Genomic DNA, 114036 nt, shown 5'->3' on the forward strand with positions numbered 1-114036 from the left:
AGCGCCCATTCGCACAAAGGAGACCCCACATGGCCCTAGACGGATTCGTCCTGCGCGCCGCCGCGCACGAGCTGCAGCAGCTCGTCGGCAGCCGCATCCATAAGATCCATCAGCCCTCTTCCCATGATCTCGTGCTGCAGACCCGCGGCGCCGGCGGCGGCAAGCGGCTGCTGCTGTCCGCCAACCCGACCTATCCGCGCGTCCATGTGACGGAGCGGAGCTACCAGAACCCGATGGAGCCGCCGATGTTCTGCATGCTGCTCCGCAAATACTGCGAAGGCGGCCAGATCGAATCGATCCGCCAGATCGGCATGGAGCGCGTCCTGCACATCGAGATCCGCCAGCGCGACGAGCTCGGTGACCTGTCGCTGAAGACGATCATCGTCGAGCTGATGGGCCGACACAGCAACATCATCCTGACCGACTCCGCCACCGGCACGATCCACGACGGCATCCACCATGTGACGCCGGCGATCAGCGCCTACCGCATCGTCATGCCCGGCTCGCGCTACGTCGCCCCGCCCGAGCAGGGCAAGCAGGATCCGCTCGGCATCGATTCGCGGGAGCGGTTCGAGGCCGCGCTGGAAGCGGCCGATGCCCGCTCCGACGAACAAGCCGAGGCGCCGCGTCCCGCGCTCGCGCCGGACAAGCGGCTCGTCGCCGCCTTCAGCGGCTTCAGCCCGCTGCTCGCCCGCGAGCTCGCCTTCCGCGCTTCCAAGGCGTCCGGCGCGGACCCGGGCGAGGCGCTGTGGACCGAATTCGACCGGTTCCTGAACGCCGCGCGGGATCATGACGACGAGCCGAACATCGCCGAGCAGCCGGACGGCAAGGCCTTCTTCTCGATCACCCCGCTCTCCCATATCCCGGGCGAGCGGCGGCGGTTCGCCGGCATCAGCGAGTGCCTGGAGGCGTACTACGGCGACAAGGCCGGACGCGACGCCGTCAAGCAGCGCGTCTCCGACATGCTGCAGTTCCTGAACAACGAGCGGGCGAAAAACGTCAAGAAGCTCGAAAAGCAGGCAGCGACATTGGAGGAGGCCAAGGATGCGGACAAGCACCGCAAGCTCGGCGAGCTGCTTACGACGTACATGCACTCGTTCCAGAAAGGAGACCGATCGGTCTCCGTCGTGGACTACTATGACGAGAACGGCGCCGAGGTCGTCATCGAGCTCGACCCGCAGCTGAGCCCGTCGGACAACGCGCAGCGGTACTTCCGCCGCTACGCCAAGGCCCGCAACAGCACCGGCGCGGTGCTCGGGCAGATGGAGCTCGCCCGCGAGGAGATCCGCTACCTCGACTCGCTGCTGCAGCAGCTCGGCTCCGCCTCCCTGCAGGACGTCGAGGAGATCCGCGACGAGCTCGTGGCCGGAGGCTACCTGCGCGCCAGAGAGAAGCGCGGCGCCAAGCGCAAGAAGGCCGCACGCCCGTCGCTGCTTTGCTACACCTCCTCCGAGGGGCTGCCGATCTACGTCGGCAAGAACAATACGCAGAACGAGTACCTCACCAACAAGCTGGCCGCGTCCGGCGACACCTGGCTGCATACGAAGGACATACCGGGCTCCCACGTCGTCATCCGCGCGGCCGAATTCGGCGATTCGACGCTGGAGGAAGCCGCGATGCTGGCCGCCCACTACAGCCAGGCCCAGGGCTCGAGCCTGATTCCGGTCGATTACACGCTGATCCGCCACGTGCACAAGCCGAGCGGCGCCAAGCCCGGATTCGTCATCTACGACCGGCAAAAAACGCTGTTCATCACGCCCGACGAGGAGCGCATAAAGGCGCTTCCGTCGACGATCCGCGCCTGAGAGCGCAGCAAAAAGGGGCAGTCCCCTGGTCCGTGAATGGACCTGGGGGCTGCCCCTTTGCGATGCGACGGCTCCTGCCGACCGAGGCCGAGCGCGTGCGGCTCACCTCTGAGCCGCCAGCCGCTCCAAAAGCGGAGCGGCATCGGCTGTCCTCGCTCCGATCTCGCTATGCCGGAGCTCCTCTCCGCGCCGTCCGTGGTAGTCGGAGCCGCCCGTCTGGATGAGGCCGAAGCGCGCCGCGATCGCCGCGTAGCGCTGCTCCTGCCGCTCGTCGTGGCTCGGATGGCTCGTCTCGATGCCGGCCAGACGTCCGCCCCCCGCCAGCCGCTTCACGATATCGTCCCGGCCGTACAAGCCCGGGTGGGCGAGCACGGGCACCCCGCCGGCCTCGAGGATCCACTCGATCGCCTCTTCCGGAGCGATGCGCGGCAGCGCCGCATAGCCGGGAGCGCCTTCTCCGAGATAGCGGTCGAACGCGTCTCGGATGCTTGCCGCCGCTCCTTTGGCGACGAGCACGGAGGCCAGATGCGGCCGGCCGAGGCTGGCCGGAGCCGCTCCGGCCGCCCTCGCCGCCTCCACGGCCTCCTCGAGCGTCATGTCGATGCCGAGCGCCTGCAGCTGCTCGACCATCCGCTCGTTGCGCCGCGTGCGCGCGCTGCCCTGCCGCAGCAGGCGCTCGCGCCAAAGCGGGTCGCCGGCGTCCATCCCGTAGCCGAGCACGTGGATGTCGATGCCGTCCTCCGACGCGCTCAGCTCGATGCCGGGCAGGACCAGCAGGCCGAGCCGCTTTCCTTCGCGGACTGCCTCCTCCACCCCGGCCATTGTGTCATGGTCGGTGATCGCCACTGCCGCAAGCCCGGCTTCTGCCGTCAGGCGCGCGACGGCCGCCGGCGAGTCGACCCCGTCGGACGCGGTCGTATGCGCATGCAGGTCCGCTCGGGTCACAGCCACTGGCTCAGATCCCTTCCCCGCAAAAAATTCAGCAGCGAGACGGCCGGCAGCGGCAGCACCGCCGACTTGAGGTAGATGGAATAGAATTTCCGGCTGAAGTCCGCGTCGACGATGCGGACCGTCTCGAGCAGGCCGAGCGAAAGCTCGTGCTTGACCGACGAAGCCGAGACGAACGACATGCCGATGCCGGCTTCGACCGCCGACTTGACCGCGCCCGTGCTGCCGAGCTCCATGACGATGCGCAGATCCTGCGGACGGATCGCCTGCAGCGCCATCTGATCCTCCATCACCTGGCGGGTGCCGGAGCCTTCCTCGCGCAGCACCATCGGGTACGCGATCGCCTCGGCGAGCTTCACCTCGCCTCTGCCGGCCAGCGGATGGCGACGGCCGACGATGAGCTGCAGCTCGTCGCTCAGGACCGGCTCCGTATGGAGATCGGGGTGCGCGACGGGTGCTTCGATCAAGCCGAAGTCGAGCTGATGGTTCTGGATGTGGTCCATGATCTGCGTCGTGTTCATCACTTTCATCCGGATGGAGATGTCGGGGTGCTCCTTGTTGAACGGGCCGAGCAGCCGCGGCAGGATGTAGTCGCCGATCGTCAGGCTGGCGCCGAGCTGCAGACGGCCCTTGAGGCCGCTGGCATAACGGGCCATCGCGGCCTCGGCCTCGCGGATGAGGTCCATGCTCCGCCGGGCATGCGGCATGAGCACGCTGCCGGCGTCGGTCAGCTCGATCCGCTTCGTGCTGCGGATCAGCAGCTTCGTCCCGAGCAGCTCCTCGAGCGACTGCACCTGCATCGTCACCGCAGGCTGCGTCATGTGCAGCGCTTGCGCCGCCGCCGAGAAGCTGCCTTTTTCGGCAACGGTATGGAAGATATGCAGCTGATGAAAGTTAAGCGCCACGGATTTCGCCTCCTTATGCGGTATTATACCTTAAACCGCGCCTTGCGGCATTTTCGCAGAAAAAAGGAGGGTGCAACAAAAACAAGCCTTCTCATCGGGGGCTGAAAGGCTTGAATTCATCCAAATAAAGCCATATTCGGCATATTATCATCCCAAATTCCGTTTATCTGCGTTTTCGGCTGTTTTTAATCAGCGTCATTCGACGGGAATGCCTAAGCCAGGAATAATAGGACTTCAAGTCCCTCAGTTCGATCGTTTCCGACATTCGGCCCAAGAACGTGACAACAATCATCTTGTGCAAAGGCGCTCCCGCGAGGTCGAAATCCTTTTCGGAATCGGTGAACTCCGCGACGAAGACCAGATCGTCGTCGATGAGGTACACGTCCTCCTCCTTGCGGTAGTACGGCTCGATCCTTCCTTGCTTGAGACACTGCCAGATGAAGTCCGCGATATCTTCATAGCCGGTCTTCTGGCTCTCCACCCGGTCCGTCCAACGGTCGCGGGCATGGTTGGTGATGATAATATCCGCCACGCGCTTGTCTCCAAGCTGCACGTGGAACGTCTCGTAGGTGCTCCATCTCTCCGTTACTCGATCCTTCACCTTGTCCACTCCTTCTGAGGAAGCAGGCCTTTATATCTATATATAGTTTAGGCTTATTCTACCATGACTAATTTCGTTTTCAAATCGAAAATAAGTTCCTCCCCATTATTGGCACATTTTGGATTATCATGCAAGCGAAGCCGTCCTTCCCAAGACGATCAAGAGCGCAAAAAAGCCTTCGCTCCCGCTCGGGGAGAGAAGGCTTGCACGCGCGATGCGATCGTCCGCGCCGGAGGAGGAGGGCCTACATGCTGTAAAACCGCGTTTTGTCCTCCGATTCCTTGGGGTATTCCGTCTTGAGCTCGCTGCGCAGCGACCGCTCGATCTTCTTCACGTAAGGAAGACGCTGCAGATTGCGAAGCGTCTCCTCCTCGCGGTCCGCGTCCACATAGACGACCGCATAGTGGAGCCGGCGGGAGATGAAGTGGACGTTGCCGTACTTCTCCAGGCTGCGGGCGGCCTTGACGTCGCTCACCCAGACGATATGTCCCTTTCTCTGATCCGAAAGCATGCTTGGATTCACCGCCCTAGTAAAGTATGGACCCTGCGAATTCAGCCGCAGCCGCCGCTTCCGCAGCTGCATGAGCCGCCGCTCCCGCAGCCGCCTGTCGGCAGCGGATTGTTGCTCGGCACCTTGATCGTGTTGGACACCGACTCCGCGATGAGCAGCGACACGTCATAGAGCAGCGCGTCCAGCTCCGCCTCCGTCTGCTTGTAGCGGCGGATGCTCTCCACCTCGGCCATCTCGTTCTCGACTTTCTTGATGGCGTCCTTGGCGGCGTGGTAATCCGGATGGAAGCGTCCGAAGCGCTGGCATTCGTCAAACAGCTCCTTGGCCTTGGCGAATTCGCGCCTCAGCCGAAGCGCCTCCGGATCCTGTTCCACGCAGTCCTTCCAATATAGGTAATCGGCGACGAGCGCCGACTGATTGATCGAATCGCCGAGCTCGTAGGCGCGCAGCACGAGCGGCGCCATGTCCAGCGGGGCAGGCTCCGCGAGGGAAAGATCCTGCATCATCCGCAATCACTCCTTTCCGCAGCTGCAGCCGCTTATCGACTATAATAGCACAACCGCACGCACAACGGATACTGTCCGCCGGCTGACTTCCCGCCGACTCGGCCCCCGTCAAGCGGACTCGCCGGGAGCCGGCCGGCAGGACGGACCGGGGACAGACCTGCACCCTAAGCTCCGTAGGGCGGAGCGTGGCCAAGCTCATCGCGGCAGCAACAGGCGGAGCGCGGCCTTGCTCGAGGAATCCAGCTTGCCGGGTCCGGACGGCACGCCTCCGCTGTCGCGGTACCGGCCGTCCGCGGTCCAGCCCCCGCCCGGCTCGCGATCGATCCGCTGCGGCACGAAGACGTGCCGGCCTTCGGCAGTCGACAGCTCGACAGGCAGTCCGATCCGCAGCGCACTCTCGAGCAGCTGCTGAGCGGTCGAAGCGCGATAGCGGCGCGGCTGCCCGCACCAAGCAGACGGAATTCCCGGTCGCGACCGCTCCAGCTCGGCCCTCCCTCGCCGCGATGGCTCCGCCGCCGGCAGCGCCTCATGCCCGAACGGATCCGCCGCCTGGGCGAAAGCCTCGCGCAGCCGGCCGCGCGCTGCCGCCGCGCCGGCGGGCGGGGCCGACGGCTCCGGCAGCAGGCTCATGCAGCCCGACCAGAACTCGTCGGCCGTCGCGACGGGCGCGGACGGCCGTACGCTCTCGGAACTCGGTGCGGCGTCCGTTTCGCCGCGCTCCGTCCATTCCCGGATCGCGGCGAGCGTCTCCGACGGCAGCGGACAGCCGCAAGCATGCTCCAGCAGGCGCGTCAAGCAGCCTCCGTCCCGGCCATGGCCGAGCCGCGCCAGCGACCGGCGGGTCAACCGGTACGGGGTGAGCTCGCGCAGCTCTCCCCGCTCGGCGATCAGCTCCAGCAGCCATATAGCGCGGTAATCCGACCAGCTGGCCGCCCAAAGCTCGCCTCCCGGCTGAGCCAGCAGCGGCTCGGCTTCGGCTTCGGCTTCCTCCTGCGCCTCCGCGCGGCAAGCGAGCTGCAGCCGCAGGATTGGCTCGCCATCCGGCGTCTCGGCGAGCTCCGCCCAGCCGCAGCATCGCAGCAGGTCGAGCCACTCGCGCACGCAATGCCGCGCCGTGTCCGGCTCGCAGCGGACGTCCGCGATCCGATCCAGATCGCGGACGAGATACCAACGGTCCGGCAGCAGCCCCGCCGTCGCGGAGGCAGCCGCGGCCTCGCCGGGCCCTTGCCGCATCGCCCGGCAGGTGAGCGCTCGCAGCAGCGAGCGCTCTCGCGGCAGCAGCGGCCGCTCGAGCCACTCGCGCAGGCGCCCGCCGTCCAGCCGCCAGCCGCCGCCGCCCTCCGAGAGCCAGCCGTGCTCCGCCATCAGGTCGAGCGCCAAGGCGAGCGGCGGCTCGTAGTCGAGCGTCCAGGCCGGCGGCAGCCGCAGCAGCCTGAGGCCCGGCTCCGGCAGCCGCAGCTCTTCGCCGGCTTCCCGGCAAAGATTGCGGTGCAGCCGGCCCTTAGCCGTAACGGCAAGCCCTTCGCGCGCCAGACGGGCCGCCGCTCCGAGCAGCGCCCGCGACAGCAGCCCGGTGCTGCCGCCGCCGGGCAGCTCCCGTACGGCGCAGCCTTCGGGCAGCGGCTCCGCCTGCGCGGGCGCTGCCTTTTCCAGCCAGCCTAAGGCGTCGGCCTCCGGCACATGCACGGCCCGCTCGCCCCAGAAACGGGCGCGCACCTGCACGGCTCCGCATCGCGCGAGCTCCTCCAGCGCCTGCTCCGCCTCGAGGCTGGACCAGGCGTAAGCGGCGCAGGCGGCTTCGAGCAGCCTTCCTTCCTCCGCTCCCGCGAGTCCGTAGCGGCAGAGCAGCAGCCGCAGCAGCTCGACAGCGGGACGGCTCGGCTCCGTCCCGGCCAAGCCGGCGGCGCCGTCCCGCAAAGACGCCGGCTTCCTTGCCGCGGTCTCCGCTCCGCCCCGCCCCCCCGAAGCGGCGGACGGCAATGCGTTCTTGTCCGAGCCGGCGGCGACGGGGCCTGTCCGGCCCGCAGACGCAGCCGGACGGCTCCTTTCCCATGGCTTGCTTCCGCTCATGCTCCAGCCCCCTTCCCCTTCCCCTTCCCCTTCTCCGGAAAGTCCGGTTCGAGCGTCTCGTACGCGTAGCCCTGCTCGACCATGAACAGCTGCCGCTTCAGCGCGAACTCCGTCTCCCTCGTCCCCGCGCTGACGACGGTATAAAACAGAGAGGCCGTTCCGTCCGCCTTCGGACGAAGCAAGCGGCCGATGCGCTGAGCTTCCTCCTGACGGGAGCCGAACATGCCCGACACCTGCACCGCGAGCGACGCATCCGGCAGGTCGACCGCGAAGTTGGCGACGCGGGAGACGACGAGGCGCCGCAGCTCGCCGGCATTGAAGCGGCGGAACAGCTCTTCCCGATCCGGCCCCGGCGTGCTGCCGCACAGCACCGGAGCCTCCAGCGCCTCGCCGAGGGCGCGCAGCTGGTCCAGATGCTGGCCGATGATGAGCGCGGGACGGTCCGGATGCTCGCCGAGCACGCGGCTCACCGCCTCCAGCTTCGCCGGATTCGAGCTCGCCAGGCGAAGCTTCGTTTTTGGATCCGCGCTCGCATACTGGTCCGTGATCGAGCCGCATAGAGGCACCCGCAGCTCGCGGCAGCGCACGCCGGCGATCCAGCCCTGGCGCTCGAGCGTCCGCCACGGCAGCTCGTACAGCTTCGGTCCGATGAGCGAGAACACGTCCTCCGCCCGGCCGTCCTCGCGCACGAGCGTCGCCGTCAGGCCAAGCCGACGCGTCGCCTGCAGCTCCGCCGTGAGGCGAAAGACGGGCGCCGGCAGCAGATGCACCTCATCGTAAATGATGAGGCCCCAGTCGCGGCTGCCGAACAGATCGAAATGGCCGCCGTCCGTCCGGTTTGCCGATGATCCTTTGCCGTGGGCGACGATCTGGTAGGAGGCGACGGTGACCGGCCGAATCTGCTTCATATCGCCGGTGTATTCACCGATGTCGCTCTCCCGCAGCGTCGTTTTCTCCAGCAGCTCCCGCTTCCATTGCCGCACCGAGGTCGAGCCCGACGTCAGCACGAGCGTCGCGCGGCCGAGGCGGGCGAGCGCCGCCGCTCCGACGACGGTTTTGCCCGCGCCGCACGGCAGCACGACGACGCCGCTGCCGCCTGCCGCGTCCTCGCGGCAAAAGCGGTCCACCGCCTCCGCCTGATAGTCCCGCAGCTCGAACGCCCGGCCTCCCGCCAGCTCGCCGCGCAGCCGGATATCGAGCGACTCGCCTTCCTTGTAGCCCGCCCGGTCCTTGACCGGCAAGCCGAGCCTCGTCAGCTCGCGCTTCAGCTCCCCCCGCCGATCGGCGGGCAGCTCCCAGCCGCCCTCGGACGGCCGGGCTCCGAGCGATTCGAGCAGCGGCTTCGGAAGCTCCTCCAACCGCCTCGGCTCGCCGGCAAGCAGCAGGCCGCCCGACCGGCCGAGCCGCAGCTCGAGCCCGCCGCACCGCTCGACCCATTGGCGGATCTGCTCCGACAGCCCGGCCGGCACGGGATAGCGGGCATGACGGCGGAGCGCTTCCAGCATCTCCTCCGCCGTCATGCCCTGCGAAGCCGCATTCCAGACGGTCAGCGGTCCGATCCGGTAGTGATGGAGCGTGCCCGGCCGCTTCGCCAGCTCGGCGAACCGTCCGAGCGCTTCCCTCGCCTCCTCCGCCGCCGGATGCGACTCGTCCAGCAGCACCGTGCCGTCCGCCTGCACGATCAGCGGGCCGCTGCTTCGTTTCAGCATGCGATGGCCCCTTCCTCCACAAATGGATTTTTTGACAGTATGGGGCAGCATGGCCTGATTTTATGCCCCGCAGCCCTATTCCCTTGCTCCCCGCCGCAGCCGCCGGAACGCCGAAAAGCCCCTTCTTCCGCCGATGAGGCAGAAAAAAGGGCTCCCCTGAAATGAATTGCGGCGACCTCCGAGCAAGACGCCGGGTTCCCGGATGAAACGCAGCCGCCATGATGCGCGTCCTCTTCCAGGGAACGGTCCTCTCCTCGATGCGGTCAGCCGTTCGCCTCGGCGTACGACTCCGCGCAGCCGATGAGCAGCAGCGCAGCCTGCTTCATGGAGCTCTCGTCGATCTCGAAGCGCGGATGGTGATGCGGATAGGCGGCGCCGAGCTGCGGATTGCCGGCCCCCACGAACACGAAGCAGCCGGGAACCTTCTCCAAATAATAGGCGAAATCCTCGCCCGCCGTAATGAGTCCCGACGTGCCTGCCGCCTGCTCCCCGAACAGCTCTGCCGCCGTCCTCAGGCAGCGCGCCGCCTCGGCCTCGTCGTTGATGACCGGCGGATAGCCCTCGCGGTAGTCGAGCCGGCCCTCGGTGCCGTAGGCGGCGCAGACGCTGCGCGCCATGTCCTGGATGCGGGCCCGGATCTGGTCGCGCACGCCGAGATCGAACGAGCGCACCGTCCCCTTGAGCCGGCAGCGGCCGGCAATGATGTTGCTCGCTTCTCCCGCCTGGAACGAGCCGATCGTCACGACCGCGGTGTCGAGCGGGCTGACGTTGCGGCTGACGATCGTCTGCAGCGCCTGCACGAGCGCCGAGCCCGCGACGATCGTGTCGGCCGCATGCTGCGGCATGCCGCCATGGCCGCCGCGCCCGATGATGTCGATCGTGAACTCGTCCACGCCGGCCATGAACGCGCCGGCCTTCGTCTCGACCCGGCCCGCCGGGAGCGGGCTCCACAGATGCACGCCGTAGATGGCGTCGACGCCGCTCAGCGCGCCGTCCTCGATCATCGGCTTCGCGCCGCCGGGCGTCAGCTCCTCCGCCGGCTGGAACAGCAGGCGGCGCGTTCCCTTGAACGCGCCCTGCAGCGACTCGTAGTAGGCCGCGACGCCGAGCAGGCCGGCCGTATGCGCGTCATGGCCGCAGGCGTGCATGACGCCGGGCACCGTCGAGGCATAGTCCGCGCCTGTCTCCTCCTCGATCGGCAGCGCGTCCATGTCCGCGCGCAGGGCGACGGCAGGGCCTGGATCGCGGCCTGTCCACTCCGCGACGATGCCGTGGCCGCCGACGGCGGTCCGCACGCTCCGGCAGCCGATCTCGGCCAGCCGCTCCGCGATCCAGGCCGATGTCCGCGCTTCCTGGAAGCTCAGCTCCGGATGGCGGTGAAGATGGCGCCGATGCTCCACCATCCGCGGCATGAGCCGCTCCAGCGCCAGCTCCGCCTCCAGGCGTCTTTGGTTGTCCATTCCCATCTCCTCCTCGCTCTCACGGACTAGTGTACCAGAAGGCCGCCCGGGGGAGATAGAGCGCCGTTTCAAAAAACCCGCGCCCTTGCGCTGGACTTTGAAACATACTAATATGAATGTTGTACGTGTATACAGTCTTTGCCAAGCTGCTGAGGAGGATATTCATGATTATTGAAAACACCGGCCTTGACGGAATGAAGAGCGATTTGGCTCACCTGGACGAGAGCGCGGAAAGTCTCGGATTCGTCCGCTGGCAGTGGGAATATTACCGGGCTACATACGACCTCAAATTCGTCGACCGCAGCACGAACCAGGAATACTTCCTGCGCTTCAATACCCGCGCCGTCGAAGGCAAGCTGGAAAACCCGGCCGCCGTGCTCGCGATCGAGCATATCTACATCGGACGCGCCACCTTCCCGCACGGGATGGAGTATGAATCTGCCGTGCCTCAGCCGATCCTGAGCGCCGCCAAGCAAAAGCTGGCCGAGCTGAAGCAAAAACTCGCCGAATAAGGTGATGGTATGAAATGAAAGCAAACCCGGAAAGCCGCCGCGGCCGTCCGGACTTCCTGCTTCTCATCCTGACGCTGGCGCTGGTCGGCTTCGGCCTCGTCATGGTCTTCAGCGCCAGCGCCAGCATCGCGGAGGTGGACAGGCGGTACGGCTACGATCCGCTGCACTTCTTCAAGAGACAGCTCCTATTCGCCGGTCTCGGTACGGGGTTGATGCTCCTTTTGATGAACTTTCGCTATGCGTTCTTCAAGAAGGGCTTCATCCTTTTTTTCATTCCGGCCATGCTCATGCTGCTCATCGTCCCGTTCGTCGCCGATGAGATCAACGGCGCGAGGAGCTGGATCAACCTGTTCGGCTTCACGATCCAGCCGACCGAGTTCGCCAAGATCGCTCTCATCCTCTATCTCGGCTCGCTCATCGCCAAGAAGGGCGAGCGGTTCCGCAGCTTCAAGCGCGGCCTCGTCCCCGTCATCGTCATCGTCGCGGTCGTCTGCGGCATGATCATGCTGCAGCCGGACCTGGGCTCGTGCCTCGTCATCTGCGCCTGCGCGATGATGATGATCTTCGCCGGAGGCGCCAACCTGCGCCAGCTCGTCGCCTCCGGCTTCTTCGGCGGCATCGCCATCGCGGTCGTCATCGCGATCAGCTTCCTCGTCGACAGCAAAAGCTGGGCCTACCGGCTGGAACGGTTCACGAGCTTTCGCGATCCGCTTGCCGATGCGCTCGGCGCCGGCATGCAGGTGAGCCGCTCGCTGATGGCGCTCGGCCATGGAGGCTTCACCGGCGCCGGCCTCGGCCATAGCGTGCAGAAGGTGCAGTATCTGCCTTTCGCCTACAACGACTTCATCTTCGCCATCATCGGCGAGGAGCTGGGCTTCCTGGGCAGCAGCCTGTTCCTGCTCGTCTTTCTGCTGTTCCTGTGGCGCGGCATCATCGTGGCGCTCCGCTGCCCCGACGTCTACGGCACCGTTGTCGGAGCCGGCATCGTCTCGCTGTTCGCCATCCAGGCGTTCATCAACATCGGCGGCGTCACCGGCACGATTCCGATGACCGGCGTCACGCTTCCGTTCATCAGCTACGGCGGCTCGTCGCTGCTGGCCTCGCTCATCGCGATGGGCGTCATGCTGAGCATCTCCCGCGAAGCGAACCGCGACGCAGCCGGCCAGACATCTGCGGAAGCGCCGCTTCGGCCCGCGAGGCGGCAGATGCTGTCCGACAACTGAATGTTCCGTGCCTATCAAGCCCCTTTGCCGGCCTGCCGGACAAAGGGGCTTTTTCAACCGGATTGGAGACACGAAAAAAGCCTGTCCCGCTTGAACGGAACAGGCGAAGCTAACCCTACTTGACCAAACGGCTGCCGCCCGGGGCGGGCTCGTCCGCCGTCTCTTCCTTGAACAACACGCCGTCGACCTTGACGTTCACCTCGACGACATGAAGGCCGGTCATGTTCTCGACGGCCTCGCGCACGCCAAGCTGCAGCTGCCGGCATACTTCCTGGATCGGAATTCCGTACTGCACGATGACGCGCAGGTCGATCGCCGCCTCCAGCTGTCCGACCTCGACCGTGACGCCCTTCTGGGCATTCTTGCCGCTCAGCCGCTTCGCCAGCCCTTCGGAGATGCCGCCCGACATGGCGGCGATACCCGGCGTCTCGAGCGCGGCGAGGCCTGCGATCGTTGCGACTACGTCATCCGAAATCCGAATCATTCCCGTTTCAAGATCTTCCGCCACGACGCTCCACCCCTTCGTTTGACTCCACTTTCATCCATTGTAAAGGATGCGCTCTCGGAATTGCAAGAACGCGTAGAAGCCTCCCTCGCTCGTTTACTTTAGTCCTTGAATTGGTTATAGTAAGATACAGATTTTGCCGGTTCCCGACCGGCGCATTCTTGGATAAGAGGTGCCTTATGGCCAAGCGACGCCAGCTGTTCTACGCGGGACTCGTCCTCACGTTCGTCGTGAGCGGGCTCGCCCACTATCTCCATTGGAACGAAATGCTTCAGTTCGCCGTGTCGGCGATCTCGGTCATTTTCGTCGCCGGCTTTCTCGGTCAGGCGACGGAATCGGTCGCCCATTACGCCGGCCAGCGGCTGGGAGGCTTCCTCAATGCCACGTTCGGCAACGCGGCGGAGCTGATTATCGCGATCTTCCTCGTGAAGGCCGGCTCGTTCGAGACCGTCAAGGCCAGCCTTACCGGCTCAATCATCGGCAACCTGCTGCTCGTGCTCGGCCTCAGCATCCTGCTCGGCGGCCTCAAGTTCAAGGAGCAGCGCTACAACGTGCAGCTCGCCACCCATAACTCGACGCTGATGATTTTGGCCGTCGTCGCCCTCTTCATCCCGGCGACATTCGTCACGTCGGAGCATTTCAGCTTCCGTCAAGACCAGATCCTGAGCATTACGGTCGCGATCATCCTGATCGTCAGCTATCTGCTCTGGCTCGTGTTCTCGATGGTCACCCACAAGGACATGCTGTCCGAGATGGAGGACAAGGCCGAGGCGGGAGCGGACGCTCACGCGGATGAGCCGCTGTGGACCCTCAAGCGCTCGGTGCTCTACCTTGTCGTCGCGACCGTCATGGTCGCCTTCGTCAGCGAATGGCTCGTCGGGACGCTGCACAGCGTATCGGAGCGCTTCGGCCTGTCCGAGCTGTTCATCGGCGCCTTCGTCGTCGCGATCGTCGGCAATGCGGCCGAGCACAGCGCGGCCATCATGCTCGCGATGAAAAACAAGATGGGCGCCGCCGTCGAAATCGCGGTCGGCTCGAGCCTGCAGATCGCGCTGTTCGTGGCGCCGGTGCTCGTCCTCATCAGCGGATTTTTCGGCCCGACGATGGATATCGTCTTCACCCCGATCGAGCTGGCCGCCATCGCCGTCTCGGTCTTCATCGCCAAGGCCGTATCGAGCGACGGACGCACGAACTGGTACGAGGGCTTCCTGCTCGTCATGGTGTACATCATTCTGGGCTTCGCCTTCTTCCTCGTGTAGCGGTCACCGCCGCGAGGAATCAAAAAAGCGGCACCGCTGTCTGTCGACGCGGCGCCGCTTTTTGGGTTGCCTTCGGTTCGGTTCATCCTATAGAAGCTGGGATTTTTGGTCCAGCGCTTCGTACAATTGAGCCAAGTTGCGCTCCAGCTTGCTGATGATGGCCTTCCCTGCCAATTCCTCGATCAGGCCAGCCCGCACCGCAAAGTCCACTTCCCGGGAAAAACCGTACATCTGGGTATCCAGAACCTCTTCGTACAGAGGACATTTGCGGGTTGCAAGATTTTCCATCTGCACTTCGATGAGCTTCTCGATCTTGTTTGCGTCATCCTGCAGCAGTTGAACCGCCTTCTGATGCAGATGGACCAGAACTTCCGGTGAAGACATAGTTTCCCCCCCTGTGCGGATGTCTCGCCGTGGTTGTCATTGGTTTGCCTAATATCTCTAATAGTAGACGATTCGGGGGGAATACACAAGGACAAACAAAGAGGGCGGCTCTGCCCGCCTGACGGGTAGAGTCGCCCTTTGCCGGCTTTATTCGCCGATGATCGTAATGTTGAGGTTGTGCTTGGCGAATACTTCGGCAAGCGCCTTTTTCGCCTCGTCGGCGTCAGGCCCGTGGACGTGAAGCTCGTAGGAATGCGTACCCACCAGTGTCGTGAACAGACCGAGGATGCTCTTCACGTCGATGTACTTGTTTTCGGCTTGCAGTACGATCGACGAGCGGAACCGGCTGGCAACTTGGGAAATTTCTACGATAGCCGCATTGTTGGACATGGGTATTCCTCCCTGTTAAAAACATAAGAAAACGTTTCCTCCATCATACTCCGAAACGCTTCCCCGTTCAAGACGGACAGGTTATATTTACCCGAATTCCCTCTTGCGAACCATCTACTTCAATCGCTCGGGATTGAGTCCCTCCAGCTCCGGCAGCACGAACAGCCCGTCCTTGCGGATCAGCACGTCGTCGAAGTAGACCTCTCCGCCGCCGTACTCGGGACGCTGGATGAGCACGAGGTCCCAGTGGACCGCGGACCGGTTGCCGTTGTCCGCTTCCTCATAGGCTTGGCCCGGCGTGAAGTGCAGCGAGCCGGCGATCTTCTCGTCGAACAGCGTATCGTTCATCGGATGCAGGATGTACGGGTTGAAGCCGAGGCTGAATTCGCCGATGAAGCGGGCGCCTTCGTCCGTGTCGAGAATCTCGTTGATCCGGTCGGTGTCGCTGCTGGTCGCCTTCACGATGCGGCCGTTCTCGAACGTGAAGGAGATGTTCTCGAACGTCACGCCCGAGTTCACGCTGGAAGTGTTGTACGTGATCGTGCCCTGCACGGAGTCGCGGATCGGCGCCGTGTACAGCTCTCCGTCCGGAATGTTCCGCTCGCCGGCGCATTTGACGGAACCGATGCCTTTGATCGAGAAGCTCAGGTCCGTACCCGGTCCGACGATGCGGACCTTGTCCGTGCGGTCCATCAGCTGCTGGAGCGGCGTCATCGCTTCTTCCATGCGGCTGTAGTCGAGGTTGCAGACGTCGAAGTAGAAGTCCTCGAACGCCTCGGTGCTCATTTTGGCGAGCTGGGACATCGAGGCGCTCGGATAGCGCAGCACGACCCATTTCGTCTTCTTGACGCGGATTTCGGAGTGCACCGGGTGGGAGTAGAGCTGCTGGTACAGCTTCATCTTATCCTCCGGCACGTCCGACAGCTCGTTCACGTTTTCGCCCGAGCGGATGCCTATGTAGCCTTGCATCTGCTTCATGCGCTCCTGGTCGAGCTTCGACCAGAGCTCGATCTGCTCCGGAGTCGCGTGCAGCAGCATCGAACGAAGGACGGAACGGTCGCTCGTCTCCACGAACGGCCGTCCGCCGGCGCGGGCTACTTCTTCCACGAGGCATTTGGCCAGTTCACGCTCCGGGCCGATCATGTCGATCAGGATGTTCTCGCCGGGCTGGACGCGCACGGAGTGGCGGACCAGGTTGGCGGCTAATGTTTGCAGGCGCGGATCGCGCATGGCTGCATACCTCCTCGTATAGATGAATTCCGTACCCATCCTACCATGAGCATTCGCGCTTCTGCACGGCTAAGCGTTATTGCATCATGGTTTCGTATCGAAGCGGAATCGGAGCGTGCGCTCCTCCTCGGATCGTCCTTCTCCGGCCGAAAACAAGAGCCGGGACCGCTCCGTCAGCTCGACCGGCACGAGCCGGTGGCGATCGACGATCAGCTCGTAGCTCATGCCGGCCGCTTGCAGCGGACGGCCGGGGGAGAGCCGCTTGCCCTCCGCGCTCAGCCGCTTGCTCCAGAGCGCGGCCGCACGGCTGGCATCCGGCTCGATCATCAGCACCGCCTCGTCCCCGTCCGAGCGGGCTTCGTCCAAGCGGACGCTCGCCGCCTGATCCAGCAGCCCCTCCAGCAGCGCCGAAGGATTATAGCTGTCCTCGCCGCCGATCCGGATGCCATCGCCGGTTCGCGCCGGCGCTCCGTCGGCAGCCCCCAGCAGCCGCAAGCCGTCATGCCGGCGCACTTCGCCCGTCCAGTTCTCCTGCCTGGGAGAGCCGGTCTCGGTAAGCGCGAAGCGGTAGCTTTCCGGAGCGGACAGCCCCGATACGGCGAGGCGGAGCAGCTCTCGCGGCGAGCGCTCCGCGGAGGCGCCGGCGCAGGCGGCGAGCAGCGCTGCCGTCGCCAGGAGGACCAGCAGCGCCTGCGCGAATTTCCTGAGGACGAGCAAGGACATCGATACCACACCTTTCGTTCCTATTCCCTAGGATTCTCCCACGTCCTCCGATCCCTTATGCAGAACATGCGGCAGGGGTCCGATTCTCTTGACATGTCGAACCTGAATCCTTTAGAATTAGGTGTTGAATACAGGCCAACGGTTTTGTGACACCCTCATGGGTGCTGCAGCTGCGGGGGCAGCGGCTGAACTTCCCCTTCAGGTCATGGCTCGTCCATGTTCATGCAGCATTCGGCGAAACATTGGACCCTTTTCAAACATTCCATTTGAAGAAGGAGCTACACCCAATATGTCACGTTATACAGGTCCCAAGTTTAAACTCAGCCGCCGCCTCGGCATCTCCCTGAGCGGCACCGGCAAAGAACTCGCGAAGCGCGCTTTCCCTCCGGGCCAGCACGGCCAAGCGAGCCAGCGCAAAAAAGTGAGCGGCTACGGCTTGCAGCTCGCGGAAAAGCAAAAGCTCCGCCACATGTACGGCGTGAACGAAAAGCAATTCCGCAACCTGTTCGACAAAGCCTCGAAAATCAAAGGTATTTCCGGCGAGAACTTCATGTTCCTGCTTGAAAGCCGCCTGGACAACCTTGTCTACCGTCTTGCCTTCGCCAACTCCCGTGCAGGCGCTCGCCAGCTCGTAGCGCACGGCCACGTGACGGTCAACGGCAAGAAAGTCGACATCGCTTCGTACCAAGTCCTGCCTGGCGACGTGATCGGCCTGCGCGAGCGCAGCCGCTCCCTCAAGCTGGTCAAAGAAGCGATGGAAGGTCGTCATCACCTCCCGACGTACCTTGAATTCAACGAGCAAGCTCTCGAAGGCAAGTACATCCGCCTGCCAGAGCGCAGCGAGCTGAGCTCCGACATCGACGAAAAGCAAATCGTCGAGTTCTACAGCCGTTAATCCGGTCTGTAGACTCAAAAGCCTCGCGGCTTATGCCGCGAGGCTTTTTTGCGCGCTCATTGCGAGCAGGCTGGAAAAAAACCGTTCCCGCCGAAAGATTCAAGGCAGGAACGGCTTTGGAGCGGAGGATGGCGCTCAGGACTTCCCGGCTTCCTCGGCTGCCGCCGCGCTTGTCGCCGCCACGGGCAACATCGGCTCTGCCTTGGGAGCAGCCGCGGCTGCCGGCGGCACCGCGCGCGACGTCAGGCTGCGCATCAGCTCGTTGACGTCGATGCCGGCGACGCTCTTGAGCATCTCGGGCGCCGTCGCCATCAGGTCGGTCACGTAATTGGACAGGCGCGCCGCGCCGGCGCCGTTGCCCGTATCGACGACCGTCAGCTTGTCGATCGACTTGATCGGCTCCGCGACGTTCGCGGCCAGCTCCGGCAGCATCTTGACGATGATGTCGAGGACGGCGGCTTCGCCGAACTTCTCGAACGCCTGAGCGAGCTTTTCCTTCGCTTCGGCTTCGGCCAGGCCGCGCAGGCGGATGACTTCCGCTTCCGCCGAGCCTTTGGCGCGCTCGGCGTCGGCGAGCGCCTGGCCTTCGAGCCGCTTCTGCTCCGCCATCGCGTGGGCTTCGGCCTCGATGCGGTATTTCAGCGCGTCCGCCGCGCGGTACTGCTTCTCCTTGTCCGCTTCGGCCGCCTGAACGACGGCGTACCGATCGGCGTCCGCCTTTTTCTTGACCTCGGAATCATACTGCTTCTCGCGCCGCAGAATCTCCTTCGTCTCGAGATCGATCTCGCGCTCCTTGCGGACCAGCTCGACCTGCATCTGCTCCTCGACGACCTGCTGCTTGATGCGGGCTTCCTGGATCGTATACGCCTGGTCGGCATCCGCCTTGGCCGTATCCTGCTCCTTCTTGAACGCCGCCACCTTCAGCTGGTTCTCCTTGGACGCCTCGGCGATGTTCGTATCGCGCAGCAGCTCGGCCTTCTGGCCTTCCTCCTCCGCCATCGCCTTCTGAATCCGCGAGTCCCGCACGGCCTGGGCCTCGGCGATCTCCGCATCCCGCTTGACGGCAGCGATGCGCGGCTTGCCGAGCGCATCCAGATAGCCATGGCGGTCGCGCAGATCCTTGATCGTGAACGAGACGATCTGCAGGCCCATCTTCTTGAGGTCCTTGGCCGCGACCGACTGCACTTCCTGCGCGAACCGATCCCGGTTGCGGTACACCTCTTCCACCGTCATCGAACCGAGAATCGCCCGCAGATGGCCCTCCAGCACTTCCTGCGCCTCGCTCTTGAGCGCCTCGACCGGCTTGCCCATGAACTGTTCGGCGGCCGTCGCGACATCCTCGACCGAGCCTCCGATCTTGATGATGGCGACGCCGTCGGCCATGACCGGCACGCCCTGCTCCGTGTACACCTCCGGCGTGGAGACGTCCAGCTTCATCGACAGCAGCGACAGGAACTCCGCCTGCTGGAACACCGGCAGGATGAAGGCGCCTCCGCCGCGGACGATCTTGATGCTCCGGCCCGACTCGTCGCTGGCGACATTGCTCGAGCCGAGGAACGAACCGGTGACGATCATCGCCTCATCGGGACCGACCGTCTTGTAGCGAGCCCAGAAAGCGAGGCCCAGCAAGACGATGACGCCGACAACGATTGCAGGTATTACGAGATACTCCGGCATTACAGGTCTCCTCTCTCATTCATCATGGCGACCGAGAGCGCGTCCGGCTTGACCTCGACGACGACGACACGGCTGCCGGCCGGAATATCCCGGCCCTCGAAGCTCTCCGCCGTGTGGTTCGTGACGCCTGCGCCGATCCGGATCAGCACCTCGCCGCATCCTTGGGCGGGAATCGGAGTGATGACCTCGCCGATCGTCCCGCCCAGCTCCCGGACCGAATACCCGGATGACGTCTCGCTGTTCCTCATCGGCTTCACGTAGAAAAAGAACATCGCCATCGAGCCGGCGATCGCGATCATCGCCGCAAGGCCTGCGGTCGCGGCCGCGCCGAGCTCGGCATACTTCTCCAGCATGAGGCCGGCACCGCCGAACGCGGTGACTCCGCCTGCCAGCGCAGCCGGCTGGAAAATGCCTCCGGCATCCGCCGAGAGGAAATCCAGCGCTCCGTCGAGCGCCGAGCTGAGCAGGTCGCCGAGCACGACGCTGACGAGCGCGAACAGCACGCCGAAAGCCAAGCAGGACAAATACAGCGTCTCCATTTCACTCACCCCCCATTATTGGAAGCGATTGTAACCGCCTGGTCTTCTATACGTCGAATTCCAAAAAATGTTTCACTACTTTGACAAATGACCGGTCAACTGTTATCGAGGCTAATCCGCGCCATCCGGCGGCGTCCGATCTGCACGACGTCGCCGTCACGCGGACGCAGCTCGGCGGACGCATCATCCAGCCGCTCGCCGTTGATGCGGACGGCGCCCTGCTGCACGCTCCGGCGCGCCTCGCTGCCGGATTCGGCCAGGCCGAGGACGGTCAGCAGCCGAGACAGCCGGATCGTTCCTTCCTTCAGCTCCGATCCCGGAAGCGCCGCCTCTTCGATCTCCGACGGAAGCTCCCGCTGCTGGAACACCTCGCGGAACCGCTCGGCCGCTTCGTCGGCCGCTTGTGCGCCGTGGTACTGGCGGACGAGCGTCCAGGCAAGGCGCCGCTTCGCCTCCATCGGATGGAGAGAGCCTCGTTCCAAGCCGTCGCGGATGTCCGCCTGCTCGGCTTCGTCCACATCGGTCGCCAGCCGGAAGTATTTGGCCATCAGCTCGTCGGGGATGCCCATCGCCTTGCCGAACATGTCGGTCGGCCCCTCGGCGATTCCGATGTAGTTGCCGAGGCTCTTGCTCATCTTCTGCACGCCGTCGAGCCCTTCCAGGATCGGCATCGTCATCGCGATCTGGCGGCGCTTGCCGTACTCTTTCTGCAGCTGGCGACCCATGAGCAGATTGAACGTCTGATCGGTGCCGCCAATCTCCACGTCCGTCTCCAGCGCCACGGAATCATAGCCTTGCATCAGCGGGTAGAAAAACTCATGGATGCCGATCGGCTGCCCCGCGCGATGCCGCTTGGTGAAGTCGTCCCGCTCCAGCATCCGGGCGACCGTCGACTTGGCCGCCAGGCCCAGAATATCGCCGAACTGGAGCGGGGAGAGCCATTCGGAATTGTAGGAAAGCTTCGTCCGCTGCGGATCGAGAATCCGGAACATCTGCTCCTGGTACGTCTGCGCGTTGCGCCGTACCTCCTCCTCCGACAACGGCTTGCGCGTCTCCGACTTGCCCGTCGGATCTCCGATCCGGCCGGTGAAGTCTCCGATGAGGAGCTGCACCTGATGGCCGAGGCTCTGAAATTGGCGCAGCTTGTGCAGCACGACCGTATGCCCGATGTGGATGTCCGGCGCCGACGGATCGAGGCCGAGCTTCACGTTCAGCGGCCTGCCCTCGAGCACCGACTGCTCCAGCTTCTCCCTCAGCCCTTCCGCCGGGACGATCTCCGCCGCTCCGCGGGCGAGAATCGCCAGCTGTCGCCTGACCTCCGCCCGCTGCTCCTCCGTCAGGACTCTTTCCTCCTGCTCGTTCTGCTCCGTACCGCTCATGATGGGGTCCCCTTTCCGAATTGGAATGCAAAAAGATCCTTCTCTCCCAAAGGGACGAGAAGGATCAGCTCGCGGTACCACCCTTGTTGGAGCGTCGGCTTTTCCGCACGGAAAAGCCAAATCCGCTCCCACTTCGTTGACCATAACGGAAGACTGCTTCCGGGACCGGACTACATGCTGCGATCTCAGCCTCGTCCAGCCGGCTCCGGGCGGTAATTCGCGACAGACGCTGCGCACCGGTTCGCACCACCCACCGGCTCTCTGATCCGCTATGACGTCCGGCTACTGGAGGCCCATCCATGCCGTTCACGATATGCGCTTTCCGCAGCGAGGCCGGAAAAGCGGTTTGTTGCTGCAAGTTATATCATGCCCTCGAAGCGGATGTCAACCCGCCGCTTCGAGGCGCGCCTGCGGACATGCGGCGAATCGGAGCGAACGCTGCCAGGTCGTGCCGATTCAGGGCGCATGTGATATAATAGCTCTGTTCATTTGGAGGAGGATACGTACATATGGCTCAAGACCAGGAACAGCTCCGCAAGCCGCGCAGCGGCTGGAGGACTTTCGGCCTTGTCGTCTGGATAACGGTCAAATGGCTGGTTATATTCGGCATCACGGGCGCCTTGTTCGCGGGAGGCATCGCCACCGGCTATGTCGCCGCGCTCGTCAAGGACGATCCGGTGCGGCCGGGAAGCGAGCTTGAGGCCAAGGTCAACGAAAACGCCTTGACCGGTTTCGTCTACTTCAACGACGGAACGACGCCGGTCGGTCAGCTTCGAACCGACGAGGACCGTCGGCTCGTCGACTTGTCGAACATCCCGCAGTCGGTCATCGACGCCCTGCTCTCGACCGAAGACAGCAATTTTTATAACCATATCGGAGTCGACTACAAAGGGCTCGGGAGAGCCGTCAAGGAAAAGCTGCTGAACGAGGAGCGCCAGACCGGAGGCAGCACACTGACCCAGCAGGTCGCGCGCCGCGTCTTCCTCAGCCTCGACCGTACGGACAGCCGCAAGTTCAAGGAGATCCTGCTGTCGATCCGGATGGAGCGCTACCTGACCAAGGATCAGATCCTGGCGGCTTACCTGAACAAGATGCCGTTCGGCAACGGCTCGTCCGGCTACAACCTGTACGGCATCAAGTCGGCCTCCATCGGCATCTTCAACCTCTCCGACCTGAACAAGCTCAATCTCGCGCAGGCGGCCTATCTCGCCGGCCTGCCGCAGCTGCCGTCGGCCTACTCGGCCTTCAACGGCAAGGGCCTGTTCAACGAGACCGGATTCAACCGGGCGATGTCCCGCCAGAAGTTCGTCCTCTCCCGCATGCTGGAGACCGGCCGCATCACGCAGGCCGAATACGACGAAGCGCTCGCCTTCGACATCAAGAGCTCGCTCGCTCCGCATCGCGAGAAGGCGTACAACACATTCCCGTATCTGATGCTCGAGACGGAGCGCGAGGCGGCCGAAATCATCGCCCTCAAGCAAAATCCGAATCTGCAGAAGGCGGATCTCGCCAAGACCGAAAACGCCGAGATCGTGCAAAACGCGCGCGAGCAGCTGCTTCGCTCGGGCTACCGCATCTATACGACGATCGACAAAGTCATCTACAACAACATGCGGGAAATCGCCAATGATCCGAACAACTTCGGCCCGACGAGCAAGTCCAAGGGGCCGGAGCAGGCGGCGGCCATCATGATCGACCATCATACCGGAGCCATTCTCGGCATGATGGAAGGGCGCGACTTCAACATCGAGCAGATGAACTACGCGACCCAGATGATTCGCCAGCCCGGGTCGACGATGAAGTCCATCTCCGCATACCTGCCCGCGCTCGAAGCCGGACTCGTGCAGCCGGCGAGCGTGCTTGACGATTCGCCGATCATCCTGAAGGATGGGCAGAAGGGCTACCATATTCCGATGAATGCGAGCAAGAGATTCAACGGCCTGGTCACGGCCAGGGACGCGCTCAACCGGTCGCTGAACATCCCGGCGCTCAAGCTGTTCCTCGACAAAGTGACGATCGAAAAGGCGTGGGAATTCTCCCGCTCGCTCGGCATCACGACGCTGCAGCCGGAGGACGACAACGCGCAGACCGGCGTCATCGGCGGCCTTGCCAAAGGCGTCTCCGTCAAGGAGCTGACCAATGCCTACGCCACGATTCCGAACGGAGGCAAATACAACGATCCTTATCTCATCAGCAAGATCGTGGACGCTTCCGGACAAATCGTCTACGAGCACAAGCTGGCGCCGAAGCAAGTCTATTCGGAGCAGACCGCGTTCCTCATGACCGACATGCTGCGCACCGTCATCTCCGACCGGAGCGGCACGGGCTACGCCGTCACGAGCAGCTTCGACGCCTACGGCAAGATTCCGATCGCCGGCAAGACCGGCTCGACGCAAAGCTACGGCGACGTCTGGTTCATGGGCTTCAGCCCGGACATCACGCTCGGCGTATGGGTCGGCTACAAGGAGCAGAAAAATACGCTCGTCAAAGCCTCGCAATCCCGTGCGCGCACGCTTTGGTCCAAGATTATGAACGAAACCGTCAGGGACCGGCCGGATATCTTCAAGACGGATGCGTTCCCTCAGCCGGACGGCCTCGTCAAGGCGACCGTCTCGAGCGTCAGCGGCCTTCTGCCGAGCCCGCTGATCCGCTCGAACGGCATGCTTACGACGGACTGGTTCAACAAGAAGTACGTTCCGGTCAAGGTCGACGACGTGCTCGGCGCGATGAGCTTCATCCGCTACAACGGCGTCAACTATATCGCCCAGGACGGCACTCCCTCCGACTTCGTCTTCACCAAGACGACGATCCGGCGCGAGAAGCCGCTCGGCGATCTGATCGAGGAGATCAACAAAGCGCAGGCCGTCATGCCGGCCGAGTACCGCAGGCCGATCTCCGCGTTCATCCCCAAGGATGCCGAGAACGAGGCGCCTTCGAGGATGGATCCTCGACAGGATGACGGAGCGGCGCCGTCCGCTCCATCGAACGTGACCCTGGAGTCGCTCAGCGGCGCCTACCGCATCAGCTTCTCGGCCAGTCCGCAGAACGATGTCGTCGGATACCGCCTCTACCGCTCGTCGGGCGGCGGCTTCTCCAAGATCGGCGACTCCATCCTGGCCGGCGACTCAAGAGCGTTCGTCGACCGCTCCGGCGGCTTCGGCAGCACGTATTATGTCACTGCCGTCGACGTCGCCGGACGAGAGTCTGAACGCAGCCAGACGGTCAGTCCGGGAGGCTCGATCACGCTGCCTGGCCTGCCCGGCTTCCCGGACACCGGCACCGAAGAAGGCGAAACCGGCACCCCGCAAGCTCCGGAGCAGCCGGGCAGCGAGCCGCAGCCTCCGGCAGCCGTGAAGCCGTCCGGTCCGAGCGGCCTGAAGGCTTCCGGCACGGGCACCGGCGTCAAGCTCGATTGGAGCAGCAACAGCGCCGCGGAAGGGGTCACCTCTTATCAGGTGTACTTCAGCGCCGGCAACGACGGCAGCTTCCAAAACATCGGCTCGAGCAGCGGCACGAGCTTCGAATATGTCGCTCCGATCAGCACCGGCACCTTCCGAATCACGGCCGTCAATGCAGCCGGGGAGTCGGACTTCTCCCAAGCGGTGACCTGGTCGGCCGGCTGACCTCAGAGGCTGTTGTTGCTGCTGAGGCTAGAACGAAAGGACTGCAGGCAGCCATTGCCCGCAGTCCTTTTTTTCGTCCATAGGCAAAAAACGAAAAGAAGCCCTGCTCCTTGAGGAGCAGGGCTTCTTCGTGCAGAAGAATATAGATGAGAGAAGAATCAGTCCTCGATCGTCGACAGGTCGCCTGTAGGCAGGTCCAGCTCCCATGCCTTGAGGACACGGCGCATGATTTTGCCGCTGCGCGTCTTCGGAAGCTTGTCTTTGAACTCGATCTCGCGCGGAGATGCGTGCGCGGACAGCCCCTCCTTGACGAAGCGGGCGATGTCGGCCTTGAGCTCATCGGAAGGCTCGAAGCCTTCGCGCAGGGAGATGAAGGCCTTGATGATCTCGCCGCGCATCGGGTCGGGCTTGCCGATGACGCCTGCCTCGGCGACGGCCGGATGCTCCACCAGCTTGCTCTCGACCTCGAACGGTCCGACTCGCTCGCCCGCCGTATTGATGACGTCGTCGATCCGGCCCTGGAACCAGAAATAGCCGTCCTCGTCGCGGTAAGCGGAATCCCCGGAGATGTACCAGCCCGGAATGCGGAAGTACTCCTCGTACTTGGCCGGGTTGTTCCAAATCTTGCGCATCATCGACGGCCAAGGCGTCCGCACCGCCAGGTTGCCCATGCGGTATGGCGGCAGCTCGTTGCCGGCATCGTCGATGATCGCCGCCTCGACGCCGGGGATCGGCCGTCCCATCGATCCCGGCTTGATCTCCATGGACGGATAGTTGCAAATGAGCTGTCCGCCTGTCTCCGTCATCCACCACGTATCGTGGATGCGCTGGCCGTACACCTTGAGTCCCCAGCGGACGACCTCCGGGTTGAGCGGCTCTCCGACGCTCAGCACATGGCGCAGGCTCGAGAGGTCGTACTGCGCGACGCTGTCGTCTCCCGCTCCCATCAGCATGCGGAACGCGGTCGGCGCGCTGTACCAGACCGTCACCCCGTAGCGCTGGAGCGTCGTATACCAGTCCTGCGGGCTGAAGCGGCCGCCGCGGACGACGTTGGTGGCGCCGTTGAGCCATGGCGCGAAGATGCCGTAGGACGTGCCGGTCACCCATCCGGGATCGGCCGTGCACCAGTACACGTCGTCTTCCTTCAGATCGAGGACGATCCGTCCTGTGTGATAATGCTGCAGCATGGCGTTCTGCACATGGAAGACGCCTTTGGGCTTGCCGGTCGAGCCGGACGTATAATGGATGAGCAGCCCGTCCTCGCGGTCCAGCCATTCGATCTGAGCCTCCTCGGAGGCAGCGGCCATCTCGTCCTTGTACGAGATCGTTCCCTCCGGGACGCCTTCGTCGGAGACGACGATGACATGCTTGAGATCCGGCAGCTCGTCGCGCTTGATCCGGGGCAGCAGCGCGGGCGTCGTCACGATCGCCGTCGCCGTGCTGTCCAGCAGCCGGTCCTTGACCGCCGTCTCCATGAAGGCTTCGAACAGCGGACCGACGACGACGCCCAGCTTGAGCGAGCCGAGAAGCGCTACATAGAGCTCCGGCGAGCGAGGCATGAAGATGAACAGCCGCTCTCCCTTGGCGAGGCCCAGCTTGCGCAGGACGTTGGAAAAGCGGTTCGACAGGAGGCTCAGCTGCTCGAACGTGTAGGATTCATCCCGCTTCGGATCGCTGTAGAGAAGGGCGGTCTTTTGTCCCCGTCCCTCGGCCAGGTGGCGGTCTATCGCCTCGAAAGCCATGTTGACCTTGCCTGTCTCATGCCAGGTGAACTGCTTCTCTACCTCGCTCCAATCGAACGAAGCGTGCGCTTCCTCATAGCTGCCCATGTTCGGAGAAGCTGCGGCAACCGAGATTCTTTCCTTGTGGTCAATCGACATGCTAATCACCTTCCATCGTCATCATCGTAATGTGCTGCAAGCAATCCAAAGCGCTTTCAAGCCATAGGTGAGTCGACGTGCATGTTTAACCAGTATAGCATATGGAAATGTATGCGCCTACTTTTCGACTATTTTTATCCCTGCTCGACTAAAAATTCGCCCTGTCCGCATGCCGCTTGTCCTTTTCATCCCGAATGATTTCTGCTATAAGTGATAAGAGGCGCGGACCGCCTTTGATGGTCTGCCGCCATTTTGCTTTGGAGGTGCGATTACGTTGGAGCATATCAAGCGCTGCCATTCCCGTGTCGTTCCTTTTGGAAATCGGGAGCTCGTGCTCGAAGGGCCGGTCGACCCGTCCCGGCTCGCCGACTGCACGATGCATTCCGGCCTGGATGCTTTCCGCCGGCCCAAGGACCAGCTGGAAGCGTTGATCGAGATCGCCGGCCTCGAGGAAGGCCGCATCATCATTACCCGCGATGGAGACATGATCGTCGGCTACGTCACGTTCCATTATCCGGACGAGCTGGAACGCTGGTCCGAAGGCGGCATGGACGATCTCATCGAGCTGGGCGCCGTCGAGGTCGCATCGGACTACCGCTCCGTCGGACTCGGCAAAAAAATGATCGCCCTCGCGTTCGAGGACGATCAGCTGGAGAGCTTCATCGTTTATACGACCGAATACTATTGGCATTGGGATCTGGAGGGAACCGGCCTCGGTATCTGGGACTACCGCCGCATGATGGAGAAGCTCATGAAATCGGTCGGCATGGTCTGGTACGCGACCGACGACCCGGAAATCTGCTCCCATCCCGCCAACTGCCTCATGGTGCGCATCGGCAAGCGGGTCCCGCTCTCGTCGGTCGAGCAGTTCGACCGCGTCCGATTCCGGCAGCGATTCATGTACTGATCATGTATGGATCGATTCAGGAGGAAGAACATGAAGGATAAAGCCGTTTATGTCCGCTCGACCGGCGCAAGCCCGTACAAATTCAACGAGGAGCATCCGTTCAGTCCGCTGCGCGCGGAGCTGGCCGAGACGCTGCTTGAAGCGAGCGGGGCCCTTCCTTCCGAATCCGTTTTGGAAGCGGATACGGCTCTGGATCAGGAGCTCGAGCTCATTCATCGCTCGGAGTACATCAAGGCGGTGCGCGGCCTCAGCCTGCCGGTTCCGCCGGCAAGCGCGGCGGGACTGGCCCGCCGGTTCGGCCTCGATTCCGAGGATACGCCTTATTTCGTCGGCATGCACGACGCCGCGGCCGCTATCGCCGGCGGCTCGATCGCCGCGGCGGAGGCTGTCATGTCAGGGCGCGCTCGGCATGCCTTTCATATGAGCGGCGGGCTGCACCATGCTTTTCCGGGACACGGCTCGGGCTTCTGCGTCTACAATGACGCCGCTATCGCGATCGCCTCCGTGCGCCAAAAGCACGGCGCGCGCGTGCTTTATATCGATACGGATGTCCATCACGGCGACGGCGTGCAGTATGCCTTCTACGAGGATCCGGACGTCTTCACTTATTCCATCCATGAGACCGGCAAGTATCTGTTCCCCGGCACGGGCTTCACGCATGAAAAAGGCATCGACAAAGGATTCGGCGCCTGCTGCAACGTGCCCGTGCAGCCTTACACGGAGGACGAGTCGTGGCTGGAATGCTTCACGGAAACTGTAACCCGGGTCGCCCGAGCCTTCAAGCCCGACCTCATCCTCAGCCAGCACGGATGCGACGCGCACGCCTACGATCCGCTCTCCCACGTCCATTGCAGCATGCGCATCTACCTGGAAATGCCCCGGCTGATTCGCCAGCTGGCCCATGAGCTGTGCGGCGGCCGCTGGGTCGCGCTCGGCGGCGGCGGCTACGACCAGTGGCGCGTCGTCCCCCGCGCCTGGTCGCTCGTATGGCTCGTCATGTCCGATCACCCTCTCGCAGCCCGGCTGCAGGAGCCGCAGGGCCGCCTCTCTCCCTTGCCGCAAGCCTGGCTGGACCGCTGGCAGCCTCAGGCTCCGGCGACGCTGCCCCGGCACTGGCTCGACGATACGTCGGCCTGGGCCCCGATGCCCCGGCGATCCGAGATTACGGTTCAGAATCGGCAGGCCTGGGAGCTTGCGTCCCAGGATTTTTGATTCCGTCGCCAAAAAAAAAAGCAGCCGCTGGCCTCCCTCATGGAGACCAGCGGCTGCTTTGTCCAAGCTCCTCGCTCAGCCGCGGCTGAGGCTGCGGATCATCGCATCGATGACCTGGAACGACTGGTTGGCGGCCAGCACCGTGAATTCCTCAAAATTCATATGCGCGCTGCCGTCGGCCTGATCCGACATCGATCGGATGACGACATAAGGCACCTCATTGAGATGGCAGACCTGAGCGACGGCCGCCCCCTCCATCTCCGCGCATGCCCCGCTGAAGACGTCGCGCAGCTGCTGCACCTTGTCTCGGCTGGCGATGAACTGATCGCCGGACAGCACGATGCCGCGGATCGCCTTGCCCTTGGCGGCGGCCGCGCCTGCCTCCGCCGCGAGCTCGACCAGCTCCGCGTCGGCCGGGAAGACGGATACCTCCTGGTAAGGGATGACGCCTGGCCCGAAGCCGAGCGCGGTCACGTCCATATCATGCTGGACGGAGGCCGTCGACACGACGATGTCGCCGATGCGCAGCTCGGGATCGATCGCGCCGGCGACACCGGTGAACAGGACGCAGTCCGCGCCCAGATCGATGAGCGCCTGCGTGCAGACGGCGGCGTTCACCTTGCCGACGCCGGATTTCACGGCGATGATCGGCTGTCCGTGCAGCGTGCCCCTACGGAACGTCATGCCCGCCTTGCGCGTCTCCTCGCCCATCTCCCCGCTCCGAAAGAGCAGCTCCAGCTCCTCCGCCATCGCGCCGATGATTCCGACCGTTCCGTACGTCATGCTTGAGCCGCTCCCGCCGAGTTCCGCTTCACGACGTCATGCGGCAGGATGACCTTGGACTGCTCGACGGGCTCTTTTTTCATGAGCTTGGTGAGCAGGCGCATCGATACGGCGCCGATGTCGTACATCGGCTGGGCGACGGCGGACAGCGTCGGACGCACCATCTCCGCCATGCGGCTGTTGTCGACGCTGATGACCGAGATGTCGCCCGGCACGGAAAGGCCTTTGTCCTGGATCGCATGGATGGCGCCGATCGCCATCTCGTCCGTCGCCGCGAATACGGCGCTCGGGAGCTTGTCCGGCTCCAGGAAATGCCCCATCGCCTCGATCCCGGACTCGTAGCGGTAATTGCCGACGCGCACGAAGTCCTCCCGCTCCGGGATGCCCGCTTCCTGCAGGGCGCGCTTGTAGCCTTGGTAGCGGGCGTAGCCGACGGACGGGTCCTGCAGCGTGCCGCTGATCATCGCGATGTCGCGATGGCCATGGCCGATCAGCGTCTTGACGGCATCATAAGCGGCCGCTTCATGATCGATGTCGACGGACGGAATCTCGTTCTGCTCGTCCGTCGTCGCGCACAGCACGACCGGCACGTTGGCCGTCTTGAACGCCTGCTTGTGCTCGTCCGTCACCGCGCCGCCCATGAAGAGGAGGCCGTCGACCTGCTTCTCCAGCAGCGTGTTGATGACGCGGATCTCCTTATCCTTGCGCTTGTCGGCGCTGCAAAGAATGATATTGTAGTGGTACATGTTCGCGATGTCCTCGATGCCCCGCGCGACCTCGGCGAAGTTCGAGTTCGAGATGTCGGGGATGACGACTCCGACGGTGGTCGTCTTCTTGCTGGCGAGTCCGCGCGCCACCGCGTTCGGGCGGTAGCCGAGCCTGTCGATCGCTTCATACACCTTCTTGCGCGTTTGCGGCTTGACGTTCGGATTGTTGTTGACGACGCGGGAGACCGTAGCCATGGACACTCCCGCTTCTCTTGCAACATCGTAAATGGTTACAGTCACGGTTCCTTCTCTCCAATATGATGAATTATTTGGCAGCATGATACCCCTTTACGTTACGGTAATCATACGACAAACGCAGGGGCGGTTGCAATGTCAGCGGGCGTTCTCGGCCAGCGACGACTCCGTGATGTTCCAGTGGGACGCGTTCCACTCGGCCTTGCCGTCCTTCACCAGAATCGCCTGCGGGGAGGCATGCTTCACGCCGAGGCTCTCCTCGATCGCGTTCGACACCGGACGCTCTTCGACGACGCGCACCAGAGCCGTCTCTACGTCTGCGCTCTTGGCCGAGCGCGTCCAGCTCTCCCAGGCTTCATGGGCCTCCGCGCTGATCGAGCAGCGCGTGCTGTGCTTGAAGACGAGCACCGGCTTTTCATGCGACTTTTGCAGCACGTCGTTCCAATCCTCGACCGTCTGAAGGGAAATGAAGCTCATCGGTTCCCACTCTCCTATTCGTTCTATGATGATGGTGCTCGTTATGTATGAAGGGTGCAGCGGCTCAGTTGGGCGAGCCTTTTTTCGATATCCTGCCTCCAGGCCTCATCGCCGACCGATCCGGCCAGCAGCAGCAGCTCCAGCAGGCTGTCGATGCGCTCGTCCACGATCTGCTGGACGGCGGGACCGCTCGGCGTCTTGCGGCTCGCGGAAGCCTCTAGAAGTAAATCTGCCCACTCGTTCAATTCGTTAAACAGCAGCGTCTGCTTGGCCGGCTCTTCGCCGAGCTGGCCGATCAGCCCCGTCAGGTCGGGCTTTACTTCCGGCAGCACCTCGCTGCGGCTGCAGGAAGGGCAGGAATAGATCGGGACGTTGTCGATCTCGACCTTGCCGGAATAAATCACGGTGCGAAGCTTCATCGTCATCGTTTGCCCGCAAGTACAGGTTTTGTGCATAGATTGGTCCACTCCTTCGTCATCGGCAGCATGGCCGCCCTGCCCGGCCGCGAAAGACTCCGCAGCCCGGCGATCAGGATCCGCTCTGCCAGGCGGCGCTGGGAGGCACGTCGGTCCCGTCCGTGCTCGCTTTAGCTTACTTCGACCTTTTTCGCGAAAATTCCTGCTGGCGCGAGGCAAGCATTTTCTGTCAGCCTAGTCGGCGCTTCGGCGTTTGATTTGTCCCTTCCCCCTGACTTACAATGGCTGCAAGAGGAGGAGTGATCGATCATGACGCTGCAAGGAAAACGAGTCGTCTGCCTGCTGGACGACGAATTCGAGGATCTCGAGCTGTGGTATCCCGTCTATCGGGTCCGGGAGGAGGGAGCGGTCGTCGAGTTCGCCGGTCCGGAGAAGGGCAAGACCCATATCGGAAAGTACGGCGTGCCCGCCACCGCCGACCTCGCCTACGGAGAGGTCGACGCCTCGCAGGTGGACGGGCTGCTCGTGCCCGGCGGATGGGCGCCGGACAAGATCCGGCGCTATCCCGAGGTGCTGCGCCTCGTGCAGGAGATGGACCGCGACGGCAAGCCGATCGGCCAGATCTGCCATGCCGGATGGGTGCTCATCTCCGCCAAGATTTTGCGGGGACGGCAAGTGACCTCCACCCCGGGCATCCGGGATGACATGGAGAACGCTGGCGCCGTCTGGCACGACGAGGCCGTCGTCGTCGACGGCAACCTCGTTTCGGCGCGCCGTCCGCCGGATTTGCCGCCGTATGCGAAAGCTTTCGTCGACGCGCTGAAAAGCCTCTGATCGAACGAGCGCCGCTCCAATCAAAAGCCTTGCCGGAACGTTCCGGCAAGGCTTCGTTGTCGTTCGGTCCTATCCGTTGCCGCGCCCGCTCTCAGCCGGCTCCGGCGACTCGCGCTCGTCGACCTCTTGCTTGAAGCGCTGCAGGTGCAGCTTCGCCTCGGCCGCCGTACTGCTCGCCATCACATGCTCCAGGGCGCTGCGGCTGTCTTCCTGGCTCGTGCGCAGCAGGCGCTCCTTGACCTGCAGGATGGAATGCGACGACATGCTCAGCCCGTCGACGTTGAGTCCGAGCCAGATCGGCAGCGCCGCTGGATCGCCAGCCATCTCGCCGCAAACGCCGACCGTGATTCCTTGCCTGCGTCCGGCCTCGACCGTCGTCCGCAGCATGCGCAGCACGGCCGGATGATACGGCTCGTACAGATGGGAGATCTTGTCGTTCATCCGGTCGACGGCGAGCGTGAACTGGACGAGGTCGTTGGTGCCGATGCTGAAGAAATCGACCTCTCTCGCCAGCAGCTCCGCGATCATGACGGCGGCCGGCAGCTCGATCATGACGCCGGTCTCCATGGAGCGGTTGAACGGCTTGCCCTCCGCCTCCAGCTCGGCCATCGCCTCCCGCAGCAGCCGGTTCGCCTCCCGCACCTCCTCGACCGAGGAGATGAGCGGGTACATCACTTTGACGTCGCCGTAATGAGAGGCGCGGAGAATCGCGCGAAGCTGCGTGCGGAACAGGTCCTTGCGGTCGAGGCTGATGCGGATGGCGCGATAGCCGAGGAACGGATTCTCCTCCTCCGGCAGCTCGAAGTAGTCGAGATGCTTGTCGCCGCCGATGTCGAGCGTGCGGATGACGAGCGGACCGCCGTCCAGCTTTTCGGCGACGCTGCGATAGACCTCGAACTGCTCCTCTTCCTTGGGAAAGCGGGTCCGGTCCATGTAGAGGAACTCCGTGCGGAACAGTCCGACGCCGTGCGCGCCGCTCGACAAGGCGATCTCCAGCTCCTTGAGCGAGCTGATGTTGGCCGACAAGCGCAGCCGCTTGCCGTCCGGCGTCGACGGATCGACATGGGCCAGCCCTCGCAGCCGGGCCTGCTCCTCTTCCTGCTCCTGCTTGATGCGGGCATAGGCCGCGATGAGCTCGGCCGAAGGGCTCAGCTCGACGAAGCCGCTCCCGCCGTCCAGCAGCAGGACGTCGCCGGTCTGCACGCGCTCCTCCAGCTCGTCGTCGACGGAGACGACGAGCGGGATGCCGAGCGCCCTCGCCATGATGGCCGAATGCGACGTCGTGCTGCCGCCGAAGGTGGCGATGCCGAGGACGTTGCGCGGATTGAGATGGGCGAGCTGCGAAGGAGACAGCTCCTTGGCCACGAGCACGTACGGCTGCGTATCCGAAGGCAGCGTGATCTCGGGCGCTCCCAGCAGATGCTTGAGCAGCCGGTTGCCGACATCGCGGATGTCGAGCGCCCGCTCCTTCATGTATTCGTCGTCCAGCAGGTCGAACATCGTCACGAAGTGGTCGATCGCTTCCTTGACCGCAACCTCCGCCGCCTTGTACTGCCGCTCGATCATCCCCTGGATCTCGTTCATGAAGACCGGATCGTCCAGAATCGCCAGATGGGCGTCGAAAATGCTCCTCTCGTCGGGGCCGACCACTTCGCTGAGCTCGTCTTTCATCTGCTCGATCTCGACCTTGGACGTGCGGATGCCCTCGTACAGGCGCTCGAATTCCCGCGCCAGGTCGGCGACGTCGATTTTCTGCTCCGGCAGGTCCCACTCCCAGTTCGGGAGCACGAAGCACTTGCCGATCGCGATTCCCGCCGAAGCTCCAATACCCTGTGTCATGAGCGTTTCCCTCCAACCTGACTGTCCTTGGATTCGCGGAGCATGACGGACATGACGGCCGTCTGGCCCCGCTTCACCGACTTGAATGGTCCGAAGCCCCAGGAGCGGACGAGCTGCGGATTCGTGATGAGCATCGGCGTCGCCAGCGACTTGCCCGTCTTGCGCAGGCGCTGGATGTCGAACGAGATGAGCAGCTGGCCGGGAATGACCGCATCCCCTTCCTTGACCGCCGCATGGAAATAGCCGTCCAGGGCCGACGTATCGATGCCGATATGCATCAATACCTCCAGCCCCTCGGGCGTACGCAGCCCGACGGCATGCATCGTCGGATAGAGGAGGATGACCTCGCCCTTGACCGGGGCGACGAGCTCGCCGCGCTCCGGCAGGAACGCGGCGCCGTCTCCGACGAGCTTCCCGGCGAAGATCGGATCGGGCACCTCGTCGAGCGGAATCATCCGTCCTTGTACCGGCGAGCTGAACAGCACCTGGGCGCGGTCCCGCTGCATCGTCTTGAGCATCTCCTCGCGGATCAGCTCGGAGAACGTGCCGAACACGACCTGCACGTTGCCGCCGCCGAGGCGGATGACGCCGGCCGCGCCGAGGTCGCGCAGCGCCGCGGTGTCGAGCAGCTTGTCGTTGCGGACCTTGATCCGCAGCCGCGTGATGCACGCCTCGAGCGTCTCGAGGTTCTCCTTGCCGCCGATCGCCTGCAGGATGAGCGGCGCGCGGTACGGAATGTCGCCGGCCCACTCGTCGAGCGCCGAGCCTTCCTCGCGTCCCGGCGTCGGGATCTGGAAGCGGCGGATCGCCCAGCGGAAAAGTCCATAATACAGCAGAAACACGACGATGCCCAGAGGAAGAAGCAGCCAGCCCTTCGTCGCCAGATGCATGTTGATGACGTAGTCGATCGCGCCCCCGGAGAACGAGAAGCCGTGCCGGATGCCGAGCTCGTACACGATCCACATGATAAGGCCGGACAGCACGGAATGGATGACGAACAAATAGGGCGCGACGAACAGGAACGCGAACTCCACCGGTTCCGAGACGCCGGTCAAGAACGAGGCGAGCGCCGCCGACAGGAACGTGCGCTTGATCTTGGGCTTGAGGTCCTCCCGCGCCTCCTGGATGATCGCCAGCGCGATCGCCGGCAGGGCGAACATCATCGTCGGATACAGCCCCGCCATGAACGCGCCCGCGGTCGGGTCGCCCGCGAAGAAGCGCGGCAGGTCGCCGTACACCATCGTGCCTTCGTCCATGCGGTAGCCCCCCACCTGAAACCAGAACACGTGGTTGAGCAGGTGATGCAGGCCGAACACGACGAGGATCCGGTGCAGGAATCCATACAGGAACACGCCGAAGCCGCCCGCCGAGGCGACGACGTCTCCGAGCCAGAGGAGGGCTCGGCTCAGCGACGGCGCCGCCGCGACCATGAGCAGCGAGAACAGGATGCAGACGAAGCTGACGAACAGCGGCACGAACCTCGGGCCTCCGAAAAACTGGATCGATTCGGGCAGCCGGATCGACTTGAACCGTTCGTAGCTGTAGCCCGAAAGCATGCCGATGAGCGCGCCGATCAGCACCGTCGGCTCGATGTCGTAGCCGCTGGACTGCACGATGCCCGAGTAGATGAACATGCCGGCCAGCGCGGACAGGCTCGCGGCTCCCCCGTTGCTCGAGGTGCCCCAGGCGACGCCGGCAGCGAACAAATAGGGCAGGAAGAGGAAGAGCGAGCGGCCGGCAATCCGCAAATACTCCGCCATCGCCGGCATTCCGGCCGCATCCCACGGCAGCTGGGCCAGGCTCATGCAGATTGCCGCGGCGGGAAGCACCGTCATCGGCAGCATGACGGCGCGGCCGAGCTGCTGCAGGTTGCCCATGAAGTTCATGGCTGCTCCTCCTTTCTCGAATCCGTTTTCTTACCGATCTAGATTACGCCGCCTCCCCCATCGTTGTCAAAGCAAAGAAGGCAGGCCGGGGATCGGCCTGCCTCGCATGCCGGACGGCTGCGCCCGCGCCCGCCTCTCAGCGGATCCGGGGCTGGAGGATGGAGTCCTCCACCTTGATGCAGCGGTCCATGACGACAACCAGTCCGCCCTGGCGGGCGATCTCGGCCGCTTCTTCGTTGTAGACGCCGAGCTGCAGCCAGAGCACCTTGGCACCGGCCGCGACCGCCTCGCGCGCGATGTCCGGCGTGAACTCGCTGCGCCGGAAGACGTCGACGATGCCGATCGGCTCCGGCACGGAGGCGAGGTCGGGGTAGCAGCGCTCCCCAAGGATGTCGCCTTGCGCCGCCGGATTGACCGGAATGATGCGGTAGCCCCGCTGCTGCATCGCCTGCGAGACGGCATGGGACGTGCGCTCCGGGTTGTCGGAGAGGCCGACGACCGCTACGGTCGTGTTCGCCTCGAGCAGCTGCTTGATCTGTTCGCGTTCGGGATTTTCAAACGGCATGGCTTTGAATTCCTCCTCGTCTGGAAAAAGGGCTGATGGAGCTGCCTGCCGGTTTACGTTGCCCGTTGCGCCGGCGGATTACGCTATTCCTGCCACTCTACGTTGGCGCCGAGCGCCTGCAGATGGTCAAAGAAGATCGGATACGACTTGGCGACATGATGCGCGTCGCGGATGCGCAGCGGCCGGCGGCAGCGCAGGCCGACGACCGTCAGCGCCATGATGACGCGGTGGTCGTAATGGGCATTGATCTCGACGCCGCCCTCCAGCCCCTCCGGCTTGCCGTGCACGATGATCTCGTCCCGCTTCTCCTCGACGTCCGCTCCTGCCTTGCGCAGCTCCGTCAGGTAGTCGGTAATGCGGTCGCACTCTTTGTAGCGCAGGTTCTCCACGTTGTAGAAGCGGGACGTGCCCTCGGCATAAACGGCCGCTGCGACCATCGCCAGCACGGCATCGGTCGCCGCGTCGCCGTCGAACTCGACCGCCTTCAGCTTGCCGTTGCCGCGCACCGTGATGTCGTCGCCCTCATGGACGAGCGGCGTCTCCATCATGCGCAGCACGTCGACGACGGCGCGCTCGCCTTGGCGGCTCTGCTCCGGCAGGCCGTGGATCGTCACCTCCGAGCGCGTGACGGCCGCAGCCGCCAGCACCGCCGCCGAGCCCGGATAATCGCCCTGGACGCGGTAATCGCGGGCCTGGTAGCGCTGGCCGCCCGGCACGCGGTAGCGCATCAGATCGTCCGAGGCCTCGATGACGATGCCGGCCTGCTCCAGCACCTCGAGCGTCTGGCCGACGACGACCTTGGACTTGAGGTCGTCCAGCACCTCGATCTCGCTGTCCTCCCGCAGCAGCGGCGCGAGGAACAGCAGCGCGCTGAGGAACTGGGAGCTGACGTTGCCGGAGACGGTGATCTTGCCGCCCTTGGGCGCGCCGCCCCGGATGGTGATCGGCAGCTTGCCTCCATGGTCGTCGACTTCGACTCCGAGCTGACGCAGCGAGACGATCAGATCGTCGTGAGGGCGCTTGCCGAGCGAATCCGGGTACGCATTGACAAACGTCACATCCGGACAAAGCGCGGCGACCGCCATCAGGAAGCGCAGCACGGCGCCGGCATTGCCGACGTTCAGCTCGCGCACGTCTCGCGGCGCGCTGCCGAAGCCGCGGATGACGATCTTCTCGTCGTCCTCCTCCAGCTCCGCGCCCAGGTCGCGGATGCAGCGCCGCATCGCGTCGCTGTCCTCGCTGTGCGCCGGATGATGGATGGTGCTCGTGCCTTCGGCCAGCGCGGCCACGAGCAGGTAGCGGGTCGTATAGTTCTTGGAGGAGAGGGCCTGGATGCTGCCCTTGAGCTCCGGTGTCGGCGTTACGAGTACGTCCATATTCGTCATACCCCTTTGTGTAATGGTTGAAAAAATCTAAGCTCCGGGACGGCTATAGGTCGGAAGCGCGGTAAAGCCTTGAAGCGCCTCGATACGCCTCGGCCACCGCCTCCGCCGCTTCCTCCGGGGTGAGTCCGTCCGTCATGAGCTGCAGCGGAGCGAAATCATACGCTCCCTGGCGCTTCTCCAGCAGCTCGCGCACCTTGGCCGCCGGATCGCCGGCCAGCAGCGGACGGCCTCGGTCATGACGCACCCGCTCCACGATGACCGCCTCCGATGCCTGCAGCGCCGCCACGAACGCGCCCTCCAGCATGAGCCGCCGGTTGCGCTCGCGCAGCACCGCTCCGCCGCCGGTGGCGATGACGAGCGGCTCCCCGCATGCCAGCAGCCGGCCCAGCGCGTTCGTCTCCGCATCGCGGAAGCAGGCTTCCCCGCGCGACTCGAACAGCTCCGCGATCGAGCAGCCCTGCTCGCGCACGACTTCGCTGTCGGTGTCGGCGCAACGCCAGCCGAGCCGCGCGGCGAGCTCGGCGGCTACCGTCGACTTGCCCGTGCCCATGAAGCCGACGAGGACGATCTTGTCCTTGTTCTCTCCTGCCTGGCTCATCGCTTTTGTCGTCCCACCCTTGCGGTCGTTTTCCTTCCGAATATCATATCATCAATTGCTAGAAACGGGGTATAAAAATCTCTAATTTTCATAAGGATAGACTAGAGAACGAGAATTCAAAAGGAGGCGGTTTCATGACCGGCCGCAGCTTGGACCCCGGCGCCGCCGAACGGAAGATGAGCCGGATCGTCGGATCCGGCGAGATGCTTTCGCGGGAAGACGTCATCTGGGCGCTCGACTATATCCGAAAAAAAGTGGCTGACGGCGCCCCTGCCTTGCAGGGGCTGCCGCAGCCACGATGGTTGACTTGCTTCGGAGGCTTCGCCGAGGCCTCCATGAGCCTGCTGCGCTCGCCGCGCATCGGACCGCTGGAAGCGGACCGGCTGCGCCGGAATCTGCGCGAGGCGCTGGAGGCGCTGCAGCCGGAGCGGCCTTAGCCTTCGCTGGAGTCCATCCACTCGAAGTGGAAGACGCCTTCCTTGTCGACGCGCTGGAACGTATGCGCGCCGAAATAGTCGCGCTGCGCCTGCAGCAGGTTCGCCGGGAGGCGCTCCGTGCGGTAGCTGTCGAAGTACGCCAGCGCGCTGGAGAAGCCCGGTACCGGGATGCCGCTCGCGACGGCCGTCGTGACGACTTCGCGCCATGCGCCTTGGTACGACTCGACCGCATGTTTGAAGTAATCGTCCAGCAGCAGGTTCTTGAGGCCGGGATCGCGGTCGTACGCGTCCATGATGTTCTGCAGGAAGCGGGCGCGGATGATGCAGCCGCCGCGGAAAATCATCGCGATGTTGCCGTAGCGCAGATCCCAGCCGTATTCTTCGGATGCGGCGCGCATCTGGGCGAAGCCTTGGGCATAGGAACAGATTTTGCTCGCGAACAGCGCCTTGCGCACCGCCTCGACGAAGGCGGCCTTGTCGCCCGCGTACGGAGCCGGCTTCGGCCCGCTGAGCACCTTGCTCGCGGCGACGCGCTCTTCCTTCATCGCGGACAGGAAGCGCGAGAAGACGGACTGCGTGATGATCGACAGCGGCACGCCGAGATCGAGGGCGCTTTGGCTCGTCCATTTGCCCGTGCCCTTCTGGCCGGCGGAATCGAGGATGACGTCGACCATCGCCTGGCCCGTCTCCGGGTCCTTCTTGGAGAAGATGTCGGCCGTGATCTCGATCAGGTAGCTGTCGAGCTCGCCCTTGTTCCACTCGGCGAAGATTTCGTGCAGCTCGTCGGTGGAGAGGCCGAGCACCGAGCTCAGCAGGTGGTACGCCTCGGTGATGAGCTGCATGTCGCCGTATTCGATGCCGTTGTGCACCATCTTGACGTAGTGGCCGGCGCCGCCCGGTCCGATGTACGTGCAGCAAGGATCGCCGTTCACCTTGGCGGAGATGCCCGTCAGGATCGGCTCGACCAGCTTGTAGGCGGATTCCGGACCGCCCGGCATGATCGAAGGGCCCTTCAGCGCGCCTTCCTCGCCGCCGGATACACCCGTGCCGACGAAGCGGAAGCCTTGAGCCTCAAGCGCCTTGCTCCGGCGCTCGGTGTCCGGGAAGTAGGCGTTGCCCCCGTCGATGATGATGTCGCCCTGCTCCAGATGCGGCACGAGCTCGTCGATGACCGCGTCCGTAGGACCGCCCGCCTTGACCATGATGAGGATTTTGCGCGGCACTTCCAGGGAAGCGACGAATTCCTCGATCGTATAGGCCGGATGGAGGTTCTTGCCCGGCGACTCCGCCAGGAGCTCGTCCGTTTTTTCGCGGGAACGGTTGTAGACGGATACGGTGAAGCCTTTGCTCTCGATATTGAGCGCGAGGTTCTTGCCCATGACGGCGAGACCGACGACGCCGATTTGCTGTTTCGACATGAATGACCATTCCTTTGCTGAGTTAGTCCCGATATGCATCTTGCCCTAGTGTACCCTTTTTGATCGGTTATGCAAATGATTGTACCACGAACGATTCGCCCTGCGGAACGGCCGCCACATGAATATTGGATGAACGGCGGCAGGCATCGCCGCCCTCAGCTCCCGCCTGCGCGCTGGATGTCCGCCAGCTCGCGGAACGTGCCGGCAAGCCGGCCGAACACCGGACGGTAGACCTCGTACAGGCGCGCGTAGACCCGGCCGGCGTCCGCATCCGGCTCGCGGCGGTCGGTGATCGGCACCTGCGGAGCCGCCTGCCCGCTGCGTCCGAGCGCCTTCAGGGCGATCCGCCCCGCTCCGACGGAAGAAGCTTCCGCCGTGTCCGTCAGCAGCACGGGCAGCCCCGTCATGTCCGCGAGCATCTGGCGCAGCGGCTCGGAGCGGAGCAACCCGCCGCTCGCGCGGATCTCGCGCAGCGGGCCTGCCGTTTCCCGCAGCGCTTCCAGCACCGAGCGCAGGCCGTACAGGATGCCCTCCAGGGCGGCGCGGATCAGATGGCGGCGATCATGCTCCAGCGACAGGCCGACGAACACGCCCCGGGCATCCTCGTTCCAGTGGGGCGCCCGCTCGCCTGCCAGATGGGGCAGGCAAAGCAGGCCGTCCGCCCCCGGAGGCGTCTGCAGCGCCAGCTCGACCAGGTAGGCGTACGGGTCCATGCCTTTGCTCCTCGCTTCTTCCGCGAAGCCGGGAAAGAGCTTGTCCCGCACCCAGCGGAACACGACGCCGCCGCTGTTGACCGGGCCGCCCGCGATCCACAGCCCTTCGTCAAGCTCGTAGCAGAACAGCCGCCCCTCCGCGTCGGCCGCCGGCCGGCTGACCGCCGCCCGCACCGCCCCGCTCGTGCCGACGGTGACCGAGGCGATGCCGTCCTGCACCGCTCCCGCGCCAAGATTGGCGAGCACGCCGTCCGCGCCGCCCAGCACGAGCGGCGTCCCGGCCGGCAGGCCGAGGCGCTCCGCCGCTTCTTCGCGCAGCCCTTGCCGGTCGATCCAGGCTGACGGCGCCAGCTCAGGCAGCCGGTCCGCTCCGATGCCCGCCAGCTCCAGCGCTTCGGCGTCCCAGCGGCGTCCCTGCAGGTCATACAGCCCGGTGCCTCCCGCGATCGACGGATCGATGCGGCAAGGACGCCCCGTCCAGCTGCGCATCACATATTCGCGGATGCCGACGAAACAAGCCGCCTCGCGATGGAGCTGCGGCCGCCGCTCGCGCAGCCAGATCAGCTTGCACAGCGGGAGCATCGCATGCACCGGCACGCCGATCCGTCCGCGCAGCTGCCGCAGCGCCTCGTCCTCGCGCAGCCGCCTCGCCTGCTCCGCCGCCCGCTGGTCGGCCCAGGTGATGCACGGCGTAAGCGCTTCGCCCTGCTCGCTCAGCACGATCAGCGAGTGCATCGCGCTGCTGAACGACAGCGCAAGCACCTTCAGCGGACGGCCCTCCAGGGCGCGGAGCGCCTCGCGCAGCGCCTGCTCCGCCGCCTCGCGGATCTGCTCGGGATCCTGCTCCGCCCATCCGGGCTCGGCGGCGAGCAGCGGATAGCCGCATTCCGCCGCGGCTTCTATCGCCAGCCGTCCGTCGGCCGCAGCCATCAGCACCGCCTTCGCGCTCGTCGTCCCGAGATCGATCGCCGCCACCAGCTCCAGCATGTCTCCGGCACCGCTTACCGTTCCATCCATCGTTCGTTCTCCCTCCGAAGTCGGTTCCGAACCGCTTGGCTCAAGCGGCCTTCCTCTAATAGTAGACCGGGGAGCCGCCAAACGCAAAACGGAACGGACGAAAAAAACGGGGCGCGGATCCCGTCGATCCGCGCCCCGCTCGTCACCTTTCGTCACCTCGTAGAATAAGATGGGCTTAACCGCTCGCCCGTTCGGCTCGCGAGGTTACAGCTCTTGTACGCGTAACCGCTCGCCCCTTCGGCTCGCGAGGTTACAGCTCCTGTACGCGTAACCGCTCACCCGGTCGGCTCGCGAGGTTACAGCTCTTGTACGCGTAACCGCTCGCCCCTTCGACTCGCGAGGTTACAGCTCTAATTGAAGCATTTCCCCACGCATCTGGAGAAGACGGTCGCGGCTCTCGTCCGCGGCCCGGCTGTCGCCCGAGTGAAGCGCATCGTAAAGGACGCAAAGCTCGTAATCCAGCTCGTAGCGAAGCACCGCGGCGCGCTCCTCCGCGCGAGTCGACTGGTAGGCCTTTGTGATTTCCTCCAGGGTGACGACGGGCTTCTTTTGATAAATGATGCGATGCTCCATCCCTGACACCTCCACAAGTCGAATGATTTCGCCGAACATGATATTTTCAATGACGATCTGACGGTCCTTCATTCGTTTTACGACCGCATGGCCGCGCGTATCGCCGATCAGCTTCTCGATCAGCTCCGACAGCTTTTCGTCCTTGATGATATAGTCGCCAACAATTTTGTAGCGGTTCTTCATTTTTTGGAACCTGAGCTTCACCAGCTTGCGGCCCGTGCGGATCGAGATCAGGAACTGGGCCTCGGTCTCGCTCCAGTAGAGGGAGTAGCCTTCATGGATCAGATCGCGGATGAGATTCTGGATTTGCCGGCGGTCAAATCTCAGCTCCAAGTTGCAATATTCCACTTCGTAGCTTTTATTCACGGCAATCCCTCCCCTGCTTTAGGTTGTTTTAACTAAATGTTCTGACAATTTGATCTTATCCGTAGTTTATACTCCATCTTATGTGATGGCAACTTGGTTTATTGACTAATTTTGAAGAAAAGGGCTCCAGCCTGTTCGAAATGACAGCGCTGCCACGATCGGCTTCTGCCCGGCCCGCTCGGCGCGCCTGTCTTGCAGGACGCCGATTGGGCCGAAAGCGGCTTGTCCAGCCGCGCCGCCGGCTGTGTTATACTATATGGACGACGATCCATCCTGATGACCGGGAGCCGGTTCGGCCGCGAACTTTTTCATTTACGAAAGGACAACAAGCCATGACCAACCTCCATCCCCGCCCTTCCGGAGCCTCGGTTCTGGACGAGCGCAGCCCTTCGGCCTTCCCCGGCTTCGGACCGGCCGATTTCGACGTTTTCGCCATCGACGGCCTGGAGCCGCGCATGTCGGCCCTCATCTCGGGCATCCGCCCGAAGCTGGAGGAGCTCGGCAGCCGCCTGTCCCCCGAGCTGTCCATCCTGTCCGGCACGGAGTTCCATCCCCATGTCGCCAAGCACGCCCGGCGCACGGTCAATCCGCCGAGCGACACCTGGGTGGCCTTCGCGGCGAACAAGCGGGGCTACAAGGCCCATCCCCATTTCCAGATCGGCCTGTGGGGCACTCATGCCTTCATCCAGTTCGCCGTCATCTACGAAGCGGAAGGCAAGGCCGAGTTCGCCAGGCGCGCCCTCGATCGGCTGGACGAGCTCTACGCCCTGCCTCCGGCCGGACAAGGCTACGTCTGGTCCGGCGACCATACCCGGCCGGAAGCCGCGCCGCATGACGGCATGAGCCGGGACGAGCTGCGGGCGCTGTTCGAGCGCTTGCGCACGGTCAAGGCCGCCGAGCTGCTCTGCGGCGTCCATCTGGACCGCAGCGACCCGCTGCTGCGGGACGGCGAGGCGTTCGTGCGCAAGGCCGAGTCGGTCTTCCAGACGCTCATGCCGCTTTACCTGCTGGCCTCGCGTTGAACGCGCGCGCGAGCCGTGCGGATGCCGGCACGCCTGAACGCCAAAGCCCCGCCCGCCTTCGCGAAGAAGGCGGACGGGGCTTTTTTCGCCGCTTCAGGGCGGGCATCAGGCCAAGGAGATGCGTCCCCGGCGGATGATGAGCAGATGAAGCACGAACAGCACGACGAGCGAGCCGCCGCTGATGAGGAACGGCGCGTGCGGGCCGAAGCTGTCCCACAGCCGTCCCGAGAGGATCGAGCCGAACACCATCCCGAGTCCCTCGATCGTCAGGAAGAAGCCCCAGACCGCTCCGCGCTCCTCCTTTGGAATCGCTTTGGCGATAAGCGCGTTCCACGCCGGGATGATGCAGGCGTAGCCGAGCCCGACGAAGGCGACGACGACGAGGACGAGCGGCAGGTAGCGCATGTAGCCGAGCACCGGCAGCGACACCGCGGCGAGCAGGAAGCCCGCGTGCAGGAACCAGCGGGTGCCGTAGCGGTCGACGCCGCGTCCGATCGGGATGAGGCCGAGCACGGTGATCGCGCCTCCCGCGAGCAGGAAGTAGCTGTACTGCTGGGGAGACAGATGCAGCACGGTCCGCGCGTATTGGGTCAGCACCGGCGTCAGCAGGCCGAGCGCGAAGTTCTGGATGAACATCGCGGGATATAGCAGCCGGCTCGCATGGAGCGACTCTCCCACCTTGCGGAAGTACGCCCGGATCCGCTCCGGCAGCGGGGCGCTGCTTGTGGACGGCGCCTCGTCCGCCAGGCGTCCCTCGATCTCCCGCGAAGCCTGCCTGCCCGGCAGCGTCAGCGTCACGGCGACGATCGCCGCCATGATCGCGCCCATCAGCCAGAACGCCGGCTCGTAGCGGCTGATGATGAAGAAGTTGATGACGATCGGCCCCATGCCGACGCCGACGAGCCAGCTCATGTAGATGACGCTCATCATGCTGCCGCCCGCCTCGTCCCCGGCGACCGCCGTCGCTCCGGTGATGACGCACGGCCAGAGCGGCGAGGTGCCGATGCCGAGCAGCACGCAGGCGACGATGATCCAGCCTGTCTGGTCGGTGAGCGCGATGATGAGCACGGACAGCGAGGTGAACAGCACGCCGAGCAGCATGACCGTGCGGTAGCCGATGCGGTCGATGATCCAGCCGAGCGGGCTGCGGAAGAAATTATCGCCGATGTACTGGCTCGCCAGCGCCCATCCGACCGCATAGGCGGTCAGGCCGAGCTCCTCCCTCATGTAGACGGGCAGCACCGAGACGAGCATCGCCCCTTTGACGAATTCGACGCCGAACATGATAATCAATAGCTTGATGACAAATGGAGAACGGATAATCTTCTTGCTGTTCTTCGGCATGCTCAGCTCCACGGATCGGCAGGCTCCTTTCCTCGTTCGGGCAAGGAATCCGCAGGCTTGCAATCCCCCCCGTACATGCTATACTCAACCTTGTTTGTTATCCCTTGAATCCGAATCTGAAAGGCTGTGGATGAATACGGTGGACCATAACCGCACCCCTCTCTTCAGCGCGCTCCGCCGCCATGCGGAGAACAACCCGCTGCAATTCCATATTCCCGGACACAAGAAAGGCGCTGGAACCGACTCCGAATTCCGCTCCTTCATCGGCGACAACGCCTTGTCGATCGATTTGATCAATATAGCTCCGCTGGACGACCTGCATCAGCCGACCGGCGTCATCGAAGAAAGCCAAAAATTGGCTGCCGATGCGTTCGGAGCCGATTATACCTTTTTTTCCGTCCAAGGCACAAGCGGGGCCATCATGACGATGATCCTCTCGGTGTGCGCGCCGGGAGACAAGATCATCGTGCCGCGCAACGTCCATAAATCCGTCATGTCGGCCATCATTTTCGCGGGCGCTCGTCCCGTCTTCATCTCTCCGGCGCGCGACGGCAACCTCGGCATCGACCACGGCATCACGACGCGCTCCGTGCGGCGCGCGCTCGAGCGCCATCCCGACGCCAAGGCCGTGCTCGTCATCAACCCGACGTACTTCGGCATCTGCGCGAACCTGAAGGAAATCGTCGATCTCGTCCACAGCTACGACATCCCGGTGCTCGTGGACGAAGCCCACGGCGTGCTGATCCATTTCAGCGACCGGCTCCCGATGAGCGCCATGCAGGCCGGAGCCGACATGGCCGCGACGAGCGTGCACAAGCTCGGCGGTTCGATGACGCAGAGCTCGGTGCTGAACCTGAAGGCCGGCCGCGTCAACCCGCAGCGCGTGCAGACGATCATCAGCATGCTGACGACGACGTCGACCTCCTACATCCTGCTCGCTTCGCTCGACACGTCGCGCCGCAATCTGGCCGTGAATGGACAAGCGATGGCGGAGAAGGCGATCGCCCTCGCCGAGCATGCCCGCGAGGCGATCAACGCGATCCCGGGGCTGTACTGCTTCGGCAAGGAGATTCTCGGCGGCGAGGCGACGTTCGACTACGATCCGACCAAGCTGACGATCCATGTCCGCCATCTGGGCATTACCGGCTACGAGGCGGAGAACTGGCTGCGCGACACCTTCAACCTCGAGGTCGAGCTGTCGGATATGTACAATATTCTCTGCCTGATTACGCCAGGCGACTCCGAGGACACGGTGGGCCAGCTGCTCGGCGCGCTGCGCGCGATGGTCGAGCGCTATCCGCAGGTAGACGAGGTGCAGGAGCTCGTCGTCAAGATTCCCGAGATCCCGCAGCTGTCGCTGACGCCTCGCGAGGCGTTCTACGGCGAGACCGAGGTGCTGCCGTTCAAGGAATCCGCCGGCCGCATCATCGCGGAGTTCATCTACGTGTACCCGCCGGGCATTCCGATCCTGCTGCCGGGCGAGGTCATCTCGCAGTCCAACATCGACTACATCGTCGACCATGTGGAGGTCGGCCTTCCGGTCAAGGGACCCGAGGACCGCAGCATCCAGTTCGTCAAGGTCATCGTCGAGGAAACCGCGATTTTCTGACGCTGCGCGAGCCGCTCCGGCCAAGGGGCGGCTTTTTTGAACTTGCCGCTCCGGGAACGGAGCCTTGCTGCGATCCCGCTTTTACCGCGAGGCTGCCGTCCCCACCGCTGCCGTCTCTGCTCCTGCCCCTGCGCAAGCACGCCAAAAAGCCCGGCCGCCAGGCCGGGCTTGAAGGTTTGGAAAGCCGGGCTCAGCCCTGCTTCTCGTTCTCTTGACGCGCGAACTCCTCGTAGATCGCCGTCACGCGCTCCCACTCCGCGTCGTCCTCGATACCGACCAGGAAAGCCTCGTCGTCCTCTTCTTCGACACGGAGGATAAGCCCGTCCTCTTCGGGATTGTTGCGGTCCAGAAGGACGGCGTACGCCTGATTCTCGGATTCGAACTGGTACACCATCACCATCTCGCGCTCGACGCCTTCTTCGTCGGAAACGACGAATACCGGCTCCTCGTGGTCGTGGTCATGGCCGCAGCCGCAGTTGTCGTCATGCTTATGCTCGCTCATATCTATCCCTGCTTTCATTATGCTCTCGAATTAACTCTGGTATCGTACCATGAGCCGCCTTGCGGGTCAAATCGGGCTTACTTGGCGAGCAGGTTTTTCTCGGACACGACGCTCCACTCGTCCCCTGCCGCCAGCCGGATCGAGAAGCGGACCGAATACTTGCCCGCGCTGTCGAAGCTGTACTTGAAATCGTCCGTCAGAAACCAGAAGTTGTCCTTGCTCGATTTCATCGTATCCTGCTGGATCAGCGTCTCCTTGCCCGCGGGATCGGTGATGGTGATCCGGAACGAGTGGATGTCGGTCGTCAGCGTGTCGACCTGCGCGAAGACGCTGAACGTCACCTTCTTGCCGGCTTCGACGCCGCCGAAGGTGGACTTGTCCGTCTTAAACAGAAACATATGTACGTTGGGCTTGATGATCGATGCTTTCTTGGCGTTGTCGTCCCAGAGGACGAGCGCTTGCATCTGGCTCGCCAGCTGTCTTAGCGGGAGGTAGCTCTTGCCTTCGCTCATGATGCCGCCCTCGGACAGCTCGCTGCCGTTGAGCGCCACCCGGATCGCTTGCGAGGCCGAATCGGCGAAAATCATCGTCCCGCCCCAAAGCGTCATGGCGAGCGTCAGCACCAGAACCTTCTTCCCTTTCATGAATATCCCCTCTTCCGAAACCAGTTGAACAGTTATACTCCGGCCCTCCGGCAAAGTTGCGGCCGTCCGCAAGCCGTTTCTCGGACGGCTTCCCGGGACGATCCGCATCCTCTTCGGCGCTCGCGAGCGTTTTGTCGGAAGATGCGGATTTTTGCGCTTGCCCTGGAAATGAAGCGCCTTGGAGCTCAGCCGTACGTGCGGGTGAGGACGCACGGCACGCCTTTGCCGAGCGCTCCCGGCTGGCGCATCCGCGCCAGGTACTGCTGCCCTCGGGAACAGGGGGTTTTGCATACTGCGCACGTGTCCGACAGGACCAGCTTCATCTGGACCTGGCGACGGTCGGATGCGGGGGTCTTCTTCTTCGCCGCCTTCGCCTTGGAGCCGCCTTTGCTCATGCTGCCATTCTCCTTCCGGGCGTCCGCTGCGGGACGCTTCCCCGCTATCCTATGCAGCGGTCCGGCGGATGGCCCGCCTCCAGGCAGGCGCCGACAGCAAAAAAGCGCGCCTCCGCGATCCGCGGAAAGCGCGCAGCCCGACTTGATGAAGGCTCGTCAGAAAATCGGCAGCTGATCCAGGTTGTTCGTCGGATCTCCGTCCGCGTCGCCGCGCAGATAATGGCCGCCGTCCTTGCCCTTGAAAACGTTGACTCCGGCGAGCAGGCCCTGGCCCGCCTCGGCGATCGCCTGGTCGTACGCGAGCACGCGGCCGCTGTCGGTCTTGAACGAGGTCAGGTCGCCGTCGCCGTTCTTCTGCACGGCTACGATGCTTTCGCGCTTCGGCGCGCCTTCGTTTCCGATCTCCATGAAGATTCCCTCCTTTGCGTCTAGGGAAGCGGAACGATCCGCTTGCAAGCTCAGGTTTCCCCGCCTGCGCGCTTATTATCCGCCGGTAGCCCGTCCTTCCGAGATGCGGTATGATGGAAGCATGACTGCGAGATAGCCGCTGCCGGGCTGGCGGCTGGAGGAAGAGGTGATGATCGCATGGGCATGGGAGCCGTGCTGTTTCTTTCCGGATTGATGGCGGCGCTGATGATCGGGCTGCTGCTGGCCGTAACCAAAAAAGCCTACTCAAAAAAATGGGACGAGGAATGATTTCCTCGTCCCGTTTTTTTTAGTAGGGCTGCTTCCACATCCGGTCCCGGTCATGGCGCCGCTGCGGCGAAGGGCCGTCCTCCGAAGGAACCGATTGCCCGTAGAGGGCAGACCGTACGGAATCGGGATACAGCTCGGAGCGGACGGATTCGGCTTCTCCCGCCCGCTGCACGGGCTCCGCAGGTCCGCTCAGCGTCCAGGCCCCCTGACAGCCGGCGGCGAGTCCGAGCAGCGCCGCCAGCGCTGCCGCATGGCATAATCGTCTTTTCACAAGGCTTCGGCTTCCTTTCCTGCTGCTGATCTATCGATCAGTATCGCCCAATCGCCCCGTCGATTATTCCGGCTTGAGGTTCGTTTCGGATCGATCGAGCTCTTCCCTATAGCCGATCCACACATACGTCCGGTCGTAATCGTACGAATCCCAGCGGATCAGCCGGCTCAGCGGATAGACCGCCGATCCGATCAGAGCCGCTACCCCGAGCAGCCATAGCGCCAGCTCGGCTGTCCATGCCGCCGCGTTCCCCATCGCTTCAGCTCTCCTCCCCGTCTTTGCGCACCGCTTCCCTCGTCTGCTTGAACAGCTGATGGCCATAAACGGATACAGCCCCGCACAGCAGCCCCTGCAGGCCTACCTTCAGCGTGAAGCCCTGGAGCGCCATCGCAAGCACGATCGCCGCTCCCGTCACGATGTAGACGATGGTCCAATTCGGAATCTGAGGCGTCCCCTTCAAGATCATGCCGATGACCCAGCACGCGGCGACGACAATGGTCAGCTCGGGGTCGATCAGCTCCGAGAGCGCTTCGATAGTCATCCCCTGTCCCCCCCCTCTCTTCCTTCGGCAAGCTACTATATGAAGGGAAAGGAGCGAATATGACAAGCACTCGGTCTCGGAAAGCACAAAAAACCCTTCCGCCGGCTCAAGCCGGATCGAAAGGGGGCGGGTCAGAGCATTCAGTTGAGCCGGTCTCCGCCCGTTCGCCGCAGCGCGGCAGCCAGGCCGTCCCACAGGGCCGCCCGAGCGTCCGGCTCGGATTCGGAGAGGCGGGCGGCGCGCCCGCCGAATTCCGCGATAAACCATTCGGGAACGCACAGCATCGTCGACAGCGCGTCCAGCTTCTGGCGCTGCTCGCTGATGATCGCATCCTGCTCCAGCGAGATCCGGCGAAGCACGTCGCGGCTGTATTCCAGCTCGACCACCTTCAGTTGGAGCTGCTTGATCAGGTTCTTTTCTTCGAGGGTCATCATCGTCCTCAACCTCCTGTTGAGGATTAATAACCACCGAACCCCGTTTAGAAGCAAAAAAGCCGCAGCGCGAGGCTGCGGCGGCGATCATCCGATCAGTGGCGTTCCGGATTGCGCGAGCGCAGGCCGGCAAGTCCGAACAGGCCGAGCAGGCCCAGCCAGCCCCAGCCGGCGTTGCTGCGCGTGCCAGCGGCGCTTGCAGCCGTGTAGCGGCCAGCCGTACCGGCATTCTGAGCGCGGTACGTGCCGGCGGCCATGCCGTCGTACGAACCGGCGCGGTAGCCCGCCGTATTCGTGTTCATCATCGTGCCGTTCGTGTTCATGCGGCCGCGATTCATGTCCATGTCGTTCTCCAGGCGGTTTACGCCGCGCTCGAGGCCGTTCATGCCGCGGTTCACCCCGCGCTCGACATCGTTCGTTACCGACGCCGGATTCAGGTTCTGGCCGATGTTGCGTGTCATGTCTTTCACGTTGGCATGAGCCGGCAGGCTCAGCATCGAGGCGAGCACGGCTACGGAAGCAAGGGACGTCATCGTTTTTTTCACAGGTCGGACCTCCAGGTTCGCTTGGGATGGGATGAAGCGGCCGAATGAAGCAGCCGCAAAAGGAAGCCCTCCTAGCATCCCCTTGAAGGAGCGCCGCAACCCCGTCAACCGTTGGCTCGGCTGGTCGGCCTTGGGCGGAAAGAGCAATCTCTCCAGAGCTTGACGCTCATTCGCGCTCGACGGCGGCGGCAGGTGCGCTGGAGACGGATTCCGTCACGGCTTCACGCCGCTTGTTCGTGATGAAGAACGACAGCGCCAGCGCGACCGCCGCAAAGCCGATGATCCACACGTAGGAGTCGTTGATGCCCTGGATCGAAGCCTGCACGATCATCTGCTCCTTGGTGAGCCCCTGCGCTCCACTGGCGGCGAGCTCGCTGACATGGACCTTCGTGCGGTCGGTCATGATCGTGACGAGCAGCGACGTGCCGACCGCTCCCGCGACCTGGCGGACGGTATTGGAGATGGCCGTGCCGTGCGCGTTGAGCCGGGAAGGCAGCTCGTTCAGCCCGGCCGTCTGGATCGGCATCAGAAGCAAGGCCATCCCGATCCGTCGGCCGGTCGACATCAGCAGCAGATACGTGTAGCTCGTCGAGTCGGTCAGATTCACGAAGCTGAAGGTGGTTCCGATCGTGATGGCCAGGCCGATGATGGCGAGCCATTTGGCGCCGAACCGGTCGAACAGCTTCCCGGCGACCGGCATCAGGATGCCCATGACGATCGCGCCCGGCAGCATCAGCAGGCCGGACTCCAGCGCCGTGTAGCCGCGGGCGTTCTGCAGGTAAAGCGGGAGCAGCATCATGTCGGCATACATGACCATCGTGACGGCCACATTGATGAGCGTCGTCAGCGTGAACAGCTTGTAGCGGAAGGCCCGCAGATCAAGCAGCGGAGCTGTGGAAACGAGCTGCCTCCACGTAAACGCGGCCAGCGCGAGCGCTCCGCCGAGAATCGTGGACAGCACCTCCGCGCTCGACCATCCCGCGCTCGCAGCGCGGCTGAAGCCGTAGAGCATGCTCCCGAAGCCGATCGTGGACAAGATCACGCTCCAGAGGTCGAGACGGGCGTCGGTGCGTTCCGACACGTTCTTGAGATAGATGAAGCCGCATCCGATCGTAATGAGCGCGAGCGGAATCATGCCGTAAAACATGACCTCCCAGTCATAGCTCTCCAAAATATAGCCCGCAAGCACGGGACCGATCGCGGGAGCGAAGATGATCGCAAGGCCGACCATGCCCATGGCGGCTCCGCGGTTGTTCGCCGGGAAGATCGTCAGGATGACGTTCATCAGCAGCGGCATGATGATGCCCGCTCCAGCGGCCTGTACCATGCGCCCGGTCAGCAGCAGCGGAAAATCCGTCGAGAGCGCCGAGATGACCGTACCCGCCAAGAAGATCCACATGGATGCCTGGAACAATTGCCGTGTCGAGAAGCGCTGCATGAAATACGCCGTAATCGGAATCAGCACTCCGTTCACCAGCATGTAGCCGGTCGTCAGCCATTGCGCCGTCGAAGCCTCGATGCCGAACTCTCCGATGAGCTTCGGGATCGCCACCGTCATGACGGTCTGGTTCAGCGTCGCCAGGAACGCTCCGAGGATCATGACGAACAGGATCGGTCCTTTCTTGATATTCGTCCATTTTTCATTCGGGTTGTCGCCCACTTTCATCACCCTCCGCCACCTCTGGAATCTTTTTTACACCGTGTTGTATACTGAACATGGCATAAAGGAGATTATAGTCCGTTTCAGCAGAGGTACAAGCGACAGTTTTCGGCGATCTGTAAAGAAACCTCGATTGAAAACGCTCGCTGTCGTTTTGACGGATGATATTCGACAGTTTTGCCTTTGCCTGTAAGGAGGTCCTCGAATGGCGGAAACGGATTCACGAATCGATCCCCGCGTCCTGCGCACGCGCCAGATGCTGAAGCATGCTTTGATCGAGCTGCTCGGGGAAACCGAGCTGGACAAGATTACCGTGCAGCTGCTGACCCGGCGCGCTTCCATCAACCGGGTCACGTTTTATTTGCATTATCGGGACATTCCGGATCTGATGGAGCGGCTCGCCGAAGAAATGGCGGATCAGATCCGGCAGATCCTGTCCCCCTTCTCTTCCCAAAATACGGAGGAGCTCGAGCGGTCGCTGGTCGACTTGCTCGAGCATATCGCCTTGCATTCCGCCTTCTACAAAGCCGTGCTTTCGGCGCGGATGATGCCCGTTTTCGCCGAAAAGCTGCTGCAGCTTCTTTCGGAGCTCATCTCGAGCCGGATGCAGGAGAAGGCGGAGCGCTCGGGCGAGGAACCGGCCATCCCGAAGGATATCGTCATCTGGTACGGCTCCTCCGCCTTGATCGGGATGATCGTCTCGTGGCTGCGCAGCGACATGCCGTATACGCCCCGCTTTTTAGCCAAGCAATTCATGCTTTTGACCAAGCACAGATGAAGCACCAAAAAAGCCAGAGCGAGGGAGGTTTCTCGCGCTCTGGCTTCTTTGTGTCGATCAGCGGTTCAGGTCCGTCAGACCGGGAGCGTGCTCATTCGGCATCTCCGGATTGAACGGCACCGGGAACCCGTTCGGAGGAGGCGTCACCTGCAGCTCGCCGCCGTTTCGGCTAGGCGACTGTCCGCTGAAAATCTCGCCCATGCGGTGCTCGTCCAGCCTGTAGTTGAACTGGGCGTTATGGTAGCCCAGATCGACGTATTTCTTGCATTCCGGATACTTGTTGATGTCGTAGTTGGGGATCGGGAACAGCTTGCCCCAGCTCACTCCAAGCGTCTCCAACGCTTTGGCGAACGCATTTTGATGCGCGTTGTCGCGCACGATGAGGAACCCGAGCGTCTCGCGGAAGGCTTTGTTGGAGCTCATCTCGTAAATCCGCGTTTTTTGCAGCACGCCGGTCGACTCGAGCACGACGTTGTTCAGCAGATCGGCCACGAGATTGCCGTGGTTGTACACGTAGCTGCCCAGCCACGGATTGCCGCCCGCATCGACCGGCAGCGAGCCTTGCGCGCCCATGATGTAATGATGCGGATTGGCATGCTTGACCGCTTCGTCCAGCGGCGCTCCGTCGACGCCGGAGTCGCCGGGAGGCTCGCCCCCCGCGCCGGTCAGCAGCTGGTTGATCGTATTCTGCACCAGCTCGACATGCGCGATCTCTTCCAGGAAGACGCCCTTCAGCAGATCCCGATATTGCGTTTCCTTGCCCCGGAAGTTGCTGCTCTGGAAAAAGTACTGCATCATCGTGCGCATCTCGCCGAACTGTCCGCCGAGCGCTTCCTGAAGCACCTTCGCGGCCGCGGGGTCCGGCTTGTCCGGCACGATCTGGTTGATTAGATCTTCCTTATAAAAGTACATCCCTGTTCCTCCTCGATCGCCAGGCTCTCGTACGACGCATTTGTCGGAATGGCTGCTGGACGTATCTAAGGTGTACGGAAGAAGGAAGGTCTATTCGGTTGAACATGAAAAAGAACCCTTGATAATCAAGGGTTCTTGAGTATGATCTGTAGTGGGCTCGAACCACTGACCCCCACCCTGTCAAGATGGTGCTCTCCCAGCTGAGCTAACAGATCATGTTTAGAAGGGATGTTTCGTTTCTTTCGTTCCGTTCGTGTTTGTCCCGCGAACAATTAATACTATACCAGCTCTCTCAAACACCGTCAACACTTTTTCTAAAAAAACTTTTTGCTTGTTTTGCAAGCGATTCCATAGGCTATACTGCAAAGCAAACCGGCAACGAAAGGAGTGGTCCGCCATGCCGAACGAATCCAAGCCGCGCCCGCTGCGCCTGGCCGCCGTGCTGGCCTGGGCTGCCGTCCTGCTCATGCTCACCGGCACAGAGAGCTTGCGTCATCTGCTGATCCATCGGGAGCTGCTTTTCTCCTTTGATCCCTCTCCGGACTTTCGGGCGTTTTTTCGCTGGGCCGACATTCGTACGGTCCACGGCGAATGGCTGCTCGTCAAGCTCGGTCATTTTTTGGGCTTCGCGGCGCTCGACCTGCTCCTCATGGCATGGCTCGGAAGCAAGCTCCGTGCGCTCGGACTTTCGCTGCTGTTCGCCGTCTTTACGGAAGTTCTCCAGCTGTTTCAGCATCGGGACGGCAGGTTGTACGATGTGCTGATCGATGTGTCTGGAGCCTTGGCCGCTGCTTTGATGGTCGCCCTTTTTGCCACTCTTTTGAAAAAAAATCCGGCAATCCCTGTTTCAAACGAGTTCAATCGCTTTAATAATAGTCAACGGAGATGACATTTTTTAGTTTATTGTACATAAATTGTCGACATCATCCATCATTTTAGCTAAGGATGTGACAATCCATGTCGAAAAAAAGCGAGATTATGAAGGATATTGAACGGCTGCGGGAAGCGCTGAATAAAGCACCGGTCAGCCCATCCGGATACAATCTGGAGCTAAGCAGAAGATTGGATGAGCTCATCGTTTCCTTTTATAAAGCTGGTTAACCGGCCGTAATCGTTCCTTCGACCTATTTCCCCCTTCCCATCTACGAACCTTTTGTGATACAATTTGTATCACAGTAGATTGGTGTAGGGGTTGCTGTCATGCTCGTGCTGAGGCTGCTGAGCGAGCCGGCTCATTTCCAGCAGGCCGTCGAAGAAAAATGGACCGTGTCCGTCTATAAAGATTCCCGCCTGCTTGTCAGCGGCTATCCGATCGAGATGTTCAATCGGGATACGGTGAAGATCGCCGGAACGTATTTTTTCATGGAAGAATGCAAGTTCGAGGGCTGCCGCATCGTGCCGCAGCAGCGAGCCATGATCGAAGCGCTCGCCCCTCGCGTCCGCAGGCGCAAGCTTCCTCCTTCCTCGCGGAACCAAGCGTCCGACTCCTAAACACGAATTCGACCGCCCGTATCCATCCCTCGGATGGACGCAGGCGGTCTTTTTGACGTTGAAGCGATGTCTCCTAGCGGGATGTCGATGCAAGCAGCAGGACGACGAAGGTCCGGCCAAGACTGCTGCCTAGGCCCGCCGCGCGCTCCACCAGATCGGGATGCGCAGCAGCAGGTTGAGCAGCAGGACGACGATCAGCAGCACGGCGGCCGAATGCGAGGCGATCGCCGCGGCATCCGGCACGATCGCCTCCGACTGGACGTACCACAGATGCACGGCCAGCGTCGCGCCCGGCGACATCGGATCGAAGTCCCACATGAGCCCGGAGGTGGAGACGCCGGATACGAGCACGATGACGGCGCTCTCTCCGAATGCCCGTCCGGCCGTGAGGCTGATGCCGGTCATGATGCTCGACAGCGCGGCAGGCAAGCACACCTTGAAGATCGTCTGCGTATGCGTCGCTCCGAGCGCCAGCGAGCCTTGCTTGTACTCGGGCGGCACCGAGCGCATCGCTTCCTCCGTCACCCGCGTCAGCAGCGGCAGGTTGAGCAGCGCGAGCGTGACCGCGCCGCCGACGATCGTAAGCCCGATGCCCATGCCCTCGACGAACAGCGCGATGCCGAACAGGCCGAAGATGAGCGACGGCACCGAAGCCAGCCCCTCCACGCAGACGCGGATCAAGCCGATCGCGCGGTTGTCCGGAGCGAACTCCGCCAGATAGATGCCGGAGGCGAGTCCGAGCGGAATCGAGATGAGCAGCGACAGCACGAGAATATAGAGCGAGTTGAACAACGCCGGTCCGATGCCGCCGCCTTCCTCGATCTCGCTCGGCAAGCCGAACACGAAGCTCCAGCTGAGTCCCGGCAGACCTTCTGCCAAAATCGTCCCGATCAGCGCGAGCGTGAACAGCACGCAGCCGACGCCGACGGACCAGACGACGGCGGTGAACGCCTTGTCGGCGCTGCGGTTGCGGCGGCCGCTCCGCATGGATCGATTCGCAGCCTGGCTCATGCCGCGTCTCCCCCTTTCTTCTGCAGCATCCGCACGAACCCGATCATCAGCAGCGAGATGGCGAGCAGCAGGAAGCCCATCATGTACAGCGCGTTGTTCCAGGTCGAGTCGAACGGCACGTTCGGCAGCTGCATGACGATATTGCTCGTCAGCACCGACGTCGGCTTGAGCAGGCTGTCCGCCAGCTGCGGCGTATTGCCGATGACCATGACGACAGCCATCGTCTCGCCGATCGCGCGCGCCATGCCGAGGATGATCGCCTGCACGATGCCGCGGCCGGCAGCCGGCAGGATGACGCCCGTCACGGTCTGGAAGCGCGTCGCGCCAAGCGCGTAGGAGCCCTGGACGTATTTGCGCGGCACGGAGCGCAGGGCGTCGTCGCTGATGCGCGTGATCGTCGGCAGCACCATGACCGCGAGCACGAGCGAGGCTGCCAGCACGCCGTCGCCCAGATTCGTCCCGGTCACGGTCCGCAGCGACGGGATGAGCAGCGTCAGGCCCATGTACCCGTAGACGACAGAAGGAATGCCCACGAGCAGGTCGAGGATCGGCCGCACGACCCGGCTGAGCCGCTGCGGGGCGAGCTCGGCCAGGAACAGCGCCGCCAGCAGGGAAATCGGCACGGCGATCAAGAGCGTCAGCGCCGTCACGGCAAACGTGCCGAGGATGAACACAAGCGCTCCGTACTTTTCATTTTCAGGCTCCCAGGCCGTCGAGAAGAAAAATTCGCGGACCGAAACGTCGCGGAACGTCAGCACGCCCGTGCGGAACATGAAGAACAGCATCGCCAGCAGCACGCCGCAGACGAGCACGGCCGAGGCCGCGCACAGCAAGCGGAACGAGCGATGCTCCAGCTTCAGGCGCAGCTTGCGGATGCCGGTCCGGCGGACGGGACGGGACGGGGCGGATACAGATGGAATCGTTTTGCTCATGGCGGACTATCCTCTCCAAAAGATGAAAGCAACCCCGGCAAGCCGGCCTCCAAGGCGCGGCTTCCGGGGAGCCGGTCAAGCTGTGGAAACGGAACGGCTTTAAGCGTTTTTCATGGCGGTGATCGGGATGAACTTCAGCTTCTTCAGCGAGCCGTTTTGGAACTTGGCGCTTTGGATGTACTCGATGAACGCTTTCGTCGCGCCCGTCGGCTGGCCTTTCGTCATGTAGTAGCCGTAGCTCCACACCTTGTACTTGCCGTTGATGACGTTGTCCGTCGTCGGCGCGACGTTGTCGATCTTGACCGCGTTCATCTTGTCGGTCACGTAGACCAGATCGATGTAGCCGATCGCGTTCGGCGTCGTCTCGACCGCCGTCTTCATGTCGCCGCTCGACTTGACTTCCTTATAGTTGTCGCCTTTGGAGATGAAGTCCGTGCCCTTGAGCGCCTTCAGCTGGAAATTGACGCGCGTGCCGGAGCCGAAGGCGCGGTTGACGACGACGATGTCCGCATCCTTGCCTCCGACTTCCTTCCAGTTCGTCACCTTGCCGGCGAAGATGTCCTGAAGCTCCTTCGTCGACAGCTCGGTCACGCCCGTGCTCTTGTTGACGATCGCGGCGAACGGAATGACGGCGACTTTATTGGCGACCTGGCCGTCGAACTTCTTGAAGCCCGGCACGTCCGTGGAGGCGTCCCAGTCGCAGGCGCCGATGTCGGCGATGCCTTTGCGGACCGATTGAGGCCCCGTGACCGATCCGGCCGCGGAAGCGGAGATGCGCACCTTCGGATGCAGCTTCTTGAACTCGCTCGCCGCCTGCAGCGACAGCGGCAGCAGCGCGGAAGAGCCGTTGATGACGATCTTGCCGCTCAGCTTGGAGGCGGCTGCCGTGGCGGAGCCGGAGTAGGAGCCGAGCAGCAGCGTAGCCGCCAGCGTGATCGTAGTCATTTTTCCGAACCATTTCATAGAGAGGTTTCCCCTTTCAAATTGAAGCCGTCAAGGCTGAAACTATAAATTCCGCGCGCTTACTTGCTCAAGCTTGTCCAGCGGCCGTCCGCGGAGAGCTTCTGCAGCTGGCCGTCCACGATGACTGCGGCGCCCTTGCCGTCCTTGGCCAGCGTCAGGCCGGATGCGCCTTCCGGCGCGGCCGCGAGCTTCGTCACGGCATCGGTCGACTCATCCAGCACGTAGACCGACGTTTCGGTCAGGATGCCGATGTAGCCTCCGGCTTGGACCGCTTCCAGCACGTCTTCCTTGTCGAACGCGGTCTTGGACTGCTCGCCTTTTTGAGAGATGAGCGTGGAGATCGTGTTCTCGTCTCCGGCTTTGACATAATAGACCGTGCCGGACGCGGAGCGCTGGATGAACAGCTTGTCCTCGTCGCCCTTGGTCAGAGCCGCCGGCTTGGCGTCCGCGCTGCCGAGCGCCAGGTCGAACAGCTGCGGGCTCGTGCCGGCCATGTCGATCGCCACGTCGTCCAGGCTGACGTCCTTGTTCGCATCGGCCGTCACCTTGCCGGTCTTGACGACGGAATACGTCAGTCCCGATCCGTTGACCGACAGATCGCCCTTGTACTCGACCTTGTCGTCCAGCACTTTGGACACCTTGCCGTCTTCCAGGGAAATCGCCGCGATGACAGAGGTTTTGTCGCCCTGCAGGAAGATCAGCTGCTTGCCGTCCGCAGCCCATTGCAGATTGCTCTTGATGCTCGTGTCCGTACCGAGCTTGCGCATCGTGAGCGTCGGCAGGTCGATGACCCGCACCGCTCCGTCGGCATCCGCGAACGCCGCCGAGGCGCCGTCCGGCGAGACGACCAGCTCGGATGCGCCGTTCGACGTCAGCAGCTGGGCGCTCGCGCCGGTCGCCGGATCGACGAGGTAATCCAGACGGCCGTCCTCCGTCGTGACGGAAGCGATCAGCCGGCCGCCTGCCCATTGAACCGTGTCGACGCTGTCCAGCAGATCGAGCGTCTCGATCTTCAGCTCGCCGGATACGCCGGACCAGCTGGCGCCAAGAGCCGTTACATAAGCGGCAGGCTCGACGTAGTTGACCTGCTGCCAGCTCGTGACCGCGCTGGACAGAGCAACCGAGCCTTGCCCCGTCTGGATCTGCTTGGAGCCGGATTGCAGCAGCAGCGAACGGTCTCCGAGCGTGACGCGCAGTCCCGCGCCTCCCGGGAGCACGTCCAGCTCGGCGCCGAGCGCATGGGCGAGATCGGCCGCGGACAGCAGCTGGCTGCCGTTCTGGACGATCGAGCGCACGAGCACCTCCTGGCCGTTGACGCTGACCGCTGCCTGCTTCGCTTCTGCTGCGGAGACGGCCGCAGCTCCGACCGCTCCGGTTCCGATGGCGGCGACCAGCGCCGCTGCGATTGCTTTTGATCCTCTGTTCATGGTTGGCTCTTCACCCTTCTTTGCGACTATTGTCCCGTACAAGCTGATCCTAAGGCACAATTGTTTAGGCTATATTTGGAATTTTTAGCGATTATGTAAAGGAAAGACCCAGGCGAAAGGGGACTTCGGCCGCATATGCTGCTCTAAAAGGAGAAGGTCCGCATGCCTAAGTACCGCATCATCGTCGATTTGTCCGAGCGATCGCTCTATCTGCTGGACGGGGATCTTGTCGTGAGGCAGTTTCCGATCGCTGTCGGCAAGATGCTGACCCGCACTCCCACCGGAGAATTCACGATCATCAACAAGCAGGAAAACCCCGGCGGACCGTTCGGCGTGCTGTGGATGGGCTTGTCGAAGCCCCACTACGGCATCCACGGCACGAACGAGCCCGCCTCCATCGGCCGCGCGGTCTCGCATGGCTGCATCCGCATGCACAACGAGGACGTGCTCGCGCTGTCGGCGCTCGTGCCGATCGGGACCCGGGTCACGATCCGTCCCTGAGCCGCAACCATTCTCTCGCGGATCGCGTCTGTAACGGCAAAGACGCCTTTGTCATCAAAGGCGTCGGAACAGGCCAACCTACAGAAAGCGAGTCGAGAGAGGAGCGAGCAGGATGGGCATTAGGGGCAAGGCAAGAAGACGTCGGATGCTGGCAGGAGGATTGGCGGCGCTGCTGCTGGCGGCGTCCGCGCCGCTTCAAGCCGGCGCATTCGCCGACGTAGACGCGGACCCGAACGCCGCCGCCATCCGCAGCCTGGAACGATCTGGACTGCTGAGCGGCGGAGACGTCAAGTTCCGGCCGACGGAAGCGATGACGAATGCGGAGGCATTGTCGCTGCTTGTCAAGGCGTTTGAACTCAATCTGGACCGGATCCGGTTCGTTCAAGCTCCCAAGGCGAGCCAATACTACCCCGGCATGAGCGACGGAGCGTGGTATTCGGAGGCGTTCCTGATCGGCGCGGTGCACGGACTCGGATTGCCGAAGGACGTCAAGCCGGGTGAAGCGATCGATCGAGAGCGGTTCGCCGTCCTGCTGCTGCAGGCGATGAAGGCGTCAGGCGGAGGATGGAGCGGAGAAAAGGGCAAGGCGCCGGCGGACGAATCCGCCATCGGAAGCGACAGCCGCGACAGCGTGCGCGAGCTGATCGCCGCCGGTCTGCCGCTGCTCGATGCGTCAGGAAGATTCCAGCCCAAAAAGGCCGTTACGCGCAGCGACGCGGCAGCCTGGGTCGAAGGAGGATGGAAGCTGGTGAACCGACCGGAAAGCGAATCTCCCTCACTCGTCTCGCCGCTTGCAGGCGTCGAGCTGACGACAGCGAAGCACGCGGACGGCATCGTCAAGGTGACCGTATCCGCTCAGGCCCCGAATCCGGGCTACGGCATCCGCATCGACTCGATCCGCTTCGAGGGCAAGCAGGCGATCGTGAGCGTCGCCGTCGTGCCGCCGAAGCCGGGCCAGATGTATCCTCAGGTCATCACCGAGGTAAGCGTCGACACGTACGTGGACGCAGCTTATGCGGCCGTGCTTGATGAAGCGGCGACAAGCGGCGGAGCGCCGCTCAAGGGAGGAATCCTTCCCGGGAAAAATGCACGCTGACGTCCGGGAACGCCAGCAGCGAGTCATAGAACCGGTCCGCGGCGGCCGGCGCATAGTCGGCCTCGAGGCCGAGGGATCGATACTGCTCCCTCATGCCGAGCTGGCCGGAGCGCCGGCCGCCGCTGCCGTCTCCGCGATGAAAGTCGTCGACGACGATGCGCGGCGCTTCTCGGGCGAGACGGCGGGCGAACTGCTCCGTATGGGGCAGCAGCGGCGAGACGGCCGCCTGCACGGGGATGCCCGCCTCGCGCAGCTCCCTCAGCGCGCGCCAGCGGGCGGCGAGCGGAGGCGCCTGCGGCGTGAACCGGCGGCGCATCGCCTCGTCGTCCGTCTCGATCGTCACGCTCGCCCGCAGCCGGCCGCCGAAGCGGGCGAGCAGCTCCTTGTCCCGGACCACCAAGGGACTGCGCGTCTGCAGGAGGAGGAATTCCGGGGGGCGCTCCAGCATCAGCTCCAGCAGCGACGCGGTCGTGCGTGTCCGCGCCTCCTCCGGCTGGTACGGATCGGTCGCCGAGCCGAAAAAGAGCCGGATCGGCCCCTTGTCCGACTCGCGGCTCCACTCGCGGCGAAACGCGGCCGGATCGAGCGTCTTGACGTCGACCCAGCTCCCCCACGGCTCGGCGCGGAACAAGCCCACCGGCATCCGGCGGACATAGCAGTAGCTGCAGCCGAAGCTGCAGCCCGTGTAAGGATTGAGCGTATGCGTATAGCCCTCGAGATAGCCGGCCGCAGGGTTCAGCCAGCGGGCCGGACGCTTCGCCGAGCCGCTCAACTGCCGCCTCGCTCGCGGCCGGCGGCGGCTTCCTCGCCGCCGGTCGGCTCGGCCGTCCGGCACCAGTCGATCGCCTCCATGCCATGCTGTTCGAGGAAGGCGTTCGCTTTGGAGAAGGGGCGGCTGCCGAGGAAGCCGCGGTGGGCCGAGAACGGGCTCGGATGCGGCGTCGTCAGCAGCAGATGCCGGCTGCCGTCGAGGAACGCGGCCTTGTTCTGCGCATGCTTGCCCCACAGCAGGAATACCGCCGGACGCTTCCTCTCGCCGATCAGATGCACGATGCGGTCCGTGAACCGCTCCCAGCCGAGGCCTTGATGGGAGGCGGCCTCGCCCCTGCGTACGGTCAGCACGTTGTTGAGCAGCAGCACGCCCTGGCGCGCCCACCCGCGCAGGTCGCCGCTCTCGGGGAGCGGGCAGCCGATGTCGTCCTTCAGCTCCTTGTAGATGTTCTGCAGCGACGGCGGGATGCGCACGCCCGGCTGCACGGAGAAGCTGAGGCCGTGCGCCTGGCCCGGACCGTGGTACGGGTCCTGGCCGAGGATGACGACCTTCGTATCCGCGAGCGCGGTCAGATGCAGCGCGTTGAAGAGATCATGCATGTCGGGATAGACCGGCCCGCTGCGGTATTCCTCCGCCAACCGGCTCCGCAGCTCGCGGTAATAGGGCTGCTCCATCTCTTTCCGCAGATGCGGCTCCCAATCGTTGTGGAACGGTACGGTCATTTGACATCGCCCTCCGTAGAAAGTAAAATTGATTAGCCCATATCGAAGAAAGTTGCAGGTGATGGCCATGAGTTACCGTCCGGTCGTAACGAACGTCAAGCTCGCGGAGCGCAACGACTCCACCCAGCTTTATCAGGTCGTCGTGAAGCTCAAGGACGGCGGAGAATGCCGCCTGTTCTACAGCCCGGAAGGCACCAAGATCAACCGTCTCCAGACGACGCCTTGTCCGGTCTGCCGCCGAGACTACTATTGCAACTGCATGGACAAGTTCATCGAAGAGATCAGCGGCCAGGTCGACCTGGAAGAGCTGAAGGCTGCCGAGCCGGCAGCGAAGTAAGAGGCCTTCCTAAGGCTTCTTTTTTTTATTCCTCCAGTGTACCGGATTCAAACGAGCCGGGCAATCCGGCGCTCCGATCTATGCTCGAATCGTTTCACAGACGGGACGGACCTGCCGATATACTTCGTATAAACGGGAGGGAGCGTGATCGCCATGCGCTTGGCTGCAGCCGTCGGCTGGATGACGGCTCCGTTCGTCATGCTGCCGGCCAGGTGGAGCCATCTGTCCGCGACGGGCCGCATCATCGGCGCCGTCTGGTCCTCCGCCCTGCTGCTGTCGCTGCTCGCCTTCGCGCAGCTATACGGCGCGCCGAGCAATCCGCCCCAGCAGGTGCAGGCCAAGGTCGTTCCTGCCGAGGCCAGTCCGGCTCCATACGCCGTGCCGGCTTCGGACGAGCATCCCTGAACGGCCGCGCGACTGGCTTGATCCAATGAAAAAAAGCAGCCCGGAGGCTGCTTTTTTTCATTGGATGCCGAAGACCGGACTCGAACCGGTACGGGGTTGCCCCCGACAGATTTTAAGTCTGTTGTGTCTGCCATTCCACCACTCCGGCAAGAGGCCACAGCCGCATTCGAGCGACATGACGAAAAACAGCTTACCATAGTTCGCCAGCTAGCGTCAACCGAAACCATCGATTTCGTCGACGGGCGAGGAGCGGGCGGCACGCCAATAAAAAAAGCCTTGCTGCGCAAGGCGGATCGTTCGCTTTGGTGGGCCCTGCAGGACTCGAACCTGCGACCAATCGGTTATGAGCCGACCGCTCTAACCAACTGAGCTAAGGGCCCTTTTGAGGGAATGAGTTGAACTCGCATAAGGGCAAATAAGTTGCGGGGGCAGGATTTGAACCTGCGGCCTTCGGGTTATGAGCCCGACGAGCTACCGGACTGCTCCACCCCGCGTCATTTCAAACATCGTCCCGCTTGGAACACGAATACAACTATACTACAGCCGATCTGGCAAAGTCAACCTGCATGCTTCTTCTCGACGCTAGGGCATATATCGGACCCCGTATTTGCCCCGCTTGGACTGAAACACCTCGATTTCGCTCGGGCATTCGTACCCGTAGATCCACCAGTCGTTCTCCATCCGCTTCACGAGGCAGCCCGCCTGAAACTTGCTGTCGTACAGCCTTCCCCAGTAGATCCAATTCGTCCTTCCCGCCACTCGCGCGCCTCCTTTCCTTCGGCGAGGTCCGATCGGACCGATGATCCGGGCCGTCGAGCCGTGCTAAGCAACAGCGTTCCCAAAATGCGCCATCTTCATTCGGAGCAAGCCGCGGCCGGCGGCGCCGGACCGCCCGTTGCCGAATTCGCTGCCTCTCCTATAAGATGAAAGAAGCCGATCTGCGGCCATCCCCCCCTGCCGAAGGGAGAACCTATGGACCCGACCTCTTTGCAGCTGACCGTCCTCATCCTCTGTTCCGTCCTGATCGGATTTTCCAAAACCGGCATGCCTACGCTCGGCTTGTTTGTGGCCGCCGTCATGGCCAGCGTCTATCCGGCGAGAGAATCGGTCGGATTGATTACGCCGGTGCTCATCATCGGCGACATCATCGCGATTCTCTACTACCGCAAGGAGGTTGTCTGGCGGCATCTGGCGTCGCTGCTGCCGTGGGTGTTCGCGGGCCTGATCGCCGGCTTCCTCGTGCTCGGCCGCATCCACGACCGGCCGCTCTCGATCCTGCTCGGCAGCCTCGTGCTCGCCCTGCTGCTGCTGCATCTGCTCAAAGGCCGCATGGAAAGCGCGGCTTCGGTCTCGCTCAGCTCCGCTCCGGCGTTCAACAACGGCCTCGGCGTGCTGGCGGGCTTCACGACGATGATCGGCAATGCCGCGGGCAGCATCATGTCGATCTACCTGCTTGCCAAAGGGATGGACAAAAAACGGTTCGTCGGCACGAACGCGATGTTCTTTTTCATCGTCAATGTCGCCAAAGTGCCGTTCACCGCCTCGCTCGGCCTCATCACCGCCGACTCGCTCCTGCTGAATGCCTGGATGATTCCCGCCGTCGCCGCCGGAGCTTGGATCGGCGTCAAGCTGCTGCCGCTCATCCCGCAGAAGGTATTCCAGGCGATGATCCTCGTGCTGGCTGGTCTCGGCGGGCTTCATCTGATCTTGTTCTGAACGCGAAGAGGGACGAAGCGGCCTTGCGCCGCTTTCGTCCCTCTTCCCGTCTGTGGATCGTCCTCGCCCGGGCTCTTGCTTCACCCGGCCGGCAGCACTTCCACCGCTCCGCCTTCCGTCGAGCCGCCTTGCTCGCCCTTCGGATTCGTCTTGAGCTTCGCCAGCAAGGCGTTGCCCTTCGTGGCCCAATCCTTGACCGCTTCTTCCGCCGTCATCTTGCCGCTCAGCGCCTGCTGGAACGATTGCTGGCCGAGACTGAACACCTCGTAGATGCCCGGCTTCGAGCGTGCGAGCGCTTCGAGCGCGCTGCTCGTCGGCGGTACCGGCTTGAGCGTATAAAACGCCTTGATGTTGTACTGCATGCCGTCGATCGGCTTGATGAACTCCGCGCGCGACGGAATTTCGTACGTGCTGCGCGACTTCAGCTTCGCCCACTCGCGGCCGTTGAGGAACTTGATGAATTCCCACGCGCCTTCCGGATTTTGCGCCTTGGCGTTGATGCCCATCGGCTGGCCGAGGTAGGAGTTGCCGCCGACATCAGGGTGCTCCTCGAATACCGGCACCGTTACGACATCCCAGTCGATCGCTTTCATCGACTTGTTCGTCGCGGCGGCATCCTTCATGTTTTTGAGCTCCATGATGTAATTGTAGTCGCCGATCGTCATCGCGACGTTGCCGGAGCTGAACAGATCGCCCTGATTCGGATACGAGCTGATGCTTTTATCCTTCTCTCGGGCTTTCTGCTGCGCTTCGTTGATCTTCTGGATCTTCTCCTGCGTCGGCAGCACGTCTTCCTTGTACAGCTTGAGGAACGTGTCCCAGGCGTTGCTCCAGGCCGGCCCGCTGTCGACGAGCATCTTCTCGCCCTTGTCGTCGTACATTTTGAGCTGCAGCGGAGCGACGTAAGTCTGAATGTCGTTGAAGGCATCGCCGCCGCTCCAGCGGTTCAGCGTAAGGCCGAACACCTGCTTCTCCCCGGTGCCGCCCTTCACCTTGCGGGCGAGATCGAACACCTGGTTCCACGTCATCTTGTCGGTCGGCGGCTGCACGCCGGCGTCGCTGAAAATCTTCTTGTTGTAGAACAGGGCGGAGCCGCTGAACGTCGGCGTCAGCACATAGATCTTGGAGTCTCCCGCCGCCTTGATGCCGTCGATGACCGTCGGCACGTAGTCGCTGATGTCGAACTTATCCTTGGCGATGAGCGGGTCGAGCTGCTGCAGCAAGCCGTCCTGCGTCATCCGCTGGAGCTGGTAATAGTCGACCATGACGACGTCGACCGGATTTTTGCCGGTCAGCAGCTCCTTCATCTTGTCGTACGGATCCGGCTGCTCCTTCTGGTCCTCGCCGTTCGAGTACCGCATGTCGTTGTAGTTGTTCGCATAGACGATTTCCAGGTTGACGTTCGGATGCGTGAACTCGAACGTATCGGTGTACTGCTGGCGGAACCAGGACTCGTTGTCCGCCGAGCCGTACAGCATGCCGATGCGCAGCACGCTCTGCTCCGATTGCTCGGACGAGGACCCGCTGCATCCCGCGAGCGCTCCCGCAGCCAGCGTCGCCGCCATCGCGGCCAGCCCGGCCGCGCGCAGGCGCGTTCCCTTCTTCTTCACCACAGTCGTTTCTCCAAGCTCTTTCATGCTTGTTCCCCCTCTACCAGCTTCGGTTTTGTAATGATGATGCGTTCCCCGTCGAACTCCATGGACGCCTTGCCCGTAATGCCGAGCGCGGACAAATATTCCTTGGGCACCTGCAGGCGGCCGGCGCGGTCGACGACGGCATACGCCTCATGCACCTCCTGCAGCCCGCCCCGGCCGAAGCCGGTCGCTTCGTCAAGATGCGTGTTGCGCCGCAGGAACTCGGTGCTCGTGAGGCCGTCGCGGATGGCGACGACGCGATCCACCTTGCCCGCCAGCGACAGGTCATGGGTGACGATGACGATCGTCAGGCCCAGCTCGCGGTTGAGCGTCCGGAAAATGTCCATGATGAGGTCGCTCGTGCGGCTGTCGACCGAGCCGGTCGGCTCGTCGGCCAGCAGCATCTGCGGCCGGTTGGACAGGGAGATCGCGATGGCGACCCGCTGCTGCTCCCCGCCGGACAGCTGATGCAGCTTGTTGTGCATCCGCTCCTTCAGCCCGACCCACTCGAGCAGTTGCCGCGAGTAGGCGCGGTCGACCTTGCCCCGGAGCATCATCGGCATCTCGACGTTCTCGAGCGCGGACAGGTACGGCAGCAGGTTGCGGGCGTTGTTCTGCCATATGAAGCCGACCGTCTCCCGCTTGTACTTGACCAGCTGGTCGTCGGTGATCTTGAGCAGGTCCCACGGGCCGACCCGGACCGAGCCTGCCGACGGACGGTCGAGTCCGCCGAGGATGTTGAGCAGCGTCGACTTGCCGCTGCCGCTGTTGCCGATGATCGCCATCAGCTCGCCGTCCTTGACGCTGAGGTCGAGCCCCTGCAGGGCGACGACCTCGAGATCGTCGGTCTTGTAGATTTTGACCAGGCCTTCGCAGTCAATCATGGCCCATCATCGCTCCTCTCCCATCTTGACCGCCTGATGCACCCGCAGCCTGCGGATATGAAGCATCAGCAGCAGCGCGCCCACGAGCATCATGAAGGCGACGACGACGTACAGCTGCATCGTATCCTGGCTGTCGAACACGACGCGGAAAGGAGGCACGTTGCCGGCCGCGTTGTCCGCCGTCTGCAGGAACGGCAGGAACAGCAGGCTCGCGATCTTCCCGATCGCCACCCCGAGGCCGATGCTGAGCCCGGCCGTGAACAGCTGCTCCAGCAGCAGCATGCCGGTCAGCTGGCGCTTGGACAGCCCCATGGCCCGCAGCACGCCGAACTGCACGACCCGCCCCGACAGATTGAAGAACCAGTACAGGATGTAGCCGGTCAGCGTGACGATGACCGAGACGAGGAAGCCGAGGCTCAGGATGCCGAACACGCCTCCGCGCGTCGGCAGCTTGCTCTGCGCGATCAGCGCCGAGCGTACGTCCTTGACGCTCGCCAGCTCGATGCCTTGGCGCTGCAGCTCGGCCATGAGCGGGGCCACCTTGGCGTCGGGGCTCATCTTGAGCCAGACGTCGTAAGGGATCAGCGGCAACTGGTCGTAGATATAATCCAGGTTGGCGATCAAAAACGGCGACTCGTCGGGGTATTGCGACGGCCAGTACGGCAGGATGCCGACGACGGCGAAATCGATCATGCCGTCAGTAAGGCCGATGGAGACCGTATCGCCGATTTTGAGCTGGTATTTCTCGGCCAGGCCGGACGGGATGATCGCCCCGGCTCCTTCGGCATAAATGCCGAGGCTGTTGAGGTATCGGTTCGGATGGACCGGGTATAGATCGTCCCGGAACCAGCCGACTTTGGCGAAGTCGACGTTGTCGATGCCCATCAGCGTGCCTTGGCCGATCGAGCGGCCGGAGACGACGACGCTGCCCTTGGCCTGGAGCACGCGGGCTGCCGCCTCGACGCCGTCGAGCGACCGGAACACCTCGAACGGCGGCTCCGAATAGCGGACCTTGGCCGGCACCGGCGGCTGGCCTCCCCCGCCGCCGGTGCCTCCGCCTCCGCCCCCGTTGCCTCCATTGCCGCCGCCTTCTCCGCCGCCTCCGTTGCCGCCTCCGTTGCCGCCTCCGTTGGAGCCGCCCCCGCCCTGTCCGGGCGCGATCTCGGGCGTGCCGGACCACACGGTCTGCATGACGACGTCCGTGCCGTACTGGTAGAGCGTGCGCTCGGTCGAGTTGAGGTCGATCGTCCGCGCGGCCGATGCGTTGTACACGCCCAGTCCGAGCGTCAGGATGAGCAGGATCATGAGCGGATAATAGCCTTGGGAAGAGCGCGACAGCTGCGTCAGCGTCATATAGAGCGGCACCGGCAGCAGCTTGCGGCCCATCCAGCCCCACAGCCGCAGCAGCCACGGGAACAGCCGCAGGAAGAACAGGCCGAGCGAGAAGATCGCCAGCGCCGGCACGAAGAACAGGAACGGCTGCACGTTCAGCTGGTCCGTCGTCATGCCGGTCTGGAACGTCAGCATCTGGCGCTCGTTCAGCAAATACCAGCCATAGCCGCTTGCGCCGAGCAGCAGCACGTCGAGGAACCAGCGCTGCCAGAAGGGCGCCCGGTCCGAGCGGGCGAGCTTCTGCTTGTAGCCGACGATCGAAGCGCGGGCATAGATGACCGCCGGGATGACGGTCGCCAGCACGGCGAGCAGCACGGCGGCGCTGCCGGCGATGATCGCGTCGGTCGTGAAGCCGACCGGGATCGACTTGCGGTCGACGAATTCCAGGAAGCCGTTGGCCGAGCCGATGCTCTTGGCCATGAACCAGCCGAGGAGCGGTCCGAGCACGAATGCCGCGCCGCCAAGCAGCAGGCTTTCGAGCAGATACAAGCCGATGATCTGCCGGGTGCCGGCGCCGCGGCTGCGCAGCACGGCGATGTCGCTGCGCTGCTTGTCGAGCGCCTGGCGGGCGTTCATCGCGATGAAGTAGAACACCATCGCGATCATCGGCGCGGCCAGCGTGAACAGCAGCGTCTGCAGCTGCAGGCTCGTCTTGCGGAATTCCTGCAGGATGGAGGCGAAGCTGATCTCGACGCGCGTATCGGGGAGCTTTTGGTACAGCTCGATGTTCAGCCTATCGAGCGTGCGGCCGAGCGGCGCAAGCTCGCCCGTGCGGATCTCGCGCAGGTCGAACGCGTAGTACCAGGTGCCGCTATGGAGCGGCACCTTGCGGTCCTTGAGAATGCCATCCGTCATCGCGGCCTCGCTCGTGAGGAACGTATTCATCATCCCCTCGAGGCCCTGGTACCAGAACGGATCGGTATCCTGCTTCGGCTTGAACGTGCCGACGATCTGGACGCGAAGCGTCTGGTCCGCGCCGCCTCCGTAAGCCGGATAGAGGAACACGTCGCCGACGTGCATGTCGGCGCGGTAGAGCGCCTCCTCCATCACGACCGCCTCGATCGTCTCGCCGTCGCCCTTGCCGGGCACGAACCAGCGTCCCTGGGTCAGCTCCGCCTTGTCCTCCACTCCCTTCAGCGCTTGCAGGGAGAACTTGCGGCTGACGCTGGCGCTGACCTTGCTCGGATCCTCCGGCGTGATGTCCGCGCTGCGGATCGAGTAGCTGCGCGTCGCCGTGTCGATCGGGAATCCGATCTGCTCCGGGACGCCGTCGCGGATGTAGTCGTCGACGCTGCCGAGCGCGGCCAGATCGGTCGGACCCGGACTTGCATTGTAGCGCATGAGCAGGGAGCCGGCAGGCAGGCCCTCGCTCTCCTCCTGCAGCGATTGCGTGACGACGCGCTTGAGCGAGCCGTCCGCATACATCGGGATGCTGACCGCGAACGCGACCGCCAGCACGAGGCCGGCGAGCGAGCTGAGCGTCAGCCACCTGGTGTTCCACATTTTGCGGAACAGGAATCGGATCAGCAGCACGTTACCTGCCCACCACTTTCATGCCGGGCTCGAGGCCCTTCAGGATCTCGACCGCCGTAGCGGTCTGCTCGCCGACCTCCACGTCCACCTCCCGCTTCGTCTCGCCCTCGACGACCTGCACGTACGTGCGGGAGCCGATGCTGCGCAGCGCCGATGGCGGGATGACGACGGCGTTCGGCTTGCTCTTGACGACGATGCTCACGGAAAGCATCGTGCCTCGCGCCACATTCGCCGGCACCTTGTCGAGCTGAATGAGCAGGAAATCCTCCGGCCGCTCCGGCGCGGACGCGCCGCCGCTGCCGCCGTTGCCTCCGTTTCCATTGCCGCCTTCCTCCTCGGGCGGGGCGACCGGCAGGGCCGTGATCTTGCCGCCGACCTCGCCGACGCCGTTGATGTCGACGACCGCCTTCATGCCGACCGTCACCTGCTCCAGCTCATCGGCGTCGAGCTTGATGCCGGGCACGAGCTGGCCCGTGTCGGCGATGACGCAGATCGGATCGTACGCCTTGATCGCATCGCCCTTCTGCACCGGCAGCTGCACGACCGTGCCGGCGAACGGCGCGACGAGCGTCGCCTTGCCGATCTCCGTCTCCAAGTCGCCGATCGCCTGGCGCTTCTCCTCGAAGGCAATGACGGCCGCCTCGAAATCGACCGGCGGCATCTCGTCTTTCTTGCGCAGCGTCTCCTTCATCGCGACCTCGTCCTTGCGGAATTGCAGGCGCTGGTCGCGCAGCTGCTTCTGCATGTCCTCGACGTCGAGCGACGCGATTGGGTCGCCTTTTTTCACCTTTTGTCCCGGTTTTATGTACAAGTCCTTGAGACGCTTGCCCTCCAGCGTGTAATAGAGCGTCTCCTCCCGCAGGGAAATCAGCTTGCCGGCCGCCTCGACGCGGGTTTCAAGCGTCTGCGTCGTCACCTCATACTCCGGCTTCTTGGAAATCTGAGGCGGGGCGATCGACGGCAGCACCTCCTCCTCCTGCTCGGCCGGCAGCAGCGAGCAGCCGGCCGACAGCGCCAGCGAGCAGCCCAGCATCAGGGCGGCGGCGCGCTTAGATGAACGTCCCGTCCACCATTTCGTAAACATGATCGGCAACCTCCAAAATCGTAGGATCGTGAGTCGTCATGCAGATCGTGACGCCCTCGGATTGAATCATCGTGCGAAAGACGGACATGATCTGCGCCGACATCTGACTGTCGAGCTCCGCCGTCGGCTCGTCGGCGAGCAGCAGGCGCGGCCGGTGGGCGATCGCCTTGGCGATGGCAACCCGCTGCTGCTCGCCGCCGGACATCTCGAACGGACGATGCTTCATCCGGCGCTCGAGCCCGACCATGGCGAGGCAATGCTCCACCCGGCTCTTCCATTCGGCGCGGGGCGTGCCTGCCATGCGCAGCGACAGCTCGACGTTCTCGTAGGCGGACAGCAGCGGCATGAGCGCGAACGCCTGGAAAATGAAGCCCATCCGCTCGCGGCGGATGACCGTGCGCTTGTCGTCGCCGAGCTTGTGGATCGGCTGGCCGTCGAACCAGATCTCGCCGCTGCTCGGCGTGTCCAGTCCTCCGATCAGGTTGAGCAGCGTCGTCTTGCCGGAGCCCGAACGGCCCTTGAGCATGACGAGCCGGCGATGCGGCACCTCCATCGTGATGCCCTTGAGCACGTGGATGGGACCGCCCGAAGCCGGAAAGCTGCGCTGGACGCCGCTTACCTGAAGCAGCGGCCCGGAAGGCTCGGCTTCCTCCGCGGCCGCGTCGAAGCGGCCGTCGGCCGCCGACATCTCGGCCGCCGCAAGCTCGGCTGGCTCTCCCGGCTCCGCCAGCAGCCTTGAGCCGTCTTTAGCGTCGAGCGCTTCAACACCGGCCAGCTCGCCTTGCCCGTGCGTCTCCGGCGTCCATTCGTCCGGCGGCGCCTGGGCTGGAGAATCTTTTTTCTTCTTTTTCCAGATCATGGTGAATCTCGACCCTCCGATTTCTCATCTTTCTCATTTTTCCTGTAGACGGATGGAAATGCTTAAAGGTTACACCGGAAATTGCCTATTTCGAAAAAAAACCGAAAAACGCGACAAAAGTCCCGTTTCAAAGGCGGCTGTTTGGGGCATAGCTTGGGACCGCATCGCATGGGACGGAGACTCCGCATGAGCTCCGGAGCGCGTCGCTGCTGACAGCGGAAGCCCAGCAAGAAACTCGGTCTGCACTGCTGCTGGTGGCGGAAGCCCAGCAAGAAGCTCGGACTGCATTGCTGCTGGTGGCGGAAACCCAGTCATAAACTCGAACTGTACTGCTGCTGGTGGCGGATAGCACTGCTGGGCACGATGGGGAGTCATTCCGATCTCCCTGGGGCCCTGTTTTCTTGATTTCGTCCGTCAGCAGATGTGAATCCGGCTTCCACGGGAATCGCCGCCGTTTCTCCACGAGCTCCCCGCTTGCTTCAAGGCTACTCCCTGAACGCACGCCGCTTCACAGGGAGGCTTCGCCCCCTGCGATCGGACTCGCAATCACGCCGCTACGCTCACCAGCCGCTCCCGGACTATACCTGTGTTCGAGTTGCTCGGTTTTTCCGCGCAATTCCACCCGTTTCTCCGGCTCCGCACCCGAGTTGCTCGGTTTTTCCGCGCAGCTCCCTCCGTTTCTCCGGCTCCGCATCCGAGTAACTCGGTTTTTCCGCGCAGCTCTCTCCGTTTCTCCGGCTCCACACCCGAGTTGCTCGGTTTTTCCGCGCAGCTCTCCCCGTTTCCCCGACTCCGCACCCGAGTTAGACGGTTTTTCCGCGCAATTCCCTCCGTTTCTCCGGCACCGCACCCGAGTTACTCGGTTTTTCCGCGCAACTCCCTCTGTTCCCCGACTCCGCACCCGAGTTAGACGGTTTTCCCGCGCAACTCCCCCCCGTTTCTCCGGCTCCGCACCCGATTTGCTCGGTTTTTCCGCGCAATTCCACCCGTTTCCCGACTTTGCACCCGAGTAACTCGGTTTTTCCGCGCAACTCCCTCCGTTTCTCCGGCTCCGCACCCGATTTGCTCGGTTTTTCCGCGCAATCCCCTCCGTTTCACCGACTCCGCACCCGAGTTGCTCGGTTTTTCCGCGCAATTCCCTCCGTTTCCCCGACTCCGCACCCGAGTAACTCGATTTTTTCGACTTAATCCCTCGTTTACGCGCCTCCTAGTACCAGCTAACTCGATTTTTTCGACTTAATCCCTCGTTTACGGGCCTCCTAGCACCAGATAGCTCGATTTTTTCGACTTAATCGCTCGATTTCGCGCCTCCACAGCCGAGACGACTGGACTGATAAGGCTAGCCGGCAGGGGCGGCAGCTAGGCGGCATAGCTTGCTTACATTTGAAGGGCCCACCGGGCGATGGAGCGAAGTCAAGCTCGCTGGGCCAGCACGGAGCGCAAGACAAATGTGCTGTTTCACGGCGAGACAGCACGCTCCCTAATAAATGGGGGAGCAGCGGGCGGTGGACGAAAGGAGCAGAGCAACGGGTGGTGGACGAAAGGAGCGGAGCAGAGGACGATGGGATGAAAGGAGCGGAGCAATGGGCGGTGGACGAAAGGAGTGGAGCAGAGGGCGATGGGATGAAAGGAGCGGAGCGAGTCGATGCCTTTCGGAGAAGCGACAGCGGTCCTCTTGGAAGACAGACGCCCTCCGAATAGGAGGTTAGGCAATCCAGGCATCTGGCTTCCAGTGGAAACGGAGAGAGGCCCGGCTCGCCCAGCGACCTGTTCGTCCAGAGAGGCCTGGCTCGCCCGGCGGCCTGCTCGTCCAGATAGGCCCGGCTCGCTCTGCGGCCTGGTCGTCCAGTAAGGCTCAGCTCGCCCTGCGGCCTGGTCGTCCAGTAAGGCTTAGCTCTCCCTGCGGACTGCTCGTCCAGATAGGCCTGGCTCGGCTCGCCTGCGGCCTGTTCCTCCAGATTGGCCCGGCTCGCCCAGCGCCCAAGTCGCACCCGCCAATGTCCGGCAACAAAAAAGAAGCTGTCCTCATCCGGCGCATGGCCGGCCTGAAAACAGCCTCTCCCGCTAGGGCTAATCCGTTACCGATTATCCCTCGTTCCTTATCCTGCCTGCCTCGCGCGATCGGTCCGCCGGGAACTCGAGCCCGATCTGGCGGCGAGCCTCGTCCATGACCTCCATGACCGCCAGCGACAGCTCGAACGTGTTGACGTCCGACTCCGTCCGGCCTTCGGCGATCAGGCGCACGAACGCCTCGATCTCGTACTGCATCGTGTTGGCCGCCTGCGGACGGCTCAAATCCTCTTCCGCTCCGCCCCGGAGCTGCAGGCGTACGGACGCCGGCTGGCTGATGCGCTCGATGCGCATGACGCCCTGCTCGCCCTGAATCTCCGCCGGCAGCGACGAATCGCTGATCTTGGAGTGCGCGATCAGCGCCTCCATCCCGGGATAGCCGAGCAGCAGGCTGCCCCGGCCGTCCACGCCGGACTCCAGCATGACCGCGCTCGCCTGCACGGTCTGCGGCTTGCCGAACAGCGCCACGAGCGGGTACAGGCAGTACACGCCGATATCCATCAGCGAGCCGTTGGACAGCTCCGGCTTGAAGGCGTTCAGCACCTCGCCCTCCTTGTAGCGGTCATAGCGGGAGGAATACTGGCAGAACGAGGCAAAGTACTGCCGAACCTCGCCCAGCCGGTGGAGGTTGTCCCGAATCGCGGCGAAGTTCGGCAGGAACGTCGACTTCATCGCTTCGAGCAGCAGCACGCCGTGCTGCCTGGAAGCGTCGATCATCTCCAGCAGCTCGCGGCTGTTGGAGGCGATCGGCTTTTCGCACAGCACATGTTTGCCGCGCTTCATGAAGAGGATGGCCTGCTCCGCATGCAGCGCGTTCGGGCTGGCGATGTAGACGGCGTCCAGCTCGCCGCTCGCCGCCATTTCCTCGAGATCCGTGAACCGGCGCAGGATGCCGTGCTTGTCCGCGAACGCCGCTCCCCTCTCGGCGCTCCGCGAATAATGCGCCGCGAGCTGCAGGCCGTCCACGTGCCGAGCCGCGTCGATGAACGATTCCGTGATGAAGTTGGAGCCGATGATTCCGATACGTAGCATGCTTGTTCCTCCTTGGATCTGGGTCGTATCCAGTCTATCACAGAGAGGGGAAAGCAGGTAGAAAAGCCCGCCCCCAAAAGGGAGCGGGCGGACGGCCTTTCGGCGGAGCCTACACCGCGGCGCCGGCTCCGAGCAGCCGCCGGATATGGCTCTCGATCTTTTCCGGCTTGTCGGTCGGCGCGAAGCGCTGCACGACGCGGCCATCCTTGTCGACGAGGAACTTCGTGAAGTTCCATTTGATCGCCTTGGTGCCGAGAAAGCCTTTGGCCTCGCTCGTCAGATGCCGGAACAGCGGATGCGCGCCGTCGCCGTTGACGTCGACCTTGGCGTACAGCGGGAACGTGACGCCGAAGTTGATGCGGCATGCCTCCTGGATCTGGTCGTTGCCTCCGGGCTCCTGATTGGCGAACTGGCCGCACGGAAAGCCGAGCACGGCCAGTCCCTCGTCCTTGTACGTCTGATGCAGCTTCTCCAGCCCGTCGAACTGCGGCGCCAGCCCGCACTTCGTCGCCGTATTGACGATCAGCATCACCTTGCCCCGATAGGGCTCGAGCGTCACGCTTTCCCCGCTCGCCTTTTGCACCGGAATCTCATAGATCGACATCGGCCTCGCCTCCTGTTCATCGCTTCAATTAAATTGTATAAAATTTAATATCCGTCGTCAATCCGGCTTGCTTGGCCAGCCGAGATCGTCCAGCCAGCTGGCGGACAGCTCCAGCCAGCCGCCGGCGCGGCGGTCGCCCGCCGCCATGCCGATGCCGTGCCCTCCGCGCTGATACACATGCAGGTCATAAGGAACGCCGTGCTCCGCCAGCGCCATGGCGAACCGAAGGCTGTTCCGAGCCGTAACGCCTTCATCCTCCGCCGTATGCCACAGGAACGCCGGCGGCGTATCCGGGCCGACCTGCTCGTCCGCGCTCAGCAGCGCCTCCAGCTCCGGATCGGGCTGCTCGCCGAGCAGGCTGCGCCGCGATCCGCCGTGCGTCAGCTCCGGCCGCATGCTGATGACGGGATAGCACAGCAGCAGCGCGTCCGGGCGGCATCCGATCCGCCGGATCGGGTCCTCCGACAGCGGATCGCCGTCATTGCCGAGCGTGCCGGCGCTCGCCGCCACATGTCCGCCGGCCGAAAAGCCGAGCAGCGCGATCCGATCGGGATCGACGCCCCACTCCTGCGCGTGCAGCCGCACGAGGCGGATCGCCTGCTGGGCGTCCTCCAGCGCGCTCGGATAGGCGTACGGAGCGACGCGATAATGCAGGACGAACGCGTGGAAGCCGCGTTCCCGGTACCAGGCCGCGACCGGCTCGGCTTCGTGCCCGGCGCGCATCGCGTAGCCGCCTCCGGGGCAGACGATGACGGCCCCTCTCGTTTCCGTTCCGGCCGCGGGAAAGCGCAGCAGATGCGGCCGGTCCTCCTCTTCCGTGCCGAGCGCGCCCGGCGCTCCTTGCGGCCAAAGCTCGATCTTTTCCATGGCAGATGCTCCTCTCCAGTCCTGATTCGTCCGTGCGGTTCACTAGCCTGTTCTCCCCGCGCGGCCGTTCTCCTCCCTCCTCTATACCCTCGATCGGGCCGGTCGAGTATACTAGCAGAAGCATGGACCATCCGAAGGAGGAATCGACGGTGACGAAAGTCGGTCTCGTCATGAGAAAAATTCAGTTCGCGGAGGCGCAAGGCCCCCGCATCTACGCCGAAAGGCTGCAGGCGCTCAGCCGCGAGCTCGGCGTGGAGATCGTCTTCGTCGCGCCGGACCGCCATGTGAGCGGGTACGACCAGGCGCCGGGCTACGAGTACGAAAAAGGCGATCTCGTCAACTACGACCTCGTGCTGGAGCAGCTCGACCGGGAGCGGATCGAGCATGTCATCTACACGGTATCCGGGTTCACCTTTCTCAAGATGTTCCGCGACAAGGCCGTGCTGTTCCCGCACAGCTATCCGCATCCCGACCTGACGGGATACGAGATGATGAAGCCGTTCTACTCGATCGTGGACAAGGCGGTCGTACATACGGACTACTTGAAGGGGCTGTTCCGGACCGATTGGGGCGTCACGGACGTGGACGTCATCCCGATCGGCTTCGAGGAAGAGCTCGCCGAGCGCCATTACGATCCGTCGCAGGTGGTGGAGAACCGCATCCTGTGGATCGGGCGCGACGAGCCGAACCGCCGTCCCGACCTGCCGCTCGAGTACGCGCGCCGCAATCCGGACAAGGACGTCGTGATGGCGATGGGCGGCCTCCGCTACCGCGAGAGCATGAAGCGCTACGACATCCCGTCCAACGTGACGCTGAAGTTCGCGCTGACGCGGGACGAGGTGTTCGAGCTGATGAATTCCGCCAAGGTGTACTGGAGCAGCAGCCGCTTCGACACGTTCTCGATGCCGCTCGCGGAAGCGATGGCGATGGGCAAGCTCGTCGTCAAGCCGGAGCACCCCTGCTACGGGCATATCGCCTCGACGCATACGTTCGCCGGCAGCGAGTCCAACTGGTTCGAGCTGCTGAACATGGCGGCCGCGCATCCGCGAAGGGTGTCCGAGGACAACCGCGACCAGGCGTTCAGCCGCTTCGGCGGACGCGTCATGAAGGCGGGCTACGAGAAGTTCTACTCCGGCTGGCTGTAGGCATCCGGCTGGCTGGACATCAGCTCCTCATCGCCATCCGATTGCCCGAGCTGTAGCGCCGCAGGCCCGCATAGAACAGGCCGAGCGACAGCGCCGCCAGCAGCAGCAGCATGCCTGCCGCCGCGGCCATGAAGCTGCCGTCCCAGCCGCGCAGCAGGCCGATCGGCATGTAGCTGATGAAGCCGGCCGGGAGAATCGTGAACAGCAGCAGCCGCCCGAGCCCCTTGAAGATGTCCGCCGGGTAGGTCGTGAACGCGAGGTAGCTGTTGAACAGCTGGAAGGCGATGCCTTCGGCGTTGCCGATGAAAAACGCCAGCGAGCCGGCCGCGAGCGTGAAGAACAGGAAGAACAGCCCGGACATCAGCAGCGCGAGCAGGAAAAACGCCAGCCCTTTCCAGCTGTGGTCGCCGACGTACGCAAAGATCGCTGCGCCGAACAGGAAATCGCCGATCGCCGTCAGCGACATGCGGCTCGCCAGCACGTTCAGCAGCAGCGGCTTGGGCTGGGTCATATAGACGTCCAGCTCTCCGTTGGCCGTCAGATAGGCGATGCGCGTGAAGTTGCCGAGCAGCACGCTCGCCCAGCCGAAGCCGCCGGCGCTGACCGCCCAGAGCAGCATGACGTCCTTGAGCTCCCAGCCGGCGACATCCGGGAAGCGGTCGAAGAAGATGCCCCAGAACAGCAGCCAGATGACGTTGTTCAGGAACATCATGCCGGCGGTCATGAGGAAGCTCAGCCGGAACTCCATCGCGCCGGCGAGGTTCAGCTTCCAGCAGGTGAGCAGGAACGGCAGCGTGCCTCGCCAGAACGTTCCTTTGCGCCTCTCCGCTGCAAGCGGGGACGAGGCGGCCGCCGGCCGCTCGGGCAGATTGCGTTCAGCCTCCATTGACGTTCAGCCTCCTTATGCCCCGCGAATAGATCCAGGCGCACAGCGCCGCCATGACGGCGATCCATCCGAGCTGCTGCGCCAGATAGGCGCCCAGCTCGGCTCCGCCGCTGACGGCCGACTTGGCCGGGAAGTACAGCACCGCCTGGAACGGCAGCCAGGCGCAAGCCTGCTGCAGCCAGTGCGGCATCAGGTCGAGCGGGATGAGCATGCCGCCGACGGTGAACTGCAGCTTTTGCAGGATGAACTCCAGTCCCCGCGTCTCCTCCACCCAAAAGGCGCAGAGCGCGATCGACAGGTTGAGCAGGAAGGCCAGCGTGAAGCTGCCGAGCCCGAGCACCGCGATCGCCGACCAGCCGGCTCCGAGCTCCGGCGGGCCGACGAGCATCCAGCCGATGAGGCTGCCGCAGGCCAGATTGATGACGAACCGCAGCGCGGCCTCCCCCAGATAAGAGGCGTACTGGTAGCCGGCGTACGAGATCGGCGTCAGCAGGCGGACGGCGATGCCGCCGCTCTTGACCTCCTCCTCGATGCGCGTGCACAGCTGCGGGAACGCCATCGTGAACGCCTCCGTCAGCACGAGGTACCAGATGATGTCCTTCAGCCGGAACCCGGCGATCTCCGCCCCCTCCCCCTGGCCGCTGTACGCCGCCGACCAGAGCTGCATGAACACGTAGAGGATAAGCAGCAGGAACACCGAGCGCATGAGGAAATCCATCCGGTAGGCGGTCTGCTGCTTGAGCGTGATGCGGACGACGGCGGCGTACTTCGCGCTTTTGGCGGCGATCATGGCTCCTCCTCCTCTCGCGCGGCCATGCCTTCGTCGCGGCTGCGGGCGAACAGCGTCTTGATGACCTCTTCCATCGGCGGGTCCTCGATCGTCACGTCCGCGATCGCGAGCGCCGACAGCAGCCCCTGCAGCACCTGCTCGACGCCGGTCGCCGTCAGGTCGACCGACAGCCGCAGCTGGCCGGCGTCGGCCGGCAGCCGCCGCACGCCGGGAGGCAGCGGCAGCGCATCGGCGGGCGGAGACGACTCGGCCAGCCGCACGGCGACCGTCTTGTAGCGGAGGATGTCGCGCTTCAGCCGCTGCACGGAGCCGTCGACCATGATGCCGCCGTGATGGATGACGACCGCGCGCCGGCACAGCCGCTCGATGTCGCCCGCGTCATGGGACGTCAGGAACACCGTCGTCCCCTCCTCGCGGTTGAGCTCCGCGATCAGCTCGCGGATCCGCTCCTTGATCATCGCGTCAAGCCCGATCGTCGGCTCATCGAGGAACAGCAGCCGCGGCCGGTGCAGGAACGAGCAGGCGATCTCGCAGCGCATCCTTTCGCCCAGCGACAGCCGCCGCACGGCGGTATCGAGGTACGGCCCGAGCTCGAAGCGCTCGATCAGCGAGTCGCGCCTGCGGCGATAGTCGTCCCGGTCGAGCTCGTAGATGCGGCTCATCAGCTCGAACGTGTCGCTCGGCGGCAGGTGGTACCACAGCTGCGACTTCTGCCCGAAGACGGTGCCGATCCGATAGGCGAGCTGCTTGCGCTCCTGCCACGGCACATGCCCGAGCACCGTCGCCTCGCCCCCGCTCGGATGCAGGATGCCGGTCAGCATCTTGATCGTCGTCGACTTGCCGGCTCCGTTCGGACCGAGAAAGGCGATCGTCTCCCCTTCCTCCACCGCCAGATCGATGCCCGACACCGCTTCCTTCTCGCTCCATCTCGGCGACCACAGCGAGCGGAGGCTCGCCGCGAATCCCGGCTCCTTGCGCTTGACGCGGAACGTCTTCCGCAGTCCCTTCGTCTCCAATACGTTCATGCTCTCCGCTCCCTTCGTCCTTGCTGTCCATGCAGGGCCGCGTGCCGTCCGGAGCCGCTCCTTTCCGGCCTCGGCCGGATCGGCAAAAAGACCTTCGGAAAGCCGGCCGGCACAGGCGTGCAGGCGGAACTTTCCGAAGGTCTTTTATCCCTTACGGTGTACGCGGCCTATGGCGCCGCGCCGGTCTCGCTCGGTTCGGTCGAAGAGGGCCGCATCGGCGCGGCCGCTTCCCGGATCCCTAGAAACCCTTCCGTTTGATGATTCATCTTACACGGAAGGGAAGGTTTGGTAAAGGCTTTTTTTACCAAACCTGGTCGAGCTTATCCGCGTAGAAGCGGATCGCCCGCGCATACTCCTGCACGCCGGCGGCGGAGCTGCTGTCCGCCAGCTCGCGCAGCAGCAGCTCCATCGCGCGGGCCGCATCGCCTTCGTTGTACAGCGCCATCGCCAGAAACACGCGAAACTCCGCCCGCTCCGGGTAGCGCTGCGCCGACGCCTCCAGCAGCTCCCGCGCCTCGGCATAGCGTCCCAGCGTCCGCAGCGTGCTGCCGAGTCCCAGCCTCGCCCCCGCGTCGTCCTCCGGCCCCAGTCCGAGGGAGAGCGCCCGCTCGTAATGCGGCACGGCCTCCCGCTCCAGTCCAAGCGAATCATGCGTCCAAGCGAGCTGATACTCCAGCTCGGCGTCGTCCGCAGCGTCGTCCGCCAGCTCCTTCAGCAGCCGCAGCGCTTCCTCGCCCCGGCCTTCGCCGCGCAAGCGCGCGGCGGCGTGGATCGTTTCCTCTCGATTCATCCTCTGCCTCTCCTTCAGTCCTCGTAAAAAAGCCCGTCCGACGAGCGGACGGGCTGACCCTAGGCCTAAACGCTTGCCGTCGCCTGCAGCAGCGCGGTCAGCTCGGCGTTGCCGAGCTCCTTGGCATACTGCAGCGGCGATTTGCTCGTAGACGGATTGGTCTTGTTCGGGTCGGCGCCCTTGGCGAGCAGCAGCTTGACGATGTCCAGCGCTTCGGCGTCGACCGCTTCGTACAGCGCGTGGTCCCGCTTCGGATCGGCGCCGTATTGGAGGAGCAGCTCGACGGCGCGGGCTTCCGGCTTGTAGGCGATTCCGTCATCCTCGGCATCGTACAGCATGCCGCTCGTGAGCTCCAGCGGCGTGTAGCTTTCCTTCACGTCGCAGTTGCAGTCGTTCGGATCGGCGCCGTTCTTGAGCAGCAGCTCCATCATGGCATATGCGCGGCTGCCGTCCGGGCCGACGTAGCCGGCGGCGGCGGCGAGGGGGGCCGGGAACTGCTGCTTGCCGTCGGACTTGGCGCTCGCGCCGGCGGCCAGCAGCTCCTTGGCGATGTCCAGCCGCCCGGTCTGGATCGCCGTCCACATCAGGCTGCCGTTCTCCTGCTCGAGTCCGGCGATATCGGGCTTGGCGGCGAGCAGCAGCCGCAGGAGCTCCAGATCGGATGCTTCCGTCGTAGCCGGATAATCTCCGTCCGCCGTCTCGCGGTACGGCAGGGTCGCCGCTTCCACGAGGGCGAGGGCGTCGCCTTCCTCCATCGTCACGATCAGGTTGACGTCAGCTCCGTTGTCGAGGAACAGCTTGACGATGTCCTTGTTCTTGGTGAAGACGCCCGTAATGAACGCCTGCTCGCTGAGCGCCGGCTTCCAGCCTGCGGCGAGCATCGCCTTGAGCTTGTCCAGCTTGCCGGCCCAGGCGAAGTTGTTGGCCTTGTCTGCCCAGCGCGCCTGCAGCTCGGCGCCTTGGAGCGGAGCGACCGTCACCTGCTGCTTGGCGGCGTTCCAGCCGACCTTGCTGTCGAGCGCCTCGCCGATGAAGCGCAGCGGCACGAGCGTGCGTCCCTTGAGCACGAGCGACGGCTGCGACAGCTCGACCTTCTGGCCGTCGACGAGCGCCCAGTTCTGGCCGATCGTGTGCACGATCGTCGTGAAGCCCTTCGTCGCGGTGATCTGCTTGCCGCTGACGGACACTTTGGCTCCCAAGCCCTCGAAGATGCCGCGCATCGGCACGAGCGTCGAGCCGTTCACGATGACGGGCGGCTGGTCGTACTTCTGCGCCTTGCCGTTCAGGACGACGCTGATCGCCGGCTTGGCGGCGGCTGCCGCCGGACCGGCCGCTGCTCCGAGGCTCGTCGCGATGACGGCGGCTGCAACGGCCGTGGCCGCGAGTCCTTTCCAATTCTTCATGATGGCATTCCCCTGACCTCATTCATGTAAGCTTCGCCTATGGAAGACTTCTTTTCTATTATCTGGGGTCGATGCCGGCTTGTCTATCGGAAAATGAACCGGGGCCGGAAGTCCCGGCGCCCGCGCCGGAGCGGGGCAGATCCATCGACAGCCGGATCATGTCGACGCACGGAATTCCGTTCTCCACGATCGGCTCGTCATAGTGGCGCAGGAAAAAATCACGGTCGACGCCCGCGATGCGGAAGCCGCAGCGCTGATAGAGCGCGAGCTGGCCGATGCTGGAGTTGCCCGTGCCGACCTCGAGCGTCGCCGCCCCCAGCCCGCAGGAGCGCTCGATCGCATGCAGCACGAGCCGCTTGCCGAGGCCCCGGCCTTGCCGCTCCTCGGCGACCGCCACGTTGACGAGCTCCAGCGTCGCCGGCCTCGTCGGCAGCAGCACATACGCTCCGATCGGCGGACCGCCGTCCTCGGCCAGCAGCCAGCATTCGCCGCGCTCCGCGTAGGAAGCGACCATCTCGGCCGACGGGTCGGCCAGCAGCAGCAGCTCCATCGGCAGCGGCTCTTTGTTGTCTCGCAAGCGAATGTTCATCGGGATGATGAAGCCTCCTTTGGAGCTCTGGATCGGCGCACGCGGGACAAGCGGAACGGCAGCCGCAGCGCGAGCAGCTCGGCGATGCCGAGCAGGACGACGCCCCCTGCGTACCAGCCCCACCAAACCGTCTCCTCGAGATTGAATTGGAACGGATAGAACAGCAGCAGGGCGAAGGCGAGCACGGCGTAGAACGTCCGCCTGCCGACGGCTTCCTGCTGGATGTCCCTGGCTTTCGCCGCGGCCGCCGCCTGCCTCAGTCCCGTGCAGAGCAGCACGATAAGCGCCGCATGGAGCGCCATCAGCAGCTGTCCGTACAGCTGGACCGATATCGGCAGCTGCGAGATTCCCTCCGTCAAGCCCACCGTATACGGCATGAGAATGCCCGGAAGCGAGACGGCCGCCAGCAGCCCGGCTAGCCGCCCGGCGCGGCGAAGGGCGGCGAACTCGCTCCCGAGCCGCATCGATCCCGATGCCGCCATCATGTAGCCGATGAAATCCGGCAGCCAGTCGATGCCCGCGATCCGCACGTCAAGCAGCACGAGGACGAGGCCCCAGCCGATACGGCGCAGCGGCATGCGCCAGGATTCATTCATCGGAAGCTCCTCCCGTGCCCGGCTGCTGCTTGCCGTCTTTTCGAAGCTCGCGCACGAGTTCCGTCAAATCTTCCTCGTCGATCGGCATCGACGGATAAGTGAGCGGCTCCCGCTGCCGGATGCTTCGGCCGTCCTCAGTCCGGAACGTCAGCTCCAGGCCGATCTCATAGTATCGGGCTCCGCGCAGGCTGCTTCCGCCGTCAGGCGCGAGCGTCCAGTCGATCCCGATCGTCTCCCCTTTCGTGAGCGAAGCCGGCGGCTGCAGCGATTTGCCCCCGAAGCCATAAGGCTTCAAACGGATCGTGCTTCCCAGCTCGGAAGGCACGACCTCGATTTTTTCAAGCGTGCATGCGCATGCGGCTGCGCCGCTTAAGGAGCCGTTGAACGTCGAGCCGCCACGCTGCTTGACTTGCATGCCCGATTCCACGCGCTTGCGCAGCGTGCCGGCCTGAATCCGCTTGACGGTGCCATCGCGGTAGCGCACGGTCAGCGTCATCGGCAGCGGCTCCTTGAGCTGGCGATAGGCCTTTTCATCCATGTCCAAGCTGGCATAAGCTGCCATCTGGCGCTGGTACCGGAAGTCCATTTTCTCGATCAGCGCAAGGGGGATATCGGGCCGCTCGTTCCATTGCACGAACAGGACGGGACTTCGCTCCCGGCGATTTTCCAAGTAGGAAAGGTAGATCTGGTTGGTGCCCGGATAGACGAGCTGATCCTGAGCAAAAAAATAAGGCTCATCCAACAGCTGCGTGCCGCGATAGAGCAGATTTCCCGTCCAGCTCGCCGCAATCAGCACGACCGCCGCCGCCGCAGCCGTCCATGGACGGCGCTTGACCCAAGCTAGCATGTCGATCTCCTCCTTCAACCTGCCTATCATAGCATGTGTCAGGAGCAGATTGGGAAAAAATGAAAAAATCCCCGGAACCGATCGGGTCGGTTCCGGGGATGCTTTTGGGCTTATTTGGCCGGATGCAGCTCCTTGAGCTGGAGCGCCTTGGCCGCCTTGGCTTCGATCTGCGCGATCAGCTGCGGATGATCGAGCAGCTTGACGCCATAGGAAGGAATCATTTCCTTGATTTTGGGCTCCCAAGCCTTGAGCTGCTGCGGGAAGCACTTCTCGATGACCTCGAGCATGACGGATACGGCGGTGGATGCTCCCGGCGAAGCTCCGAGCAGCGCCGCGATCGAGCCGTCGGCCGCGCTGACGACCTCCGTGCCGAACTGCAGGATGCCTTTGCCCGCCGGCGTGTCCTTGATGACCTGCACGCGCTGTCCGGCTACGACAAGATCCCAATCGTCGCTCTTGGCGTCCGGCACGAACTCGCGCAGCGCGTTCATGCGTTGTTCCTTGGACAGCGACAGCTCCTTGATTAGATACTTCACGAGCGGAACGTTCTTGGCGCCGGAAGCGAGCATCGTCACCAGATTGTTCGGCTTTACGGACGTAATCAGATCGAGCATGGAACCGTTCTTGAGGAACTTCGGCGAGAAGCCGGCGAACGGACCGAAGAAGAGCATTTCCTTGCCCTCGATGTAGCGCTTGTCGAGATGCGGCACCGACATCGGCGGCGCGCCGACGGCGGCCTTGCCGTACACCTTGGCATGATGCCGGGAGACGACCTCCGGCTTTTGGCATACCATGAAGATCCCACTGATCGGGAAGCCGCCGATGGCGCGACCTTCCGGAATGCCGGACTTCTGAAGCAGATGCAGGCTGCCGCCGCCGCCGCCGAGGAAGACGAACTTGGCGTTGTGGCGCTCGACCGCTCCGCGGCTGTCGCGCACCTTGACGTCCCAGCTTCCGTCGCCCGCGCGCTTCACATCATCGACCTGATGCTTGTAGCGGACGTCGACGCCCTGCTTTTGCAGATGCTCGAACAGCATGCGCGTTAAAGCGCCAAAGTTGACGTCCGTTCCGGAGTCGATCTTCGTCGCCGCGATCGGCTCGTCGACCTTGCGCCCGTCCATGATGAGCGGAATCCACTGCTGGAGCCGCTCGGGGCGATCGGAGTACTCCATGCCGCGAAACAGCGGATTGTCCTTGAGCGCCTCGAAGCGCTTGCGGAGGAACCGGACGTTGTTCTCCCCGAACACGAGGCTCATGTGGGGCAGCGTCATGATGAAATCCTGAGGATTGTGGATGAGGCCGCTGGCCGCCAGATGCGCCCAGAACTGCTTGGATACCTGGAACTCCTCGTTTACTTTGACCGCCTTGCTGATGTCGATCGAGCCGTCGGGCTTTTCGGTCGTGTAGTTGAGCTCGCACAGGGAGGAGTGGCCGGTGCCGGCGTTGTTCCATTCGTTCGAGCTTTCCTCGCCTGCCGAGGCGAGCTTTTCGAACACTTTGATGTTCCAGTCCGGCGCAAGCTCCTTCAGCAAGGCGCCCAGGGTGGCGCTCATGATGCCGGCGCCGATCAAGATCACGTCAGTTTGTTGTTGTCGATTGCTCACGTTTATCGTCCTTACCCATCAAATTTTTGAAGCCGGATCGACACGGATCCATAATCACTCCCACTAGTATAGCATGATTCGACGGCGCATTGTAGCAATCGCTCGAGTGCGATCTTCGCCTCGCTGTCGCGTTGGCGCAGCCGGTCCAAAGCCGCTCGCGCCGCGTTGGCATCGGTACCGATCCGCTTTGCGTGGGCGGAAAGCGGAGGAGCAATAATGCGCTTTGCATAACGTGGTGTCGCAACAGGAACGGATCGTTCCGCAGGACGGCGACGCCCGAGTCGCTCGGTTTTTCCGCGCAGCTCCTCCTGTTCGATCTCCTGTAGCCCCGAGTTGCTCGGTTTTTCCGCGCAACTCGTCCTGTTCGACCTCCTGTAACCCCGAGTTGCTCGGTTTTTCCGCGCAACTCCTCCTGTTCGACCTCCTGTAGCCCCGAGTCGCTCGGTTTTTCCGCGCAGCTCCTCCTGTTCGCCCTCCTGTAGCCCAGAGTTGCTCGGTTTTTCCGCGCAACTCGTTCGTTCCCGCTCCTGCACGCTCGAGGTGCTTGAGCAAGGGGGATTAGCATTAGCAGCTTTGCCTGCTTGCTGACGAATCCCTCCCTTACTAAAAAGGGAGGGGCAGTATGCGGGGCGAGGCAGAGCGGAGCGAGCCGATGCCTTTCGGAGAAGCGGCAGCGGTCCTCTTGGAAGACGGATGGCCTCCACATAGGAGGTCAGGAAATCGGGGCATCCGGCTTCCAGTGGAATCGGAGAAAGGCTCGGCTCGAGCAGCGGGCTTTCTGCCACCAAATCTGAAAGGCTCGGATCGAGCAGCGGGCTTTTTGCCACCAAATCTGAAAGGCTCGGATCGCGCAGCGGGCTTTCTGCCACCGAATCTGAAAGGCTCGGCTCGCGCAGCGGGCTTTCTGCTCACAGCGAAAAGGACGGTCGGCATCATGCGCCGTCCCGTCCTCCTTCAGCCGATCTACTTGCCGTAGCCGGCCGGATCCTCGCGCCACGCCTGCAGCGAGGCGAGCTGGCCGCTCTGCACGATGCCGCGCTCGGCCGCGACGTCGATCAGCGTCGTGTAGCCGGACAGCGTGCGCAGCGGCACGCCTGCTTCTTCAAAAGCCTTCTCGGCGCTCGCGAACTGATACGAGAAGATCGCCACGACCGCCTGCACTTCGGCTCCCGCTTCGCGGACCGCCTGCGCGGCCTTGATCGAGCTGCCGCCGGTCGAGATCAGATCCTCGATGACGACGACCTTCTGGCCCGCCGCGATGCGGCCCTCGATCTGATTCTGCTTGCCGTGCCCCTTGGCCTTGTCGCGGATGTAGGCCATCGGCAGGTTCAGCTTGTGCGCCACCCAGGCCGCGTGCGGGATGCCCGCCGTCGCCGTGCCGGCGATGACCTCGGCGTCCGGATAGCTCTCGCGGATGATCGCGGCGAAGCCTTCCGCCACCAGGTCGCGGATGTCGGGGTAGGACATCGTCAGCCGGTTGTCGCAGTAGATCGGCGACTTCAGCCCGCTCGTCCATGTGAACGGCTCCTCCGGCCGCAGCGCGACCGCTCCGATGTCCAGCAGCTTGGCTGCGATCTCGCGCGGAAGGCTTTCGACTTGAACGGTGCTCATGCTTGGATCAGCTCCTCGATGATGGATTCGATGGCGGCGCGCGGATCGGCCGCCTGGGTGATCGGGCGTCCGATCACCATGTAGTCCGTGCCGGCGCGCAGCGCGTCCTGCGGCGTCATGATGCGCGTCTGGTCGCCGACGTCGGAGCCGGACGGACGGATGCCCGGCGTGACCGTCTGAAAAGACGGGCCGCAGGTATCCTTGACGAGCTGCACTTCATGCGGCGAGGCCACGACGCCGTCCAATCCGGACGCGATCGCAAGCAGCGCGTAGCGGGCGACCGCCTCCTCGACCGTGCCGGGGATGCCGATCTCGTCGTTCAGCATCTCCTCGCTCGTGCTCGTCAGCTGCGTGACGGCGATGACCGTCGGGCGCGGCAGCGCCGGATCGGCGGCGAGCGCTTCCTCGACGCCGTCCATCGCCGCCTCCATCATGTCGCGGCCGCCAGCGGCATGGACGTTGAACATGTCGACGCCCAGTTTCGCGATGCTGCCGGCGCCGCCTTTGACGGTGTTGGGGATGTCATGCATCTTCACGTCGAGGAAGACGCGATAGCCGCGCTCCTTCAGCTGCCGGACGAAATCCGGCCCGGCGGCGTAAAAGAGCTGCATGCCTACTTTCATGTAACACGGAATGCCTTGGAGCTGCTCCAGCAGCTTCTCGGCCGAGGCGGCGTCCGGATAGTCGAGCGCCACCATCACCTTGGCTGCCGCCTGCTCGCGGCTCAGGGCCGTTGTGCTCATCGCTTGCTCCTCCTTCGGGTCTAAACGAGACGATCGATCGGGCATAGAGAAAGGCCATCCGCCGGAGCGCGCCGCCGGCAGCGCCTCGGGAGGCGATGCGGCGGTCGGCGCGCTGTCGGCGCTGGCCGTGCTTCATCGAATTATTGCAGGACCGGCATCGGGTTCGAGCTGAAGTTGATCGTCTGCAGCATGTTCAGCAGCGCGCGCACCGTATCGAGCGACGTCATGCAGACGACGCCGTTCTCGACCGCCTCGCGGCGGATGCGGAAGCCGTCGCGCTCCGGCGTCTTGCCCTTCGTCAGCGTGTTGAAGACGAACTGGGCTTGCCCGCTGCGGATCAGGTCGAGGATGTTCGGCGAGCCTTCGCTCAGCTTGTTGACGCGCTGCACGGCGATGCCCTCGGCCTCGAGCGCGGCGGCCGTGCCGCCGGTCGCGATGATCTTGTAGCCGATCGCGTAGAAGCCCTTGAGCAGCTCGAGCGCCTCGGCCTTGTCCTTGTCGGACACGGTCGCCACGATGGAGCCTTGCAGCGGAATCTTCATGCCTGCGCCGATCAGGCCTTTGTACAGCGCCTTGGCGTACTGCTCGTCGCGGCCCATGACCTCGCCCGTCGACTTCATCTCCGGCGTCAGCGTCGGATCGACGCGGCGCAGCTTGGCGAAGCTGAACACCGGCACCTTGACGCTGACGAACTTGTCCTCCGGCCAGAGGCCGTCGACATGCCCGAGCTCGGCCAGCTTCGTGCCGAGGATCGCGCGCGTCGCCAGGTTGGCCATCGGCAGGCCCGTCACCTTGCTGAGGAACGGCACCGTGCGCGAGGAGCGCGGGTTGACCTCGATGACGTACGCCTTGTCGTTATGGATGACGAACTGGATGTTGACCAGGCCGACGACCTTCAGCGCCTTGGCGATCTTGATCGTGATGTCGACGATCTGCTCCTTGATGTCCGCCGACAGCGACTGCGGCGGGTACACCGCGATGGAGTCGCCGGAGTGGACGCCCGCGCGCTCGACATGCTCCATGATGCCCGGGATGACGACCGTCTCGCCGTCGCAGATCGCGTCGACCTCGGCTTCCTTGCCGAGCATGTAGCGGTCGATCAGCACCGGATGCTCCGGATTGATCTTGACCGCCTCGGCCATGTAGCCGACGAGCTCCTCGTCGGAGTAGACGATCTCCATCGCGCGGCCGCCGAGGACGTACGACGGACGCACGAGCACCGGGTAGCTGAGGCGGTTGGCGGTTACGATGGCTTCCTCGAGGTTCGTCACCGTGCTGCCTTCCGGCTGCGCGATGCCGAGGCCGCGCAGCAGCGCCTCGAACTTCTTGCGGTCCTCGGCGGTGTCGATGCTCTCGAGGCTGGAGCCGAGGATGCGCACGCCGGCCTTCGCCAGCGGAGCCGCCAGGTTGATGGCCGTCTGCCCGCCGAACTGCACGATGACGCCGATCGGCTGCTCCTGCTCGATGACGTTCAGCACGTCCTCCAGGAACAGCGGCTCGAAGTAGAGCCGGTCGGAGGTGCTGAAGTCGGTCGAGACCGTCTCCGGGTTGTTGTTGATGATGACGGCTTCGTAGCCGGCGTTCTGGATCGCCCAGACGGCATGCACGGTCGAGTAGTCGAACTCGATGCCCTGGCCGATGCGGATCGGGCCGGAGCCGAGCACGAGCACCTTTTGCTTGTCCGTCTCGGTCACTTCGTTCTCCACCTCGTAGGTGGAGTAGTAGTACGGCGTGCTCGCCTCGAACTCCGCGGCGCAGGTGTCGACCATCTTGTAGACCGGACGCAGTCCCTGCTCCAGGCGGAAAGCGCGGACCGCGTGCTCGTCCGTCAGCGTCTGCTGGCTGCCCTCGCGGCGCAGCTCGGCGATGGAGCGGTCGGAGAAGCCGCGGCGCTTGGCGGCGTAGAGCAGCTCCTTGGTCAGGCCGGGCGCGCGGCGAAGCTCTTCCTCGAAGGCCACGATGCTCTCGATCTTGTCGAGGAACCACCAGTCGACCTTGGTCAGGTCCTGGATGTCGGCGAGCGTCCAGCCGCGGCGGAACGCCTCGGCGATGAGGAACATGCGCTCGTCGTCCGGCTTGGCCAGACGCGTGCGGAGCGTCTCGTCGCCCAGCTCATGCGCGTCCTTGAGATGGAAGCGATGCGTGCCGATCTCCAGCGAGCGGATCGCCTTGTGCATCGACTCCTCGAACGTGCGGCCGATCGCCATGACCTCGCCGGTCGCCTTCATCTGCGTGCCGAGCTTGCGGTTGGCGCTCGTGAACTTGTCGAACGGCCAGCGCGGAATCTTGGATACGATGTAGTCGAGCGTCGGCTCGAAGCAGGCGTACGTCTGGCCCGTGACCGGGTTGACGATCTCGTCGAGCGTATAGCCGACAGCGATCTTCGCGGCCATCTTGGCGATCGGGTAGCCCGTCGCCTTGGAGGCGAGCGCCGAGGAGCGGCTGACGCGCGGGTTGACCTCGATGACGTAGTATTGGAAGCTGAACGGGTCCAGCGCGAACTGCACGTTGCAGCCGCCCTCGATGTTCAAGGCGCGGATGATCTTGAGCGAGGCGGAGCGCAGCATCTGGTACTCGCGGTCCGACAGCGTCTGGCTCGGCGCCACGACGATGGAGTCGCCGGTATGCACGCCGACCGGATCGAAGTTCTCCATGTTGCAGACGACGATGCAGTTGTCGTTCGCGTCGCGCATGACCTCGTACTCGACTTCCTTCATGCCGGCGATCGACTTCTCGATCAGGCACTGGCCGATCGGGCTGTAGCGGATGCCGGAGGCGACCGTCTCCAGCAGCTCCGCCTCGGTCGCGCAGATGCCGCCGCCCGTGCCGCCGAGCGTATACGCCGGGCGAACGATGATCGGATAGCCGATCTCGTTGGCGAAGTCGACGGCTTCCTGGACCGTCGTGACGATGACGCTCTCCGGCACCGGCTGCTCCAGCTCGCGCATGAGCTCGCGGAACAGGTCGCGGTCCTCGGCCTTCTCGATCGCCGTCAGCTGCGTGCCGAGCAGCTGCACGTTCTCGCGCTCCAGCACGCCGGCGCGCGCCAGCTCGACCGCCATGTTGAGGCCGGTCTGGCCGCCGAGCGTCGGCAGCAGGCCGTCCGGACGCTCCTGGCGGATGATCTGGGAGACGAAGTCGAGCGTGATCGGCTCGATGTACACTTTGTCCGCCATGTTCGTATCGGTCATGATCGTCGCCGGGTTGCTGTTGATGAGGACGACCTCGTAGCCCTCTTCCTTCAGCGCCTGGCAGGCCTGCGTGCCGGCATAGTCGAACTCGGCGGCCTGGCCGATGACGATCGGGCCGGAGCCGATGACGAGGATCTTCTTGAGCAGGTTATTTCTGGGCATACAGCAGCTCTCCTTTGGACGCTTCCGACAGCTGGGCTTGGCGCGGCTTGGAAGGGTTAGTGCGGCGATGGGTGCGGATCAGCTCCAGGAATTCGTCGAACAGGTAGCTGGAATCGAACGGCCCCGGGGCCGCCTCCGGATGGTATTGGACCGAGAAGGCCGGGTAGCGGTCATGCTTCAGGCCTTCGACCGTCTTGTCGTTGTTGTTGATATGCGTCACGGTCAGATCGGTGCCGGCGATGCTGGACTCCGGCACGGTGTAGCCGTGGTTCTGGCTCGTGATGTAGCAGCGTCCCGAGGACAGCTCCTTGACCGGATGGTTGCCGCCGCGATGGCCGAACTTGAGCTTCTCCGTGTCGGCTCCGCAGGCGAGCGCGAACAGCTGGTGGCCGAGGCAGATGCCGAAGATCGGATACTCGCCGAGCAGCTCGCGGATCGTCGCGACCGCATGCGGCACGTCCTGCGGGTCCCCGGGGCCGTTGGACAGCTGGATGCCGTCCGGGTTCAGGCGGCGGATCGTCTCCGCGGATGTATCATGCGGCACGACGACGACGTCGCAGCCGCGCTTGGTCAGCTCGCGCAGGATGCCGGTCTTGGCGCCGTAGTCGATGAGCACGATGCGCTCGCCGAAGCCGGGGCTCGTGAACACCTGCTTCGTCGACGTGCGGGCGACTTGATCGCGCAGCAGCGGCGTGCCGGTGAGCTGCTCGACGATCGCCTCGACGCGCTCGCTGCCCGTCGTGATGGCGCCGCGCATCGTGCCGAAGTGGCGCAGCTTGCGGGTCAGCATGCGCGTGTCGATCTCGCTGATCGCCGGGATGCCGTGCTCCTTGAGCAGCCAGTCGAGCGACACCTGGGCGCGCCAGTTGCTCGGAATCGGCTCGTGGCGGCGTACGGCGAAGCCGTGGATGAACGGCGCCACCGTCTCGAAATCGTCGCGGGTGATGCCGTAGTTGCCGATGAGCGGATACGTCATCGTCACGATCTGGCCGCAGTACGACGGATCGGAGAGCACCTCCTGGTAGCCTGTGATGCCTGTATTGAATACGACCTCGCCGGGCTTGAACGTCTCGGCGCCGAACGACTGGCCCGCAAATACGGTTCCGTCCTCAAGAATCAGTCTTGCTTGCATCCGTATCACTCCTTATGCGCTTTGGTGGGACCAGACGACGCTGCCGGCGACAACGGTGGCTTCCGGCCATCCGTAGAGCTTCCAGCCGCCGAAAGGCGTGTTGCTGCTTTTGGAAAGGAATGCGGAGGGATCGACCTCGCGCTTCTGCTCCAGCTCGACGACGGTCAGATCCGCCGGAGCTCCGACCTCCAGCCGCCCCGAGTCGAGGCGGAATACGGAAGCAGGGATTCGGGTCATGCGGTTCAGCAGGAAGCCGAGCGACCATTTGCCCGTACGGACGAATGCGGTGTACAGCAGCGGGAACGCCGTCTCGAAGCCGACGATGCCGAACGGCGCGAGCTGCATCCCGCGAGCCTTCTCCTCCGCGCTGTGCGGCGCATGGTCGGTGACGATCATGTCGATCGTACCGTCCTCCAGCCCCTGGATGACCGCCTCGACGTCGCGCGGCGTGCGCAGCGGAGGGTTCATCTTCCAATTGGAGTCCATGCCCGGGATGTCCTCGTCGCTCAACACCAGATGATGCGGACAGACCTCGGCGGTGATTCTCACGCCGACCGACTTGGCCAGGCGGATCAGGCGAACCGACTGCTCGGTGCTCACGTGGCAGACGTGGTAGTGGACGCCGGTCGCCTCGGCCAGCAGCGCGTCGCGGCCGACATGGATCGCCTCGGACTCGTTCGGGATGCCCTTGATGCCGTTGTCGCGGGCGAACCTTCCCTCGGAGACGTACAGCCCTTCGACCAGGCTGTCGTCCTCGCAGTGGGCGATGATCGGCATGTCGAGCGCCTTCGCCAGCTCCATCGCGTCCTTCATCATCTGCGCCCGCTGCACGCCGACGCCGTCGTCGGTGAAGCCGATCGCGCCGGCCGCTTTCAGCGCCGCGAAGTCGGTCAGCTCGCGTCCGAGCTGGTTTTTGGAGATCGCCGCGTAAGGCAGCACCTTGACGCCGTTGCCTTGCTCGCGGGCTTTGTCCAGCACGTAGCGCACCGTCTCCGGCGTGTCGATCGACGGCCGCGTGTTCGGCATGCAGGCGATCGTCGTGAATCCCCCCGCCGCCGCCGAAGCAGTGCCGGTGACGATATCCTCCTTATGCTCGAAGCCGGGGTCGCGCAGATGCACGTGCATGTCGATGAAGCCCGCCGAGACGAGCTTGCCCCGCGCGTCCAGCACGCCCTCGCCCGACGCTTCCGGCGCTTCGCCGCCCTTGATCTCGGCGATCCGTCCGTCCTCGATGCGGACATGCCTCGTTTCCAGCTCGCCGCTCTCCTCGTTCCAGATCCGTCCGTTCACGATCCATTCTATAGCTGCCATTGCTTGATCCGTCCCCTTTCGCGGCGCCTGCTGTCCAGCCTGCCTGCGTCCGTGATGCTTGCTGTCCCTCGCGGCGATCGCCGCCTATCCCCGAAGCGCCCGCTCGATGACCGCCATGCGCACCGGCACGCCGTTCTGCATCTGCGGAAAGATCCTCGACTGCGGATGCTCGACCAGGTCGCCGTCGATCTCGACGTCGCGATTGACCGGCGCCGGGTGCATGATGATCGCGTGCGGCGCCAGGCGAGCCGCCCGTTCCGCCGTCAGCCCGTACTGCTCGCGGTACTCCTCCGCCGAGCGGATCATGCCGCCCTCATGCCGCTCCAGCTGCACGCGCAGCATCATGACGACGTCCGCCTGAAGCGCCTCGTCGATGCCGACGTAAGGCACATCCAGCTCGTGCTCCCGCATGTTGTCCGGAGCGCAGAAGCTGACCTTCGCTCCGAGCTGCTTCAGCCCCCAGTAGTTGGAGCGGGCGACCCGGCTGTGCTTGATGTCGCCGATGATGGAGACGCGCAGACCGGCGAGCTGCCCGAATTGCTGCCGCATCGTGTACAGGTCGAGCAGCGCCTGCGTCGGATGCTCGTTGTTGCCGTCTCCAGCGTTGATGAGCGGCACCTGGATGCGCTCCGCGAGCTCTTGGAGAACGCCGGCCGGCTTGAGGCGGATGATGCCGGCGTCGATGCCCATGGACTCCAGCGTCCGCACGGTGTCGTAGATCGACTCGCCCTTCTGCACGCTCGATGCCGCCGCCGAGAAGTTCAGCACCTCGGCTCCGAGGCGCTTTTCCGCCACCTCGAAGCTGAACCGGGTGCGCGTGCTGTTCTCGAAGAACATGTTGGCGACGAACCGACCTGCCAGAACCGGCTGCACCTTCTGCTCCTGCCGCTCCCAGTGCGACGCCCGGGAGAGAATCGACTCGATCTCCTCGCGGCCCATCCCCTTGAGGCCGAGCAGGCTGTTTTGCCGCAGCTGCAATGCCGTCATGTTATCGTCCTCCCTGTCTCTCGGTGATGGTGACGTTGTCTTCTCCATCCACTTCCTGAAGGGAGACGCGGATGCTCTCCTGCTTGGAGGTCGGCACGTTCTTGCCCACGTAGTCGGGACGGATCGGCAGCTCCCGATGGCCCCGATCGAGCAGGACGGCGAGCTGGATCGACTGGGGACGTCCTTGGTCCATCAAGGCGTCCATCGCCGCGCGGATCGTCCGTCCGGTGTAGAGCACGTCGTCGATCAGGATGACGCGCTTGTCATGGATGGCGACCGGCCGGCCTTCGGCATCGGCCACCGCGATGGCGCCCGCCTGGCCTTCCGCCGAGCGGTCGTCGCGGTAGCCGGTAATGTCGAGCTCGCCGCAAGCGACCGGCGCGCCTTCGATTTCGCGGATCTGCTCGGCCAGGCGCCGGGCCAGATGCACGCCCCGCGTCCGGATGCCGACCAGCACGCAGCCTTCGATCCCTTTGTTCTTCTCGACGATTTCATGGGCGATCCGGGTCAGGCCTCTGCGTATGGCGGTATCGTCCAGGATGGCGCGTTTTTCGCCTTCTGACATGGGTATTCGAGCTCCTTCGGCGTTCGGCCGCAGCCGCTGCGCATAGGTAGTTTACGGCTCTTAGCCTCCCTCGGCAGGGCAAAAAAAATCTCCCTGCTGAACGCTCAGCAAGGAGAGGGAAAGAAGCATGTGCCGTCTTGAAGAAGAGCGAGCGGGCGGATCCCGATCCCGCGAGGGCAGGCGCGCGAACGCGCCTATTCCCCGCGCGGAGGCAAGGACTCCGAGCTCGCGGACAAGCTTCTTCGACGACGGCACGTATCACGCTACCTTCCCAGCCTCTCTGGACTGAGTTAAAGGTACTGCCGTTATCGGTAACGATTATCCCATGCGGGGTCGACGAAGTCAACCCTAACCCTGTTCCTTGGAGATAGTGAATTAATATTCAACTTACTGAATAATAATAACACCTTCTCCGCGAAAGGGCAATCCCCCAGTCAACAAAAAGCCAGCCCGCGTGGCGGACTGGCTCGTTTGGCTGCATGTTAGAGGCTGAGGCCGCGGATGCGCTCCACCGCTTTTTCGGTGTTCTCGCGGCTGCCGAACGCCGTCAGGCGGAAGTAGCCCTGGCCGCTGCGGCCGAAGCCGACGCCCGGCGTGCCGACGATGTTGGCCTCCGACAACAGCTTGTCGAAGAACGCCCACGAGTCGAGGCCCTTCGGCGTCTTGAGCCAGATGTACGGCGCGTTGACGCCGCCGAATACATCCAGGCCAAGCGATGCAAGGCCGTCGCGGATGATGCCGGCATTGGTCATGTAGTAGTCGACGAGGCTGCGGATCTGCTCCTTGCCCTCCGGCGAATAGATCGCTTCGGCGCCGCGCTGGGTCACGTAGGACACGCCGTTGAACTTGGTCGTGTGGCGGCGGTTCCACAGGTCGTTGATGACGACGGAGTTGCCGTCCTTGTCGAGGCCCTTCAGCTCGCGCGGCACGACGGTGTACGCGCAGCGGACGCCCGTGAAGCCGGCCGTCTTGGAGAAGCTGCGGAACTCGATCGCGACCTCGCGCGCTCCTTCGACTTCATAGATGCTGTGCGGCACGTCGGCTTCGGTGATGAACGACTCGTACGCCGAGTCGAACAGGATGAGGCAGCTGTTCTCGCGCGCGTAGTCGACCCATACCTTGAGCTCGTCCTTCGTCAGCGTCATGCCGGTCGGGTTGTTCGGGTAGCAGAGGTAGATGAGGTCGACCTTGCGGTCCGGCAGCGACGGCTTGAAGCCGTTTTCCGCCGTGCAGTCGAGATAAACGATGTTCTCGTAGCGGCCCAGCTCGCTGTTGAACGAGCCGGAGCGGCCTGCCATGACGTTGGTGTCCACATAGACCGGATAGACCGGATCCTGCACGGCGACGACGGCATCCTGGCTGAAAATCTCCTGGATGTTGCCGACGTCGCATTTGGAGCCGTCGCTGACGAAAACTTCGTTGGAGGCGATATCGACGCCGCGCGCCTTGTAGTCGTGCTCGATGATCGCATTGATGAGGAAGTCGTAGCCTTGCTCCGGACCGTAGCCGCGGAAGCTGCCCGGCACGGCCAGCTCGTCGACGGCGGCGTGCATCGCCTTGGTGACGGCTTCCGGCAGGCCGCGCGTCACGTCGCCGATGCCGAGGCTGATGATCTCGGCCTGCGGGTTGTCTTGGATGAACTTCGTGCGCCGCTTGGCGATTTCCGAGAACAGGTAGCTGCCCTGGAGGTTCAGGTAGTTCGAATTGATCGATGTCATGGGATCGGATCCCCTTTCGTTGTCATGAATGGACCCGGGAGCGAGAAGGCGCGCCCGGGTCATGGGGGGTTCGTGCTGGCGCGGCCTCTGTCCGAATGGCCATGGCGCGCGGTTGCAGCCTGTTTCAGCATAGCGCAAGGCGCTTGCCGTGCTAATGGAACATTGCGCGAAAAATTTGCATTATTCGCATCGTCCGCCGGACGGAACGCCCTGGCGCGGGTCGGCTGCCATCAGCGGTTGCGCAAGCTCGTCAGCACATGCTGCATGTCCGCCGGGATCGGCGCCTCGAACTCGAGCCGCTCGCCCGTGCGCGGATGGGTGAAGCCGAGCGCGGCCGCATGGAGAGCCTGTCCGCCCAACGCGACCGTCTTGTTGCGGCCGTAGACGGGATCGCCCGCGAGCGGATGGCCGATGTACTTGAGATGGACGCGGATCTGATGGGTCCGTCCCGTCTCCAGCTGCAGCTCGACCAGCGTATAGTCGCCCAGCCGCTCGATGACTTGGAAATGGGTCACCGCATGCTTGCTCCCTTTGGTCGTGACGGTGAACATCTTGCGGTCCTTGTCGTCCCGTCCGATCGGCGCGTCGATCGTGCCGATGTCGTGATGCAGGTTGTCGTGCACGAGCGCGACATACTTGCGCGTCACGCTGTGCTCCTTGAGCTGCTCGGCGAGCGATAGGTGGGCCAGGTCGTTCTTGGCGGCCATGAGCAGGCCCGACGTGTCCTTGTCGATGCGGTGCACGATGCCGGGCCGGAGCACGCCGTTGATGCCGGACAGGTCGCGGCAATGATGCATGAGCGCGTTGACGACGGTACCGCCGGAGTGCCCCGGGGCCGGATGCACGACCATGCCCCGCGGCTTGTTGATGACGATGACGTCGGAGTCCTCATACACGATGTCGAGCGGGATGTCCTCCGGCACGATCGCCGCGTCCTCGGGCTCCGGCACCGTCACGGCGAGCGAGTCGCCCGCGGCGAGCTTATAGTTCGCCTTGACGGCACGGCCGCCCACCGATGCGGCTCCCGCAGCGATCCAGTCCTGGACCTGCGTGCGCGAGACCGCGGGATCGGCGAGCTGGTCGGTGATGAACTTGTCGATGCGCTGGCCCGCCTGCTCCGGCGCGACCGTCCATTCGAGCAGCCGCTCGTCGTCTTGCTCGGCGGCGGCTTCATGATGGCTGTCTTGAAATGTCATGGGGAAAAATCAGTCCTCTGTATGCAGGATTTCCTTCGGCTGCTCCGGATCGCGGCCGGCCTTGGCCGCCGCCCGCGCGCGGCGGTCTTCCCGCAGCGTGTCGATGATGATCATGATGACGCCGACCGTAATCGCCGCATCGGCGATGTTGAACACCGCGAACGAATAGGAGCCGAAATTGAAGGATAGGAAGTCGACGACATGCCCGTACAGCAGCCGGTCGATGAAATTGCCGAGAGCTCCGCCGAGTACGAGCCCCAGGGCGGTCAGCAGCCAGACGTTGCCGGAACGGCGCTGCTGGTGGATGTACCAGACGATGCCCGCCGCGACGATCGGCGTGATGATGAGGAAGAACATCTGCTTTCCCTCCAGCATGCTGAAGGCCGCTCCCGTATTGCGGATGGAAGTGATGATGAAGAAATCTCCGATGACTTTGATCTGCTCGTAGAGCTCGAGCCGGTTCATGATGATGATCTTGGTGATCTGGTCGAGCAAGATGGCGACCAGCGCCACCACGTATGAATACCCCTTGACCTTCAAGCTTTTCCCTCCTCGTCCGTCTCATTGTAGCATAACCGTTCCGGGCGGAGCCAGCGCTCGCGGACGGCTCCGGAGCCGGCCTCGCGCCGCTTGGCGGACAGGTTGCGAGGCTGGCATCCGAGCAAGGTCGGCAAGGGATCGGGAGGGCCTCCACAGGGGTTCGATCTGCATCTTTCGAATCTCCGGCTTCCAGACACCCCCATCTGTAATCCGGCTGCAAGTCGTCCACACTAACATCAGCAATCCCAGTTCCCTCGCAGCCTGCACGGCTGCCGAAAGGTGTGTGCGACATGACTCATTCTTCCGCTTTTATCGGCCGGATGAAGCAAAGACTGCTCCGGCAGCGCGAGGAGCTGATCCGGCGCGACGTGGAGTCCGATCACGACGGCCTGCAGGAGTCGCTGCGCGACGAGACCGGCGAGCTCAGCACGATCGACAATCATCCCGCCGACGTGGCGACGGAAATGTTCGAGCGCGGCAAGGACATCGCGCTCCAGGAGCAGATGGACCTGCACCGCGAGCGGATCGATGCCGCTCTCGCCGCTATCGTGGACGGCAGCTACGGCCGCTGCGCGGCCTGCGGCGAGGTTATTCCGGAGGGACGGCTGTCGGCTCTTCCCGATACGCTTTACTGCATCCAGCATTCGCCGCGCCAGCATACGTCCCACCGCCGCCCGGCCGAGGAAGCGGTGCTGAACCCGCCGTTCGGCGATTCCGACCGCGACGGCAAGGACGATCCCGGCTTCGACGGCGAGGATGCCTGGCAGACCGTCGAGCGCTGGGGGACGTCGACATCTCCCGCTATGGACGAGGTGCCGGGAGACAGCTATCAGAGCATCGGCATCGAGTCCGAGGAGAACGTCGGATATGTCGAGGACATCGAAAGCTTCCTTGCGACGGACATTACCGGCCGCCATGTGACCGTCGTGCGCAACCGGGAGTACAAGCATTACATGGACAGCGGCCAGGGAGAAGAGCTGCCGTCCGACTGAAGCGGCGCCTCAATACTGCTTGCCCTCCAGCTGGATCTGCACGATGCGCACGAGGTCGGCGATGTAGTCGCCGATGATCGGCAGGTTGAGCTGTCCGAGCGCCTGCAGCAGGTAGAGGATCGCCGTCGTGAAGAACGCGATGCCGATCGCGTAGCCGACGCCCCGCGAGACGCCCGCGACCAGATTCCGCCGGATCAGCTTCCAGGGCCGGTTGAGCAGGTCGACGTACTCCGCCATCTGGGACCGCTCCAGATCGGCGGCGATTTTCTCCAGACGGTCTTGAAGCAGGCTGATCCGCTCCTGCTCGCTCGCTTTGTTCCTCCGATGGTCTTCGCCCATGCCGTTCCTCCTTCCGCTGCTGCCCGGCCGCTCGGGCCGGCGCATCGTGTCCCGGCTAGTATGTCCCGGAAAAAGCTGGGGAATTCGCGGCAAAAAGGCTCCTCTCTCCCCGTCCGTCCGGGAGAAAGGAGCCTTTTGTCTGCACGGCCTCAGCGGGCAAGCCGCCTTCGCGTCCGCTGCGTCCCGCGCGACTCGACTCAGCCGCGGATCAGCAGGCCGAGCGAGCGCTCGCCGAGCTGCACGCGCTCCATGCCGTCCTCGCGTCCGTAGCTGAGGCTGCTCAACAGCACGCTGCTCTGGAGCAGCTGGTCGTTCTCCTGCAGCGCCGCGGTCAATGCGTCGTCGGCGTCGAGCACGAGATCGATCCGCTTCTCGATCGGCAGGTCGAGCTTCTTGCGGGTATCCTGCACGGCGCGGATGACTTCGCGCACCAGGCCTTCCCGCTCGAGCTCCGGCGTGATGTCGGTATTGAGCGCCACGGTCACGCCGCCGCCGGATGCGGAGGCGAAGCCCGACTTGGCCTGCTTCTCCACAAGCAGCTCGTCGAGCGCCACCGTCACGTCCTCGCCGTCCGGCGACGTGAAGGCGAAGCTGCCGCCCGTCACGATCGCGCGCGCGCCGTCCGCGTTCAGTCCTTTGAGATAGCCCTGGATCGGACCGACGTTCTTGCCGAACTTCTTGCCCGCGACCTTGAGGTTCAGCTTGAGGGAGAAGTCGACGAAGCCGCTGTCGCTGTCCTCGACGCGGATCGCCTTGACGTTGATCTCGTCCTTGATGATCTCCTCATAGTCGGCGAGCGCGAATTCGCCGCTCAGCGAAACGATCAGCTCGGACAGCGGCTGGCGCGTCTTGATGCCGGTCTCGTTGCGCACGTTGCGCGCCAGCTCGACGATCGTGCGGGCCGTCTCCATGTCGCGCTCGAGCTCGGCGTCGATGGCCGATTCGTCGGCCGCCGGATAATCGGCGAGATGCACGCTCCCTTTGCCGCCCAGGTTGCCGTAGACGTCCTCCGCGAGCAGCGGCGCATAAGGCGCGATGAGGCGGGAGAGCGTCAGCAGCACGTCGCGCAGCGTCGCGTAGGCGTCCAGCTTGTCGTCCGTCAGGCCGCTGCCCCAGAAGCGGTCGCGCGAACGGCGGATGTACCAGTTGCTCAGCTCGTCGACGAACGCCTCGATCGCTTTGGCCGAGTTGAGGAAGTCCCAGCTCTCCAGGCCGGTCACGACCGTGCGCACCAAGGTGTTGAGGCGGGAGACGATCCAGCGGTCCAGCTTGGCTGCGGAAGCGCGCCCCTGATGCTGAGCCGGGTCGAACCCGTCGATGCCCGCGTACAGCGCGAAGAACGCATGCGTGTTCACGATCGTGTCGATGACCTTGGACTTCGCCTCGCCGACGATGCCGCGCGAGAACTTCTTGCTGTTCCACGGCGCGCTGTCCGCCAGCAGCGACCAACGGAACGCGTCCGTGCCGTACTCGTCGATGATTTCCCAAGGATCGATGACGTTGCCCTTCGACTTGCTCATCTTCTGGCCGTTCTCGTCCAGCACGTGCCCGGTCGAGATGACGGCCTTGTACGGCGCCTGGCCGTTGTACAGCGTCGATACCGCCAGCAGGCTGTAGAACCAGCCGCGCGTCTGGTCGATGCCCTCGCAAATGATGTCGGCCGGGTACTGCTCGGAGAAGCGGTCTTCATTCTCGAACGGATAGTGCTGCTGCGCGAACGGCATCGAGCCGCTGTCGAACCAGACGTCGATGACTTCCGGCGTCCGCGTCATGAGCGCGCCTTCGGCGAACGGGCTGCGCAGCTTCACTTCGTCGACATACGGCTTGTGCAGCTCGAAGTCCTCCGGCAGCTCCGTCACGGAGCGCTCGCGCAGGTCGGCCAGGCTGGACGGCGCGTACTCCTTGCCCGTCGCCTCGCACACCCATACGTTCAGCGGCGTACCCCAATAGCGGTTGCGGCTGATGTTCCAGTCGACGAGATCCTCCAGGAACTTGCCGAAGCGGCCCTCGCGGATATGGCCCGGGTACCAGTCGACGCCGCTGTTGTTCGCGATCAGCTGGTCCTTGACGGCGGTCGTCTCGATGAACCAGCTCTCCGTCGCGTAGTAGAGGAGCGGCGACTTGCAGCGCCAGCAGAACGGGTAGCTGTGCTCATACTTCTCTTTGGAGAAGAGCAGCCCTTTTTCGCTCAGCATCTTGACGATCTCGATGTCGACCTCGCCGTCCTTGACGAAGCGCCCGGCCAGATCCGTCACCTCGTCGATGTAGCGTCCCTGGCTGTTCACGACGGCGAGCAGGCTGATGCCGTGCTTGCGCGCGGCCTTGTAGTCGTCGTCCCCGTGCGCCGGGGAGATGTGGACCATGCCCGTGCCGCTCGCGTCGCTGACGAAGTCCGCGCCGACGACGATATGGCCTTTGTCGACCGGAACGTAGTTGAACGGAGCGCGGTAGGCGAGGCCGACGAGCTCGGCCCCCTTCACGCTGCCGACGAGTTCCGGCTTGTCGTCACCCTTGAACACGCTGTCTACGAGCGCTTCGGCGACGAAGTACACTTCGCCGTCCTTCTTCGCCTTGACATAAGTGAGCTCCGGATTGACCGCAATCGCGGTATTGGCCGGCAGCGTCCACGGCGTCGTCGTCCAGGCGAGCAGATGGCCTTCGCCGTTCTCCAGCGGGAACTTGACCGTGGCGCTGAGATCCTTGACGTCCTCGTAGCCTTGGGCGACCTCATGGGAGCTGAGCGTCGTCTGGCAGCACGGGCAGTACGGGCTGACGCGGTGGCCGCGGTACAGCAGCCCTTTCTGGTGAATCGTGGACAGGATGTGCCAGACGCTTTCGATGTAGCTGTTCTTGAGCGTGACGTACGGATCGTCCATGTCGGTCCAGTAGCCGATCGCCTCGGTCAGCTCGCGCCACTGACGCTCGTATTCGAACACGCTCGCCTTGCACTTCTTGACGAACGCCTCGACGCCGTAGTTCTCGATCTCCTGCTTGCCCGAGATGCCGAGCTCCTTTTCCACGCCGAGCTCGACCGGCAGGCCATGCGTATCCCAGCCCGCCTTGCGGACGACGCGGTAGCCGGACATCGTCTTGTAGCGACCGATGAAGTCCTTGATGACGCGCCCGAGCACATGCCCGATATGCGGCTTGCCGTTCGCCGTCGGCGGTCCTTCGTAGAACACGAAGTTCGGCTTGCCGGCGCGGTTCTCGATGGAAGCCTTGAACGTGTCCTCCGTCCTCCACTTGTCCAGCACGCGCAGCTCGCGCGCGCGGGCTTTTTCTTTCACGTCCACTTTTTGCATCGTTACACGCTCCTCTAGGAAAATAAGCTCTTGAAAAAGGAATCTCTCTGGAAAAACAAAAAAGCCCGCCCCTTGGAAAGGGACGAGCGTGAACTCGCGATACCACCCTGATTCGAACGCATCGGCGCCGGCCTGTCGTGGTGACAGCCGTCGGCGAGAGCGTTCCTCGGCAGCGGATCGAACCTGCGCAATCCGCGTTCCCGGTAACGGAGGACATCCGGCGCGGCTTACTGGGACCGTCCGGCACGGAGGCCGAAGCGGCCGATTCGGCGGCGCTTCTCGGAGAGGATGCACGTCTGGGTTCCGAACGCCGGCTTGCAGCTCTAGGCCGGCTCTCTGAGGATCTTTCCCGCAGGGCGCGTGTTCTCGTCAATGAAGTTGCTATGCTCATGGTCCGTCTATCATCGGCATTTCTATACTAGGTTATACCTCATTCCGGCAAAAGGTGTCAACCGTCCAGGCTCGGCAAGCCTGCGACCCGAGTCCCGCGCCGAGCTGCGAGGCCGGCGCCGGGCGCGCGGAAGAGGCTGGTCCGGATGCTATTGCTTGCGGTGCACGCCCGCGGCGCCGAGCGCCGAGCCGATGATGCGGATCGGCACGTCCGCCGTCTTGCGGGTGCCGTTGCGGTACAGCACCTCGAAGCGGATCGTATAGTCGCCTTTTGCCAATCCACCCTTGAGATCGATCCACCGCTCGTGATGCAGCTCGCCCGCATAATGCCGGTCCGCCGCCACCGGCTTCAAGATCGTGCGGGCGTCCAGCCCGCCTCCCGCCGTCAAGCTCGCCGTCACCTGCAGCACCGGAGCCGGGACGGGGTAGCCTTGAACGATCAGCTTTTCGCCGGCATAAAACTCCTTCGGATGCTGCGACGTCTCGTGGCCGAGCCGTTCGTGCACCGCCTGCCAGTCCGCTGTATGGCCGACATCCGCGCTCAGGCCGAGCGGCACGACGGAGATCGGCTTGACTGCCGATGCCTCCGCCTTGCCGTCGCTGACCGTCAGCGTCACCCGATAGACGCCGGGCAAGGACCTTTCGACGAACGGCGGAGACGCATGCACGCTCGTCCGGCCCGACGGGTCGAGAACGGTCCACTTCGCCGTCAGCGCGTCTCCGTCCGGATCGGACGAGCGGTCGAGCAGCTGTATCGGATCGCCTTCGTAGAGCGGCTTCGGCGTCCAGTCGAAGTCCGCGATCGGCGGGCGGTTCGTCTCGATGTAGAAGAACTTGGGGTCGCTATCTCCCCAGTCGTATCCATCAAAGACGCGAACCACGATATAGAGGTTCGTGTATTCCGGAAGATCGACAGTGGAAATGTAGCTTCCGTCTTTCCCGTTCTTAATGCCGGAATCATGCAGGATCGTTCCTCCATACTGGTAGATCTTCACCTGGTATTTGGCTTGCGGATCGCTGTCGGCATCGCCATAGGTCCATTTGAATTTCGGACGGAATTCGGTCAGCTTTTCCGGCCTCGCCTGATCTGCAGACGAGGGCACAAAGATAGTCGCTGTTGGAATTCGATTGACGACTTGAACCGTCTTTGAAACGGTGTCGATCTGACCGAGCTTGTCCTCCACCACCTGGCGAATCCGGAAGGTGCCCATCGTACTGAATGTCTTGGCCCAGGTCGTCCGGATCTGGCTAGCCATCATTTCGGTTCCGCCATCCAGATTACGGATGAAATAGTCGTGAAGCAGGTTTTGGCGGACTCCATCCTCTTTGTCCCACGCGGTCGAATCGATGCGGATTTCCTCGCCTCGATACGTCGTCGCGTGGCTCAGGTTGAAGCCGGCATGCGGAGGCTCGTCCGGCTGCGGTAGAGTGCCCACATAGACGGTCTTTTCGGTGTAGTCGCTCCATGCCTCATACTCGTCCTTTACCGCGAGGCCGACAGTATACTCTCCGATCTCATTCGGCGTCACCAGCTTGGATCGCACGAATTTGCCGGAGGGCGAGATGTAGTAGAACTTCTTTTCAAGCACGCCTTTGGTCCGGTAATAGTCGATGCCCGTCGCTTCGGTCGAGTAATGGCTGCTCGACAGGTACCGATCGGGGTCCCGGCTTCGATCCGTCCATAGGACCGTCCCGTTTGAAGCAAGAGAAACGTCGAAGTCAGAGATCGGCGGCCGGTGAATGATGACATCGCGTACCGATTCGTTGCTTTCCTTGCGGTACTCGTCAAAGTCCATCTTGGGATACAGATAATCGGAATGTGGATCATCCTTGGACTTGTAGCTGATCCGGTACAGCCCTACCTTGTCAATGACTGCGGCCGGAGAGGTGAGCCACTTTCCGCTCAAGGCAGAAGCCCCCGACTTCCCGTCCTGGGCATCGAGGAATTTCTGCGCCAGCTGGACGTACTTCCAGGACGTCAGATCCTTAATCAGCGGGTCGTTCTCCGTGTCCGTGTTCCGGATCGTATAGAGCAGCGGTCTCCCCACGAGGCCTACGCCATTCAGTATCGTCGCCGTACTGATCGGTGTCAGATCCGTATAGCTCGCCTGGTAAAATTCCGTTTTGGGAATCTCGGCGAACGGCCCGAATTTCCCTTCGGTGTAATAGGTCTCATTGATGTCGATGACAGGCGTGCCGTCCACATAGACCTTGATCTTCCCGTCGAGAACTTGAATCTTGAACGCATATTTCTGGGCCAGGTTAACCGGATAGGATGCGCTTTGAAGCACCTTCCTTGTTCCCCCGCCGACTCGAACGAGGCTGACGGAGCTATGGTTGACCTCGACGCGGTACATGTTCCGGTTGTCCTGCGCGTGGAACGAATAGCCCGAGTAGAGATACGGCGGAGCCGACATGTTGAGCTCCATTTTGAAGCTGTAGGAGACGTTCTTCATCCTCGTTTGTCCGAGTAGCTGGTTGTGAGAGGAGATATAACCTCCTTCCGGTCGGCTTTCTCGAGGCGCATACACTTCCGTTCGGCGATCGCTGGTTGCAACCGAAAAAGCTCCGTTATTGATCGGCATGGCGTAATCCCCTACGAATGCCAGCTGCGTAAGCGAGAAATCGGACGTGCTGATCTTGTATAGCGTACCCTGGTCTTGAAAAATGAAGTTGTTCTGATTATCGATTCGAATGTTGCTATAAATGAGTTTCAGTTGAGGGTATTCTCGGATGGTCGTTGCCGTTCCGTTATCCTGGATTCGAATCAGCCTCGCTCCTCGCTCGAAGTTATCCAGCAAGGCGTAGTTCGTATCTGCCACGTGCATGATGCGGCTCCCGTAGTCAAAGCTCGTGATTGGATCCGAGTAGGAGTAGGGATGTTTCCGATCATAGACACCCGTGTTGGTTACGACCCACTTCCCGTCGAAAGTGACGAAGATGCGATCGTACGATGGCACCCGGATAAGAGACTGATACGTATCCGTGTCGCTTTCCAGATTTCGGCTATAGTAGGCATGCGAGGAGCTGGAGAAGGTTGGATACGACGATGTGACATAGTTCATGTCTTTATCGACGCTCCCGGCGACAATGGATTCGGCTCCGAGAAGATAGTTATGCTCATACTCGGTGTTGTTGTACCACCGCTTTTCGCTTTTCCCTCCGTCCCAGGTGTACGAGGTTTTTAGTGGAGTTCCGTTGCTGCTGTTCTGGTACTCTGCATAGTAGTAGAGATGGTCGGAAAAGACTGTCGGCAAGCTGCCTGCATTCAAGTTCGGCGTCGTTCCCAAAACTGTAGGGTAATCGACCTTGAACCATTTGCCGTTGGCATAGATTTCTCCCCGTATGGCAAACGGAGTTCCGGCAGGATTGAGGAAGGAATCGGCGTAGTAGCTTCTAAGTTTTTTGTCATCGCCATGCAGCCGGGTGTGGACGATGCCCGTGTACAAGTCAACGGCGACGATTCCTTCTACTCCCGTTCGGCTGCCGATTTTCACCCCATCCCGATAAAATTCGTACAAATACTTGTACGTGTTTTTGTCATAGCTCGCGATGGCCGTGACGCCTCCAGATAATAGGGCTGACTGCATGTAGCCGGTGTAGTATCGATCTTCGATGGGATTGCTGCGCACGGTACGGGGATACCCGTCACTTCCAACCATGAAGAGCTCCGCCCGGTTGAACGTCGCCCATGGGGCAGCCAAAGCTCCATTCGCTGGATTATAGGCCCAGGAAGAGAGTTTCGTGTCGGCTCCAAAGTTGCTGTTGCCCCACTTGGTCCGATCCTCTGCCATCGTTTTCGCGCTGATCGGCACCGATACGAGCGGCTCAGGCTCCAAGCTTTCGGACGTGACGTCGAACGATACCTGCGGGGCATCGTTGATGACTTCAAAGTTAAAGTAGCCCGTGGCTTCCTTGCCGTAATCTTCTTTGACAAACACTTTGAATCGATACCGGCCGACTTTAGCCCCTTTGAAGTCAAACGTCTTGTCTGCTCCCATGGTGATGGCGACTTCGGGTTCCGAGTAGTTTCCGTCGTTATTCGCATCGTACCGATACGCGACTTGGTGTACCACGATGGCGTCTCCGTCCGGAGAGTAGCTGGTGTTTTTGAACGAGACGCTTGAATTCCGCAGAGCGGGACTCGGGAACTCAAGCTTCGGTACCGGAGGCATGTCTTCCAAGACGGTAAGCATCTTTTCAGCAGGTTGAAGCGACTTCAAGCCTAAGTTGTCATAGACATCCAGCTTGATCTTGTACTCGCCCGGCGTGTCGTAGATTTCTCTTACGCCAGACCACTCGTCCCGAGCATGGTCGATGGTCCTCCCTTTGATCGGACTGTAGCTATTATTGCCGTCAAACTTAGGGGAATAGGGCCGGTCTTCACGAATTTGTAATGGGCCATTGATGACCGGAATCGGATTCGGCGGCACGACATTGATGCTGGCGCATCCGCTGCCGGTAGCCCCCCACTGGTCACGGACGGTGGCGCAGATGGAGTAGAATCCATTCTGATCCATCGTGACGTTCGGGTACTCCCACATCATCGTTTCACCGCCGAATCGGTTCGGCAAATTCCGAATCCATTCACTGGTGCTTCCGGAGAAGTCGTAGCCTTCAAACGTCACGCTGTCCCCCTGGTCGGGATCCGAAAGGCTGAGCACGCTCAGGGTCAGGCGTTCATTCTGAGGCGTGGAGGAGACTGGTTTTGTCGGATCGCCGGAAGGGTCGATCCATCCGATTTTAAGGACCGGCGGGTTATTCTTGGCCGGCCCGGTAATGGTCAACGTCTTGGGGCCGACCTCAGCTTCCCCACAGCTGGTCTTGAGAATCATGTAGACCTGGAAAGTGCCGACACCTAGAAGGGACGGCCATTTCTCGAACGGATACGACGTCTCTGAGGAATAGTTGTAGTACGCCGGGCTTGTATACGTGAACATCCCTTGCTTAATCTCCCAGGTATGAGAAACATAAGTACATTTGTTGAGGACAAAGTCTTTCGGTTTCAAAGAAAAGGTGTCCCGATAAGCAATTTCCGGTTTTATGACGTCAAAATCGCCCGTGAAACTTTTAGACGCTTCCTCGTAGAAGAAGGAGAGGTATGCTTTAGGAACGGCTTTTGTCAAATGCACTTGTTGATCCGGCTTGCTCGTCGGGGTAGAGTCAAAAGCCGTATTCGAAAGATTAGATCCAACCAAGGTGCCGTAACTCGTCGTGGCAGGATACGTGTTCGAGTAAGGAAGCGGAGAAACTTCTAAGCTCTCCTCGTTTTTGGTGACGTAAGCTCCCGTCGGACCGGCTCGAACCATATGTCGGATGTTTACTTCGCCCGCTGCTGGATCTCCGCTTGACGTTTTTTTCTTGTAATAGAGGTTCAAGTTGTACGTGTCGAACAGTCCATTATACGTGAACTTGCTTGGACTGCCCGGCATGATTTCGCCTACAGGCGCATCACCCGTTGTACTTTTCTTGTTTCCCACGTATTCGTACTCTGCATGCGCCGGTGGACTTCCGGTAGGATATTGGTTTCCTACATTCATCCGATAACTTTGTGCAGGGAAGACATCATTGATTTTAGTTCCGTCCGTCAGATAATGATTGACGTTGACTTGTCCGTCGAGTTCGAACTCGAAGAGGACAGGGAAGAAGTACTTGTAGGCTTCGACTCCGTTACCACACGAAGCACAAGAGCCGTCCATTATTCTAGAATCGTAATGCTCTGGAGAGTCAAGATCGCCAATAACTATAAGGTCGAAAGTTACTGTAGAACTACCTATACCCTTAACATTTGTCCTAGAAGGTGTTCCACTTCTATCTTTCGTTACAGGGACATAACGAGAATAAAATGCCCAATTTCTTAAGTTGGGATCGTCTTTACTCCCGTTTTTAATATCCATACGAGAGTTATCGAAATAACTCGCATTTTCTCCCGAATACGCGAAAGGAAATACGTAGACAGCCTTTATTGAACGTCCGGGAAAGGAAAATTTATATACGTCACTAATTGTTCGATTCGTACCTCCCGGCTTATCCTGACCGTTCCATGTTCCTGCTGAATTAGACATAACTTCGTAAGAAAGGAACCCTACCCCATACCACTTATTCTTTTGAGCATTATATACAGGTTGAATATTAGCGCTACCGTCAATATCGGCGCTTACTATAGTGGGTGAGTATAACGGCAAAAGGTTTAATATAATTGCTACCACAATCAACTTTGACAGCCATTTCACCTTTTCCACCTCTATTTATTTCCAAGGATTGGCAATAACAAAAGCAGAGGTATTCATAGACATTTGAAAGAATACATATTCAGGATTTTTAACAGAGAAATCATTCCACGAGTAGTCCCCAACATTTAGTTTATCTGCGGAAGCCAGTTCTGGGAAATAAGCAACTACTGATTTGTCTCCAAGAGTTCGCATAGCTTTTACTTCTCCTCGGCTTCTACCTTTTTTCCCACTGTCCAAAAAAGAGAATATCATTGGAAAATTTCCGCGATATGTGGAATAAACCGCCAAAAATTTTTCCCCCTTCGTACTTACTGTCTTCTCCATTCTGAAATAAATCGTTCCACCTACGTTTACAGGAAGGTCTTTCTTCGACAATTTATAGATATCGACGTACTCGCCCTCTTTAAATGGATTCATAAACAGATAGGCTGATTTTTCAATGTACGCACTAAAGTCTTTTCCTTTGATTGGTGTACTGAGACTTTCCATCTTCGGGACATCCTTATTACCAATCCAAACAAACTGATTCGTGCTATCCCACTCTACCGCCTCCCCGAAGCTCTCCGAGATCGCCCGAATCGGGACCATCGTTGAGCCCGCAGAGATAAACGATGCCCCGATGCCTGACAGAGGTTTATCATTCACAACGACTCGCTTCGTTCCAATGGTAAGCTGAATCTTCCTGCCTTCCTTAGTGATGGTAACGTCTTTCCCCGAATAAGCCACCTTGGCTCCTAAGGTCTCCGATACGGCCCGGATCGGCACGAATACGGACCCGTCTTTGAGCTGCGCTTTGCCTCCAGGAGTCTCGATTTTTCTCGCGTTGTACAGCACCTCTACCTGCACCTTCGGCTTGATGACCGTATAGTCGAAGCCCGCGTAGGCACGATCAGCAAAGACGAACCCACTCCCGGCCAAGACAGACAAAGCAGCGACGCTTGAAACAGCTTTAAGTCCCGCTTTTTTTGTCCTCCCGGCCCGTTCAGTCCATCTTGCCTTTGCCATCCATGCTTTTGAGTTTTTCATCTTCTCCCACTCACCTTTCTCTGCTAGTTTCTATATGCGGTCGGCTTGCTTGCCGCTTGGAAAATCATTTGGGCTTCAAAAGCTTGTGTATTCCCTTCGCTCCTCCTCCTTTATCGGCAGATCGGAGAACCATGGACACGACTTCAAGGAAATCAAATCCAGAAAAAAGGCAAAAAACACCCGTCCGCGTCTTGCTTGTGCGAACGGGTGCTTCCCGTAGCTGCTCCTATGCAGTTGAACTCAGCGACTCGAATGCTCGATCGACAACGTGCTCGACGCGCTCTCCAGCTTGTCCCAGCCGTCCTGGGACAGCAGCTCCAGCTGCGCCTCGACGAGCGTGCGGAACCGCGTCCGATAAATGGACGCCTGCTTCTTGAGCTCCTCGACCTCGAGGCTCACCTTGCGCGACTTCATAAGCGAATCGTTGACGATGCGGTCCGCATTCTTCTCCGCTTCTTTGATGATGAGCTGGGCTTCCTTCTTGGCATTGCCCTTGACCTCGTCGGCCGCTTCCTGCGCCACGATGATCGTCTTGCTGAGCGTTTCTTCGATATTCGCGAAATGGTTCAGCTTTTCCTGCAGGTTGAGGATCTGGTTTTGCAGGTCCTTGTTCTCCCGGATCAGCGCCTCGTAATCCTTGATGACCTGATCGAGGAACTCGTTGACCTCGTCCTCGTCATACCCGCGAAGTCTCCGGCCGAACTCCTTGTTATGTATGTCCAATGGCGTCAGCGGCATTGGGGCACCTCCTGCTTGGTTGGATTCCTGATGTCTGGGCCGTCCATGGTGTGGCTTATTGATTTCGACAGGTAAAGGCATATTCCTGCAAAATTCACATGCCGCGAAAAAAAAGACGTCACTTCTACTATCGGCAGAAGACGCCATTTTCAACAGAGCCTTCATCCTGTAAAAAAAAGGATGACTCCCGCCTTGGATCGGAGCGGCGGGGTCATCGACACGCCAGTTTGGCGCCGTTTGCTGCTAGACGTATTTGCCCGCGCGCACGCGAATGCGGCCTTTCTTGGTGACGCCGTCGACCTCGAGCAGCTTGAACCGCCCCAGCCCCTGGATGGAGACGACGTCCCCTTCGCGCAGCGGCTTGGACGGGTCCTCCTCGGT

General features: G+C 62.9%; 104 protein-coding genes and 4 tRNA genes (1 of these 108 running past the window's edge). 23 read left to right on the forward strand and 85 right to left on the reverse strand.

Annotated features, from left to right (window positions below; genetic code table 11):
• The first annotated feature begins 29 nt into the window (after positions 1-29).
• Positions 30-1805 (forward strand): Rqc2 family fibronectin-binding protein, encoded by a 1776-nt coding sequence (locus HGI30_RS13000; RefSeq protein WP_168907946.1) that lies wholly within the window; start codon positions 30-32, stop codon positions 1803-1805.
• Between the two features lie 102 nt (positions 1806-1907).
• Here the strand turns inward: HGI30_RS13000 and HGI30_RS13005 are convergent, their stop codons facing one another.
• The 8 genes from HGI30_RS13005 to HGI30_RS13040 form a co-directional block, all read right to left on the reverse strand.
• Positions 1908-2756, reverse strand: coding sequence for a PHP domain-containing protein (locus HGI30_RS13005; protein WP_168907947.1), 849 nt, complete (start codon positions 2754-2756; stop codon positions 1908-1910).
• Positions 2747-3658, reverse strand: a complete 912-nt coding sequence (locus HGI30_RS13010; RefSeq protein WP_168907948.1) for a selenium metabolism-associated LysR family transcriptional regulator — start codon at positions 3656-3658, stop codon at positions 2747-2749. The genes HGI30_RS13005 and HGI30_RS13010 overlap by 10 nt, the downstream gene beginning before the upstream one ends.
• A 163-nt stretch (positions 3659-3821) precedes the next feature.
• Positions 3822-4259 carry a hypothetical protein gene (locus HGI30_RS13015; RefSeq protein ID WP_168907949.1) on the reverse strand — a complete coding sequence of 146 codons (438 nt, stop codon included), beginning with the start codon at positions 4257-4259 and terminating at the stop codon, positions 3822-3824.
• A 244-nt stretch (positions 4260-4503) separates the two neighbouring features.
• Positions 4504-4770 (reverse strand): YlbG family protein, encoded by a 267-nt coding sequence (locus HGI30_RS13020; RefSeq protein ID WP_168907950.1) that lies wholly within the window; start codon positions 4768-4770, stop codon positions 4504-4506.
• Positions 4771-4811: 41 nt separating this feature from the next.
• Positions 4812-5273: a YlbF/YmcA family competence regulator gene (locus tag HGI30_RS13025; RefSeq protein WP_168909874.1), complete on the reverse strand. Its 462-nt coding sequence runs from the start codon at positions 5271-5273 to the stop codon at positions 4812-4814.
• A 198-nt stretch (positions 5274-5471) separates the two neighbouring features.
• Positions 5472-7346, reverse strand: coding sequence for a hypothetical protein (locus HGI30_RS13030; protein ID WP_168907951.1), 1875 nt, complete (start codon positions 7344-7346; stop codon positions 5472-5474).
• Entirely contained in the window at positions 7343-9055 is a 1713-nt protein-coding gene (locus HGI30_RS13035) for a DNA repair helicase XPB (RefSeq protein ID WP_168907952.1), read from the reverse strand. The genes HGI30_RS13030 and HGI30_RS13035 overlap by 4 nt, the downstream gene beginning before the upstream one ends.
• 263 nt (positions 9056-9318) lie before the next feature.
• Positions 9319-10515, reverse strand: a complete 1197-nt coding sequence (locus HGI30_RS13040; RefSeq protein WP_168907953.1) for an amidohydrolase — start codon at positions 10513-10515, stop codon at positions 9319-9321.
• Between the two features lie 164 nt (positions 10516-10679).
• Here HGI30_RS13040 and HGI30_RS13045 point away from each other — a divergent pair, with 164 nt between their 5' ends.
• Both HGI30_RS13045 and ftsW read left to right on the forward strand, forming a co-directional pair.
• Entirely contained in the window at positions 10680-11027 is a 348-nt protein-coding gene (locus HGI30_RS13045) for a YugN family protein (RefSeq protein ID WP_168907954.1), read from the forward strand.
• Between the two features lie 14 nt (positions 11028-11041).
• Entirely contained in the window at positions 11042-12250 is a 1209-nt protein-coding gene (gene ftsW, locus HGI30_RS13050) for a putative lipid II flippase FtsW (RefSeq protein ID WP_168907955.1), read from the forward strand.
• 115 nt (positions 12251-12365) lie between these two features.
• Here ftsW and HGI30_RS13055 read toward each other — a convergent pair whose 3' ends face one another.
• Positions 12366-12758, reverse strand: a complete 393-nt coding sequence (locus HGI30_RS13055; protein WP_168907956.1) for an Asp23/Gls24 family envelope stress response protein — start codon at positions 12756-12758, stop codon at positions 12366-12368.
• Positions 12759-12934: 176 nt separating this feature from the next.
• Here HGI30_RS13055 and cax point away from each other — a divergent pair, with 176 nt between their 5' ends.
• Complete coding sequence (gene cax, locus HGI30_RS13060; RefSeq protein WP_168907957.1) at positions 12935-14014, forward strand: calcium/proton exchanger; 1080 nt, start codon at positions 12935-12937, stop codon at positions 14012-14014.
• Between the two features lie 87 nt (positions 14015-14101).
• Here the strand turns inward: cax and HGI30_RS13065 are convergent, their stop codons facing one another.
• The 4 genes from HGI30_RS13065 to HGI30_RS13080 form a co-directional block, all read right to left on the reverse strand.
• Positions 14102-14398 carry an Fpa/YlaN family protein gene (locus tag HGI30_RS13065; protein WP_168907958.1) on the reverse strand — a complete coding sequence of 99 codons (297 nt, stop codon included), beginning with the start codon at positions 14396-14398 and terminating at the stop codon, positions 14102-14104.
• A gap of 147 nt (positions 14399-14545) precedes the next feature.
• On the reverse strand, positions 14546-14788 hold the full coding sequence (locus HGI30_RS13070) for an HPr family phosphocarrier protein (protein WP_028596917.1): 243 nt from the start codon (positions 14786-14788) through the stop codon (positions 14546-14548).
• 114 nt (positions 14789-14902) lie between these two features.
• Positions 14903-16018 carry an aminopeptidase gene (locus HGI30_RS13075; protein WP_168907959.1) on the reverse strand — a complete coding sequence of 372 codons (1116 nt, stop codon included), beginning with the start codon at positions 16016-16018 and terminating at the stop codon, positions 14903-14905.
• 84 nt (positions 16019-16102) lie between these two features.
• Complete coding sequence (locus HGI30_RS13080) at positions 16103-16741, reverse strand: hypothetical protein (protein WP_168907960.1); 639 nt, start codon at positions 16739-16741, stop codon at positions 16103-16105.
• Positions 16742-17030: 289 nt separating this feature from the next.
• Between HGI30_RS13080 and rpsD the strand changes: the two genes are divergently transcribed.
• Complete coding sequence (rpsD, locus tag HGI30_RS13085; protein WP_168907961.1) at positions 17031-17636, forward strand: 30S ribosomal protein S4; 606 nt, start codon at positions 17031-17033, stop codon at positions 17634-17636.
• 135 nt (positions 17637-17771) lie between these two features.
• Here the strand turns inward: rpsD and HGI30_RS13090 are convergent, their stop codons facing one another.
• The 3 genes from HGI30_RS13090 to tyrS all read right to left on the reverse strand — a co-directional run bounded on the left by HGI30_RS13090 (position 17772) and on the right by tyrS (position 21231).
• Positions 17772-19313 carry a flotillin lipid rafts scaffold protein FloT gene (locus HGI30_RS13090; RefSeq protein ID WP_168907962.1) on the reverse strand — a complete coding sequence of 514 codons (1542 nt, stop codon included), beginning with the start codon at positions 19311-19313 and terminating at the stop codon, positions 17772-17774.
• Complete coding sequence (locus HGI30_RS13095) at positions 19313-19852, reverse strand: NfeD family protein (RefSeq protein ID WP_168907963.1); 540 nt, start codon at positions 19850-19852, stop codon at positions 19313-19315. The genes HGI30_RS13090 and HGI30_RS13095 overlap by 1 nt, the downstream gene beginning before the upstream one ends.
• Before the next feature lie 95 nt (positions 19853-19947).
• Positions 19948-21231, reverse strand: a complete 1284-nt coding sequence (tyrS, locus tag HGI30_RS13100) for a tyrosine--tRNA ligase (protein ID WP_168907964.1) — start codon at positions 21229-21231, stop codon at positions 19948-19950.
• Positions 21232-21740: 509 nt separating this feature from the next.
• Between tyrS and HGI30_RS13105 the strand changes: the two genes are divergently transcribed.
• Entirely contained in the window at positions 21741-24854 is a 3114-nt protein-coding gene (locus tag HGI30_RS13105) for a transglycosylase domain-containing protein (RefSeq protein ID WP_168907965.1), read from the forward strand.
• A gap of 158 nt (positions 24855-25012) precedes the next feature.
• Here HGI30_RS13105 and acsA read toward each other — a convergent pair whose 3' ends face one another.
• A complete protein-coding gene (gene acsA, locus HGI30_RS13110) occupies positions 25013-26734 on the reverse strand; it encodes an acetate--CoA ligase (RefSeq protein ID WP_168907966.1) in 1722 nt (573 codons plus the stop codon).
• A gap of 274 nt (positions 26735-27008) precedes the next feature.
• Here acsA and HGI30_RS13115 point away from each other — a divergent pair, with 274 nt between their 5' ends.
• Together HGI30_RS13115 and HGI30_RS13120 are read left to right on the forward strand one after the other, a co-directional pair.
• Positions 27009-27641, forward strand: coding sequence for a GNAT family N-acetyltransferase (locus HGI30_RS13115; RefSeq protein WP_168907967.1), 633 nt, complete (start codon positions 27009-27011; stop codon positions 27639-27641).
• A gap of 30 nt (positions 27642-27671) precedes the next feature.
• The gene (locus HGI30_RS13120) at positions 27672-28853 is read left to right on the forward strand and encodes an acetoin utilization protein AcuC (RefSeq protein WP_168907968.1); all 1182 of its coding nucleotides are present in this window, start codon (positions 27672-27674) and stop codon (positions 28851-28853) included.
• A 75-nt stretch (positions 28854-28928) separates the two neighbouring features.
• On the opposite strand, the gene HGI30_RS13125 is transcribed toward HGI30_RS13120, so the two are convergent.
• From HGI30_RS13125 to HGI30_RS13140, 4 genes are all read right to left on the reverse strand, one after another.
• Positions 28929-29636 (reverse strand): 5'-methylthioadenosine/adenosylhomocysteine nucleosidase, encoded by a 708-nt coding sequence (locus tag HGI30_RS13125; RefSeq protein WP_168907969.1) that lies wholly within the window; start codon positions 29634-29636, stop codon positions 28929-28931.
• Positions 29633-30643, reverse strand: coding sequence for a catabolite control protein A (ccpA, locus tag HGI30_RS13130; protein ID WP_168907970.1), 1011 nt, complete (start codon positions 30641-30643; stop codon positions 29633-29635). The genes HGI30_RS13125 and ccpA overlap by 4 nt, the downstream gene beginning before the upstream one ends.
• A 93-nt stretch (positions 30644-30736) precedes the next feature.
• Positions 30737-31075, reverse strand: coding sequence for a bacillithiol system redox-active protein YtxJ (gene ytxJ / locus HGI30_RS13135; protein WP_168907971.1), 339 nt, complete (start codon positions 31073-31075; stop codon positions 30737-30739).
• A gap of 41 nt (positions 31076-31116) precedes the next feature.
• Positions 31117-31494, reverse strand: a complete 378-nt coding sequence (locus tag HGI30_RS13140; RefSeq protein ID WP_328805114.1) for a hypothetical protein — start codon at positions 31492-31494, stop codon at positions 31117-31119.
• Between the two features lie 306 nt (positions 31495-31800).
• Between HGI30_RS13140 and HGI30_RS13145 the strand changes: the two genes are divergently transcribed.
• Complete coding sequence (locus tag HGI30_RS13145; protein WP_168907973.1) at positions 31801-32325, forward strand: type 1 glutamine amidotransferase domain-containing protein; 525 nt, start codon at positions 31801-31803, stop codon at positions 32323-32325.
• Between the two features lie 69 nt (positions 32326-32394).
• Here the strand turns inward: HGI30_RS13145 and ptsP are convergent, their stop codons facing one another.
• The 5 genes from ptsP to HGI30_RS13170 form a co-directional block, all read right to left on the reverse strand.
• A complete protein-coding gene (gene ptsP / locus HGI30_RS13150; protein WP_168907974.1) occupies positions 32395-34164 on the reverse strand; it encodes a phosphoenolpyruvate--protein phosphotransferase in 1770 nt (589 codons plus the stop codon).
• Positions 34161-36050 (reverse strand): glucose PTS transporter subunit IIA, encoded by a 1890-nt coding sequence (locus HGI30_RS13155; protein WP_168907975.1) that lies wholly within the window; start codon positions 36048-36050, stop codon positions 34161-34163. The genes ptsP and HGI30_RS13155 overlap by 4 nt, the downstream gene beginning before the upstream one ends.
• Before the next feature lie 136 nt (positions 36051-36186).
• Positions 36187-36615, reverse strand: a complete 429-nt coding sequence (locus tag HGI30_RS13160; RefSeq protein WP_168907976.1) for a CoA-binding protein — start codon at positions 36613-36615, stop codon at positions 36187-36189.
• Positions 36616-36698: 83 nt separating this feature from the next.
• Positions 36699-37991 (reverse strand): 3-phosphoshikimate 1-carboxyvinyltransferase, encoded by a 1293-nt coding sequence (gene aroA, locus HGI30_RS13165; protein ID WP_168907977.1) that lies wholly within the window; start codon positions 37989-37991, stop codon positions 36699-36701.
• Between the two features lie 52 nt (positions 37992-38043).
• Positions 38044-38598 (reverse strand): shikimate kinase, encoded by a 555-nt coding sequence (locus HGI30_RS13170; RefSeq protein ID WP_168907978.1) that lies wholly within the window; start codon positions 38596-38598, stop codon positions 38044-38046.
• A gap of 134 nt (positions 38599-38732) precedes the next feature.
• Here HGI30_RS13170 and HGI30_RS13175 point away from each other — a divergent pair, with 134 nt between their 5' ends.
• Positions 38733-39035 carry a hypothetical protein gene (locus HGI30_RS13175; protein WP_168907979.1) on the forward strand — a complete coding sequence of 101 codons (303 nt, stop codon included), beginning with the start codon at positions 38733-38735 and terminating at the stop codon, positions 39033-39035.
• Here the strand turns inward: HGI30_RS13175 and gndA are convergent.
• From gndA to HGI30_RS13190, 3 genes are all read right to left on the reverse strand, one after another.
• Entirely contained in the window at positions 39032-40453 is a 1422-nt protein-coding gene (gene gndA, locus HGI30_RS13180) for an NADP-dependent phosphogluconate dehydrogenase (protein ID WP_168907980.1), read from the reverse strand. The genes HGI30_RS13175 and gndA overlap by 4 nt on opposite strands.
• Positions 40454-40608: 155 nt before the next feature.
• Positions 40609-42183, reverse strand: a complete 1575-nt coding sequence (locus HGI30_RS13185) for a gluconokinase (protein WP_168907981.1) — start codon at positions 42181-42183, stop codon at positions 40609-40611.
• Between the two features lie 342 nt (positions 42184-42525).
• Entirely contained in the window at positions 42526-43122 is a 597-nt protein-coding gene (locus HGI30_RS13190) for a YkzI domain-containing protein (protein ID WP_168907982.1), read from the reverse strand.
• Between the two features lie 332 nt (positions 43123-43454).
• Between HGI30_RS13190 and HGI30_RS13195 the strand changes: the two genes are divergently transcribed.
• Positions 43455-44144: a YktB family protein gene (locus HGI30_RS13195; RefSeq protein ID WP_168907983.1), complete on the forward strand. Its 690-nt coding sequence runs from the start codon at positions 43455-43457 to the stop codon at positions 44142-44144.
• Positions 44145-44249: 105 nt separating this feature from the next.
• On the opposite strand, the gene HGI30_RS13200 is transcribed toward HGI30_RS13195, so the two are convergent.
• Positions 44250-45500, reverse strand: coding sequence for an MFS transporter (locus HGI30_RS13200; protein WP_235680125.1), 1251 nt, complete (start codon positions 45498-45500; stop codon positions 44250-44252).
• 127 nt (positions 45501-45627) lie between these two features.
• Between HGI30_RS13200 and HGI30_RS13205 the strand changes: the two genes are divergently transcribed.
• On the forward strand, positions 45628-47097 hold the full coding sequence (locus HGI30_RS13205) for an aminotransferase class I/II-fold pyridoxal phosphate-dependent enzyme (protein ID WP_328805115.1): 1470 nt from the start codon (positions 45628-45630) through the stop codon (positions 47095-47097).
• 190 nt (positions 47098-47287) lie between these two features.
• Here HGI30_RS13205 and HGI30_RS13210 read toward each other — a convergent pair whose 3' ends face one another.
• The 10 genes from HGI30_RS13210 to HGI30_RS13255 form a co-directional block, all read right to left on the reverse strand.
• Entirely contained in the window at positions 47288-47599 is a 312-nt protein-coding gene (locus tag HGI30_RS13210) for a DUF1292 domain-containing protein (protein ID WP_168907985.1), read from the reverse strand.
• A gap of 77 nt (positions 47600-47676) precedes the next feature.
• Positions 47677-48243: a stalk domain-containing protein gene (locus HGI30_RS13215; protein WP_168907986.1), complete on the reverse strand. Its 567-nt coding sequence runs from the start codon at positions 48241-48243 to the stop codon at positions 47677-47679.
• A gap of 185 nt (positions 48244-48428) precedes the next feature.
• Positions 48429-48638, reverse strand: coding sequence for a hypothetical protein (locus tag HGI30_RS13220; protein ID WP_168905839.1), 210 nt, complete (start codon positions 48636-48638; stop codon positions 48429-48431).
• A gap of 156 nt (positions 48639-48794) precedes the next feature.
• On the reverse strand, positions 48795-49046 hold the full coding sequence (locus tag HGI30_RS13225) for a DUF3892 domain-containing protein (RefSeq protein ID WP_168907987.1): 252 nt from the start codon (positions 49044-49046) through the stop codon (positions 48795-48797).
• A 307-nt stretch (positions 49047-49353) separates the two neighbouring features.
• Entirely contained in the window at positions 49354-49605 is a 252-nt protein-coding gene (locus tag HGI30_RS13230; protein ID WP_168907988.1) for a hypothetical protein, read from the reverse strand.
• 63 nt (positions 49606-49668) lie between these two features.
• Positions 49669-49860 carry a hypothetical protein gene (locus tag HGI30_RS13235; RefSeq protein WP_168907989.1) on the reverse strand — a complete coding sequence of 64 codons (192 nt, stop codon included), beginning with the start codon at positions 49858-49860 and terminating at the stop codon, positions 49669-49671.
• A gap of 4 nt (positions 49861-49864) precedes the next feature.
• The gene (locus HGI30_RS13240; protein WP_168907990.1) at positions 49865-50146 is read right to left on the reverse strand and encodes a phage holin family protein; all 282 of its coding nucleotides are present in this window, start codon (positions 50144-50146) and stop codon (positions 49865-49867) included.
• Positions 50147-50286: 140 nt separating this feature from the next.
• Positions 50287-50580: a hypothetical protein gene (locus HGI30_RS13245; protein WP_168907991.1), complete on the reverse strand. Its 294-nt coding sequence runs from the start codon at positions 50578-50580 to the stop codon at positions 50287-50289.
• Positions 50581-50672: 92 nt separating this feature from the next.
• The gene (locus HGI30_RS13250) at positions 50673-51122 is read right to left on the reverse strand and encodes a WGxxGxxG family protein (RefSeq protein ID WP_235680126.1); all 450 of its coding nucleotides are present in this window, start codon (positions 51120-51122) and stop codon (positions 50673-50675) included.
• 166 nt (positions 51123-51288) lie between these two features.
• Positions 51289-52788 carry a DHA2 family efflux MFS transporter permease subunit gene (locus HGI30_RS13255; protein WP_168909877.1) on the reverse strand — a complete coding sequence of 500 codons (1500 nt, stop codon included), beginning with the start codon at positions 52786-52788 and terminating at the stop codon, positions 51289-51291.
• A gap of 199 nt (positions 52789-52987) precedes the next feature.
• Between HGI30_RS13255 and HGI30_RS13260 the strand changes: the two genes are divergently transcribed.
• Positions 52988-53560, forward strand: coding sequence for a TetR-like C-terminal domain-containing protein (locus HGI30_RS13260; RefSeq protein ID WP_168907992.1), 573 nt, complete (start codon positions 52988-52990; stop codon positions 53558-53560).
• A 57-nt stretch (positions 53561-53617) separates the two neighbouring features.
• Here the strand turns inward: HGI30_RS13260 and HGI30_RS13265 are convergent, their stop codons facing one another.
• The gene (locus HGI30_RS13265; protein WP_168907993.1) at positions 53618-54472 is read right to left on the reverse strand and encodes a manganese catalase family protein; all 855 of its coding nucleotides are present in this window, start codon (positions 54470-54472) and stop codon (positions 53618-53620) included.
• Positions 54473-54614: 142 nt separating this feature from the next.
• A tRNA-Val gene (locus HGI30_RS13270) sits at positions 54615-54687 on the reverse strand.
• Between the two features lie 182 nt (positions 54688-54869).
• Here HGI30_RS13270 and HGI30_RS13275 point away from each other — a divergent pair.
• The 3 genes from HGI30_RS13275 to HGI30_RS13285 all read left to right on the forward strand — a co-directional run bounded on the left by HGI30_RS13275 (position 54870) and on the right by HGI30_RS13285 (position 55963).
• Positions 54870-55361 carry a VanZ family protein gene (locus HGI30_RS13275; protein WP_168907994.1) on the forward strand — a complete coding sequence of 164 codons (492 nt, stop codon included), beginning with the start codon at positions 54870-54872 and terminating at the stop codon, positions 55359-55361.
• 68 nt (positions 55362-55429) lie between these two features.
• Positions 55430-55573: an aspartyl-phosphate phosphatase Spo0E family protein gene (locus tag HGI30_RS13280; protein WP_168907995.1), complete on the forward strand. Its 144-nt coding sequence runs from the start codon at positions 55430-55432 to the stop codon at positions 55571-55573.
• 99 nt (positions 55574-55672) lie between these two features.
• Entirely contained in the window at positions 55673-55963 is a 291-nt protein-coding gene (locus HGI30_RS13285) for a hypothetical protein (protein WP_168907996.1), read from the forward strand.
• A 129-nt stretch (positions 55964-56092) separates the two neighbouring features.
• On the opposite strand, the gene pstA is transcribed toward HGI30_RS13285, so the two are convergent.
• The 4 genes from pstA to HGI30_RS13305 form a co-directional block, all read right to left on the reverse strand.
• Positions 56093-56974: a phosphate ABC transporter permease PstA gene (pstA, locus tag HGI30_RS13290; protein ID WP_168907997.1), complete on the reverse strand. Its 882-nt coding sequence runs from the start codon at positions 56972-56974 to the stop codon at positions 56093-56095.
• Positions 56971-57906, reverse strand: coding sequence for a phosphate ABC transporter permease subunit PstC (gene pstC / locus HGI30_RS13295; protein ID WP_168907998.1), 936 nt, complete (start codon positions 57904-57906; stop codon positions 56971-56973). Before pstC ends, pstA begins: the two co-directional genes overlap by 4 nt.
• 99 nt (positions 57907-58005) lie before the next feature.
• On the reverse strand, positions 58006-58869 hold the full coding sequence (locus tag HGI30_RS13300) for a phosphate ABC transporter substrate-binding protein (protein WP_168907999.1): 864 nt from the start codon (positions 58867-58869) through the stop codon (positions 58006-58008).
• A gap of 59 nt (positions 58870-58928) precedes the next feature.
• On the reverse strand, positions 58929-60296 hold the full coding sequence (locus HGI30_RS13305; protein ID WP_168908000.1) for a hypothetical protein: 1368 nt from the start codon (positions 60294-60296) through the stop codon (positions 58929-58931).
• A 162-nt stretch (positions 60297-60458) separates the two neighbouring features.
• Between HGI30_RS13305 and HGI30_RS13310 the strand changes: the two genes are divergently transcribed.
• The gene (locus tag HGI30_RS13310) at positions 60459-60797 is read left to right on the forward strand and encodes a L,D-transpeptidase (protein ID WP_168908001.1); all 339 of its coding nucleotides are present in this window, start codon (positions 60459-60461) and stop codon (positions 60795-60797) included.
• 145 nt (positions 60798-60942) lie between these two features.
• Positions 60943-61893, forward strand: a complete 951-nt coding sequence (locus HGI30_RS13315) for an S-layer homology domain-containing protein (RefSeq protein ID WP_168908002.1) — start codon at positions 60943-60945, stop codon at positions 61891-61893.
• Here the strand turns inward: HGI30_RS13315 and HGI30_RS13320 are convergent.
• The gene (locus HGI30_RS13320) at positions 61856-62665 is read right to left on the reverse strand and encodes an SPL family radical SAM protein (protein ID WP_168908003.1); all 810 of its coding nucleotides are present in this window, start codon (positions 62663-62665) and stop codon (positions 61856-61858) included. The genes HGI30_RS13315 and HGI30_RS13320 overlap by 38 nt on opposite strands.
• Positions 62662-63387 (reverse strand): uracil-DNA glycosylase, encoded by a 726-nt coding sequence (locus tag HGI30_RS13325; RefSeq protein WP_168908004.1) that lies wholly within the window; start codon positions 63385-63387, stop codon positions 62662-62664. Before HGI30_RS13325 ends, HGI30_RS13320 begins: the two co-directional genes overlap by 4 nt.
• Before the next feature lie 67 nt (positions 63388-63454).
• Here HGI30_RS13325 and HGI30_RS13330 point away from each other — a divergent pair, with 67 nt between their 5' ends.
• Together HGI30_RS13330 and HGI30_RS13335 are read left to right on the forward strand one after the other, a co-directional pair.
• A complete protein-coding gene (locus HGI30_RS13330) occupies positions 63455-63724 on the forward strand; it encodes a hypothetical protein (protein ID WP_168908005.1) in 270 nt (89 codons plus the stop codon).
• A 153-nt stretch (positions 63725-63877) separates the two neighbouring features.
• Positions 63878-64129 carry a hypothetical protein gene (locus tag HGI30_RS13335; protein WP_168908006.1) on the forward strand — a complete coding sequence of 84 codons (252 nt, stop codon included), beginning with the start codon at positions 63878-63880 and terminating at the stop codon, positions 64127-64129.
• A gap of 65 nt (positions 64130-64194) precedes the next feature.
• Here the strand turns inward: HGI30_RS13335 and HGI30_RS13340 are convergent.
• The 4 genes from HGI30_RS13340 to HGI30_RS13355 form a co-directional block, all read right to left on the reverse strand.
• Positions 64195-64277 (reverse strand) — tRNA-Leu (locus tag HGI30_RS13340).
• Between the two features lie 155 nt (positions 64278-64432).
• Positions 64433-64509, reverse strand: a tRNA-Ile gene (locus HGI30_RS13345).
• A 40-nt stretch (positions 64510-64549) separates the two neighbouring features.
• Positions 64550-64623 (reverse strand) — tRNA-Met (locus tag HGI30_RS13350).
• Between the two features lie 88 nt (positions 64624-64711).
• Positions 64712-64888, reverse strand: a complete 177-nt coding sequence (locus HGI30_RS13355) for a hypothetical protein (RefSeq protein WP_168908007.1) — start codon at positions 64886-64888, stop codon at positions 64712-64714.
• A gap of 213 nt (positions 64889-65101) precedes the next feature.
• Here HGI30_RS13355 and HGI30_RS13360 point away from each other — a divergent pair, with 213 nt between their 5' ends.
• Positions 65102-65845: a sulfite exporter TauE/SafE family protein gene (locus HGI30_RS13360; RefSeq protein WP_168908008.1), complete on the forward strand. Its 744-nt coding sequence runs from the start codon at positions 65102-65104 to the stop codon at positions 65843-65845.
• 80 nt (positions 65846-65925) lie between these two features.
• Here the strand turns inward: HGI30_RS13360 and HGI30_RS13365 are convergent, their stop codons facing one another.
• The 8 genes from HGI30_RS13365 to HGI30_RS13400 form a co-directional block, all read right to left on the reverse strand.
• Positions 65926-67482 (reverse strand): ABC transporter substrate-binding protein, encoded by a 1557-nt coding sequence (locus tag HGI30_RS13365; RefSeq protein WP_168908009.1) that lies wholly within the window; start codon positions 67480-67482, stop codon positions 65926-65928.
• Complete coding sequence (locus tag HGI30_RS13370) at positions 67479-68363, reverse strand: ABC transporter ATP-binding protein (RefSeq protein ID WP_168908010.1); 885 nt, start codon at positions 68361-68363, stop codon at positions 67479-67481. Before HGI30_RS13370 ends, HGI30_RS13365 begins: the two co-directional genes overlap by 4 nt.
• A 6-nt stretch (positions 68364-68369) precedes the next feature.
• On the reverse strand, positions 68370-71258 hold the full coding sequence (locus HGI30_RS13375) for an ABC transporter permease (protein WP_168909878.1): 2889 nt from the start codon (positions 71256-71258) through the stop codon (positions 68370-68372).
• A gap of 31 nt (positions 71259-71289) precedes the next feature.
• On the reverse strand, positions 71290-72372 hold the full coding sequence (locus HGI30_RS13380) for an efflux RND transporter periplasmic adaptor subunit (protein WP_168908011.1): 1083 nt from the start codon (positions 72370-72372) through the stop codon (positions 71290-71292).
• The gene (locus HGI30_RS13385; protein WP_168909879.1) at positions 72338-73060 is read right to left on the reverse strand and encodes an ABC transporter ATP-binding protein; all 723 of its coding nucleotides are present in this window, start codon (positions 73058-73060) and stop codon (positions 72338-72340) included. Before HGI30_RS13385 ends, HGI30_RS13380 begins: the two co-directional genes overlap by 35 nt.
• Positions 73061-75316: 2256 nt before the next feature.
• Positions 75317-76333, reverse strand: coding sequence for a Gfo/Idh/MocA family protein (locus HGI30_RS13390; RefSeq protein WP_168908012.1), 1017 nt, complete (start codon positions 76331-76333; stop codon positions 75317-75319).
• A 109-nt stretch (positions 76334-76442) separates the two neighbouring features.
• Positions 76443-76937 carry a glutathione peroxidase gene (locus tag HGI30_RS13395; RefSeq protein ID WP_168908013.1) on the reverse strand — a complete coding sequence of 165 codons (495 nt, stop codon included), beginning with the start codon at positions 76935-76937 and terminating at the stop codon, positions 76443-76445.
• A 57-nt stretch (positions 76938-76994) separates the two neighbouring features.
• Positions 76995-77804: an alpha/beta hydrolase gene (locus HGI30_RS13400; RefSeq protein WP_168908014.1), complete on the reverse strand. Its 810-nt coding sequence runs from the start codon at positions 77802-77804 to the stop codon at positions 76995-76997.
• Positions 77805-77953: 149 nt separating this feature from the next.
• Between HGI30_RS13400 and HGI30_RS13405 the strand changes: the two genes are divergently transcribed.
• Entirely contained in the window at positions 77954-78949 is a 996-nt protein-coding gene (locus tag HGI30_RS13405) for a glycosyltransferase (protein ID WP_168908015.1), read from the forward strand.
• 19 nt (positions 78950-78968) lie between these two features.
• Here the strand turns inward: HGI30_RS13405 and HGI30_RS13410 are convergent, their stop codons facing one another.
• From HGI30_RS13410 to lspA, 19 genes are all read right to left on the reverse strand, one after another.
• Entirely contained in the window at positions 78969-79835 is an 867-nt protein-coding gene (locus tag HGI30_RS13410; protein WP_168908016.1) for an ABC transporter permease, read from the reverse strand.
• Positions 79825-80625, reverse strand: a complete 801-nt coding sequence (locus HGI30_RS13415) for an ABC transporter permease (protein WP_235680127.1) — start codon at positions 80623-80625, stop codon at positions 79825-79827. The genes HGI30_RS13410 and HGI30_RS13415 overlap by 11 nt, the downstream gene beginning before the upstream one ends.
• Positions 80622-81650 carry an ABC transporter ATP-binding protein gene (locus tag HGI30_RS13420; protein ID WP_168908017.1) on the reverse strand — a complete coding sequence of 343 codons (1029 nt, stop codon included), beginning with the start codon at positions 81648-81650 and terminating at the stop codon, positions 80622-80624. Before HGI30_RS13420 ends, HGI30_RS13415 begins: the two co-directional genes overlap by 4 nt.
• A 301-nt stretch (positions 81651-81951) precedes the next feature.
• Positions 81952-82581, reverse strand: a complete 630-nt coding sequence (locus HGI30_RS13425; protein WP_328805286.1) for a tetratricopeptide repeat protein — start codon at positions 82579-82581, stop codon at positions 81952-81954.
• Positions 82506-83843 (reverse strand): stalk domain-containing protein, encoded by a 1338-nt coding sequence (locus HGI30_RS13430; RefSeq protein ID WP_168908019.1) that lies wholly within the window; start codon positions 83841-83843, stop codon positions 82506-82508. Before HGI30_RS13430 ends, HGI30_RS13425 begins: the two co-directional genes overlap by 76 nt.
• Positions 83844-83901: 58 nt before the next feature.
• Positions 83902-84432 carry a GNAT family N-acetyltransferase gene (locus tag HGI30_RS13435; protein ID WP_168908020.1) on the reverse strand — a complete coding sequence of 177 codons (531 nt, stop codon included), beginning with the start codon at positions 84430-84432 and terminating at the stop codon, positions 83902-83904.
• Entirely contained in the window at positions 84429-85028 is a 600-nt protein-coding gene (locus tag HGI30_RS13440) for a hypothetical protein (RefSeq protein WP_168908021.1), read from the reverse strand. The genes HGI30_RS13435 and HGI30_RS13440 overlap by 4 nt, the downstream gene beginning before the upstream one ends.
• Positions 85021-85875: a hypothetical protein gene (locus HGI30_RS13445; RefSeq protein ID WP_168908022.1), complete on the reverse strand. Its 855-nt coding sequence runs from the start codon at positions 85873-85875 to the stop codon at positions 85021-85023. Before HGI30_RS13445 ends, HGI30_RS13440 begins: the two co-directional genes overlap by 8 nt.
• Before the next feature lie 110 nt (positions 85876-85985).
• Positions 85986-87479, reverse strand: coding sequence for a malate:quinone oxidoreductase (locus HGI30_RS13450; protein ID WP_168908023.1), 1494 nt, complete (start codon positions 87477-87479; stop codon positions 85986-85988).
• Between the two features lie 963 nt (positions 87480-88442).
• Positions 88443-89090 carry an orotate phosphoribosyltransferase gene (gene pyrE / locus HGI30_RS13455; RefSeq protein ID WP_168908024.1) on the reverse strand — a complete coding sequence of 216 codons (648 nt, stop codon included), beginning with the start codon at positions 89088-89090 and terminating at the stop codon, positions 88443-88445.
• Entirely contained in the window at positions 89087-89833 is a 747-nt protein-coding gene (gene pyrF, locus HGI30_RS13460; RefSeq protein WP_168908025.1) for an orotidine-5'-phosphate decarboxylase, read from the reverse strand. Before pyrF ends, pyrE begins: the two co-directional genes overlap by 4 nt.
• A 140-nt stretch (positions 89834-89973) precedes the next feature.
• Positions 89974-93186 carry a carbamoyl-phosphate synthase large subunit gene (gene carB, locus HGI30_RS13465; protein ID WP_168908026.1) on the reverse strand — a complete coding sequence of 1071 codons (3213 nt, stop codon included), beginning with the start codon at positions 93184-93186 and terminating at the stop codon, positions 89974-89976.
• Positions 93173-94318: a carbamoyl phosphate synthase small subunit gene (locus tag HGI30_RS13470; protein ID WP_168908027.1), complete on the reverse strand. Its 1146-nt coding sequence runs from the start codon at positions 94316-94318 to the stop codon at positions 93173-93175. The genes carB and HGI30_RS13470 overlap by 14 nt, the downstream gene beginning before the upstream one ends.
• 12 nt (positions 94319-94330) lie before the next feature.
• Complete coding sequence (locus HGI30_RS13475; protein ID WP_168908028.1) at positions 94331-95629, reverse strand: dihydroorotase; 1299 nt, start codon at positions 95627-95629, stop codon at positions 94331-94333.
• 84 nt (positions 95630-95713) lie between these two features.
• Entirely contained in the window at positions 95714-96616 is a 903-nt protein-coding gene (locus HGI30_RS13480; RefSeq protein WP_168908029.1) for an aspartate carbamoyltransferase catalytic subunit, read from the reverse strand.
• Between the two features lies 1 nt (position 96617).
• The gene (gene pyrR / locus HGI30_RS13485) at positions 96618-97181 is read right to left on the reverse strand and encodes a bifunctional pyr operon transcriptional regulator/uracil phosphoribosyltransferase PyrR (RefSeq protein WP_168908030.1); all 564 of its coding nucleotides are present in this window, start codon (positions 97179-97181) and stop codon (positions 96618-96620) included.
• Positions 97182-97663: 482 nt separating this feature from the next.
• Positions 97664-98899, reverse strand: coding sequence for an LL-diaminopimelate aminotransferase (locus HGI30_RS13490; protein ID WP_168908031.1), 1236 nt, complete (start codon positions 98897-98899; stop codon positions 97664-97666).
• A 230-nt stretch (positions 98900-99129) separates the two neighbouring features.
• Positions 99130-100095 (reverse strand): RluA family pseudouridine synthase, encoded by a 966-nt coding sequence (locus tag HGI30_RS13495; protein WP_168908032.1) that lies wholly within the window; start codon positions 100093-100095, stop codon positions 99130-99132.
• Between the two features lie 9 nt (positions 100096-100104).
• Positions 100105-100635 (reverse strand): signal peptidase II, encoded by a 531-nt coding sequence (gene lspA / locus HGI30_RS13500; protein ID WP_168908033.1) that lies wholly within the window; start codon positions 100633-100635, stop codon positions 100105-100107.
• 290 nt (positions 100636-100925) lie between these two features.
• Here lspA and HGI30_RS13505 point away from each other — a divergent pair, with 290 nt between their 5' ends.
• Positions 100926-101627, forward strand: a complete 702-nt coding sequence (locus tag HGI30_RS13505) for a TraR/DksA C4-type zinc finger protein (protein WP_168908034.1) — start codon at positions 100926-100928, stop codon at positions 101625-101627.
• Between the two features lie 9 nt (positions 101628-101636).
• Here the strand turns inward: HGI30_RS13505 and HGI30_RS13510 are convergent, their stop codons facing one another.
• The 6 genes from HGI30_RS13510 to HGI30_RS13535 form a co-directional block, all read right to left on the reverse strand.
• Entirely contained in the window at positions 101637-101966 is a 330-nt protein-coding gene (locus HGI30_RS13510) for a DUF5665 domain-containing protein (RefSeq protein ID WP_168908035.1), read from the reverse strand.
• Positions 101967-102163: 197 nt separating this feature from the next.
• Positions 102164-105268, reverse strand: coding sequence for an isoleucine--tRNA ligase (gene ileS, locus HGI30_RS13515; RefSeq protein ID WP_168908036.1), 3105 nt, complete (start codon positions 105266-105268; stop codon positions 102164-102166).
• A 539-nt stretch (positions 105269-105807) separates the two neighbouring features.
• Positions 105808-111138, reverse strand: coding sequence for a PKD domain-containing protein (locus HGI30_RS13520; RefSeq protein WP_168908037.1), 5331 nt, complete (start codon positions 111136-111138; stop codon positions 105808-105810).
• A gap of 768 nt (positions 111139-111906) precedes the next feature.
• Positions 111907-112917: a stalk domain-containing protein gene (locus HGI30_RS13525; protein WP_168908038.1), complete on the reverse strand. Its 1011-nt coding sequence runs from the start codon at positions 112915-112917 to the stop codon at positions 111907-111909.
• Positions 112918-113157: 240 nt separating this feature from the next.
• Positions 113158-113655 carry a DivIVA domain-containing protein gene (locus tag HGI30_RS13530; protein ID WP_028596996.1) on the reverse strand — a complete coding sequence of 166 codons (498 nt, stop codon included), beginning with the start codon at positions 113653-113655 and terminating at the stop codon, positions 113158-113160.
• A 243-nt stretch (positions 113656-113898) separates the two neighbouring features.
• A protein-coding gene (locus HGI30_RS13535; protein WP_168908039.1) for a YlmH family RNA-binding protein crosses the window boundary here: on the reverse strand, positions 113899-114036 show its 3' portion. Its footprint extends 642 nt past the window's final position; 138 of the gene's 780 nt are visible here — the last part of the coding sequence; its start codon lies off the right edge, out of view; it ends in the stop codon at positions 113899-113901.

It is taken from the genome of Paenibacillus albicereus, from assembly GCF_012676905.1.
GTDB classification, from domain to species: Bacteria; Bacillota; Bacilli; order Paenibacillales; family Paenibacillaceae; genus Paenibacillus_O; species Paenibacillus_O albicereus.

Bases quoted from the DNA above. Each gene is read 5' to 3' on its own strand.
- aroA (WP_168907977.1), bottom strand. From the start codon at position 37,991: ATGGACGTACTCGTAACGCCGACACCGGAGCTCAAGGGCAGCATCCAG.
- pyrF (WP_168908025.1), bottom strand. From the start codon at position 89,833: ATGAGCACAACGGCCCTGAGCCGCGAGCAGGCGGCAGCCAAGGTGATG.
- gndA (WP_168907980.1), bottom strand. From the start codon at position 40,453: ATGTCGAAACAGCAAATCGGCGTCGTCGGTCTCGCCGTCATGGGCAAG.
- pyrE (WP_168908024.1), bottom strand. From the start codon at position 89,090: ATGAGCACCGTTCAAGTCGAAAGCCTTCCGCGCGAGATCGCAGCCAAG.
- HGI30_RS13035 (WP_168907952.1), bottom strand. From the start codon at position 9,055: ATGCTGAAACGAAGCAGCGGCCCGCTGATCGTGCAGGCGGACGGCACG.
- HGI30_RS13260 (WP_168907992.1), top strand. From the start codon at position 52,988: ATGGCGGAAACGGATTCACGAATCGATCCCCGCGTCCTGCGCACGCGC.
- HGI30_RS13070 (WP_028596917.1), bottom strand. From the start codon at position 14,788: ATGTCCAACAATGCGGCTATCGTAGAAATTTCCCAAGTTGCCAGCCGG.
- pyrR (WP_168908030.1), bottom strand. From the start codon at position 97,181: ATGTCAGAAGGCGAAAAACGCGCCATCCTGGACGATACCGCCATACGC.
- HGI30_RS13040 (WP_168907953.1), bottom strand. From the start codon at position 10,515: ATGGACAACCAAAGACGCCTGGAGGCGGAGCTGGCGCTGGAGCGGCTC.
- HGI30_RS13300 (WP_168907999.1), bottom strand. From the start codon at position 58,869: ATGAAATGGTTCGGAAAAATGACTACGATCACGCTGGCGGCTACGCTG.
- acsA (WP_168907966.1), bottom strand. From the start codon at position 26,734: ATGTCGATTGACCACAAGGAAAGAATCTCGGTTGCCGCAGCTTCTCCG.
- HGI30_RS13030 (WP_168907951.1), bottom strand. From the start codon at position 7,346: ATGAGCGGAAGCAAGCCATGGGAAAGGAGCCGTCCGGCTGCGTCTGCG.
- HGI30_RS13325 (WP_168908004.1), bottom strand. From the start codon at position 63,387: ATGACCGTACCGTTCCACAACGATTGGGAGCCGCATCTGCGGAAAGAG.
- HGI30_RS13235 (WP_168907989.1), bottom strand. From the start codon at position 49,860: ATGGGGAACGCGGCGGCATGGACAGCCGAGCTGGCGCTATGGCTGCTC.
- HGI30_RS13090 (WP_168907962.1), bottom strand. From the start codon at position 19,313: ATGCCGGAGTATCTCGTAATACCTGCAATCGTTGTCGGCGTCATCGTC.
- HGI30_RS13400 (WP_168908014.1), bottom strand. From the start codon at position 77,804: ATGGAAAAGATCGAGCTTTGGCCGCAAGGAGCGCCGGGCGCGCTCGGC.
- HGI30_RS13505 (WP_168908034.1), top strand. From the start codon at position 100,926: ATGACTCATTCTTCCGCTTTTATCGGCCGGATGAAGCAAAGACTGCTC.
- ileS (WP_168908036.1), bottom strand. From the start codon at position 105,268: ATGCAAAAAGTGGACGTGAAAGAAAAAGCCCGCGCGCGCGAGCTGCGC.
- HGI30_RS13275 (WP_168907994.1), top strand. From the start codon at position 54,870: ATGCCGAACGAATCCAAGCCGCGCCCGCTGCGCCTGGCCGCCGTGCTG.
- HGI30_RS13510 (WP_168908035.1), bottom strand. From the start codon at position 101,966: ATGGGCGAAGACCATCGGAGGAACAAAGCGAGCGAGCAGGAGCGGATC.
- HGI30_RS13380 (WP_168908011.1), bottom strand. From the start codon at position 72,372: ATGTTTACGAAATGGTGGACGGGACGTTCATCTAAGCGCGCCGCCGCC.
- HGI30_RS13395 (WP_168908013.1), bottom strand. From the start codon at position 76,937: ATGTCGATCTATGAGATTCCGGTGCAAAAGGCGAGCGGGGAAAGCGTG.
- HGI30_RS13285 (WP_168907996.1), top strand. From the start codon at position 55,673: ATGCTCGTGCTGAGGCTGCTGAGCGAGCCGGCTCATTTCCAGCAGGCC.
- HGI30_RS13420 (WP_168908017.1), bottom strand. From the start codon at position 81,650: ATGAACGTATTGGAGACGAAGGGACTGCGGAAGACGTTCCGCGTCAAG.
- HGI30_RS13160 (WP_168907976.1), bottom strand. From the start codon at position 36,615: ATGCCGTTTGAAAATCCCGAACGCGAACAGATCAAGCAGCTGCTCGAG.
- HGI30_RS13255 (WP_168909877.1), bottom strand. From the start codon at position 52,788: ATGAAAGTGGGCGACAACCCGAATGAAAAATGGACGAATATCAAGAAA.
- HGI30_RS13125 (WP_168907969.1), bottom strand. From the start codon at position 29,636: ATGACGTACGGAACGGTCGGAATCATCGGCGCGATGGCGGAGGAGCTG.
- HGI30_RS13105 (WP_168907965.1), top strand. From the start codon at position 21,741: ATGGCTCAAGACCAGGAACAGCTCCGCAAGCCGCGCAGCGGCTGGAGG.
- HGI30_RS13305 (WP_168908000.1), bottom strand. From the start codon at position 60,296: ATGAACAGAGGATCAAAAGCAATCGCAGCGGCGCTGGTCGCCGCCATC.
- HGI30_RS13155 (WP_168907975.1), bottom strand. From the start codon at position 36,050: ATGAACTTCATGGGCAACCTGCAGCAGCTCGGCCGCGCCGTCATGCTG.
- HGI30_RS13410 (WP_168908016.1), bottom strand. From the start codon at position 79,835: ATGGAGGCTGAACGCAATCTGCCCGAGCGGCCGGCGGCCGCCTCGTCC.
- tyrS (WP_168907964.1), bottom strand. From the start codon at position 21,231: ATGAGCGGTACGGAGCAGAACGAGCAGGAGGAAAGAGTCCTGACGGAG.
- HGI30_RS13335 (WP_168908006.1), top strand. From the start codon at position 63,878: ATGCGCTTGGCTGCAGCCGTCGGCTGGATGACGGCTCCGTTCGTCATG.
- HGI30_RS13280 (WP_168907995.1), top strand. From the start codon at position 55,430: ATGTCGAAAAAAAGCGAGATTATGAAGGATATTGAACGGCTGCGGGAA.
- HGI30_RS13525 (WP_168908038.1), bottom strand. From the start codon at position 112,917: ATGAAAAACTCAAAAGCATGGATGGCAAAGGCAAGATGGACTGAACGG.
- HGI30_RS13475 (WP_168908028.1), bottom strand. From the start codon at position 95,629: ATGGCAGCTATAGAATGGATCGTGAACGGACGGATCTGGAACGAGGAG.
- HGI30_RS13360 (WP_168908008.1), top strand. From the start codon at position 65,102: ATGGACCCGACCTCTTTGCAGCTGACCGTCCTCATCCTCTGTTCCGTC.
- HGI30_RS13095 (WP_168907963.1), bottom strand. From the start codon at position 19,852: ATGGAGACGCTGTATTTGTCCTGCTTGGCTTTCGGCGTGCTGTTCGCG.
- HGI30_RS13310 (WP_168908001.1), top strand. From the start codon at position 60,459: ATGCCTAAGTACCGCATCATCGTCGATTTGTCCGAGCGATCGCTCTAT.
- HGI30_RS13530 (WP_028596996.1), bottom strand. From the start codon at position 113,655: ATGCCGCTGACGCCATTGGACATACATAACAAGGAGTTCGGCCGGAGA.
- HGI30_RS13045 (WP_168907954.1), top strand. From the start codon at position 10,680: ATGATTATTGAAAACACCGGCCTTGACGGAATGAAGAGCGATTTGGCT.
- HGI30_RS13170 (WP_168907978.1), bottom strand. From the start codon at position 38,598: ATGAGCCAGGCAGGAGAGAACAAGGACAAGATCGTCCTCGTCGGCTTC.
- HGI30_RS13210 (WP_168907985.1), bottom strand. From the start codon at position 47,599: ATGAGCGAGCATAAGCATGACGACAACTGCGGCTGCGGCCATGACCAC.
- HGI30_RS13220 (WP_168905839.1), bottom strand. From the start codon at position 48,638: ATGAGCAAAGGCGGCTCCAAGGCGAAGGCGGCGAAGAAGAAGACCCCC.
- HGI30_RS13225 (WP_168907987.1), bottom strand. From the start codon at position 49,046: ATGGAGATCGGAAACGAAGGCGCGCCGAAGCGCGAAAGCATCGTAGCC.
- HGI30_RS13440 (WP_168908021.1), bottom strand. From the start codon at position 85,028: ATGAATGAATCCTGGCGCATGCCGCTGCGCCGTATCGGCTGGGGCCTC.
- HGI30_RS13470 (WP_168908027.1), bottom strand. From the start codon at position 94,318: ATGCAAGCAAGACTGATTCTTGAGGACGGAACCGTATTTGCGGGCCAG.
- HGI30_RS13490 (WP_168908031.1), bottom strand. From the start codon at position 98,899: ATGACATCGATCAATTCGAACTACCTGAACCTCCAGGGCAGCTACCTG.
- ytxJ (WP_168907971.1), bottom strand. From the start codon at position 31,075: ATGAGCTTCATTTCCCTTCAGACGGTCGAGGATTGGAACGACGTGCTG.
- pstA (WP_168907997.1), bottom strand. From the start codon at position 56,974: ATGAGCCAGGCTGCGAATCGATCCATGCGGAGCGGCCGCCGCAACCGC.
- HGI30_RS13240 (WP_168907990.1), bottom strand. From the start codon at position 50,146: ATGACTATCGAAGCGCTCTCGGAGCTGATCGACCCCGAGCTGACCATT.
- HGI30_RS13495 (WP_168908032.1), bottom strand. From the start codon at position 100,095: ATGACATTTCAAGACAGCCATCATGAAGCCGCCGCCGAGCAAGACGAC.
- ftsW (WP_168907955.1), top strand. From the start codon at position 11,042: ATGAAAGCAAACCCGGAAAGCCGCCGCGGCCGTCCGGACTTCCTGCTT.
- HGI30_RS13435 (WP_168908020.1), bottom strand. From the start codon at position 84,432: ATGAACATTCGCTTGCGAGACAACAAAGAGCCGCTGCCGATGGAGCTG.
- HGI30_RS13025 (WP_168909874.1), bottom strand. From the start codon at position 5,273: ATGCAGGATCTTTCCCTCGCGGAGCCTGCCCCGCTGGACATGGCGCCG.
- HGI30_RS13445 (WP_168908022.1), bottom strand. From the start codon at position 85,875: ATGCTAGCTTGGGTCAAGCGCCGTCCATGGACGGCTGCGGCGGCGGCG.
- HGI30_RS13175 (WP_168907979.1), top strand. From the start codon at position 38,733: ATGACCGGCCGCAGCTTGGACCCCGGCGCCGCCGAACGGAAGATGAGC.
- rpsD (WP_168907961.1), top strand. From the start codon at position 17,031: ATGTCACGTTATACAGGTCCCAAGTTTAAACTCAGCCGCCGCCTCGGC.
- HGI30_RS13330 (WP_168908005.1), top strand. From the start codon at position 63,455: ATGAGTTACCGTCCGGTCGTAACGAACGTCAAGCTCGCGGAGCGCAAC.
- HGI30_RS13080 (WP_168907960.1), bottom strand. From the start codon at position 16,741: ATGTCCTTGCTCGTCCTCAGGAAATTCGCGCAGGCGCTGCTGGTCCTC.
- HGI30_RS13430 (WP_168908019.1), bottom strand. From the start codon at position 83,843: ATGAAGAATTGGAAAGGACTCGCGGCCACGGCCGTTGCAGCCGCCGTC.
- HGI30_RS13065 (WP_168907958.1), bottom strand. From the start codon at position 14,398: ATGTCTTCACCGGAAGTTCTGGTCCATCTGCATCAGAAGGCGGTTCAA.
- HGI30_RS13120 (WP_168907968.1), top strand. From the start codon at position 27,672: ATGAAGGATAAAGCCGTTTATGTCCGCTCGACCGGCGCAAGCCCGTAC.
- pstC (WP_168907998.1), bottom strand. From the start codon at position 57,906: ATGAGCAAAACGATTCCATCTGTATCCGCCCCGTCCCGTCCCGTCCGC.
- HGI30_RS13145 (WP_168907973.1), top strand. From the start codon at position 31,801: ATGACGCTGCAAGGAAAACGAGTCGTCTGCCTGCTGGACGACGAATTC.
- HGI30_RS13480 (WP_168908029.1), bottom strand. From the start codon at position 96,616: ATGACGGCATTGCAGCTGCGGCAAAACAGCCTGCTCGGCCTCAAGGGG.
- HGI30_RS13265 (WP_168907993.1), bottom strand. From the start codon at position 54,472: ATGTACTTTTATAAGGAAGATCTAATCAACCAGATCGTGCCGGACAAG.
- HGI30_RS13020 (WP_168907950.1), bottom strand. From the start codon at position 4,770: ATGCTTTCGGATCAGAGAAAGGGACATATCGTCTGGGTGAGCGACGTC.
- ptsP (WP_168907974.1), bottom strand. From the start codon at position 34,164: ATGACACAGGGTATTGGAGCTTCGGCGGGAATCGCGATCGGCAAGTGC.
- HGI30_RS13385 (WP_168909879.1), bottom strand. From the start codon at position 73,060: ATGTCGGCGGCCGACGGCCGCTTCGACGCGGCCGCGGAGGAAGCCGAG.
- HGI30_RS13000 (WP_168907946.1), top strand. From the start codon at position 30: ATGGCCCTAGACGGATTCGTCCTGCGCGCCGCCGCGCACGAGCTGCAG.
- HGI30_RS13365 (WP_168908009.1), bottom strand. From the start codon at position 67,482: ATGAAAGAGCTTGGAGAAACGACTGTGGTGAAGAAGAAGGGAACGCGC.
- HGI30_RS13140 (WP_328805114.1), bottom strand. From the start codon at position 31,494: ATGAAGCTTCGCACCGTGATTTATTCCGGCAAGGTCGAGATCGACAAC.
- HGI30_RS13315 (WP_168908002.1), top strand. From the start codon at position 60,943: ATGCTGGCAGGAGGATTGGCGGCGCTGCTGCTGGCGGCGTCCGCGCCG.
- cax (WP_168907957.1), top strand. From the start codon at position 12,935: ATGGCCAAGCGACGCCAGCTGTTCTACGCGGGACTCGTCCTCACGTTC.
- HGI30_RS13375 (WP_168909878.1), bottom strand. From the start codon at position 71,258: ATGTGGAACACCAGGTGGCTGACGCTCAGCTCGCTCGCCGGCCTCGTG.
- HGI30_RS13390 (WP_168908012.1), bottom strand. From the start codon at position 76,333: ATGCTACGTATCGGAATCATCGGCTCCAACTTCATCACGGAATCGTTC.
- HGI30_RS13415 (WP_235680127.1), bottom strand. From the start codon at position 80,625: ATGATCGCCGCCAAAAGCGCGAAGTACGCCGCCGTCGTCCGCATCACG.
- HGI30_RS13185 (WP_168907981.1), bottom strand. From the start codon at position 42,183: ATGGATGGAACGGTAAGCGGTGCCGGAGACATGCTGGAGCTGGTGGCG.
- HGI30_RS13195 (WP_168907983.1), top strand. From the start codon at position 43,455: ATGACCAACCTCCATCCCCGCCCTTCCGGAGCCTCGGTTCTGGACGAG.
- HGI30_RS13245 (WP_168907991.1), bottom strand. From the start codon at position 50,580: ATGATGACCCTCGAAGAAAAGAACCTGATCAAGCAGCTCCAACTGAAG.
- HGI30_RS13370 (WP_168908010.1), bottom strand. From the start codon at position 68,363: ATGATTGACTGCGAAGGCCTGGTCAAAATCTACAAGACCGACGATCTC.
- carB (WP_168908026.1), bottom strand. From the start codon at position 93,186: ATGCCCAGAAATAACCTGCTCAAGAAGATCCTCGTCATCGGCTCCGGC.
- HGI30_RS13215 (WP_168907986.1), bottom strand. From the start codon at position 48,243: ATGAAAGGGAAGAAGGTTCTGGTGCTGACGCTCGCCATGACGCTTTGG.
- HGI30_RS13075 (WP_168907959.1), bottom strand. From the start codon at position 16,018: ATGCGCGATCCGCGCCTGCAAACATTAGCCGCCAACCTGGTCCGCCAC.